We start from the raw sequence: 110,834 nt of genomic DNA, 5'->3' as shown, positions 1-110,834 counted from the left end.
GCCGGCTCCCGTCGTCCGCGTCTCACCGCGGGACGGGAAGCCGGCCTCTCCGCGGGTCAGATGAGCTGGTGACCGCCGAGCAGGTCCTTGGCGGTGCCGCCCGCCAGGCCCGTCGTCTTGCGGAAGCCGCCGGCCTTGGTGAGGGTCGGACGCTCGTACGTCATGACACACATCCTTTCGGTCAGCTGAAACCGGCTGACGCCGTTTCAGTCGGGTGAAGAGGAACGTCGGCACAGGTACCCGCCGGTGAACCGGCCGGCTCGCCCGCGGTTCCGGACCCGCGGATGGCCGGTTCGTTGCGTCACGCTAGGGGTGCTCGTCGGATCGTCACAACGGTGCACAGCCGGGGCACGACGCCACGGACGAAGCGGCCCGCGTGCCCTCCCGAGCCGCGCATGCGACCGGGGTGCCTCGGAACGCAAGCCATGGTCGCGGGAGTCGGGGGTAACCGCGCGCGCGTCCGCCGCGGGCCGCCGGAGAGCGGTGCGGTGCCGCGGTGTCCCTCCGGGCCGGTGTCCCGCCCGGCCCGGAGGCGGTCCGTCCGCCGCGCCCGGCCGTTCCGGTTGTTCCCCGCCGTTGCCGAGGAGCCGGGGAGGACCGGCGGCGACCAGCCGTACAACGTGCGGATTCGGCCACGCCGCGCTGGCGGCCGGGGGCGGTTGCGGGCCCGGCCGCCGGCCCGGCCGGGGGAGTGGCCGGAACGGCCGGGCGCGGCGGACGAACCGGCGTTCCGGTGCCGTCCCCTCGGGGGCGCGAGACGGGCTGCCCGCGCGCCGCGCACACATCGTGCGCCCGTGTCACGAGACGGCACACGCTCCGCGCACGGGTCGCGGAGCATGTGCCGGTTCATGAACCGCTGTGCCACGCGCGGGCCGTGGGGCGTGTGCCGGTTCACGCGTCGCCGGACCGCGCACGGGCCGTGAGGCGCGTACCGACTCGCGAGCCGTCGAGCCGCGCGCGGGCCGTGAAACGCGTACGGCTCACGAGCCGTCGAGCCGCTCCGCTGTCACGCGGGGGCCTCCTCCCGCAGGCCGAGCCGGTCGTGGGCACGGCGCAGCGGGCGGGACACGGCGGCAGGCACGCGGGGTCAACCGGTGCGCGGGATCAACCGGCGCGCGGGATCAGTCGGTGTCGAGGCCGTCGACCAGGCGGTTGAGGAACCGGGTGAAGGTGGCCTCGGGGGTGAGGGAGCGTCCGGGCGCGGAGAGGACCTCGGCGAGTTCCGGGTGGCGGCCGTCGGCGGCGACGGCGGCGAGGTAGCGGGCCTCGGCCGCGCGCCGTTCGGGGGACCGTGCCGCCGCGGCCTGGGCGATCTCATGGCCGACGTGCCCGGCGACGAAGGCGGTGAGCTGGGCGAAGACCTCCAGCTTCGCCGCGCCGTCCAGTCCGGTGGGCCGCAGGGCGGCGAGCGCGTGCTCCAGGAAGGCCAGGGTGTTGGGGCCCAGGGTGCGGCGGGTGGACAGGGCGGCGGGCAGCCAGGGGTGGCGCAGCATGAGGGCGCGCTGGAGGTGGGCGATGGCCTTCAGGTCGGCCCGCCAGTCGCCGGTGAGCGGGCGCGTGGTCGGCAGCTCGCCGCTGACGTGGTCGACCATCAGTTCCAGCAGGGTCTCCTTGTCGGGGGCGTAGCTGTAGAGCGACATGACGCCGGCTCCGACCCGGGCGGCGACCCGCCGCATGGTGACCGCCTCCAGCCCCTCCGCGTCCGCCAGGGCGACGGCCGCCGCCGTGATCGCCTCACGGCTGAAGGAGGGCCTGCGGCCCCGGCGGGGCTCGGCGGGGCGCAGCCAGAGCTGTTCGGGGTCGACGCCCGCGGCGCCGGCCCCTTTGTCGCGGGGCATGGTCTCGCGCTCCTCTCCCTGATCGTCGCGATCGTCGCAGCGGCCCTTGCCGAGGTCATCCAAGCATCCTCTATTCTCGTACACCGTACGGAAAAAGGAGGGGAACGATGCCATCACCCATGCCCGACGCCGCGCTCGGACCGCCCTGGGCGCCGCCCGCCGGAAAACCGCCGCTGTCCGCACGGCTGCTGAGGGCGACCTGGCGGGGCCTCCCGGCGAGACGGCACGAGGCCGGATGGGAGCCGGGCCTGGTGGTGCCGGCCGCCGACGGCAGCCCGCTGCTCACGGACCACTACTTCCCGCGCGCGGAGGGCGACTTCCCCACCCTCCTGGTCCGCTCGCCCTACGGCCGCGGCCTGCCGTGGTCCGCCATGTACGGCCTGCTCCTCGCCGAACAGGGCTTCCACGTGGTCCTGCAGAGCTGCCGCGGCACCGGCGGTTCGGGCGGTGCGTTCGACCTGTGGCGCAACGAGGCCGCCGACGGCCGGGCCACGGTGTCCTGGCTGCGCGAACAGCCCTGGTTCGACGGGACACTGGGGACCGTCGGCCCCAGCTACCTGGGCTACGTGCAATGGGCCCTCGCCCTGGACCCGCCGCCGGAGCTGAAGGCGATGGTGGTGCAGGTGGGCCTGCACGATCCCCACGCCCTGTTCCACACGGACGGCGCGCTGCGCCTGGAGAACGCCCTCGTCGTCGGCTTGGGCATGACCCACCAGCACCGGGGCACGGCACCGTTCCTGAGGGCGGCGCTGCGCCTGCGGCGCCGCCTGCGCGCCGTCACCACCGCGCAGCCCCTGCGCGGGGCGTACGCGTCCGCCCTCGGGGGCGAGGTGCCCTGGCTGGACGAGGTGATGACCCACCCGGACGCCGAGGACGCGTACTGGCGCGGCGCGGCGTTGACCGAACCGGCGGAGCGGCTCGGCGTACCCACGAGCCTGATCACCGGATGGCACGACGTGCTGGTCGACCAGACCTTCGCGCAGTACGACCGGCTGCGCCGGGCCGGATGCGAGACCGCCCTGCTCGTCGGCCCCTGGACCCACGCCTCCGCCCTGCAGCAGGGCTGGCCCGAAGTGTTCGCCGAGAGCCTGGCCTGGCTGCGCGCCCACCTGTGCGCCGACCCCTCCGGCCTGCGCTCCACCGCGGTGCGCGTGCACGTCGGCGGGGAGAACGCCTGGCGGGACCTCGACGACTGGCCGCCGGCCGCGGACGCCACCTCGTGGTACCCCGCCCCGGGCGGGCAGCTCACCCGGCAGGCCCCCACGGACCGCGCGCCCCTGGCGTCGTTCCGCTACGACCCGGCCGACCCCACCCCGTCCCTCGGCGGCCCGCTGCTCTCCCGCACCGCCGGTCCGCGCGACAACCGCGCCCTGGAGGCCCGGGCCGACGTCCTGACGTTCACCGGCCCCCCGCTGGCCGAGCCCGTGGACGTCCTCGGCCCGGTCTCCGCCCGGCTGAGCGTCTCCGCGGACACCGGGCACGCCGACGTCTTCACCCGCCTGTGCGACGTGGACCCGCAGGGCCGCTCCGTCAACGTCTGCGACGGGCTGGGCCGGCTCCGGACCGGCGGACCCGCGCCCGCGCAGGTCACCCTGCCGATGAGCGCCACCGCCCACCGTTTCGCCGCCGGCCACCGCATACGCTGGCAGATCAGCGCGGGCGCCCATCCGCGCTACGCCCGCAATCCCGGCACCGGGGAGTCGCCGGTGGACGCCACCGCCTTCGTGCCGGTGCGCGTCACGCTCCACACGGACTCGGCGCTGACGCTTCCCTACGACTCCGGGCCCACGTGATTCCCCGGCCCCGCGGGGAACAGCCGACGGGCCGGGCCGTCCGGCCCGGCCCGTCGGTCCCCGCCCGCCTCCCACGGGATCACCCGCCTCCCACGGGACCGCCCGGCGGCCGGGTGACGGACACGACGCCTGTCGGAGTGTCGGGCGGGGACCGCCGCGGCCGGGGCGGGTGACAGGGTGGTGCCGATCGCCGGCCCGGCGAGGTCCCCGGCGCGGCCCGGCGACGGACCGCGGCCGGACGGACCCGAACGGACGCGAACGAAACCGAATAAATATGAACGAATCCGGATGGGCCCGGATGTGACGGTCACGAACACGCCACCGGACGCGGCGGTCCGCGCCTGTTTCGGCGGGGCGGGCGTCGCGGTCCGCGGGGCGGGAAAGGTGCAAGCGTGAGGCTGACGATTCTGGGCGGCGGCGGGTTCCGGGTGCCGCTCGTGTACGGCGCGCTCCTGGGCGACCGCGCCGAGGGCCGGGTGACGCACGTCGTGCTGCACGACCTGGACGCCGGGCGGCTCGGGGCCGTGACCCGGGTGCTGGCCCGGCAGGCGGCGGGCGTGCCGGACGCGCCCGAGGTGACCGCCACCACCGACCTCGACGAGGCGCTGCGCGGCGCCGACTTCGTCTTCTCCGCCATCCGCGTGGGCGGTCTGGAGGGCCGCGCCTGCGACGAGCGCGTCGCGCTGGACCAGGGCGTCCTCGGGCAGGAGACGGTCGGCGCGGGCGGCGTCGCCTACGGCCTGCGCACGGTGCCGGTCGCCGTCGACATCGCCCGGCGCGCGGCCCGCCTGGCGCCCGAGGCGTGGGTCATCAACTTCACCAACCCCGCCGGCCTGGTCACCGAGGCCATGTCCCGCCACCTCGGCGACCGCGTCATCGGCATCTGCGACTCGCCGGTCGGCCTCGGCCGCCGCATCGCCCGCGTGCTCGGCGTCGACCCGCGGCGGGCGTGGATCGACTACGCCGGCCTCAACCACCTCGGCTGGGTGCGCGGCCTGCGCGTGGACGGCCGGGACGTGCTGCCGCGGCTGCTCGCCGACCCCGGCCTGCTCGGCTCCTTCGAGGAGGGCAGGCTGTTCGGGCCGGAGTGGCTGCAGTCGCTGGGCGCGATCCCCAACGAATACCTGCACTACTACTACTTCAACCGCGAGACCGTCCGCGCCTACCGGGAGGCCGGGCAGACCCGCGGCGCCTTCCTGCGCGAGCAGCAGGCCCGCTTCTACGCCGAGGCCGCGGACCCGGAGGTGGACGCCCTCGCCGCCTGGAACCGCGCCCGCGCCGAACGCGAGGCCACCTACATGGCCGAGAACCGCGCGGCCGCCGGCGCCGGCGAGCGCGAGGCCGAGGACCTCTCCGGCGGCTACGAGAAGGTCGCCCTCGCCCTGATGCGGGCCATCGCCCGCGATGAGCGCGCCACCCTCATCCTCAACGTCCGCAACCGCACCACGCTCTCCGTGCTGGACGCCGACGCCGTGGTCGAGGTGCCGTGCCTGGTCGACGCCGGCGGCGCCCACCCGGTCGCCGCCGACCCGCTGCCCGGCCACGCCGCCGGGCTGGTGTGCGCGGTCAAGGCCGTCGAACGGGAGGTGCTCACGGCCGCGGAGACCGGCTCGCGCGCCGCCGCCGTCAAGGCCCTCGCCCTGCATCCCCTCGTCGACTCCGTCAACGTCGCCCGGCGGCTCCTGGACGGCTACCTCGCCGCCCACCCCGGCCTGGCCTATCTGCGCTAGACGCCCTCCGCCCCGCCCGCCTGGAGACCGCCATGCACGACGAACGCCGCCGGATCGAGCAGCGCGCCGAGCGCCTCCACACTCAGCGCGTCCGGCCCGCCCGCTACGCCGCCGCCGTCCCGCTCACCGTCGAGGCCTGGCAGGTCCCGGGCGAGCCGGTGCCGTTCGCGCGGGCCGCGGCCGCGCCGTACGAGCCGTTCGCCCCCGGCACCCCGTGGGGCCCGCCCTGGGGCACCACCTGGTTCCGCGTGCGTGGCCGGGTGCCCGAGGAGTGGCGGGGCCGCCGCGTGGAGGCCGTCGTCGACCTCGGCTTCACCGGCGCCGGCCCCGGCTTCCAGGCCGAGGCCCTGGTGCACCTGCCCGACGGCACGCCCCTGAAGGCGGTCAACCCGTTCAACCAGTACGTCCCGGTCGCCAACCCGGCCGATGGCGGGGAGGAGGTCCACTACCTGGTCGAGGCCGCCTCCAACCCCGACATCCTGGCGAACGGCTTCGCCGCCCCCACCCCGCTCGGCGACGTCCTGACCGCCGGCGACCGGCCGCTGTACACCTTCGGCCACGCCGACCTCGCCGTCCTCGACGAGGACGTCTGGCACCTCGACCTGGACCTGCAGGTGCTGCGGGAGCTGATGGCCGAGCTGGCGGAGTACGACCCGCGCCGCCACGAGATCCTGCACACCCTGGACCGTGCCCTGGACGCCCTGGACCTCGACGACGTCTCCGGATCGGCGCCCGCCGCGCGGGAGGTCCTCGCGCCCGCCCTCGCCCGGCCCGCGCACGCCGGCGCGCACACCGTCTCCGGCGTCGGCCACGCCCACATCGACTCCGCCTGGCTGTGGCCGGTCCGCGAGACCGTGCGCAAGGCCGCCCGCACCTTCGCCAACGCCACCGCGCTCGCCGAGGAGTACGAGGACTTCGTCTTCGCCTGCTCCCAGGCCCAGCAGTACGCGTGGGTGCGCGACCACCACCCGCGGGTGTGGGAGCGGATCAAGGAGGCCGTCGCCAAGGGCCGGTGGGCGCCGGTCGGCGGCATGTGGGTGGAGGCCGACGGCAACCTGCCCGGCGGCGAGGCCCTGGCCCGCCAACTGGTCCACGGCAAGCGCTTCTTCCTGGAGCACTTCGGCATCGAGACCCGGGGCGTGTGGCTGCCGGACTCCTTCGGCTACACCGCCGCCTACCCGCAGCTCGCCCGGCTCGCGGGCAACGAGTGGTTCCTGACGCAGAAGCTCTCCTGGAACCAGACCAACACCTTCCCCCACCACACCTTCTGGTGGGAGGGCATCGACGGCACCCGCATCTTCACCCACTTCCCGCCGGTCGACACCTACAACGCCCGCTTCAGCGGCGCGGAGATGGCCCGCGCCGTGCGCACCTACCGGGAGAAGGGCCGCGGCACGCGCTCGCTGGCGCCCTTCGGCTGGGGCGACGGCGGAGGCGGCCCCACCCGCGAGATGATGGAACGGGCCCGGCGCCTGGCCGATTTGGAGGGCTCCCCGAAGGTCGTCGTCGAGCACCCCGACGCCTTCTTCGCCCAGGCCCGCGCGGAGTACCCCGACGCGCCGGTGTGGAACGGCGAGCTCTATCTGGAGCTGCACCGCGGCACCTACACCACCCAGGCCCGCACCAAGCAGGGCAACCGGCGCAGCGAACACCTGCTGCGCGAGGCCGAGTTGTGGGCCACGACGGCCGCACTGCACGCGCCCGGGTACGCCTACCCCCACGACCGGCTCGACCGGCTGTGGAAGACGGTCCTGCTGCACCAGTTCCACGACATCCTGCCCGGCTCCTCCATCGCCTGGGTGCACCGCGAGGCGGAGGCCGAGTACGCCCGCGTGGCCCGGGAGCTGGAGGAGCTGATCACGCAGGCGGTCACCGCGCTCGGCGCCGGCCCGACCCGGGTGTTCAACACCAGCCCCCATGAACGCGCCGAGGTGATCCGCACGCCCGGCGGCGCGCCCGCGTACGTGCGGGTGCCCGCGCACGGCAGCGCGCCCCTGGCCCCCGCCGAGCCGGAACGGCCCGTGACGGTCACCGGCCGTGTCCTCGACAACGGCCTGGTCCGCGTCGAGGTCGCCGCCGACGGCACCCTCGCCTCCGTCCGCGACCTGCGCGCCGACCGCGAGGTCCTGGCCGGCCCGGGCAACCTGCTGCGCCTGCACACCGACCTGCCCAACCACTGGGACGCCTGGGACGTCGACGCGCACTACCGCAACCGCCACACCGACCTGCTGGACACCGACGAGATCACCGTCGTCGAACGGGACCCGCTGCTCGGCGCGATCCGTGTCACCCGCACCTTCGGCCGCGGCTCCACGATCACCCAGATGATCCGCCTGCGCGCCGGCAGCCCCCGCGTCGACGTCGAGACCGACCTCGACTGGCACGAGACCGAGAAGATCCTCAAGGCGGCCTTCCCGGTGGACGTGCGCGCCCCGCACTCCAGCGCGGAGATCCAGTTCGGGCACGTCCAGCGGCCCACCCACACCAACACCAGCTGGGAGGCGGCCCGTTTCGAGGTCTCCGGCCACCGCTGGGTGCACGTCGGGGAGCCCGGCTACGGCGTCGCCGTCGTCAACGACTCGACGTACGGCCACGACGTGACCCGCACGGTCCGCGCGGACGGGGGCACGACCGGGGGCACGACCACCACGGTCCGCCTCAGCCTGGTCCGCGCCCCCCGCGTGCCGGACCCGCAGGCCGACCAGGGCCGGCACCGCTTCACCTACGCCCTGCTGCCCGGCGCCACGACCGACGACGCCCTGCGCGAGGGGTACGCCCTCAACCTGCCGCTGCGCCTGGCCGATTCGGCGGGCGAGCCGCGGCCGGTGGTCTCCACCGAGGGCGCGGGCGTGACCGTGGAGGCGGTGAAGCTGGCCGACGACACCTCCGGCGACGTCGTGGTACGGCTCTACGAGTCCCGCGGCGGCCGCGCCACCGGCGTGCTGCGCACCGGCTTCCCGCTGGCCGGCGCGGAGGTCGCCGACCTGCTGGAGCGGCCGCTGCGGGCGGCGGACACCGACGGCGACGCCGTGCCGCTGACGCTGCGGCCCTTCGAGGTGCGCACGCTGCGCCTGCGCCGGGCCTGATCCGCCGCCGCGGCGGCGGACGGACGTGGGGGCGCCCGGACCGGGCGCCCCCACGCCGCCGGCTCGGCCGGGCTCAGCCCGTGAAGCCGGCGGTGATCTTCGTGAACTGCCAGGTGTCCTGGCTGATGCCGGAGCAGTTGCTGGTCACCCCGCCGCCCGGGCAGGGCCGGTCGCGGTTGACGGACCAGAAGGCGAGGCGGGCGATGTGGTGGCCGTTCGCCCAGTCGCGGATCTGGGTCCAGATCTGCGGGGTGGTGTTCTCCTGCTGGTCGCTCAGGCCGTTCATGCCGGAGATGCCCATGTGCGCGTAGGCGGTGGCGTCGTCCCAGCCGAACGTCGACTTCAGCTTCGCCTTCAGGCCCTCCGCCGCGTTGACGGTGTTGCCGTACATGTCGGAGCCGCCGCCGAAGTCGAACGGCATGATGGTGAAGACGTCGATGCCGGCGCCGAGCGACTTGGCCTGCTCGATGAGGCGGTTGCCGTAGTACGTCGGGCCGGTGGTCGAGGTGCCGAAGGTGACGACGGTCTTCAGGCCGGGGTTGTTCGCCTTGACCGTCTTCAGCGCGGTGAGGATCTTCGCCTGGACGGCCTCGTTCTCGAACTCGTCGGTGTTCTCGATGTCCATGTCGACGGCCTTGAGGCCGTAGGCGTCGATCACCTTCTGGATCGCCCCGGCCAGCGCGCTCGCGGAGGAGCAGTTGGCGCCGAGCTTGCTGCCCTGCCAGCCGCCGAAGGACGGCACGACGTCACCGCCGGCCGAGCGGATCGCGTTGATGGCGCTCTGGTCGGCGCCGCCGGTCAGCGGCCGGCTGCCGTCCCACGCCGGGGTGCAGCCGCCGGAGTCCAGCACGAACGCCATCGTGAACCACTTGACGCCGGTCGCGCTCATCACCGTGCTCGGGTTCGGCGGGTCGCCCCAGCCCTCGTACAGGTAGGGCGCGGCCTGCTTGAAACCGGTGCCGGGGCTCCCGCCCTGGTCGGTGGTGACCGTCACCGCGTTGGAGGCGGCCGAGACGTTCCCGGCGGCGTCGCGCGCCTTCACGGTGAAGGTGTAACTCGTCGCCGGGGACAGCCCGCTGACGGTGGCGCTGGTGCCGGAGACGCTCAGCACCTGGTTGGCGCCGCTGTAGACGTCGTACGCCGTCACGCCGGTGTTGTCGGTGGCGGCGTTCCACTTCAGCGACACGCTGGAGGAGGTCTTGCCGGTGACGGTCAGGCCGCTGGGCGCGGTCGGCGCCTGGGTGTCGGAGCCGCCTCCGCCGCCCGGCCCGTCGAGACTGATGTCGTCGGCGTAGTACGTGCCCTGCGCGTACCAGCCGTGGACGTAGATCCGGGCGCTGGTCTGCGCGGCGCCGGTGGTGAAGGACACGGTCAGTTGGCTGTACGCCGACGGGGACGTCGTCCACGTCGACGGGCCGCCGTCCACGCCCAGGTAGACGTAGGAGCCGCGCACCCAGCCGGAGAGGGTGTAGGTGGTGTCGGGCTGGACCGCGACGGTCTGGCTGCACTGCGCGTTGTCGCTCGAACTCACCGCGCCCGCAAGGGCCTTGCTGCCCGAGTGGACGGGTGAGGAGACGACCGAGCCGAGGTTGCCGGAGCAGGACCAGGGGGAGAGTCCACCGGACTCGAAGCCGGGGTTGGAGAGGGTGTTGGCCGCTTCGGCGGTGGCGGGCAGGGCCACAGCCCCGCCGAGCGCGAGGGCCGCCGTGCCGAGAAGGGCGAGCAAGCGGCGTCTGGGACGTCCCGGTGTGGTGCGCACGTGGTCTCCCTGAAGGAGTGGGGGTGTGGGGAGGTGCACGGAAGTGCGGTGGTGCGCCACCAAGTTGGTATGGACCAATCACGGTGTCAAGACACGGCGCCGAAATTGGTCCAGACCGGAGGGGAACGTGCGGGGTGCGGAGGGCAGTTGGGGGCCAGGCTGCCGGAGCCACAGGAGTTTCCGGCGCCACAGGGGCTACCAGTGCCCCGGGGATCACGCCTGGGGCACGGCGTCCCCGGGGATCGTGGCGCCCCGGGGGGTCACGCCGGCGTGATGGCCCGGGGGCCCGGTTCGGATGCCGGGGCGGCCGGGGCCGGCACCGCCGGCAGCAGCCGCTCCCGCTGCTCGGCGCGCTGGTGCGGCAGCGTCACCGGGCGCAGCGGGCGCGGCCCGGACACCACCGTGTAGTCCTGCCCCAGGAACGGCGGCACGATCTCGCCCGGATCCTCGCCCAACGCCAACTGCACCGCCGCCCACGGGGCGTTGACCCCGCACAGCGACAGCTGGTGCAGGCCGCCGGCGGCGCGCGTGTTGACGTCGAGCAGCACCGGGCGGTCGCCCAGCATCCGGAACTGGATGTTGGACAGGTAGTGCAGCCCGAAGCCCTCCGCGATCCGCCGGGCCGGCTCCAGCCACTGCTCGTGCAGCGTGAAGCCGCGGCGGCGTCCGTTCTTGGTGCGCCCCACGGCGAGGCGGACACGGTTGTCCGGCCCGGTCAGGCAGTCCACCGACACCTCCGGCTCCGCCAGCCGCGGCATCACCAGCCAGTCCACCGGCTCCTCGGCCCGGCGCAGCGCGTCCAGCACCAGGTCCAGCGGTACGCAGGGGCCGGGGAAGCCGCCGAGGTGCGCGAGCGAGAAGGGGGCGCGCGTGATCACGCGGAAGCCCACCCCGCCCGCGCCGGCCGCCGGCTTGAAGCACGCCCTGTGCCCGGCCGTCTCCAACGCCTCGACGGCGGCGAGGAGCTCGTCGGCCGTGCGGACCCGCCACCACGGCGGCACCGGCACACCGATGGACGTGACCGCCTCGTACGCGGTCGCCTTGTCCTCGAACACGGCCACCGCCTCGCGGGTCGGCGCCAGCAGCGCGGTGCCCCGCGCCGCGAACTCGGCGCGGTGCGCCACGATCTCCGCCTGGTGCAGCCGGGGCACGAACACGTCGATGCCGCGGCGCCGGCACTGGTCCAGGGCGAACTCGACGTAGGCGGCCGGGGACAGGCCCTCCGGCTCCAGCTCGGCGGTGTCGGCGGCGGCCAGCACGGGGGAGTCCGGATCGCCGTGCGTGGCGTGGATCTCCACCGCGCGGCCGCTGGGATTGCGCCGCAGCTGATCCATGAAGAACACGTTCTCCGCGTACGTACGGTTGAGCCAGATGCGTACGCGAGAGACCATGCAGGCCGCCTTTCACGGGTTCGCGGGCAGGGCGGAGCCGGCCGTGCCCGGCCTGGGGTGGAGGAAGGGACACCGAACCGCCCTGGCAGACAAGGGAATACGGCGGTGGTGTTGGGCAGATCATACGGCTTCTCCGGGCCGCCGGCGCAACGCGCGCGTCAGGGGTTCTCCGCCCGGTCCCGCCCGGTCCCATCCGTCACGGCGGTCTCCCGCGGTCCCCCGCGCGCGTCCTTGTCCGCCGGCCGCCGGATGTGGTCTCGTGGTGACGCGACCGGTGCGTCAAGACCGGGCGCCGACCAGGTCGGACGGGCGAGCGGAGCAGGGGGCGCAGGAGTGGAGTCGAGAGCCGGCGGTGCCGGACGGCTGCTGGCCGTCAGCGACCTGCACATCGGCTACCCCGAGAACCGCGCCCTGGTGGAGCGCATGCACCCGGAGACGGACGACGACTGGCTGCTGGTGGCCGGGGACGTCGCGGAGACCGTCGCCGACATCCGCTGGGCCCTGGAGCTGCTGGCGAGCCGCTTCAGCCGCGTGGTCTGGGTGCCGGGAAACCACGAGCTGTGGACCCATCCGAGGGACACCGTCACCCTGCGCGGCGTCGCACGCTACGAGCACCTGGTCGCCCTCTGCCGCGAGCTGGGCGTGACCACCCCGGAGGACCCCTACCCGGTGTGGGACGGGCCCGGCGGCCCGGTCGTCGTGGCCCCGCTGTTCCTGCTGTACGACTACTCCTTCCTGCCGCCCGGCTGCGCCACCAAGGAGGAGGGGCTGGCCTACGCCCGCCGCACCGGCGTGGTCTGCAGCGACGAGTACCTGCTGCACCCCGACCCCCATCCCGGCCGCGACGCGTGGTGCCGGGCCCGCGTCGCCGAGACGGAGCGGCGGCTCGCCGCCCTGCCCGAGGACCTGCCCACGGTCCTCGTCAACCACTGGCCGCTGGACCGGCACCCCACGGAGGTCCTGTGGTACCCGGAGTTCGCCCTGTGGTGCGGCACCCGGCTGACCGCCGACTGGCACCGCCGGTTCCGCGTCGCGACCATGGTCTACGGCCATCTCCACATCCCGCGGACCACCTGGCACGAGGGCGTCCGCTTCGAGGAGGTCTCCGTGGGATATCCCCGCGAGTGGCGCAGGCGTCCGCAACCGCCGGGCCGGCTGCGCCGCATCCTGCCGATGGAGGTCGAAGCCGTTGATCGAGGAACTGCTCCCGGATTCGGTGGTGGCCGTGGAGGCGTACGGTGACCACGAGACCGACCACGCCCCGCTCTTCCCCGAGGAGGAGCGGGTCGTGGCGCGGGCGGTGGCCAAGCGGCGCCGCGAGTTCGCCGCCGTGCGGGCCTGCGCCCGGCGGGCCATGGAGAAACTCGGCGTGCCGCCGCACCCCCTGCTGCCCGGTGAGCGCGGCGCCCCCGTCTGGCCGGACGGCCTGACCGGCAGCATGACCCACTGCGACGGCTACCGCGCCGCCGCCCTCGCCCGCGCCGGCGACCTCGCCTCCCTCGGCATCGACGCCGAGCCCCACGCCCCGCTGCCCGACGGCGTCCTGGACGCGGTCGCCCTGCCGCAGGAGCGCGCCCGGCTGCGTCGGCTGGCCGCGGACCTGCCCGCCGTCCACTGGGACCGCCTGCTGTTCAGCGCCAAGGAGTCCGTCTACAAGGCGTGGTTCCCGCTCACCGGCAAGTGGCTCGACTTCTCCGAGGCCGACATCACCGTCCGCCCCGCCGCGCCCGCCCACGGCACCTTCCGCGCCGTCCTCCTCGTCCCCGGCCCGGTGGTCTCCGGCCGGCGCCTCGACCACTTCGAGGGACGGTGGACGGTCCGGGACGGGGTGGTGGGCACGGCGGTGACGGTGGCGCACGGGTGAGCCGGACGGCGCGCGGCCGCCCGGCCCGTGCGCCGCCAACCCCCGTGCGCCCGTCAATCCCCGTAGGCCCGTCAACTCCTGTGCACTGTCAGCCCCGTGCACTGTCAGCCCCGTGCGCCCCAGCCGCGCAGCAGCCGGAAGAACGCCTCCTCGTTCCCCGCCAGCCCCGCGGCCGCCAGGGCCTGTTCCGCCTCGGCGAGGACGGCGGGCGGGACGACGGGAGGCAGGGGGACGTCCGGCGGACCGGAGCCGTGGGCGAAGGCGGCCCGGACGGTGTGCAGCAGACGCAGACAGGCCTGGACGGCGGCGCGTTCGCGGTCGGCGAGGACGGCGGTGGTCGGCATGGTCGGCATGGTCGGCTCTCCCGGTCGGTCGTGCGCGGTCGCGTCACCGGCCTCCGCGGCCGGCGCGCACGCCCCCGTACGGCGGTGGCGCCCCTCCAGCTTGCCGCCCGCCACTGACAACACCGTGGCGTCCGCCGCCGTTTCGCCCGCTCGGCGCAGAGGACACCGCGAGCGGCGCCACGGGCGGCACTCGGGAAAGCGCCCCGCCACCGACCCGGCAGGACCCGGCCACCGACTTGGCCGCCGGCCCACAGGGCCCGGCCGCCGACCCGGCAGGACGCCGGCCGTGCGGGCGGCCCTACGAGTCCGACCGTGCGGGCGCCCTACGACTCCGGCCGCTTCACGCTCTCCAGCAGCATGTCCAGCCACTCCGCGACCTTGTCCCGGTGCTGGTCGGTCGGAAGCTGCGCGGCCCGCCAGGCGATGCCCCGCACCCCGTGGTCCTGCAGCAGCCGCTCCAGCGGGTCCTCGGCGGACTCGGCCGCGGGCTCGTCCCGGTCGGCGAGCTTCTGCAGCAGCTCCTGCTCGGTGCGCTGCAGGGCGCCCGCGAGGGCCTCGGGGTCCTCGGCGGTCAGGAAGCCGGCGTGCACCCGGAAGAAGCGCTCGATGGCGTTGCAGTGCTCCATGGTGGGGCGCCGGTCGCCGTTGATGAGGGCACCCGCCTGCTGCCGGGACATGCCGGCGCCGTCGGCGATCTCCTGCTGGGTGTAGCGGCGGCCGTTGGGCTTGAGCCGGGTGCGCCGCAGCAGGCCCAGCCGCTGCAGGAACCGGGACTGCACGTCCGGCTCACCCGCCGGCTTGCCGTTCAGCAGCGCCTTCACCACGGGCTCGGGCACCCCGCAGGCGAAGGACAGGCGGGCGACGTCGAAGACCTCCGTGTGCGGCACTCCGAGCCGGTCGGCGAGTGCGGTGACACGGTCGACGACCGCCGCCAGTACGGCCGACGCCGAGGCGTCCGGGACCTCGAAGCCATCCGTCACCGACACCGACAGATCTCCTACGTCTCTCACAGCCTTCTCACAATGCGGGTTGCCGTGAACTTCCCGGAGAGTAGCCCCTCATTCGAACTTGCATCCAGGTCTCGCCACAACTGTGGCCAATTTCAGCCGCGATCGCCCCTGGAATGCCACGATAGTTGACACACTGTCGTCGGAGCAGCAGGATCGGGGCGCCGCGTGAACGGCCGCAGAGGCAAGAGGGGTGACCTCCCGATGGCATTTCAGGCAGGAGGGCAGCGGCCGGCGCCGCGGCCCGTGCGTCTCGAGGCGCAGGCGTACCTGCAGGACTACGCCGCGCTGGTGGAGGCCGTCTCCCTCCCCTCCTTCGTCGTCGACCACCGCTGGGACGTGGTGGTGGCCAACAGCGCGTTCGAGGCGCTGTTCCGCGCCGTCGGCCCGCACCCGACCGCCATGCCGGGCGACAACTTCCTGCGCTTCGTGCTCTTCCACCCGGACGCCGACGCGGTCCTCGGCGACCGCGAGGCGAGCTGGTGCCTGCCGATGCTGGCGCAGTTCGCCGCGGCCCTGGAGCGGCACGGCCACGACCCGGTGCTGCAGGCGATCCGCCGGGAGATCGCCCAGGACCCGCTGATGGAGGCCGCGTTCCGGCAGGGCCTGCCGCACTGGCTGCGCGCGGTCGGCGCGGAGGCCGTCGAGCACGACGGCGCCGTACGCCCGCTGCTGCACCCCGATCCGCGCCGCGGCGCGACCGAGTGCCGCATCGTCGTCGAAGCCCCCAGGGCCCTGCAGGAGCTGGACTGCACCCGGCTGACGCTGGTGCCGCGCGAGCCGCGCCGGCCGGGCACCGCGCCCCGGGGCCCGCGGGGCGCCCGCCGCACCGCCGGGCACCTCACCGTGGTGCCCGACCCGCGGCCCTGACCCGGCACCGTCGGCGTTCAGGTCGCCGACGGCGCCGGGCCCTGCCCGGCCGCCCCGCCCGCGGGGCCCGCCGGCCGTCACGGCCGGGACACCACCAGCACCAGCGGCACGGCCCGGCACGGCACCAGCCGCAGCTCCGCAAAGACCGCCACGTCCTCGCGGGCCAGAACGGCGGCGAAGTCCGGGCCCCGGGTGAGCGAGCCGGTCAGCCGCGCCGGATCGGTGGAGGCCGCCACCCGACCGCGGGCGTTGACCAGGTGGGCCGGGCCCGGCAGGCGGCGCAGCAACGGCAGGACGGCCGCCTCGAAGTGGCGCAGGTAGACGTCGGCCGCGGCCACGCCCGCGAACCGGCCGCCTGCCTCGACCGGCACGGACAGCGTGAGGCCGTACTCGTCGGAGCACAGGTAGTCGACGTACGGGCCGGTCACGGCGCGGCGCCCGGTGTCACGGGGCAGCGCGAACCAGTCCCAGTGCGTGTAGTCCGAGTACGCCGACCGCCGCGGGTCCAGGTCGGGCAGCAGCGGCCGTACGCCGCCCTCGGCCGTCGTCTGCCACCACTCCAGCCACGCCGGTACGTCGGCGAGCAGGCCCGGCGCGGCGATGAACCCGACACCCGAGGCCAACGCACAGGTGCGCAGGCGCAGATGCAGCCCCGGGCGCAGCGCGGCGAGGTCCGCGGTCACCGGGCGGCGCCGCTGCGCGGCCGCCCGCTCCAGCACGGCGGCGGTGTCCGCGCGGATGTCGGCCACGGTGTCGAACACCGCCTCCAGCACGCGGTCCACCTCCGCCACGACCTCCTGCTCGGCGGCCGTGCCGACCGGCGCGGCCGCCACCGTGGCGAGCCCGGGGCTGCTGTTCATGGGCGCCCTCCAGCGGACGTGGACCTCTCCGGCGCGTCCTACAGCTCCAGGCGCAGCGCGATCAGCCGCGCCGCCGACCGCTGGACGCACCGCTCGGCCAGCGAGCGGGCCGAGTCCTCGTCCCCATCCTGCACGGCGGCGAGCACCGCGCACTGGCGCTCCGCGACTTCTTCACGACACGCGTCGTCGCCGAGCACCAGGCACAGCAGCGCCCCGACGTCCGTCTGCAGCGCCACCTGCTCCCGGGTGAGCCGTGCCGACTGCGCGGCCGCCGCCAGTTCCACGTGGAAGCGCCCGTACAGCCGGGCACGGGCCGGAACGTCCCCGGTGTGCGCGAACTCCTCCACTGTGCGCCGGAGTTGGTCGAGGTCGCCGGGTCCGGTGCGCTGCGCGGCGAGGCGGGCGGCCGCACCCGACAGGGCGGCCCAGTGGTCGCCGAGGTCGCGCAGCTCCTCGCTGCTCCAGCCGCGCAGCCTCTCCCGCAGGCGGTCCGCGCCGGGGGCGTCGGGCAGGGAGACGAAGCTGCCGCCGCCGCGGCCCCGCCGGGTGGTGACCAGGCCCCGCTGGCGCAACGCCATCAGCGCCTCCCGCAGCGTCACCGTGGACACCCCGAGCTGCCCGGCCAGGTCGCTCTCGCCGGGCAGTTGCTCCCCGTCGGCGAGCAGCCCCAGCTCTATGGCGTCGCCGATCCTGCGGACGACCGCGTCCACCCGCGCCCGGCTGTCCACCGGCGCGAAGAGGCCCCTGCGGGCGCCGCCTGCGGTGTGCTGCTGCTTCACGGCCACCACCTTGCGCGTTGACTCAAGCTTTACCCCGAGGCGGTCTTGAGCGCTGAACTATGACTTCATATGTTTTCCGTCCGAAGGTCAACGCACCGGCGCACCAGAGAGGTTCCCGTCCATGGAGTCGAGCGCGGTCCGGCTGCGGGGCCTGCGGAAGTCGTTCGGGGAGACGACCGCCGTGGACGGAGTCGATCTGGACATCCGCGACGGCGAGTTCTTCTCGATGCTCGGCCCTTCCGGCTCCGGCAAGACGACGGTGCTGCGCCTGATCGCCGGCTTCGAGACGCCCACCGCCGGCCGCATCGAACTCGCCGGCCGGGACGTCACCCGCCTCGCCCCCTTCGAGCGCGACGTGCACACCGTCTTCCAGGACTACGCGCTCTTCCCGCACATGACGGTCGAACAGAACGTCGCCTACCCGCTGAAGATCCGCCGGGTGCCGAGGGCCGAGCGGCTGGCGCGGGCCCGCGAGGCGCTCGCCGAGGTGCGGCTGGACGGCTTCGGCCGGCGCCGCCCCGCCCAGCTCTCCGGCGGGCAGCGCCAGCGCGTCGCACTCGCCCGCGCCCTCGTCGGCCGCCCCCGCCTGCTGCTCCTCGACGAGCCGCTCGGCGCCCTCGACCTGAAACTGCGCGAGCAGATGCAGGTCGAACTCAAGGCGCTGCAGCGGGAGGTGGGCATCACGTTCGTCTTCGTCACCCACGACCAGGAGGAGGCCCTGACCATGAGCGACCGCATCGCGGTCTTCCGGCAGGGCCGCATCGAGCAGGTCGGCACCCCCGCCGAGATCTACGAACGCCCCGCCACCCCGTTCGTCGCCTCCTTCGTCGGCACCTCGAACCTGCTGCGGGGCGAGGCGGCGCGGCGCGTCCTGGGGGAGGAGGGGACCTACAGCGTCCGGCCGGAGAAAATCCGCGTCCTGAAGGAATCCGCCGACGCCGACGACCCCGGGCACGTCTGCGCCGTCGGCACCGTCGCCGAGGTCGTCTACCTCGGCGACACCACCCGCCTCCTGGTCGACCTCGACGCCGGCGGCCGCCTCACCGCACTGCAGCAGAACCTGGAGACCTCCGCCGAGGACGTCGCCGCCTACCGCGGCACCCGGGTCCGCCTCCAGTGGCACCGCCGGCACGCCGTCCGCGTACCCGACTCCGACTGACCCGCCGCCGGCTTTCCGGCCGCCTCTTTTTCCGTACTTCCGTAGGGAGAACGCCTTGCGCCTGACCCGCATCCTCCCCGCCGTGGCCGCCGCCCTGCTGCTGACCGCCACCGCCTGCGACAACTCCGGCTCCGGCGGCGGCGGTTCGGCCACCGGCCTCAACCCGCCCGATCTGAAGGCACCGGCGAAGCTCGGCCGCACCGAGGGACAGGTCAACCTGGTCGCCTGGGCCGGGTACGTCGAGGACGGCTCCGACGACCCCAAGGTGGACTGGGTCACCGACTTCGAGAAGCGGACCGGCTGCCAGGTCCACGCGAAGGTCGCGGCCAGCTCCGACGAGATGGTCAAGCTGATGAAGACCGGCGACTACGACGCCGTCTCCGCCTCCGGCGACGCCTCCCTGCGCCTCATCGCCTCCGGCGACGCCGCACCCGTCAACACCAAGCTGGTGCCGAACTACCGGGACGTCTTCCCCGACCTGAAGATGCAGCCGTGGAACTCCGTCAAGGGCAAGGCGTACGGCATCCCGCACGGCCGCGGCGCCAACCTGCTGATGTACAACACCCGGAAGGTGAAGCCCGCGCCCACCTCCTGGTCCGCCGTCTTCGACGACGCCGCCAAGTACAAGGGCCACGTCACCGCCTACGACTCGCCGATCTACATCGCCGACGCGGCGCTCTACCTCAAGGCCACCCGGCCCGAGTTGAAGATCAAGGACCCGTACGCGCTGGACCGCAAGCAGTTCGACGCCGCCGTGGACCTGCTGAAGAAGCAGAACGCGAACATCGGCGAGTACTGGAGCGACTACCTCAAGGAGGTCTCCGCCTTCAAGAGCGGCGACTCCGTCGTCGGCACCACCTGGCAGGTCATCGCCAACCTCGCCGCCGACGAGGGCGCCAAGGTGAAGGCCGTCCTGCCCAAGGAGGGCTCCACCGGCTGGTCCGACACCTGGATGGTCTCCGCGAAGGCCAAGCACCCCAACTGCGCCTACAAGTGGCTCGACTGGATCGTCTCCCCGAAGGTCAACGCCCAGGTCGCCGAGTACTTCGGTGAAGCACCCGCCAACGCCAAGGCCTGCGCCGAGACCGCCGACAAGAACTTCTGCACCACCTACCACGCCGCCGACAAGGCCTACTGGAAGCGGATCGCCTTCTGGAACACGCCCATCGAGCAGTGCCTGGACGGCCGCACCGACGTCACGTGCGTGCCCTACGCCCAGTGGGTGCGGGCCTGGACCGAGATCAAGGGCTGAGCCGTGACCGCGACCGCATCCGGTGCCGCCGGCGCCCCGGACACCGCCGCCCGGCGGCTGGCCGGGGCGCTGCACCGCCACCCGCGCCTGAGGCTCACCCTGCTGCTGACCGCGCCGCTGCTGTGGCTGGCCGTGCTCTACCTCGGCTCGCTCGGCGTGCTGTTCGTCTCCGCGTTCTGGACCACGGACTCCTTCACCTCGCAGGTCGTCAAGGTCTGGTCGACCGACAACTTCCACGCGCTGCTGACCACCCCCGTCTACCGGCAGGTGGTGCTGCGCAGCATCGGCGTCGCCCTCGCGGTCACCGCCCTGTGCGCCGTGCTCGCCTTCCCGGTCGCCTTCTACACCGCCCGCGTCGCCCGCCCCCGGTGGCGCCCGCTGCTGGTGGGCGCCGTCCTCATGCCGCTGTGGGCCAGCTACCTGGTCAAGGTCTACGCCTGGCGGCTGATCCTCTCCGAGGGCGGACCCGCCGACTGGCTGCTGCGGCCGTTCGGCCTGGCCGGACCGGGCTACGGCCTCCCGGCGACCGTGCTGACCCTGACGTACCTGTGGCTGCCGTACATGATCCTGCCGGTGCACACCGCCCTGGCCCAGCTGCCCGCCGGCCTGCTGGAGGCGTCGGCGGACCTGGGGGCGCGGACCTGGCGCACGGTGCGGTCGGTGGTGCTGCCGACGGTGCTGCCGTCGGTGGCGGCCGGATCGGTGTTCACCTTCTCGCTCAGCCTCGGCGACTACATCACCGTGCAGATCGTCGGCGGCAGGACCCAGCTCATCGGCAACCTCGTCTACGCCAACATCGACCTCGACCTGCCCCTGGCCGCCGCCCTGGGCACCGTCCCGGTCGTCGTGATCGTGCTGTACCTGCTGGCGGTACGCCGCACCGGCGCGCTCAGCAGCCTCTGAAACCTCTGAAGTCCCTGGATTCTCTGAAGTCCCTGAAGCCCCCGACCGCAAGCGGCCCGCTGGAGGACCTGCCGTGCACCTCTCCCGTCCCGCCCGGATCGCGCTGCGCCTCGCCGCCGGACTCGGCTTCGCGGTGATCTACGCCCCGCTCCTGCTGGTCGTCGTCAACTCCCTCAACCCCGACCGCAGCGCGAGCTGGCCGCCGCCCGGGCTGACCCTGCACTGGTGGGCGACGGCCTGGGACAACTCCGGTGCCCGCAGCGCCCTGTGGGTCTCTCTCAAGGCGGGCCTCGGCGCCACCGCGATCGCGCTCGTCCTGGGCACGCTCGCCGCGTTCGCGGTGGCCCGGCACCGGTTCTTCGGCCGCGAGACCGTCTCCTTCGTCCTCGTGCTGCCCATCGCGCTGCCCGGCATCGTCACCGGCATCGCCCTCAACTCCGCCTTCGGCACGGTCCTTCGGCCGCTGGGCGTCGGGCTCGGCCTGTTCACCGTGGTCGTCGGGCACGCCACCTTCTGCGTCGTGATCGTCTACAACAACGTCGTCGCCCGGCTGCGCCGCACCCCCGGCTCCTACGAGGAGGCCGCCATGGACCTGGGCGCGCACAGCCTGCGCGCCTTCGCCGACGTCACCTTCCCGCTGGTGCGCCCGGCGCTGCTGGCCGGCGGGCTGCTCGCCTTCGCGCTCTCCTTCGACGAGATCGTGGTGACCACCTTCACCGCCGGCCCCGGCGTCCAGACCCTCCCCCTGTGGATCTTCGAGAACATGACCCGCCCCCGGCAGGCCCCGGTCGTCAGCGTCGTCGCGGTGGTCCTGGTCGCGCTGTCCGTGATCCCCGTGTACGCCGCCCAGCGGCTGTCGTCGGACACCGCGGCGACGAGCCGGGTCTAGGGTCTGTCGTTTGGATCAGGTCGCAGGATGCCGACGGCGCCTGATCCGTACCGGTGAGCGGGGTCTGGTGCGTGCAGCTGCAAGGCGGAGGAGGGCGTCGACGCGGAGCGTCGGCAACCGACGACAACGCCGCTGGGGGTGCCCCCTGCTCGAAGAGCTTGGGGGAGTGCGTGCCAGACCCCGCGTCTGCGGCGTGATCCAAACGACAGGCCCTAGGCGCGTGCCGAGTCGTGATCGAACTGCCTGCCGCGCAAGCGGTGGCGGCCGCCCGTGGCGACTCGCGTGAGATCATCCGTCCATGAGCAGCGATCCGGAAATAAGTGCTCTGGCGATCAACGTCGCGATACCGCAGGCGCTCCGCTGGACGGACACCCGACGCGGTGAAGCCTTCACGCTGACCACACTCAACGTCCGGCTCCTCCCGGACGGTCACCTCGCCGTGAAGGCCTATGGCAGACCGGTCGGTGGTGGTCGGGGCGCATACGTCTCGTTCCCTGTCCCCGACAGACCCGAACTGGCGGCCCTGATCTCCGACGCCGCCAGCCGTGCCGGGGCGTTGTGGGCCGCTCATCGTGGTCTCGGCTGATCTCAGGGCTCGTATCGAGCCATGCTCAGTCTCTCCAGGCCTGGCGAGGTATCGCCGCTCGGTACGGCAAGACCCCTGGACAGCCACCTCGCCGGCCTCCACCTGCGCGCCTCGCTGATCCGGCTCGAGGACCTCACGAGAACCACCCCTTGATCACAGTTCGATCCGCACCCCAGGGGCTTTCGACCATGGATCGGCGTCGGATGTGAGGGGATCGACGACGTCGTACCTTCGCGCCGGAGTGGCCTGGTTCGCCGGGCGCTCGCCGCGCCTGTCGTCCTTCGATCGTCCGCCGGCGGGCCGGACGGCCGGAGAATCCCGGCGGAAGACCGTCACGGCTCGCCGCCCAACAGGCCGACGACGCACTCCAGTTGAGGAGCCACGCGATGAGCACCCCGCCCGCCTTCCCCCTGCAGCCCACCCCGATCCACGTGCCCGACGAGGTCCTCGACGACCTGCGCGCCCGCCTCGCACGGACCCGTCCGCCGCTGGACGAGGGGAACGAGGACTGGTCCTACGGCGTCCCCGACAGCTATCTCCGTGAGCTGGTCGCCCACTGGCGGGACGGCTACGACTGGCGCAAGGCCGAGGCCGCCATCAACGTCTACGAGCACTACCGGGTGAGCGTCGCCGGTGTCCCGGTGCACTTCCTGCGCAAGCCCGGCCGCGGCCCCCGTCCGATCCCGCTGATCCTCACCCACGGCTGGCCGTGGACGTTCTGGCACTGGTCGAAGGTGATCGACCCGCTCGCCGACCCGGCCGCGTTCGGCGGCGACCCCGCCGACGCGTTCGACGTCATCGTGCCGTCCCTGCCCGGCTTCGGTTTCCCCGGCCCGCTCACCGGCTTTCCGGACGTCAACTTCTGGAAGGTCGCCGACCTCTGGCACACCCTGATGACCGAGACCCTGGGATACGAGAAGTACGCCGCCGGGGGCTGCGACATCGGGGGGATCGTCTCCAGCCAGCTCGGCCACAAGTACGCCGACGAGCTGTACGGCATCCACATCGGCTCCGGGCTGCCGCTCGACTTCTTCAACGGCCCGCGCGCCTGGGACTTCGCCCGGAACCGGCCCCTCACCGACGACCAGCCCGCCGACGTCCGCGCCCGCATCGTCGAGCTGGACCGCCGCTGGGCGTCCCACCTCGCCGTGCACATGCTCGACGGCGCCACGCTGGCCCACGGGCTGAGCGACTCGCCCGCCGGACTGCTCGCCTGGCTGCTGGAGCGCTGGAACGCCTGGAGCGACAACGGCGGCGACCTCGAATCCGTCTTCACCAAGGACGACCTGCTCACCCACGCCACGATCTACTGGGTGAACAACTCCATCGCCACGTCGATGCGTTACTACGCCAACGCCAACCGCTACCCCTGGACCCCCGCCCACGACCGCACCCCGGTCGTGCAGGCCCCGGTCGGCGTCACCTTCGTCACGTACGAGAACCCGCCCGGCATCCACACCGCCGACGAGCGTGTCCAGGCGTTCAAGACCGGCCCGCAGGGCGACTGGTTCCACCACGTCAACGTCAACGCCCACGACCGCGGCGGCCACTTCATCCCCTGGGAGAACCCCGACGCCTGGGTGGACGACCTGCGCCGCACCTTCCACGGCCGCAGGCCCTGAACGCCCTTCCGCCTCCCTCGCCCATGAGCCGAGCGCTTCAGGTCCATTCGGCCCAGGCACGCTCCAGCAGGGCACCGAAGGGGGCGGGTTCTCGCCCGATCAGCTCGGCGAGCGTCGAGTCGACGGCGGCGAACTCGCCGTTCCGCGCCGCTCTCCCCGACGATGCCGGTGTCCTGAGCGACGCCGAGCAGCACCTGCTGCGCGAGTGGCTCACCCACCTGGCAGGGGACGGTGGCGCTCCACAAGCCTGATCACGCGTCAGGGGCCCCGTGCGGGCCGGCCTCGCGCTTTCCTGAAGCGGGCCCGTCCACGACCCGGGCAGGGGGCAGCGTGCGGGGCGGTCGGCCGGGGCGTCGGTGGCTCAGGGCGTGAGCACGACCTTCTCGCACCGGTCCTTCTTGTTCTTGAACAGGTCGTAGCCGTGCGGGGCCCGGTCCAGGGGGAGCCGGTGGGTGATCACCCGGGTGGGGTCGAGCCGGCCCTGCTCGATCAGGTCCAGCAGCGGCCTCATGTACTTCTGCACGTGGCACTGGCCGGTGCGCAGGGTCAGGGACCGGTTCATCCAGGCGCCGGCCGGGAATTTGTCGATCAGCCCGCCGTAGACGCCGACGACCGACACCACGCCGCCGCTGCGGCAGGACAGGACGGCCTGGCGCAGCGCGTGGGGCCGGTCGGTCTCGGCGCGGACGGCCTGCTTGGCGCGGTCGTAGAGGTGGAGGTGGGAGGCGCCGTGCGTGGCCTCCAGGCCGACCGCGTCGATGCACTTGTCGGGACCGCGGCCGCCGGTGAGTTCCAGCAGCGCCGACCGCACGTCGACCTCCTCGAAGTCGATCGTCTCGTAGCCCTGTTCGGCGGCCATCTCCAGCCGGTAGCCCTCTTTGTCGATCGCGACGACCTGTTCCGCGCCCAGGAGGCGGGCGCTGTCCATCGCGAACTGGCCCACCGGTCCGGCGCCCCAGACGGCGACGACGTCACCGCTCTGGATGTCGCACATCTCCGCGCCCATGTATCCGGTCGGCAGGATGTCGGACAGGAAGAGCACCTGCTCGTCGGTGAGGTCGGACTCGACCTTCAGGGCGTTGACGTCGGCCAGCACCACGCGGGCGTACTCGGCCTGGCCCCCGGCGTAGCCGCCGGTGAGGTGCGAGTAGCCGTAGATGCCGGCGGTGGGGTGGCCGAAGAGCTTCTCCGCCGTGCCGGCGTTGGGGTTGGTGTTCTCGCAGCACGAGTACAGCTCGGCGCGGCAGGCGGCGCAGGCGCCGCAGGCGATCGGGAACGGCACCACGACGCGGTCGCCGACGCGCAGCGTGCCGTCGTCGACGCCCGGGCCGACCTCGACGACCTCGCCCATGAACTCGTGGCCCAGGACGTCGCCCTCCTGCAGGGTGGGGACGTAGCCGTCGACGAGGTGGAGGTCGGATCCGCAGATCGCCGTGGAGGTCACCTTCACGATGACGTCGCGGCTGTTGAGGATCGACGGTGCGGGGACGTCCCGCACCTCGACCGCGTTGCGCCCCGTCCAGCAGGTCGCCTTCATGCCAGGGCCTCCTTCAGTTCGTCCGGGGTCAGCGGCTGCGCCGGGTGCTGCGGGAACTCCCCGCGGGCCCGCTTGCCGCCGGGCGCGCCCTCGGAGCGGACGATCTCGCCGACCTCCGCGATCTGCTTGAAGCGGCGCAGGTCGTCGTCCAGTTGCTGGTGCGGCTCCTCGCCGAAATAGCGGGCCGCGGCCCTGCCGAGCGCCCCGCCGGGCAGGTCGTAGCGCAGGGTCACGTGGATCTCCGTGTCCTGCCCGCCCGGTGCGGGGACGAAGCGGACCTCGCCGGAGTGGGCGATGTCCGCGCCCTGCGCGGAACGCCAGGCGATCATCTGGCCGGGCAGGTCGTGGGTGGTCTCGGCGTCCCACTCGACCGTCCGGCCGAACGGCGCGCTCGCCGTCCAGTGGCTGGTGCGGAGACCGGTGACGCGCACCTCGTCCAGGTGCGCCATGAATTCCGGCAGCCGTTCCAGGTCGTGCCAGAGGTCGTAGACCTCCTCCGGGGGCCTGGTGACGGTGGTGGCGGCGGTCAGTTCCACGGGGCTGCTCCCGGCGGTGCGGGTCACGGCCGCGTAGACGTCCGTGACGGTGAGGGCGGCGGTCGCGGCGGTCGCGGCGACCGTGCGGGCGGCACCGCGGCCGTCGCGGTTCCGCAGGGCCCGGGCCAGCAGCGCCAGGTCCATCACGTCGCCGCCGACGCGGCTCCACAGCCAGGCGGGGCGCGGCCGGCCCAGCAGTCCGGCGGCCGCCGTCAGCTCGCGCACGCCCACGGCGGCCGTGACCAGACGGTTCCTGGGGTCGCCGTCCGCGCCCAGACGCCGGGCGAAGCCCGCCGGATCGGCGACCTGGGGGATGCCCAGGAGCGCACTGGCCCAGCCGAGGCCGCGCACGAGCGGGTCGTGCCGCAGGGCGGAGACGGAGCGGGCGGATGTCTTCATCGGTGCTCCCCGGGTGCGGTGACGGGAGGAGATCGCACCCCTCGCGAAGCTCACGGAGACCCTCGCGAAGGTCGTGGAAGGATCATGGGAAAGTCACGGAGGCGAAGCGCGTGCCGTAACGCCCGATGAAGGCGGGGTTTCCGCACCGCGCGCCTTCAAACGGAGCCACCCGGGTCGACCCGCCCGCCCCCGCCGCCTCACGGAATCCCCGGACCTCCTTTATAGGCCCTCCTTTACGCAAGCAGTTTGCATTTCTTGCGTTACTCTTGCGCTCATGACGCGACGACTTGCGGAAGTGGCGAAGAAGGTAGGGGTCAGCGAGGCCACGGTCAGCCGGGTGCTCAACGGCAAGCCCGGCGTCTCCGAGGCCACCCGGCAGGCGGTGCTGACCGCGCTGGACGTGCTCGGCTACGAGCGGCCCACCCAGCTGCGCGGCGAGCGCGCCCGGCTGGTCGGCCTGGTCCTGCCCGAACTGCAGAACCCCATCTTCCCGGCGTTCGCGGAGGTCATCGGCGGCGCGCTGGCCCAGCTCGGACTGACGCCGGTGCTGTGCACCCAGACCAAGGGCGGCGTCTCCGAGGCCGACTACGTCGCACTCCTGCTGCAGCAGCAGGTCTCCGGCGTCGTCTTCGCCGGCGGCCTGTACGCCCAGGCCGACGCGCCGCACGACCACTACCGGCTGCTGGCCGAGCGCAACATCCCCGTCGTGCTGGTCAACGCGGCCATCGAGCACCTCGGCTTCCCCGGCGTCTCCTGCGACGACGCCGTCGCCGTGCAGCAGGCCTGGCGGCACCTGGCCTCCCTCGGGCACGAGCGGATCGGCCTGGTGCTCGGACCCGGCGACCACGTGCCCTCGGCGCGCAAGCTGGCCGCGGCCCGCGCCGTCGCCGGGGAGCTGCCGGAGGAGTACGTGGCCCGCGCCATCTTCTCCATCGAGGGCGGCCACGCGGCGGCCTCCCGGCTCCTGGACCGGGGGGTGACGGGCATCATCTGCGCCAGCGACCCGCTCGCCCTGGGCGCGATCCGGGCCGCGCGCCGCAAGGGGTACCACGTGCCCTCCCAGGTGTCGGTCGTCGGCTACGACGACTCGGCGTTCATGAACTGCACCGAACCCCCGCTCACCACCGTCCGCCAGCCCATCGAGGCCATGGGCCGGGCGGCGGTGGAACTGCTCAACGCCCAGATAGGGGGCACCGCCGTACCGGCCGAGGAGCTGCTGTTCGAGCCCGAGCTGGTGGTGCGCGGCTCCACCGCGCAAGCACCCCGCGCGTGAGATCCACTCGGCTGTCTCTTTATTTCAAAATTCGCGCGAGATATTGCGCACCGCTGTCTCCGGTGCTTGAGTGTGCGGCGCCCACCGCTCCTGCCCAGAGGGGTCCACCGATGACACCAAGCACCGGGTTCCGCCGTGTCCGGCACGTCCTGAGCGCGCTCAGCGCCTGCTGTCTGGCCCTCGCCGCGACCGCCTGCGGCGGTTCGGACGGCGACACGGCGGACGGCAGGACACGCATCACCGTCAACTGCGAGCCGCCCAGGAGCGCCAGGCTCGACCGGACGTTCTTCGAGCAGGACCTCGCCTCCTTCGAGAAGCGGAATCCGGACATCGACGTCGTGGCGCACGACGCCTTCCCCTGCCAGGACCCCAAGACCTTCGACGCCAAGCTCGCCGGCGGCCAGATGGAGGACGTGTTCTACACCTACTTCACCGACGCCCGGCACGTCGTCGACCTCCACCAGGCCGCCGATCTCACCCCCTACGTCAAGGAGTTGAAGAGCTACCCGACCATCCAGAAGCAACTGCGCGACATCTACACCGTCGACGGCAGGATCTACGGCATCCCGCGCACCGGCTACTCCATGGGCCTGCTGTACAACCGCCGGCTCTTCGAAAAGGCCGGCCTCGACCCCGACCGGCCCCCGGCCACCTGGGCTCAGGTCCGCGCCGCCGCGAAGAGGATCGCCGCGCTCGGCGACGGCACCGTCGGATACGCCGACTACAGCGCCCAGAACCAGGGCGGCTGGCACTTCACCGCCGAGCTGTACTCCCAGGGCGGCGACGTCGTCACCCCGGACGGCAAGAAGGCCGCCGTCGACAGCCCCGAGGGCCGCGCCGTCCTGCGGAACCTGCACGACATGCGCTGGACGGACGGCTCCATGGGCAGCAGGCAGCTGCTGGTCATCAACGACGTCCAGCAGATGATGGGCGCCGGCAAGCTCGGCATGTACCTCGCGGCGCCCGACAACATCCCCATCCTGGTGAAGGAGAAGGGCGGCAACTACCAGGACCTCGCCCTGGCCCCCATGCCCGGCGGCAGGGCCACGCTCATCGGCGGCGACGGCTACATGGTCAACAAGAAGGCCACCCCCGCCCAGATCCGCGCCGGCCTGAAGTGGCTCGACCACATGTTCCTCACCCCCGGCAAGGGCTTCCTCGGCGACTACGCCCGCGCGAAGAAGGCCGGCGCCCCGGTCGGCCTGCCCGAGCCCCGCCTGTTCACCGGCGCCGCCGACGCCAGGGACCAGCAGGTGAAGAAGGCCAACGCCAACGTGCCGGTGGAGAACTACCGGGCCTTCCTCGACGGCAACCGCGGCCTGGAGATGAGGATCGAGCCGCCGCACGCCCAGCAGATCTACTCCGTCCTCGACGGCGTCGTCTCCGCCGTCCTCACCAAGAAGGACGCGGACGTCGACCGGCTCCTGAAGGACGCCTCCGGCAAGATCGACGGCATTCTGGCCCGGGGATGACGGGGATGACGGGGATGACGGGGATGACGGGGATGACGGGGACGACGGGGATGACGGGGACGACGGGGGCGACCGCGATGACGAAGACCGCCCGGCGGCGGCCCGTCCGGACGAGCGCCGCCCGCCCGGCCCCGGCGCCGCCCCCGCCCCGGGGCAGGGGCCGGCGGCGCCTGGCCGACCAGGCCCGCGCCTACGCCTTCCTCCTCGGCGGCCTGCTGTGCTTCGCCCTGTTCTCCTGGTACCCGGCGATCCGCGCCGTCGTGATCGCCTTCCAGCGGTACACGCCCGGCTCCGCCCCCGAGTGGGTCGGCACCGCCAACTTCGGCCGGGTCCTGCACGACCCGGAGTTCGCCGCCGCCTGGCGCAACACCCTCACCTTCACCCTGCTCGCCCTGCTGATCGGCTTCGCGATCCCCTTCCTGCTCGCCCTCGTCCTGAACGAACTGCGCCACGCCAAGGCGTTCTTCAGGGTCGTCGTCTACCTGCCGGTGATGATCCCGCCGGTGGTCAGCGCCCTGCTGTGGAAGTGGTTCTACGACCCCGGCACCGGCCTCGCCAACGAGGCGCTGCGCTTCGCGCACCTGCCCACCTCGAACTGGTCCAACGGCGCCGACACCGCCCTGGTCTCCCTGGTGATCGTCGCCACCTGGGCCAACCTCGGCGGCACCGTCCTGATCTACCTCGCCGCCCTGCAGCAGATCCCCGGCGAGCTGTACGAGGCCGCCGAGCTGGACGGCGCCGGCCTGCTGCAGCGCGTCCGGCACGTGACGATCCCGCAGACCCGCTTCGTGATCCTGATGCTGATGCTCCTTCAGATCATCGCGACGATGCAGGTGTTCACCGAGCCGTTCGTCATCACCGGCGGCGGCCCGGAGAACGCGACCGTCACCGTCCTGTACCTCATCTACAAGTACGCCTTCCTCTACAACGACTTCGGCGGCGCCTGCGCCCTGAGCGTGATGCTGCTGGCGCTGCTGGCCGTCTTCTCCGCCGCCTACCTGCGGCTGACCCGCTCCGCGGAGGACGCATGAGCAGCAGCCCCCGCACCCTCGTCTCCCCGGCGGCCCTGGCCCGCCCGCGTGGAAGAGCCCTGTACTGGGCGGTGTTCACGGCCGTCGTGGTGCTCTTCGCGCTCGCCTTCCTCTTCCCCGTCTACTGGATGGTCACGGGCGCCATGAAGTCCCCGGACGAGGTGGCGCGCACCCCGCCCACCCTCGTCCCCGAGCACTGGCACCTGAGCGCCTACGCCGACGCCTGGGACCTGATGCAGCTGCCGCGGCACCTGTGGAACACGGTGGTGCAGGCGGCCGGCGCCTGGCTGCTGCAGCTGGTGTTCTGCACGGCCGCCGCCTACGCCCTGTCGAAACTGAGTCCCGCCTTCGGCAAGGTGGTCCTCGGCGGCATCCTCGCCACCCTCATGGTCCCGGCGCAGGCCCTCGTCGTACCCAAGTACCTGACCGTCGCCGACCTGCCGCTGATCCACACCAGCCTGCTCAACGACCCGCTCGCCGTGTGGCTGCCGGCCGTCGCCAACGCCTTCAACCTCTACCTGCTCAAGCGGTTCTTCGACCGCATCCCGCGGGAGGTGCTGGAGGCCGCCGAGATCGACGGCGCCGGGCGGCTGCGCACCCTGTGGTCGGTCGTGCTGCCGCTGTCGCGCCCGGTGCTCGGCGTGGTGTCGATCTTCGCGCTGGTCGCGGTCTGGCAGGACTTCCTGTGGCCGCTGATGGTCTTCTCCGACACCGACAAGCAGCCCATCGGCGTGGCCCTGGTGCAGCTGTCGCAGAACATCCCGCTGACCGTGCTGATCGCCGCCATGGTGATCGCCAGCATCCCGATGGTCGCGCTGTTCCTCGTCTTCCAGCGGCACATCGTCGCCGGCATCGGCGCCGGCGGCACGAAGGGCTGACGGCACGCCCGCGCCCGCCGCCCGCGCCCGCCCCGGCACCTTCCCCGCGCCCGCCCCGGCACCCTCCCCGAGACCGCCCCGGCACTCTCCCGAGACCGCCTCGTCAGACCGCCCTCCGAGACAGAAAGGCACCCACCGTGGGACAGCCCGACCGGGCCCGCAGGGACCAGGACTGGTGGCGCACCGCCGTCGTCTACCAGGTGTACGTCCGCAGCTTCGCCGACGGCGACGGCGACGGCACCGGCGACCTCGCCGGGGTGCGCTCCCGGCTGCCGTACCTCGCCGAACTCGGCGTGGACGCCCTGTGGTTCACGCCCTGGTACCTGTCGCCGATGAAGGACGGCGGCTACGACGTCGCCGACTACCGCGCCGTCGACCCGGCCTTCGGCACCCTGGCCGAGGCGGAGAAGCTGATCGCCGAGGCCCGCGAGCTCGGCATCCGCACGATCGTCGACATCGTGCCCAACCACGTCTCCGACCAGCACCCCTGGTTCCGCGCCGCCCTGGCCGGCGGCCCCGAGCGCGAGCTGTTCCACTTCCGCCCCGGCCGCGGGCGTGACGGCGAACTCCCGCCCAACGGCTGGCGGTCGCAGTTCGGCGGCCCGGCCTGGACCCGCACCGCGGACGGCGCCTGGTACCTGCACCTGTTCGCACCCGAGCAGCCCGACCTGAACTGGGCCCACCCGGCGGTGCGGCAGGAGCACGAGGACGTGCTGCGGTTCTGGTTCGAACGCGGTGTCGCCGGCGTCCGCGTCGACTCCGCCGCCCTGCTCGTCAAGGATCCCCGCCTGCCCGACTTCACTGAGGGCAGCGACCCGCACCCGTACGTCGACCGCGACGAACTCCACGACGTCTACCGCTCCTGGCGGCGGGTGGCCGACGAGTACGGCGGCGTCTTCGTCGGCGAGGTGTGGCTGCCCGACGCCGAGCGCTTCGCCCGCTACCTGCGCCCCGACGAGCTGCACACCGCCTTCAACTTCCCCTTCCTGACCTGCCCCTGGGACGCCGGCCGGCTGCGCGCCCGCATCGACGACACGCTCGCCGCCCTCGCCCCGGTCGGCGCGCCCGCGACCTGGGTGCTGTGCAACCACGACGTGACCCGCACCGTCACCCGCTACGGCCGCGCCGACACCGGCTTCGACTTCGCCACCAAGGCCTTCGGCACCCCCACCGACCTGGCCCTGGGCACCCGCCGGGCCCGCGCCGCCGCCCTGCTCTCCCTCGCGCTGCCCGGCTCCGTCTACGTCTACCAGGGCGAGGAACTCGGCCTGCCCGAGGCCGACATCCCGCGCGAGCGCATCCAGGACCCGATGCACGCCCGCTCCGGCGGCACCGACCCCGGCCGCGACGGCTGCCGGGTGCCGCTGCCGTGGACCGCCGACGCCCCGTGGGCGGGTTTCGGCTCCCGTGAGGAGCCCTGGCTGCCCCAGCCCGCCGACTGGCCGGCGTACGCCGCCGACCGGCAGGCCCGGGACCCCGGTTCCGTGCTCAGCCTGTACCGGGAGGCGATCCGGCTGCGGCCGCTGTTCGGGGACGGCCCGCTGACCTGGCTGCCGGCCCCGGACGGCGTCCTCGCCCTCGCCCGTCCGACCGGCGCGCTGTGCGTGGCCAACCTGGCCGCCGCCCCCGCCGACCTGCCCGAGCACTCCCGTCTTCTGCTGACCAGCGGCCCCCTGGACGACGCCGGCCGCCTGCCGCAGGACACGGCGGCCTGGCTGCTGACCTGAGCCGCCGTACGCACCGCCCTTCCGCACCCCCCATCCCGAAGGGAACGGCCCATGCAGTACGACAGCACCCTCCCCGGACATGTCAGGCGCATGTCAGCAAGAACGGCGGTGCTCGCCGCCACCGTCGCCCTCGCGGCCGGCACGCTCGTCGCCCTCGCCCCCACCGCCGCGCACGCCGCCGCGGGCGCCACCCTGCCCTTCACCTCCGTCGAGGCCGAGTCCGCCACCACCGACGGCACCCGGATCGGCCCCGATTACACCCAGGGCACCCTTGCCTCCGAGGCCTCCGGGCGCCAGGCGGTGCGCCTGGAGGCCGGCCGGCGCGTGGAGTTCACCGCACCGCGCACGGCCAACGCCCTCAACGTCGCCTACAGCGTGCCCGACGGCCGCTCCGGCACCCTCAACGTGTACGTCAACGGGCAGAAACTGGCGAGGACGATCGCCGTCACCTCCAAGTACAGCTACGTCGACACCGGCTGGATCGCCGGATCCAGGACACACCACTTCTACGACAACGCCCGCCTGCTGCTCGGCCGGACCGTGCGGGCCGGCGACAAGGTCGCGCTCGAGGCGGCCGACGTCCAGGTCACCGTCGACGTCGCCGACTTCGAGCAGGCCCCGGACGCCGCGCAGCAGCCCGCCGGATCGGTGTCCGTCACCGCCAAGGGCGCCGACCCCGCCGGGCAGCGGGACTCCACGCAGGCCTTCCGCGACGCCATCGCGGCCGCGCAGGGCGGCGTGGTGTGGATCCCGCCGGGCGACTACCGCCTGACCTCCTCCCTCAGCGGCGTGCAGAACGTCACCCTGCAGGGCGCCGGCCACTGGCACTCGGTCGTGCACACCTCCCGCTTCATCGACCAGCCGAGCTCCTCCGGAGGCGTGCACATCAAGGACTTCGCCGTCCTCGGCGAGGTCACCGAGCGCGTCGACTCCAACCCCGACAACTTCGTCAACGGCTCGCTCGGGCCGGGCAGTTCGGTTTCCGGCATGTGGCTCCAGCACCTCAAGGTCGGCCTGTGGCTGACCGGCAACAACGACAACCTGGTCGTGGAGGACAACCGCATCCTCGACACCACCGCCGACGGCCTCAACCTCAACGGCACCGCGCGCGGCGTCCGCGTCCGCAACAACTTCCTGCGCAACCAGGGCGACGACTCCCTCGCCATGTGGTCGCTGTACGCGCCCGACACCGACAGCAGCTTCGAGAACAACACGGTCTCGCAGCCCAACCTCGCCAACGGCATCGCGATCTACGGCGGCACCGACATCACGGTGCGCGGCAACCTCGTCTCCGACACCAACGCCCTCGGCAGCGGCATCGCCATTTCCAACCAGAAGTTCCTGGACCCCTTCCACCCGCTCGCCGGCACCATCACCGTCGACGGCAACACCCTGGTGCGCACCGGCGCCATGAACCCCAACTGGAACCACCCGATGGGCGCGCTGCGCGTCGACTCCTACGACAGTGCCATCGACGCGACCGTGAGGATCACCGACAACACGATCACCGACAGCCCCTACAGCGCCTTCGAGTTCGTCTCCGGCGGCGGCCGCGGCCACCCGGTGCGCAATGTGACGGTGGACGGCGCCACCGTGCGCAACACCGGCACGGTCGTCGTCCAGGCCGAGGCGCAGGGCGCGGCCGTCTTCCGTGACGTCACCGCGAGCGGGGTGGGCGCGGCCGGCGTCTACAACTGCCCCTACCCGGCGAACTCGGGCACCTTCACGCTCACCGACGGCGGCGGCAACTCCGGCTGGAGCAGCACCTGGCCGGACTGCTCCACCTGGCCGCAGCCCGGTCAGGGCACCCCCGACCCCGACCCGAACCGCAACCTGGCCAAGGGCCGGCCGGCCACCGCCACCGGCTCCCAGGACGTCTACACGCCCGGCAAGGCGGTCGACGGCGACGCCGACAGCTACTGGGAGTCGGCCAACAACGCCTTCCCGCAGTCCTGGACGGTCGACCTCGGCTCCGTCCAGGCGGTGCGCCGCCTGGTGCTGAAGCTGCCGCCGTCCTCGGCCTGGGGCGCGCGCACCCAGACGATCGCCGTCCTCGGCAGCACCGACGGGTCGACGTACCGGACGGTGCTCGGCGCACGGGACTACCGCTTCGACCCGGCCACCGGCAACACGGCCACCGTCGCCCTGCCCGACGGCACCGGCCTGCGCCACCTGCGGCTGACGGTGTCCGCCAACACCGGCTGGCCCGCAGGCCAGTTCGGCGAGGTGGAGGCGTACCTGACCCCGTGACCCCGTGATCCGGTGACCCGGTGACCGGCCGGGCCGCGCTTTCGCCGCCGCGGGGAGCGCGGCCCGGCGCGGGGAAGGACGTCGAGACGCGCTCGACACGGACGGCGTGCGTCACCGCCGTGGTGTCCCCGGCGGCGTCGGCGTCGTGGCTGCCATGGCCGTCACCTCCGGGGAGCCCATCGGATCCGGTCGTCAGGTGCCCGGCTGCCCGGCGCCGAGACCGGCGTCGTCGACCTCGTCCTTGCCCTCGGCCTTGAGGACCTTGTTCAGCGGTGCGAGGTCGTAGATGCCCTTGAGATCGGGCTCGTCCAGCAGGCCGGACTTCACCGCGTGCTCCGCCTCGGTGCCGAGGGTGGAGGCCAGCGGGTCGTCGAGGAAGGTGATGGACTTCCAGGCCGGGTCGATGACCTCGGCGGGCAGGGCCTTGCCGGACTCCTTCTCCAGCGCCGCGTTGGCCGAGGCCTTGGCCTTGTCCGGGTGGGCGTTGATCCACTCATTGGTCCTCACCGAGCCGCGCAGCACGGCCTCGACGACGTCCGGGTGCTCCTTCAGGAACGCCTGCCGGACGATGATGTTCGTGATCACGAACTTCTTGTCCGGCCACAGGTCGGCCTCGTCGAGCAGCACCTTCGCGCCCTCGGCGACCAGCTTGGACGCGGTCGGCTCCGGCACCCAGGCGCCGTCGATCGAGCCGGACTTGTAGGCATCCGGCGTGATCTTGTTGTCGGTGCGGACGACGGAGACGTCGCCCTTGCCGCTCTGCGCGTCGACCTTCCAGCCCTGCTCCGAGATCCAGTTCAGCAGCGCGACGTCCTGGGTGTTGCCGAGCTGCGGGGTGGCGATCTTCTTGCCCTTGACGTCCTTCAGGGACTTGATCTTCTTCGGGTTGACGACCAGTTTCACCCCGCCGGAGGCGGAGCCGCTGATGATGCGCAGGTTCTTGCCGCCCGACTTCGTGTAGCCGTTGATGGCGGGGGACGGGCCGATCCAGCCGATGTCGAGGGAGCCGGCGTTCAGCGCCTCGATCTCGGAGGGGCCGGCGTTGAAGGTGGACGCCTTGATCCTGGTGCCGCCGAGCTCCTTCTGGAGCAGGCCTTCCTGGATGCCGACCAGTGCGGTGGCGTGCGTGAGGTTGGGGAAGTAGCCGATCTTCACTTCGCCGGCGGAGAGCTTCTCGGCGCCCGCCGCGACCTCGGTCCGCTTGCCGTCGTCGGCGGACTCGGCGCCGTAGCCGCAGGCGGTCAGCAGCAGGGGGAGCGCCGCGAGGACGGCGAAGGTGCGCAGGGTGGTGAGCGGTCTTGCGGCAGACACGGAGGTGTCCTCTCAGGGGAAGGGCGTTCAGGGAGGTACGGCACGAAAGGCGTGGAGCCTGCCGGTGCACACCGGCAGGCCACTCGCCCGCCGTCCCGGTGGGACGGCAGGGGCACAGCGGTGTGGGGGATGCGTGCGGGGTGCGCGGGGAGTCTCAGGCGAGCCGACAGATGGCGCTGGAGACACGGCCGAAGTCGATGTGGCGACGCGCGGTCAGGAGGGGCGGCACCAGGTCCGTGCGGTTGCGCGTTCGCATGACGGCCCCACCCCACGGATTCCCAGTTTTCCTATCTGACTGATGGGGATAGTGGCAGAAGAGAGCGCCCGCCCCAAGGGGGATTTCGCATCGTGGACGCCACTGTCCCGTTTTTCGGGACTGGTGGTGACCGGTGATGAGCGGGCCGGTGGGTCAGGGGTTCACCCAGGCGCCCGGAGCGTTGGTCAACGCGTAGATGTCCGCGGGGAGTTGGGCCGACGCGACATCGGCGAGCGACACACCCTCGAGGATCTCGCGCACGTGGGACCGCAGCGCGATCCACAGGGGGAGCAGCGACTCGGCGGGGCCGGTGTAGGACAGGTCCGGCGGGCGGACGCCGCGCACCGAGACCAGAGGGCCGTCCACGACGCGGATGACGTCGGCGATGCTGATGGACTCGGCGGGCTTGGCCAGCCGGTAGCCGCCGTTGCCGCCGCGCCGGCTGAGGACGAGACCGCCCCGGCGCATGTCGTTCAGGATGCTTTCGAGGAACTTGTGCGGGATGTCCTGGGCATCGGCGATGGCCTCGGCCTTCAGCGGCTCGTCGTCCCGTGACGCGGCGAGCTGCAGCGCGGCACGTACCGCGTAGTCCGCTCTGGCTGAGATCCGCATGTGCACATTATCCCGTACGGCTTCGGTCGGCGTTCGTGGCGGGCGGGCCGCCGGGCGGGGACGGATGTCGCGGGGACGGGTGTCCGCTGCCCGGCGGCCGGAGGGCTCAGGCCGCGGCGGGCGTGTAGTGGGAGGCGTCGTCGCCCTCGACGACGTGGCTGAGGGTGCCGTCGACACCGGCCGGGACGTCGCCCGCGACGGTCACCCGGTGCAGCAGGCGCGGCAGGTCGCCGTAGTCGTCGGGGGCGTAGTGCTGGGTGATGCGGTTGTCGAACAGGACGAGGTCGCCCGGCGTCCAGGCCACCCGCACGATGTTCTCCGGGCGGGTGACGTAGGACTGGAAGATGCGCAGCAGGTCGCGGGAGTCGGAGGGATTGAGGCCGACGATGCTCTGGGCGAAGCCGCCGATGAACAGCCCGCGCTCCCCGGTCTCGGGATGGACACGGACGACCGGGTGCACGGTGCGGTACTTCCGCGAGACGAACCGCCTGCGGTACTCGGCCGCCTTCTCGCTCTTCGGGGCGGCGTAGTCGTAGTCGTTGGTGTGCACCGCCCACAACTTGTCCGCCAGCTCGCGCAGCGGCTCGGGCAGGTCCCGGTAGGCGGCGGCCGCGTTGGCGATGAGCGTGTTGCCGCCGTAGGGCGGGACCACGAGGCTGCGCAGCGTGGACACCTTCGGGGGCGTGCGGACGAAGGTGACGTCGGTGTGCCACTGGTTGGCGCGGATGCCCTCGTCGCCGTCGACCGGCAGGATGTGGGGCTGGCCGTCGACGGAGGGGACCGTCGGGTGCGCGGTGGTCAGCTCACCGAAGAGGGAGGCGAAGCGGAGCTGGCCGGCGTCGTCGAGCCGCTGGTCGCGGAAGACGAGCGCCTTGTGTTCCAGGAGCGCGGAGTTGATCTCGGTGACGACGGCGGGGTCGAGGTCGGTGGACAGGTCCACGCCGAGGATCTCGGCGCCGATGCGGCCGCCGATCCTGCGGATGTCGAAGCCGGTGCCGGTGGTCATGTGCGGATGTTCCTTTCAGGAGGTGTCAGGAGGTGATCGGTGAGGTGATCAGTGAGGTGATCGGTGCGGTGATCAGTGCGGAGGTGGTCGGTCGGGAGGTCGTCAGGAGGCGTCGGGCAGGGGGACCGTCGGGGCGGGCGGGCGAACCGGGGTCCGGTCAGCCGGCGGCGGGTACGCGCCAGGAGCTGAGCCGCCGCTCCACGGCCACCAGGAACTGGTTGAAGGCCACACCGATGGCGGAGATCGTGACAATGCCCGCGTACATCTGCGGAATCGCGAAGTTGTACTGCGAGGCGTTGATCAGATAGCCGAGGCCCGCCTTGGCGCCGATCATCTCGGCGGCGACCAGCACCAGGATGGACGCCGCCCCGGCCAGCCGGATGCCGGTGAACATCACCGGCACCGACGCCGGCAGGATGACCTTCTGGAACAACCGGGGCGCGGAGAGGTTCATCGACTTCGCAAGCTTCAGCAAGGTCGGGTCGACGGTGCGGACCGCGCTGATGGTGTTGAGCAGGATCGGCCAGGCGCACGCGTACACCACGATGGAGATCTTCGAGGTCTCGCCGATGCCCAGCAGCAGGACGAACACCGGCAGCAGGGCCAGCGCGGCGGTGTTGCGGAACACCTCCAGCAGCGGGCCGAGGAGGTCGGCGATCGGCCGGTACCAGCCGATCAGCAGACCGAGCGGCACGGCGACGGCCAGGGCGAGACCGAATCCGCTGAAGGAGCGGACCAGACTGGCACGCGCGTTGTCGACGAGTCGGCCGTCGGCCACCAGCCCCCACCAGGCGCGGACGACCTCGCTGAACGGTGGCAGGAAGGTCCGGTCGACCAGGCCGAGCCGGGGCGCGGTCTCCCACAGCAACAGCACAGCCACGATCGCCGCGGACTTGGTCGCCCCGTTCAGCAGCAGGTACGGCAGCCGGCGGGCCGCCCGGCGGACCCGGGTCTCGGAGGAAGGGACTCGGCGCACCTCCGACGGTACGAGGCCAGGCGGCGCGGACACGGCGGGGGACGCGGCGGGGGACACGGGGGAAGGGGCCGGGCCGGGCTCGGCGGTGCTCTTCGAACCCCTCGCCGTGGTCTCGTCGGCGGCCGTGCCGGTTGTGGAACTCATACGGAAGCCTCCTCCTTCTCCAACTGCTGGGCCCTGGCCACCTCGTCGTGCAGAAGCGCCCAGATCTCGTGCCGGTGCCGCGCGAATTCGGGACTGGAGCGGGGGTCGTCCGTCGCCGTACGGGAGCCGAGGTCGACCGGCACGATCTGCTTGATGCGGCCCGGCCTGGACGTCATGACGGCGACGCGCTGTCCCAGGCGGACGGCTTCGTCGATGCCGTGCGTGATGAAGACGACGGTCTTGCCGGTGCGCTGCCAGATGCGCAGCAGCTCGTCCTGCAGCGACTCCCGGGTCTGGGCGTCCAGCGCGGCGAACGGCTCGTCCATCAGCAGCACGTCGGGGTCGTAGGCGAGGCTGCGGGCGATCGCCACCCGCTGCCGCATCCCGCCGGACAGCTCATGCGGATGGCGGTCCTCGAACCCCGTCAGGCCGACCAGATCCAGGAACTCCCGGGCACGCGCGGCCCGTTGGCGCCGGGGGACGCCGGTGGCCTCCAGGCCGAACTCGACGTTGCCCTGTGCCGTGCGCCACGGCAGCAGCGCGTACTGCTGGAACACGATGCCCCGGTCCAGGCCCGGGCCGGTGACGGGTTCGCCGTCCAGCAGGATCCGTCCGCCGGTGGGCCGGGTGAGGCCGCCGAGCAGATCCAGCAGTGTGGACTTTCCGCAGCCGCTGGGACCGACCAGGACGATGAACTCGCCGGCCGCTATCTCCAGATCGATACCGTCAAGGGCGGTGAAACGGGTGCCCTTCCGGTCCCCCCTGTGGTCCTTGACGGTGAATTCCTTCCGTACGCCCTCGAACACGATTTTGGGCGTCGTGGATTGCGTGGTGAATTGGGAGGCGGATGGGACGGTGGATGGGGCGGTGGATTGGGCGGTGGGTTGCGGGGTGGATTGTGTGGTGGAGTCCGGCATGGGATTCAGCTCCCGCTCGTCGGGGCGGAGGAGTCCGCCGAGGGAGTCGGTGCGCCGTCTTCGCCCGCGGCGTTGAATTCATTGGTGTAGAGGTCCGACGGCGTGATCCGGCCCTTCTGGATGTCGCCGCGGTCGGCCAGCCAGTCGATCCACAGCCGGAATTCCTTGTCGGTGATCAGGCCCGCCTTCTCAGCGACGCCGTAGGACTTCCAGTACTTCAAAGGCGCGGTGTCCTCGTTGCGGCCGCGCTTTTTCACGATGTCGGTCATCCGGGCGACGACCTCGTCGCGCGGGGTGGAACGGGACCATTCGATGGCCCGCCCCACGGCGGTGACGAAGGTCCGGGCCGTGTCGGGGTTCTGCTCCAGGAAGCGGTTCGTCATCACGTACGTGCCGGCGCTGAACGTGCCGAGCAACTGGTAGTCGGTGAACAGCGGGCGGATGCCACCGGTGGCCAGTGCCTTGTCGCGCAGGATGTCGCCGAGCACGGCCACATCGATCTGCTTCTGCCGCAGCGACTGCTCGGTGCCGACCGGGGGGACCACGAGGGGTTCGACCTTGCCGATCTCCGCCCGGGACAGACCGCCGCGCTGCAGATAGATGTCGAGCATGGCCTCGGAGTGGGCTCCGAGGGTGTTCATCCCGACCTTCTTGCCGAGCAGGTCCCGGGCGGAGCGGATCGGGCTGTCCTTGAGGACGTAGAAGCCGTTGTAGGCGTACTTGTCGGATCCGTAGTAGCTGATGACGGCCTTGATGGGGGCGTTGCGTGCGGCCAGTTTGACGACCGCGCCGTTGAACGCGCCGCCGAAGTCGACCTGCCCCGTGGCCGCGGACTGGATGTCCTGCGGCCCGCTGATCGTGTTGCCGACCCACTTCAGCCGCACGTCCTCCAGATAGCCGAGATCCTCGGCCAGTTCCGGCAGGGTCACCTGACCCGCCCAGCCCTGGTACCGGAGTGTCTTGGTCTGGCCCTTGCCGGACGTGGCTCCGGTCGCGGCCGTGCCGCAGCTCACCGCCACCGTCGAAAGACCGAGCAGAGTGAGGAACTGACGTCGGGTCGATGCCGTAACAGCCATGGAAGGGTCCTGTTCAGAAAACCGGTCGGGGAAAGGGCAGACGTCGAACGGCGGAAAAGAAGCCTCGGTGAAAACGGCCACGAGGGGCCTGGCGTCCGCGGGAACAACGGCTTGGCGCCGAAGCCGACTGTGAAAGGGAACGAAGGGAGCGAAGGGGACTGTGCCCGTCAGTGAGTGCGGCGGCCGACGGCACAGAGGGTGCCGGCCCGACATCGCGGATCGACGTGCAGGCGCGCGGCGAGGAACTCGAACTTGCTCACAGCCAAGAGAGTTGCAGCGAAATCCAGCCAGGTCAATGTCGCTTGCGCGGGCGTCTCATATTCTCAACGGCCCGACATGCGAATGAAGCGCGGCGTTCACAATTCTCCGGACGGGCGGCGGCGCGGTGACCGCCGTGTGTGCCGGCCCCGGCCGTCGGCGCAGTGACCGCGCGGCGCAGTGACCGCGCGGCGCGGAGGGCACCCAGGGCGGTGGCCGGGACGCCGGGCAGGAGGCGAAGTATGGTCCCGGTCAGACGGGCAGGAAGCGAAGTACGGTCCCGGTCAGACGGGCAGGACGAACGGAGGGTGGGCGCCGTCGAGGAAGTAGTGTCCGACGTCGCGGAGCCGGTGGGCGACGGGCTCGTACAGGGTGTGGGTTCGGGCGTTGCGCCAGAACCGGTCGAAGCCCAGCCGCGCGGAGGCGGAGCGGGCACCGACGATTTCCAGGGCGCGGGTGGTGGACTCCTGCGCCGCCCTGGCCGCGGCGGTTTCGGCCATGGCCACGAGGGCGGAGATGTCCGCGGACTCGTCGTAGGTGAGGTCTTCGCCGCGCTCCAGCCCGTCCCGCACGGCTTCCAGCGCCTGATCGGTGAGTGCCGACGCGGAGCGGGTGAGGACGGTGAGTTCGCCGTAGGCGGTCTGTACGTGCGGGTCGTGCGGGGTACCGGCCGGCCAGGCGGGGTGCCAGGGTGCGTGGCCCGTCCTGCTGAACTCACGGGCTTCGGCGAGCACTCCCTCGGCCATGCCGAGGAGGAGCTGGGCGGAGAAGAGACGCCCGACCGGAGATGCCAGGGCGGTCCGGGGCGACAGCAGGTCCTCGTCCGCGGACAGGGAGCCGAGCACGTCGTCGGCAGCCACCAGTACGTTGTCGAACTCCACGCTGCCGCCGGCCGCGAGCCGCTGGCCGAAGGTGTCGGCGTCGCCGTCGATCGTCACACCGCGATGGCCCGGATCCACCACGACGGCGAGTGGTTCACCCGTGTCCTCCCGCACGGCGCGCACGGCGAGACGGTCGGCGACCAAGACCCCGGTGGTATAGCTCTGCCGACCGTCGAGCACCAGTCCCCTGGAGGTTCTGGTCAGTGTCAGAGGCGGCTCCTGACGTGCGAAACCACCGCCCCAGCACCACTCCTCGGCCGCGGACCGCTCCTCGATCCGCGCGGCGGGAGCGGGCTCGGCGAAGAACCGGGCGCTCCACGACAGGAAGTAGTGGGAGCCGAGCAGTTGACCGATCGCGCCGTCGGCCGCGGCGATCTCCCGGACGACGGCGTAAGCCGTCAGCCAGTCCGCGCCGTCTTCCCGGGACCCGGCCGGCATCCGGAGCGTCAGCAGCCCCGCCTCGCGCAGCCGGGACACCTCGTCGAACGGTGCCTTGCCCGCCTGGTCCCTGGTCACTGTGTCCGTGGCCAGGTCGTCCGCCGCCTCGCGGGCCACGCGCAGCCAGTGCGCTCGGCCGGGTCCGGTCCGGTCGGACGGCGGGGTGGGGCGGGACGGCGCGGAGGCAAGGCCCATGGAAGTGGTCTCCTCAGGATCGGCCGCAGAGCGCGGCGCCGGGGCTCTGCTGCTGGTCGGGCACGTATTTGTAGCCCACGCGCCGGACGGTGACGATCCGGTGCCGGTGGGCCTCGCCCAGCTTGCGGCGCAGGCGGGCGATGTGGACGTCCACGGTGCGGCCGTCGCCGATGTGGTCGTAGCCCCAGACGGCGGCCATCAGCCGATCGCGCGACTGCGCGTGGTGGGGACGCTGAACGAGATGCGCCAGCAGCTCGAACTCCAGGTGAATCAGGTCGAGTTCACGCCTTTCCACTTCGGCGGCACGGCGTGCGGGATCGATGCGGACGACGTCATGCGCGACAGCAGGCGGCACTGACGACGTGACCGAAGTCGACATGCCGACGACGAACGAGTCGTTGCTGTTCACGGGACATGGTCATCATGCTGCGCACCCCCGGTGAACGCCGTCAAGGTTTCCCTAGTAATTCCATAGGAAAAGTAGGGAAGGTCTCACACTCCGAGAGACCGGTCGTCCACCGAAGACGTTGCCGTCTCGGCCTCGGTGGCGCTCAGGGCGCGCAGGAGCGCGCGGGCGACCCGTCGTTCCGGTGGAAGACCGGCGCGTCGGTGCGAGGGCGGGCGAAAGCGGCGACGATCCGGCTGTTGGTGGGGCGCCGAGGGCGATGCGGCGATGGGCTCCAGCAGGCCCGTGGCGCGCGGGCCCGCGCCGACGACCGGAACGGCCGTGGAACGTGTGCTCACCGGTCACCGCCGGTCGCCGGGCGGGAGTCGGCGGCGGTCACAGGGCCCGGGCCGCATACGCCCTGACGTCCGCGTCCGGGTCCGTCGTCGCCGTGGCCAGGGCCGCTCGGGCGTCCTCGGTGGCGCGGTGCCGGGTCAGTGCCGTCACGGCGGCCTTGCGGACGTCGGCGTTCGGGTCGGCGAGGGCCTTGGCGAGGGCGGGTACGGCGAGGCCGGGAGCCGCGCGGGAGAGGGCGGTGGCGGCCCCTGCCCGGACCTGCCAGGCCGGGTCGGACAGGGCTGCCCGCGCGCGTGCGGCCAGGGGTGCCGGGCAGCCGGCCGTGCCCAGTGCCTCATAGGCGGCCGCACGCACCAGAGCGTCGGGATCGTCGACGAGCGCGGTGAGGGCCGAAAGGACCGTGCCGGGTCCGGGGCCGGCCGGCGTGGTGCCGCCGGGCCGTTCCGCGGTCACGGTGGCCAGGGCCTTGGCCAGGGTGACGCGGACCTCGCGGGACGGATCGGCGGTCGCCGCGCGGGCCAGCTCCCCGGCGGCGTCGACCGACACGAGTGCGCGCACGGCCGCGAGACGCACGGCGATGTCCGCGTCCGACAGGGAGCTGGTGAACAGCCCGGTGTCACCGAGGCGCAGGACACGCAGGACGTCGAGCGCGGCGGCACGGGCGACGGGGTCGGCTTCGGACAGGGCGGCGACGAGGCCGTCGCGCAAGGCCGGTTCGGGGTCCAGCGTCTCGACCAGTTCGCGCAGCGAGGCGGCCGCGGCGGCGCGGACGCCGGCGTCGGGGTCGGCGAGCCTGGCGGCCAGTGCCGGTCCGGTGCCCGGCGGCACCGTTTCCGTCAGCACGGTGACGGCCGTTCGGCGAACGGTGGGCTCGGGATCGGTCAGGTAGGGGGCGAGGGCGGAGAGTTGGGGCTGGTCCTCCGCGAGGGAGAGGAGTGCGAGCAGACGCGGTGTGTCCGGCGTGCCCGTGCCGGTACCGGGGCGGGCGGTCGTCTCGGCCGGGGCCGGCTCCTGCCGGATCGCCACCGGTGCCGCTTCCCGGGCCCCCGCGGTCGCCACCTGTTCCGGGTGGACCTCGCCGAGGTGGCGGGAGGGCCCGCCGACCGCGGTGAAGCCGTCGACCGGGACCAGATAGGGAGCCACGGGACGCGCCGTGAACTCCATCGCACCGGTGGGGGACTTGCGCAGATCGAGGTGATGGAACCAGGACGCGTCGTCCCGGCGGGGGTGGTCGAGGCGGTCGTGGTAGAGGCCCCAGCGGGACTCCGTGCGGGCCAGGGAGGCCCGCGCGGCCATCTCCGCGCAGTCGCGGATGAAGGTCACCTCCGCGCAGCGCATCAGCTCGTGCGGGGTGCGGGCGCCCATCGCGGCGATGTCGGCGCGCATCCGCTCGAACGCCTCCAGGGCCAGCGACAGCCGGGCGCCGGACTTCGGCGGGGCCACGTAGTCGTTCACGAAGCGGCGCAGCTTGTACTCGACCTGGGGCTGTGGCGGGCCGTCGGGGTTGCGCAGCGGGCGGTAGATCAGCTCGTGCGCCTCCTGGAGCTGGTCGAGGGGCAACTCCCCTTGGTACGGCGTGTACCGGGCGGCGTCCGCGCCCGCGAGGTCCCCGAAGACGAACGCGCCGATCATGTAGTTGTGCGGGACACAGGCCAGGTCCCCGGCGGCGTACAGGCGGGGGAGGGCCGTCCGGGCGTGGTCGTCGACCCGTACTCCCGAGGCCGAGTGGCCGCCGCACAGGCCGATCTCGGAGATGTGCATCTCCACGTCGTGGGTGCGGTAGTCGTGGCCGCGGCCCGCGTGGAAGGTGCCGCGGGTCGGGCGCTCCGTCGAGTGCAGGATCGACTCCAGGGCCGAGATCGACTCCTCCGGCAGATGGCTCAGCTTCAAGTACACCGGGCCCCGGTCACTGGCCACCTCGGCCGCGAACTCGGCCATCATCTGACCGGACCAGTAGTCGGAGTCGACGAAGCGTTCGCCGTGCCGGTTGACCTGGTAGCCGCCGAAGGGGTTGGCGACGTAGGCGCAGGCCGGACCGTTGTAGTCCTTGATGAGCGGGTTGATCTGGAAGCACTCGATGCCGGTGAGCTCGGCGCCCGCGTGGTAGGCCATGGCGTAGCCGTCACCCGCGTTCGTCGGGTTCTCGTACGTGCCGTACAGATAGCCGGAGGCGGGCAGACCGAGGCGGCCGCAGGCACCGGTCGCGAGGATCACCGCGCCCGCGCGGACGGTGACGAAGGCGCCCGTGCGGGTGTAGAAGCCCACCGCGCCCACGGCACGCCCCCGCGCCGTGAGCACGCGTACCGGCATCACCCGGTTCTCGATCCGGATCCGCTCCCGCATCTCGCGCCGCCGAAGCTGCCGGTACAGGACCTTCTTGACGTCCTTGCCCTCCGGCATCGGCAGCACGTAGGAGCCGGAACGGTGGACCTGGCGGACCGCGTACGCGCCGTGCTCGTCCTTCTCGAACTTCACCCCGTACGACTCCAGCCGCCGCACCATGGCGAAGCCGCGGGTGGCGGTCTGACGGACGGTGGACTGGTCGACGATGCCGTCATTGGCGCGGGTGATCTCGGCGACGTAGTCGTCGGGTTCGGCGCGGCCGGGGACGACCGCGTTGTTGACGCCGTCCATGCCCATGGCCAGCGCGCCGGAGTGGCGTACGTGCGCCTTCTCCAGCAGCAGGACGTCCGCACCGTGCTCCGCGGCGGTCAGGGCCGCCATGGTGCCGGCCGTGCCGCCGCCGACGACGAGGACGTCGCAGGAGAGTTCCCCGGCGTCGGTGAGGGCCGGGATCTGCAGGGGGATGTCCACCAGGGTGCCTTTCAAGAACCGAGTGACGTGAGGACTTCGCGCCGCAGGGCGACATGCGCCGGATCGTCGTGGGCGGCGCGCTCGCGCGGGCGCGGCACGTCCCGTACGGCGATGAGGCGGCCCGCGCCCAGCAGGGCCACGCGGTCGCCGAGGAAGAGGGCCTCGTCCACGTCGTGGGTGACGAAGACGACGGTGGCGCCCGTGCCGCGCAGCACCTCCACCAGCAGATCCTGCATACCGGCGCGGGTCTGGGCGTCGAGGGCGCCGAACGGTTCGTCCATCAGGACGGCACGGGGACCGGCGGCCAGGGCGCGGGCCAGTTGCGCGCGCTGACGCTGGCCACCGGAGACGTGGTGCGGCCGGCACCGGGCGTGCTCGGCGAGTCCGACCCGGCCGAGCCACGCCTCGGCCCGGGTACGGCGCTCGGCGCGGGGCAACGCCTTGATGGCGAGGGGCAGTTCGACGTTCCCGCGCAGGGTGCGCCAGGGGAGCAGAGCGTCCTCCTGAAAGACGAGGGCGCGTTCGGCGGACGGGCCGGTCAGGGGACGTCCGTCCTGCGTGATCTCCCCGGAGAGCAGGGGCAGAAGGCCGGCCAGGGTGCGCAGAAGGGTCGACTTGCCGCAGCCGGAGGAGCCCACGACGGTCAGGATCTCCCCGGGGGCCACATCAAGGTCCACCTGGTCCAGCACGAGCGCGCCGGGACGTCCGAGAGCGGCGTCGTACAGGGTGAGGCGGGTGCCGGCGCGGGATGGTGAAAGGACGTCAGACGAGCTGGTCATGGGGCAGGTCCTCCTTGGGCCCGGGGCCGGCCGGTGCGGGCGTGGGGCCGGCCGCTGCGGGCGCGGGGGCTTGGTGCGTCCGCCGCGGGACGCGCGCGCCGGGGACGCAGGACGTGCGCGGCAGCCAGCGGGTCAGGCGGCGGCCCAGGAGTTCGACGGCCGCGGAGGTGAGCCGGCCGAGCACGCCGATCGTGACCATGCCGACGAACACGCCGGGGTAGTCGACGACCGTGTAGTCCTGCCAGGTGCGGTAGCCGACCCCGTACTGGCCGGAGATCATCTCGGCCGAGATCACACAGATCCACGACACGCCGATGCCGATGGACAGGCCGCCGAAGATGCCGGGCAGCGCGCCCGGCAGGACGACCGAGCCGAGGATCCGCCACCGGCCGCCGCCCATGGTGCGCACCGCCTCCTCCCACACGGGAGTCAGTGCGCGCACCGCGTGCCGGGTGGAGACCAGGACCGGGAAGAAGGCGGCGGTGAAGGTGATGAAGACGATGCCCTCCTCGTCGGAGGGGAAGAGGAGGATCGCGACGGGGACCAGGGCGATGGCCGGGATCGGGCGGACGACTTCCAGCAGCGGGCCGAGCAGGTCCTCGGCGAGGCGGGAGCGGGCCACGAGCACGCCCACCGCCACGCCCAGGACGGCGGCCACCAGGAAACCGGTGAGGACACGGGTGAGGCTGTCGGTCAGGTCGGTCCAGTAGTCGGGGCCGGACAGCCGGCCGGCGAAGGCGCCGGCCACGTCGGCGACCGTGGGGAACTGCGAGAAGCGCAGCCAGAGATCGATGTCCAGACTGGTCAGGAGCTGCCAGAGGCCGAGAGCGGCCGTGAGGGCGGTCACCCGCAGCGCGTACTGGGCGGCTCGCGGTGCGGTCCGGATCACGCGGCACGCTCCAGGGCGTCGGCGTAGGCGATGACACGAGCCCCGTCGTGCCGGTCGGCGTACGCCTGCGCGGTCGCCGGGGCGACGAACGGCAGCAGCTTGCCGCCGTCTGCCACCCACACCGCCTTGTCGGCGAACCAGGAGGTGCCGGTGGTGGCGTCGGGGACGTAGGCGGCACGGACGGTGTCGCGGTGGGCGGCCACGTACCTCAGCAGTTCGGCGGGCGACTTGAAGGTCCGCGTCCGGGCGGATCCCTTCGGCCACACCTCGCTCGCGGCGGCCGGGGGTGTGGCGGCGAGCTGCTTGGCGTAGGACGCCCCCAGGGCCTTCCTCACGTACCGGTCGTCGACGAAGGAGTCCACGTCCACGTCACCGGTCAGCTTCGCGGACTTCAGGATCGCCACGTCCTGCTTCAGCGCGGAGACGAGCCGGGGTTTGACCGCCGGGCCGAAGGTGGCGATGCCGTGGGCGCCGTTGTAGAGGTAGACGACCTCGGCGGGCAGACCGGTGGCCTCGGCGACCTTCTCGGCGGCGGTGACGGGATGGCCGTTCAGATAGTCGGTGGCCTGCGCCTGGGCCTTGAGGAACGCCTCCAGGACGGCCGGGCGCCGCTCGGCGAAGTCCTCGCGGGCGGTGACACCGTGGAAGGTGGGCAGGTTCAGCCGCGCGCCGTCGTACAACGCCTTCGCCTTGCCCTGGCGGACCAGCAGACCCGGCCAGGCGACGAACTGCGACAGCGCGTCGGCGCTGCCCGCGGCCAGAGCCGAAGCGCCCACCGCGGGCTGCTGGTTGAGCTTCTCGATGTCGTGGCCCGGGTCGATGCCGGCGCGTTGCAGGGCCCGCACGAGCGTGCCGTCGGCGGCGGAGCCGACGCTCGTGGAGATCTTCTTGCCCTTGAGGTCCTTCAGGGAGGTGAGCCGGGAGCCAGGAGCCGTGACGATGGTGTTGAGACCACCGCGCAGGTTGTAGCCGGTGACCGAGACCAGGTGGGTGGGGCGGTTCAGCTGCTTGCCGCGGGCCGCGTTGATGAGCAGCGGGACGTCGCCCATCGAACCGATGTCGATCTTCCCGGCGGTCATCTGGGCGGTGATGGGGGCGCCGGTGGCGTAGTCCTGCCAGACGACCTTGTAGGTGACGCCGTCGCCGAGCGAGGCCAGCTGCTTCTCGAAGTAACCGAGGGAGCGGAGCAGGGTGCCGGCCGTGACCGTGTTGATGGTCCTGGACTGGTAGCCGACGGTGACGGTGACCGTCGAGCCGTTGCCGGCCCCGGCGTCACCGCCGCAGGCGCTGAGCGGGAGCAGAAGGACGAGCGCGGATACCGCGACTGCCGTGCGTTTCATGGTGGTTCGGCCTTTCACCGGAGCAGGTCGAGGGGATCAGCGGAGCAGATAGGGCATGTTGACCGTGACGGCTCCGGTGGGACAGCGGGCCGCGCACGGACCGCAGTACCAGCACTCGTCGACGTGCATGTACGCCTTGCCGCTGCCGGCGTCGATGGCGAGGGAGTCCAGCGGGCACATGTCCACGCAGAGCGTGCAGCCGTCGATGCACTTCGACTCGTCGATGGTCACGGGCACGTCGGCCCGCTGGGGCACCAAAGGCATGGCTTCTCCAGGAATGTCGTGCTGCTGCGGGTCGCGCTGCGGGTCGTGCTGTTGCGGGTCGCGCTGCGGGGAGAGGGCGGTGTCACAGGGAGCGGTGCAGCAGACCGCTCATCGTGATGCGGTCGCCGCGGAAGCGGATGAACTCCAGGTCGACCGGGCGGCCGTCGGCGAGGTGCGTGAGGCGTTCCAGCATCAGCACGGCCGCACCGCGCGGGGCCTGGAGCACGGCGGCGGAATGGGCGTCCGCGTTGACCGCCTCCAGCGTGATGTCGGCGTGTCCCAGGCGGCGGCCGGTGAGGGATTCCAGGAGGCGGAAGACGTCGGTGTTCTCCAGGTCGCAGCCGAGCAGGGCCGTGCCGATGTCCACGGGGATGTAGGTGAGGTCCAGGGACAGGGGAAGACCGTTCAGGCGGCGCAGGCGTTCGATGTAGAGGACGTCGCCGCCGGGCGGGACGCGCAGGCGCTCGGCGACCGGGGCGGGGGCCGGGACCGGGCCCATGGTGCGGACCTCGTTGGTGACGCTGCCGTGTTCGTGCAGGGTCTCCGCGAGCCCCATCAGACGGTCGAGCCCGTGGGGGTACTTCTCGGCGACGACCACCGTGCCGACTCCAGGGAGGCGTTCTACGAGGCCCTCGGCGCGCAGGAGGTCCAGGGCCTGACGGACGGTGTTGCGCGAGGCCCGGTAGTCGGCGGCAAGGGTCGACTCGTGCGGGAGGGTGCCGGCCGGGAAGCCCCCGGTGAGGAGCTGGTGGCGCAGGAGGTCGGCGAGCTGGCGTGCCCGGTCCGCGCGCAGCCGACGCCGCGTGCGCTGGGCGGCGACGGTGGGCGCGCCCTGGCCGGCGTGGTCTCGGATGCGGTCGGTGGGCGGCATGTTCGGAACCATACTGATCCGGTAGGGATAGTGGTGTTGCCGAAGTGTTGCGCCACCTGACGCATCGTTCGACACGTCGTTGACCTGGGCTTTCGACGGGCGGAAGGGAAGATCTGCCAGGAGCGCGGGCACCGCGTGGGAAGACCCGCACCCGTCCGTCCGCCGCGCCGGCCGGGCGCGCGGCCGGCGCCCCGAGGGGCCGGCCCCGCGCGAGGACTTGCCCGCTGTTTCTCCGGTACGGCACGGCGCGTGGTCCGGTACGGCGCGTGGCTCGGCTCGGTGTGTGGCCCGGCACGGCGCGTACTCCTTGCCGGCCGGCGCCGCCGTCGAGGTGGTCCGCGCGCTGCCCGCCGCCCGCGAGACCGGCCGCGCGGCCCGACCGCACCGGCCGGCCCGCGCCTCTCTCACGTGGTGAGACGTCCCGGCGCGGTGGGTGCGGGCCTCTTGACCCGGCTCGGTCGCGGCCTGACACTCCCTTACGGGAAGCCTAGTGAATTGGTAGGGAAGCATGGACGGTGCTGCGCCGGACCTCGGCAGTGACGCCGTCCGTGTCGCGGTCCGGCCGCTGCCCCTGCTGACGTCCCGCCGCCACATCGACCTCGTCCGCGTGTGCAGTGCGGCAAGTTCTCCGTACGGCGGTGGCCCCGCCCCCACCCGCGCCTGACCCTTCCGCGCAACCACCGCGTTCCGGCCGCGCCGAAGCCGTCGCGCGCCGTCGCCGCCGTATGCCCGTGACCGAGCACTCCGAGGGAGACGTATGCCCGCCTCATCCCCGACCGCCGTGCCGTCCTTCCGGAGCAGGATCGGCTGTGACGCGCGCAGCGGTTACTACGCCGTGCCGCACCGCTACCGGCTCCACCTCTCGCCGTCCTGCCCGCACTGTCTGCAGATCGCCGTCACGCACAGCCTGCTCGGCCTCGACGACACCCTCCCGGTGATCCCGCTGCCCAGCGTGCCCGACACCCCGGACGGCGGGTACCTCGCGCTGCGCCCGCTGTACGAGGCCGGTGCGCACCAGCATCCCGGCCCCGCAGCGGCGCCGGTCCTCAGCGACGACTGGACCGGCACGATCGTCAGCAACCACACCCCCGACATCCTGCGGGACCTCGCCCGGCAGTTCGGCGGCCACGGCCCCGATCTCCACCCGCGCGGCGCCGAGGAGGCGATCGAGGCCGTCGGCCGCCTCTGCGAGCAGGGCATCACCGCAACCGCCCAGCGTGCCGGCGAGCCCGGTGGCGACTCGGCCGCACGTGACACCGCCCTGGCCGCCCTCCTGCGCGTGCTGGACGTGCTGGAGCGGCGGCTCGGTTCCCGGGAGCATGTGCTGGGCGGCGAACTCACCCTCGCCGATGTGCAGGTGTGGGTAACGCTGGTGCAGTTGGACACGGTGCACCGCCACCACCTGGACGCCGCCGCCGTGCACCGCATCACCGACCATCCCCGTCTGTGGGCCTACGCACGGCGTTTGACGGGGCATCCCGCCTTCGGTTCCCACCTCGACCTGGACGGCATCGCCCGCAGGCACCACGCCCACTGCCGGGGCGAGGAGGCGGCCGGCGCGGCGGTGCAGATCGTGGACTGGGCGGCGCACGCACGACATGAGGCGGCGGAGCCGGCGCGGCAGTCCGGCTGACCGGGAAAGCCGGAGGCGGGCGCCCAACTTCCGGCGGTTTCACGCGGCTGCGCCCCTGCCTCCACCCTCCGTCCCGCACTGCCGCACAGTGTCCCGCCCGTGGGATGACGGACACCGACACCGCCGGCCCCCTCGACGAGCGGTTCCGGTTCCCCGCGGACCGGGGGAGACGCACCGCGGTGCCACCGGCCGCATCGCCGTGATCGGCGGCGGCGTCCCCGGGCCGGCCTATGCCTGCGAACCGGTCCGCCGAGGAGTGGGGGTGACGGTGTGTGAGCGGGCGGGCGTGAGCGATCCGGCGGCCGCGACCGCGTGAACGCGCGGTGGGCACCGGCGCGCGGGGGCCGGCCGCAACGCGGCGGGCGCAGGGTAGTGTGCCCCGGTGACCACGCATTCGAACACTCCTGCAGGCTGGTACCCGGACCCGTACGGCGCGCCGCGGACGCTCCGTTACTGGGACGGCGCGCAGTGGACCCAGCACACCGGGCCCGACCAGCAGGCGGCCGGCCAGGCGCCGGCCGCCACGGCCCAGGCGGTCCAGCCGGCACAGCCGGCCCCGCAGGCTCCTCCGGCTCCGCAGACACCTCCGGTGCCGCAGCTGCCGCAGCAGGCCGGCCCGGACTCGCGCGTGCAGCGGCAGGTGCGGCAGCAGGCCGGAATCGCCCCGGGCGGCCCCGGCGGCGGCACCCTGTTCACCGAGCCGGTGCTGGTGGTGAACCAGAAGGCCAAGCTGATCGAGCTGACCAACGAGTACTCGGTCATGGACCAGAACGGCCGGCAGCTCGGCTCGGTGGTCCAGGTCGGGCAGAGCGCGCTGAAGAAGATCCTGCGCTTCGTCTCCAGCCTCGACCAGTACATGACCCACAAGCTGGAGATCCGCGACGCCCACGGGCAGCCGGTGCTGCTGCTGACCCGGCCGCGGAAGATCTTCAAGTCGCGGGTGGTCGTGGAGCGGCCGGACGGGCAGCCGGTCGGCGAGATCGTCCAGCAGAACGTCTTCGGCAAGATCAACTTCGCGATGAACGCCGGCGGGCAGCAGGTCGGCGCGATCAAGGCGGAGAACTGGCGGGCGTGGAACTTCGCGATCGTCGACCACGCCGACAACGAGGTCGCCCGGATCACCAAGACCTGGGAGGGCCTGGCCAAGACCCTGTTCACCACCGCCGACAACTACGTCCTGCAGATCCACTACCAGCTTCCCGAGCCCCTGCTGAGCCTGGTCGTGGCGACGGCCCTGACGGTGGACACGGCGCTGAAGCAGGACGCCCGCGGACTGGGCTGAGGGCTTTTCCGGAGGTTTCCGGAGCCTTCGTGGGCTTTCGGGGGCTTTCAGGGCTTTTTGGGAGCGGGCCGGGTCTTGGGAGGGCGGGTCGGGGCTCCGGAGGGTGGGCCGCGGCGTTCCTCCGACGGCCCGTCCCGATGTCCGTCCCGATGTCCGACCCGATGTCCGGCCCGGTGGGCGGACGCGTCCGGCCGGTGCGTCCGCCCACCGGTCACAGCGGAGTGAGCCGCCCCGGCTCCGCCTGCCGGGGCACCAGGGCCGGTTCCGGCGCCGCGGGCGCGGTACGCAGGGCCAGTACCGCCGCCACCGGATGGGTCCCGTCGTCCGGGCCGTCCAGGCTGCCCGGGCTCTGCGAACGCCCCGGACCGTCCGGGCCGTCCGGACCGCCGGGGGCGGTGCGGGTGAGCAGGACGACACCCCAGGACGCCAGCGCGCCGCCCGCCAGCGCCAGCAGCACGCCGGCCGCGCCGCCGCGCAGGCCCTGGCCCAGCAGGGCCAGGCCGATCACCGCGGCGGCCACCGGGTTGGCCAGCGTCACCACCGCCAGCGGCGCGCCGAGGCCGTCCCGGTAGGCGGTCTGCGACAGCAGCAGGCCGCCGGTGGCGAAGGCGGCGACGAGGAGCGCCACGACGACCGCCTCCGCGCTCGGCAGCGTGCCCGAGCGGTCGGTCGCGGCCACCGCCACCGTCTGGGTGAGGGCGGAGGCTATTCCGGAGGCCACGCCGGAGGCGGCCGCGTGCCGCAGCCCCGGCCGGGCGCCCGGCCACGCCAGCCCGCCGACCAGCGCGGCGGTGGCCCCGGCGACGAGCAGCGCCTCCGGCAGGCTCAGCACCCGCTGCGGGGCCGGACCCGACGCCGCGGCCAGCAGCACCGCCAGCCCGGCCAGGGTGAGGGCGGTGCCCCGCCACTCGGCGCCGCCGACCCGCCGCCCGGCGGCCCGCGCGCCCAGCGGCACGGCCGCGACCAGCGTCAGGGCGCCGAGCGGCTGGACGACGGTGAGCGGGCCGTACGCCAGGGCCACCACGTGCAGCAGGGCCGCGCCGGCGTTCAGGGCGACCGCCCACCACCAGGCGCCGCGGGCCAGCAGCCGCAGCACGCCCGCCCCGGGGCTGCGGGCGGCGAGCCGCTCCTGGGCGACGGCCGCGGCGGCGTACGCCACCGCCGAGAGCACCGACAGCAGCACGGCGACGAGAGCGGCGCTCATCGGCCCGCCCCCACCAACGCGTCGTCCCCGGCCGGCGCGGACCGCCGCGCGCCGCGTCCGGCCGTCGCCGTGCCCCGTACCGGCGTCGGCCGGGGCATCACGGCCAGCGCCGGCCCGAGCAGGGCGGCCGCGACGACGGCGTCCAGCCAGTAGTGGTTGGCCGTGCCCACGATCACCAGCAGCGTCAGCAGCGGGTGCAGCAGCCACAGCCACCGCCACCGCGACCGGGTGGCCGCCACCAGGGCGATCGCCACCATCAGCGCCCACCCGAAGTGCAGCGAGGGCATCGCCGCGAACTGGTTGGACAGGTGGTCGGTGCGCGGCGGGCCGTACACCGAGGGCCCGTACACGCGGCCGGTGTCCACCAGGTGGGCCGCGGCCAGCATGCGCGGCGGGGCCAGCGGAAACGCCAGGTGCAGCACGAGCGCGGCCCCGGTGACCGCGGCCAGCACCCGGCGCACCCGGACGTAGTGCGCGGGGCGTCGCAGGTACAGCCAGACCAGCAGGGCGGCGGTGGCCGGGAAGTGGACGGTGGCGTAGTAGACGTTGGCGGCGTGCACGAGGACGTCGGTGTGCAGCAGCGGGGACTGCACCGTGCCCTCGCCGGGCAGGTGGAGGGCGCGTTCCAGGTGCCACACCCGGTGGGCGTTGCGGAACGCCTCGCCGGTGTGGTCCGCGACCAGTTGGCGGCCGAGCTTGTAGACGAGGAACAGCCCCGCGACGAGCAGCAGTTCGCGGAGCAAGGGAGGCCGCGCGGCCTCGCGGACCAGGGGCGGCCGCGCGGCCGCGGCGCGTGCCCCGATCGAGGCGCGTGCCCTGGTCGCGGCGTGCGTCCCGGCCGAGGCTTGTGGCTCCGCGGGTCCGGTGGGCCTTCCCGCGGGCTCGGTTCGCGCCTTCATCCCCCGGTCCCTTCGCCGACGTGTGGGTGTGGTGCTGGTGTGCCGCCAGGTGAGACCCCGGCGGCCACCGGAAGTCATCGATACGCTCGCGTACCGGTACGCCAGTGTACCGATACGCTCCCGTACCGGTACACTGGCGTACCGACAGCGTGGGTCACACTGGAGAAGGGCACCCGGGCGTGCCGGACCACCCCTGCGGCCGCCCCCGGACAAGGAGACGAACGATGACGTCGCAGGCCGCGGACCGACCGGACACGGTCGGCGCCTCGCGCCGCTCCAAGATCACGCCCGAGCGTGAGCAGGAGTTCTTCGACGCCGTCCTCGAGCAGATCCGCGAGGGCGGCTACGACGCCGTCACCATGGAGGGCATCGCGGCCAGCACCCGGTGCAGCAAGTCCACGCTCTACCGGCAGTGGCGCACCAAGCCGCAGTTCGTCGCCGCGGCGCTGCGCGCCCGCCGCCGGGCGCGCGTGGCCGGCATCGACACCGGCTCGCTCGCCGAGGACCTGCGGCAGGCCGCCCGCGCGGTGGGGGAGTGGTCCAACAAGGACACCCGGCTGCACCAGGCCCTCGCGCACGCCGTGACGCAGGACCGGGAACTCGCCTGCGCGGTGCGCGAGGCGATCGTCGAACCGGAGCTGGAGGCGCTGCGGGAGATCCTGCGCCGCGGGGTCGAGCGCGGCGAGGTCCCCGCCGGACATCCCGCGCTGGAGTACGTGCCCGCACAGCTCCTCGGGGTGCTGCGGGTGCGGCCGGTGCTGGAGGGGACGTACGCCGACCCGGACTACATGGTCCGATTCGTGGAGGCCGCCGTGCTGCCGGCGCTCGGCCTGGCCCGAGGACCCAGGCCGCCGTCCAGGGGATGACGGGACGGTGACCTGTCCGCGCCGCACCGTGGGGACGGGGGCGGCGCGCACCCCGGCCGGGTGGGGCTCTGCTGGAGCGGAGGGGCGCCCTACCCGGCCGGCCCGCGGTCCGGCGCGTGGTCCGAGCCGCGGGCCGGCGCGTCAGACGTCCTGCCCGCTGCCCGGGCCGGACGCCGCCCTGATGCCCTCGGTGATGTCGTCGATGAGCGACTGCCTCTGATCGGCGTCGACGCCGAAGCGGACCACGACCAGCTGCCGGGTCTCGGCCGGCGAGGGGAACACCAGCGACTCGACGTAACCGTCGGCGCCCTTGTCGGTGATCGCCTTCCAGCGGACCAGGTAACCCTTCTGCCCGGCCACCGTCACCGGCTTCGAGGCCAGCACCCGGTGCGAGGTGATGCCGCCGTAGGTGTCGCCGCCGTAGGACTCCTTCGCGTTCGCCGCGATGTCCGCCTTGGCGACCTCCTCCGGCGTGCTTCCCTTGGTGCCCAGCGCGAGCGCGGGGGCCGAGTAGGCGCCGCCCTTGGAGCAGGACTTGGAGGTGTCGCCGGGGCACTTGTAGGTGGCGTCGGAGGAGACCTGCGCGCCCACCTGGAGCCGCTGTCCGTACCAGCCGTCGGGTATGGGAAGGCTGATCCCGTCGATCGGGTCGGTGACCGAGCCGCTGCGGATCTTCGGGGCGTCGGACGGGCCGGGCGTCGGCGAGGCGCCGCCGTGGCCGCCGCCGGACTCGCCGCCGGATCCTCCCGGGCCGCCGCGCTGCCCCCCGAACGGCCCGCCCTGGCCCTGCCGGGACCCGGCCCGGGCGGTGCCGCCGTCGTCCCGGGCCAGCGCCCACACGCCCACGCCGACACTGGCCAGCACGGCCACCGCCGCCGTGACGGCGACGCCCGTGCGCAGGCCCGTGCGCGACGCCGCGGCCGGCGGCTGCGCCGGGTACGCCGGATACGCCGGATACGCCGGGTACGGCGGGTGGACCGGGTACGCCCCCGCGGCCGGCGGCACGGCCCCGCCGCCCGTCGGCACCGTGCCCCCCGCGGGCGGCGGGGGCCCCGCCGGCGGCTGCGGCGGCGGGGCCCACACGTCGGCCGAACCGGCGGGACGGGTCCGCTCCGTCCAGGCCCTGCCGTCCCACCAGCGCTCGGTGGCGGGACCGTCACTTGTCTGCCCGGGGTCGGGGTACCAGCCGGGAGGAGTCACCTGCGTCATGCCCCCACCGTATGAGCCCTCTGTGAAAGCCGGATGAGAGGGCCCGGCCACCACGGTTGCCGACGGCCGTCGCGTCCACCGCCGGGCCGGGATGCCACCGCCCCGGCCGCCCGCGGCCCCGAACCCGCCGCGCCCCCGCCGCCGCCCCCCCCCGCGCCACCCTCCCAAGTACGCCGCCGGAACGCGCCGTTGACTCCGCCGGGGCTTGGCGGCACTGGTCGTGGCACCGGAGCGTCGTGCGGACGCGCCCCCCTGTCACCCGTGACGGCAACGGGTGGCCGGAGCGGGCGCCACGGGGGCGGACGGGCGGCTAGGCTCGACGTCTGTACGTCGTTCGGGCGACTCGGGGAGGTAGCGGGATGACGGAGGCACGGCCGGCCGCGGCCGGCCCGGCTTCCCTGTGGGAGCGCGACGAGGAGCTCGCCGCTCTGGCGGAGGCGGTCGACACCCTGTGCGCGGACCGCTCCTCCCCGGGAGGCCTGCTGGTGTTCAGCGGCGAGTCGGGCGTCGGCAAGACCGCGCTGCTGACCGAGGCCCGCCGCATCGCCGAGGCCCGCGGCTGCACGGTGTGGTCGGCCCGCGGCGGCGAGACCCTGAAGTCCGTGCCGTTCAACGTCTTACGGCAGCTGCTGCAGCCCGCGCTCCTCACCCTGCTGCCCGAGGAGGCCCGCGAGTACCTCGGCGGCTGGTACGACATCGCCGGCCCCGCCCTCGGCCTGGCGGAGCCCGGCGAGCGGCAGGCCGACCCGCGGCACGTGTGCGACGGACTGGTCGCCGCGGTGCGCCGGCTGGCCCGCCGCGAGTGGCCGCTGGTGCTGCTGGTGGACGACGCCCACTGGGCCGACCAGGAGACACTGCGCTGGCTGGCCGCGTTCGCCGAACGCCTGGAGGACCTGTCCGTCCTCGTCGTCATAGCCCGCCGGCCCGGTGAGGAGGGCGGGGACGGCGCCCGGCTGCTGGACGCCGTGGCCGCCGCGGCCCGCCCGGTCGGCACCCTCAGCGCGCTCACCCCAAAGGCCACCGCCGGCCTGACCCGCGCCACGCTGGGCGCCCACGCGGACGACCCGTTCTGCCGCGAGGTGTGGGCCGTCACCGCCGGCAACCCCTACGACACCGTCGAACTCCTCGCCAAGGTCCGCGACAGCGAGCTCGAACCCGTCGAGGCGCACGCCGGCGAGCTGCGCGCGCTGAACCGGGCGGCCCGCGGCGGCGGCCTCGTCGCCCGCCTGGAGGAGCTCGGCATGGACGCCACCCGCTTCGCGTGGGCCGCCGCCATCCTCGGCGCCGACATCACCGTCGACCTCGTCGCGCAGCTCGCCACCATGGACCGGGACCGCGCCGTGCGCTGCGCCGGACTGCTGCGCCGCGCCCGCATCCTCACCGACCCCGACCCCGCCGAGGCCCCGCGCGCGGACGGCGAGCTGGAGTTCGTGCACCCGCTCATCGCCACCGCCGTCTACAACTCCATCCCCGACGCGCTGCGCCGCGCCATGCACGGCATCGCCGCCCAGCTCGTCACCGACTCCGGGCGCGGCGCGGCCGCCGCCTCCCGGCACCTGCTGGAGGTGTATCCGGACGACGACCAGGAGCTGGTCGACCAGTTGCGCGAGGCCGCCCGTGAACACCTCGCCGTCGGCGCGCCCGACGCCGCCCGCCGCTGCCTGGAACGCGCCCTGGAGGAGCCGCCCCGGCCCGAGGTGCACGCCCGCGTCCTGTACGAACTCGGCTGCGCCACGCTGCTGACCGCGCCCGCCACCACCATCGGCCACCTGCGCACCGCGCTGAGCATGCCCGGACTGGACGGCGACACCCGCGTGGACGCCGTGTGGCGCCTGTCGCAGGCCCTGCTCCACAACAACCAGCTGGAGGAGGCCGTCCGCACCGTCGAGGCGGAGGCCGCGCGCCTGGAACCGGGCCCGGCGCGGATGCGACTGCAGGCCGTGCGCTTCATGTGGGAGGGCATCCACGCCGGCGAGGACCCGTCCCTGGGCCGCTCCCGGCGGCTCGCCGAACTCGCCCGGCACTGCACCGGCCGCGACAACGCCGAACGGGCGCTGCTGATCCTGCGCGCCTTCGACGCCCTGTGCCGCGGCGAGAACGCCGAGGAAGTCGTCGAACTGTGCGACCGCGCCCTCGTCAACGGCCGGCTCGCGCCCGGCCTCGGCTGGACCGACACCGAGTGGGGCGTCGAACTGCCGCTGATGCTGGCCAGCTCCTACGCCTGCACCGACCGGCTGGACCGCGCCGAGAGCCTGCTCAACGAGGCCGTGCGCGTCTACGAGAAGGCCGGCTGGAGCGGCGGCCACCTCGCCCTGGCCCACGCCTACCTCGGCCTCGGGCACCGCCGGCGCGGCCGGCTGAAGGAGGCCGAGGCCGCGCTGCGCACCTCGCTGCGGCTGGCAGAGAGAGTCGGGCGCGGACTGCCCCTGTACTGGTCCGCCACCTGCAACCTCGTCGACACGCTGCTGGCCCGCGGCCATGTCGAGGAGGCCTGGTCGGTGGCCGAGCAGTACGGGTTCGCACCGCCGTACCCGGCCACCATCGTGCTGCCCGACATCCGCTCGGTGCGCGGCCGGCTGCTGCTCGCCGTGGGCCGCACCGAGGAAGGCGTCAACGAACTGGAGGCGGCCGAGAAGGCGGCCGCGGCGCGCGGCGGCCACAACCCGGTCCTCGCCCCGTGGGCGGTCGACCTCGCCCGCGCGCTGGCCGCCGTGGACCCGGCCCGCGCCGCCCGGCTCGCCACCGAGGCGCGCCGGACGGCCGAGCGCTTCGGCACCGACACGGCCATCGGCGAGGCCCTGCGCTGCGCCGCCGCGCTGGAGACCGGCCGCCGTGCCGTCCGGCTCGCCGAGCAGGCCGTCGCCTACCTGGAGGCCTCGCCCTGCCAGTACGAGCACGCCGCCGCCCGCGTCGAGTACGGCATCGCCGCCCGCTCCGCCCCCGAACTGCGCCGCGCCCTCGACCTCGCCCGCGCCTGCGGCGCGGACGGCCTGGTGGCCCGCGCGCAGCAGGCCCTGGCGGCGGAGGGCGGACCGCGCTAGGCGGGACGGCGCCGCCGCGACGGCGCCCGGGGGCCTTCCGCGCGTTTCCCGTGCCGCCGGCCGGCCCTTCCCGCGCGTTTCCCGTGCTGCCGGTCGGCCCTTCCCGCGCGTTTCCCGTGCTGCCGGTCGGTCCTTCCGTGCGTCTCCCGCGCCACCGGTCGGCCCGGTGCGGGCCTGTCGTGCCGTCGGCGGCCTCCCGCTCAGCCGCCCAGCAGCCGCTCCGTCACCTCGGCGAGCCGCCGGCGCACCTCGGGGTCGTACGCCGCCTCGTGGGCCCGGGCCGGGCGGGTGCCGTCGAAGTAGCGGCCGGTTCCGCGGTCCTCGGTGGCCAGGGCCAGGACGCCGGGGGCGCCGTCGGCGACGGTGTTCCAGGGCGTGACGCCGGCCTCGCGGACCATGGCGGTGTCCATGTAGGCCGCGGGGTGCAGGACGTTGACCGAGACGCCGATGCCGACGAGTTCCCCGGCGAGGGTGAAGGTGTGGGCGGCGAGGGCGAACTTGCTGCGGCAGTACGCCGACACGCCGCGGTAGCCGCGGGTCAGTTCGACGTCGTCGAAGTCGACGGGCTCCTGCCCGGCCGATCCGACGTTGACGACGCGCGCCGGGGTGTGGGCGCGCAGCACCGGCAGCAGCGCGCGGGTGAGTGCCACCGGCGCCAGGTAGTTGACGGCCAGGCGCAGTTCGTGCCCGTCGGCGCTCTCCTCACGCCCGGAGCCGGGGCCGCCGGCGCCGATGCCCGCGTTGTTGACGAGCACGTCGAGCCCGGGGTGGGCCTCGGCGACCTGCTCGCCGAGCCGGCGCACCTGGGCCGGCTCGGCGAGGTCGGCGGTGAAGCCGTGCGCCGTGCCGTGGGTGCGCAGTTCGGCGACGAGGTGCTCGACACGGCCGGCGTCGCGGCCGTGCGCGAGGACGACGTGCCCGGAGCGGACCAGCTCGAAGGCGACGTACCGGCCGAGGCCGGAGGTGGCGCCGGTGATCAGGACGGTGGACATGTCCTCACCGTAGGCCCGCGCCCCGCCCGGTGGGTGATCCTGCCGGAACCACGACCGGCGGGATCACCCTCACCCGTCCTCACCCGTCCTCACCCGTTCTCATCCGTTCTCCTCCATCCTCATCCGTCCTCGTCCGTCTTCACCCGTCCGTCTCCCCGTCGGATTCCTCGGATTCCTCGGATTCCTCGGATTCCTCGGGTTCCTCGCCGAGCACCCGCTGCGCCACCGCGAACGCGGAGTTGGCCGCGGGCACCCCGCAGTACACGGCGATCTGCAGCAGCACCGCGCCGATCTCCCGGGGCGTCAGCCCGTTGCGCCGGGCCGCCCGCACGTGCAGCGCGAGCTCGTCGTGGTGGCCGTGCGCCACCAGCGCCGTCAGGGTGATCATGCTGCGCTCGCGGCGGGAGAGCGTCGGGTCGGTCCAGATCTCGCCCCACGCGTAGCGGGAGATGAAGTCCTGGAAGCGGGCGGTGAACGGGGTCTGCCGGGCCTGCGCCCCCTCCACGTGCGCGTCGCCCAACACCTCCCGCCGGACCGCGCCATGCCCCGGCGCGTGCCCCCGTCCAGGTGCGCCCGCAGGTCGTGTCCCGGCCGCGGCTCAGGCCGGTGCGAGCATCACCCAGATCTGGCCACGGGCGAAGGTCAACGGCGAACCGTCCGGTGACATGAACCGCGTACCCTGCGCCGCCGTGGTGCGTTGCCACACGGCGTCGAAGGCGCGCCCGTCGCGCAGCACCACCGCCCTGCCCGATCCCACGGACGGCGTGTACGGGCTGTGGTTGTCCAGCGCGTCGTGATACCGGGAGCGGCGCACCTCCACGTACTGGACCCTCCACGTACTGGACGACGACGGTCGCGGGCGCGAGCCGGCCGCCGGTTCGCCGGACGCCGGCCGGGTACCCGGGCCGCATCCCGAGAAGCAGGACGGACCGCGCACGGTCCCGGGCTACGGAGGGAGTGGCACGGATGAAGGCAGTGACCTGGCAGGGCAAGCGGGACGTACGCGTGGAGGACGTGCCGGATCCGAGGATCGAGCAGCCGACGGACGCCGTCATCCGCGTCACCACGGCCGGCCTGTGCGGCTCCGACCTGCACCTGTACGAGGTGCTCACCCCCTTCATGACCCCCGGCGACATCCTCGGCCACGAGCCGATCGGCGTCGTCGAGGAGGTCGGCCCCGAGGTGCCGGACCTGAAGCCCGGCGACCGCGTCGTCGTGCCGTTCCAGATCGCCTGTGGCCACTGCTTCATGTGCGGCAACGGCCTGCCGACCCAGTGTGAGACCACGCAGGTCACCAGCGAGGGCATGGGCGCCGCGCTGTTCGGCTACACCCGCCTGTACGGCCAGGTGCCCGGCGCGCAGGCCGAGTACCTGCGCGTCCCGCACGCCGACTACGGCCCGATCAAGGTGCCCGAGGGCCCGGCGGACGACCGGTTCGTCTACCTCTCCGACGTGCTGCCCACCGCGTGGCAGGCGGTCGCCTACGCCGACGTGCCGCAGGGCGGCAGCGTCGCCGTGCTCGGTCTCGGCCCCATCGGCGACATGGCGTGCCGGATCGCCCGGGCGCGCGGCGCCGAGCGGGTGTTCGGCGTGGACCTGGTCCCGGAGCGGCTGCGCCGGGCCCGGGAGCGGGGCGTGGAGACGTACGACCTGAGGAGCTTCGACCACGAGAAGGAGCTGGTGGCCGCGATCCGCGACCAGACCGACGGCCGCGGCCCCGACGCCGTGATCGACGCGGTCGGCACCGAGGCGCACGGCAGCGCCGCCGCCCGCCTCGCCCAGCAGGCGGCGTCCCTGCTGCCGCGGGCCGTCGGCGCTCCGCTGGCCGAACGGTTCAGCGTCGACCGGCTCGCCGCTCTGCACACCGCGATCGACCTGGTGCGCCGCGGCGGCACCCTCTCGCTCTCCGGCGTCTACGGCGGCATGGCCGACCCGATGCCGATGCTCACGCTGTTCGACAAGCAGATCCAGCTCCGCATGGGCCAGGCCAACGTCCGCCGCTGGACCGGGGAGATCCTGCCCTACCTGACGGACGAGGACCCGCTCGGCGTCGACGACTTCGCCACCCACCGGCTGCCGCTGGCGGAGGCGCCGCACGCGTACGAGATGTTCCAGCGCAAGCAGGACGGCGCGGTGAAGGTGCTGCTCAAGCCCTGAGCCGGGAGCCCGGCTGCGCGGGAGGTCCGGCTGCGCGGGAGGAGCGGCGGCGCGGGAGGTCCGGCGGCACGGGACCCGGGTGCCCTGTCGCCCCGCCGAACGTCCGGCGGGGCGACAGGGCACCGAGGAAGCCGGGGGCGTCCCGGACGGACGGAGAAGGCCCCGTGATCGGATGAGAGCGCTCTCTACCGGTCGTCGCGGCCGGGCTATGCTGATCCACAGCCGCCGGGGAGGAGAGCGGAAGTGACCGAGACAGCGTCGCGACCCACGCTGGAGGCCGTGGCTGCCCGGGCGGGCGTCTCCCGGGCCACCGTGTCCCGCGTCGTCAACGGTGGGGAGGGCGTCCGCGAACCGCTCGCCGAGCGGGTCCGGCGCGCCGTCGCGGAGCTCGGTTACGTGCCCAACCAGGCCGCCCGCAGCCTGGTGACGAAACGGCACGACGCCGTGGCCGTCGTCGTCGCGGAACCGGAGAGCCGCGTCTTCGCCGACCCCTTCTTCGCGCTGCAGCTGCGCGGCATCAGCAAGGAGCTGACGGCCCACGACACGCAGCTGGTGCTGCTGCTCACCGAGGGCCGCGAGGACCACGCCCGGGTCGGCCGCTACCTCGCCGGCGGGCACGTCGACGGCGCGCTCGTCTTCTCACTGCACTTCGACGACCCGCTGCCCGGCCTGATCCAGCGGGCCGGCATGCCGGTCGTCTTCGGCGGACGGCCCGGCTGGAGCGACGGCACCGACGAGGTGGTGTACGTCGACAGCGACAACCGGGGCGGCGCCCGCCGGGCCGTGCGGCACCTCGTCGGCCTCGGCCGCGGTCGCGTCGGGCACATCACCGGCGCCCTCGACCAGACCTCCGCGGTGGACCGGCTGGAGGGCTACCGGGACGTCCTGCCCGACGCCGACCCCGCTCTGGTCGCCGAGGGCGACTTCACCCCGGCCGGCGGGGAGCGCGCGATGCGCGAACTCCTCGACCGCTGCCCCGGCCTGGACGCCGTCTTCGCCGCCAACGACCTCACCGCCTCCGGCGCCCTGCGCGTGCTGCGCGAGCGCGGGCTGCGGGTGCCGGACGACATCGCCGTGGTCGGCTTCGACGACATGCTCCCGCTCGCCGAGCAGACCGACCCGCCGCTGACCACCGTCCGCCAGGACATCGAGGAGATGGGCCGCCTCATGGCCCGCCTCCTCCTCGACCGCCTGGACCGCCGCCCGGCGGACGGCACGGCGGCGGACCCGCCGTCCGGCGTGGTGCTGCCGACGACGCTGGTACGGCGCGCGTCCGCCTGAACCCGTACCGGCCCGGGGCCTGGACCTGTACCGGCTCGGGTCCTGAACCTGTACCGGCCCGGGTACGGGCCCGGCCGCCGACCGGTCCCGCGCCGCGCCGCCGTCTCAGGTCTGCCTCAGGTCTGCGGCGGGACGCTCCTGATCACCGCGAAGCGGGCGCCGTAGGGGTCGGTGAGGCGGGCGATGCGGCCGACGCCCTCGACGTCCGTGGCGGGCACCCGGACGGTGCCGCCGTACTCCTGGGCCCTGGCCACGGCCTCGTCGGTGTCCGGCACCTCGAAGTACGGCAGCCAGTACGGGGCGGACTCCCGCGCGGGGTCGTCGGAGAGCGGCACGACCCCGCCGAACATGGCTTCCTCGCCGCCCTCGGCGGGGTTGACGCAGGTGTAGGTGCCGCCCGGGAAGGGCGCCGCGGAGGTCTCCCAGCCGAGCACGGAGTGGTAGAACGCGGCGGCCGCGGCGATGTCCGGGGTGTAGAGCTCCACCCAGCACAGCGAGCCGGTCTCGTTCGCGATCTGCAGGCCGCGGGTCCGCCCCGGCTGCCAGATCCCGAACGGCGCGCCCGCCCGGTCGGCGAGGAGGGCCACCCGGCCCCGGTCCATCACGTCCACGGGCTGTGTCAGGACACGGCCGTGCGCCTCCTCGGCGGCCTTGGCGGTGGCCTCGGCGTCCGCGCTCTGGAAGTACACCGTCCAGGAGGGCGGCCCCTGCTCCGGCGCCGTCGGCATGCCGCCCGCGGCGGTCTTGCCGTCCCGCTGGAAGAAGCCGTAGCCTCCGGTCTCCGGCCCGCCCGACTGGAACCGCCAGCCGAAGAGCGCGCCGTAGAACGCGGTGGCGCCCTCGATGTCCGGGGTGCCCAGGTCGACCCAGTTGGGGGAGCCGTTGACGAAACGGGTGGTGAGCATCGTCGCCCTCCTTCGGATGAGGTCCGTCGCCCGCACTGCTGGCTACGACCGAGTCTTCCACCGAGCACTGACAACGGCCCTCGGAGCACCGGCCGCCCGGAGCACCGGCACCCGACGCACGCCTCGGCGCACCGCCTCCTGCGACGCGCCCGCGCACCACGCCCCCCGCCCCGCCCGCCGGCCCCGTTGATCCCGCGTTCAGCGAACGTTTTTCGCTCTCCGGCAGGCTCACGGCATGCGGTACGAGACGATCACGCCCGCCGACGCGGGCTGGCGGCAGCGGGCGCTGTGCGCCCAGACCGGCGCGGACTTCTTCTTCCCGGAGCCGGGCAGTTCGGTCCGGGACGCCAAGCGGATCTGCGGCATGTGCGAGACGCGCGCCGCCTGCCTGGAGTACGCCCTGACCCACGACGAACGCTTCGGCGTGTGGGGCGGCCTGTCGGAGAAGGAGCGGCAGCGGCTCCGCCGTACGACGCACTGACCGCACCCGGCCGCACGTGCCCGGCCGCACGTGCCCGCGTCCGGCCCTCCGGCCGCCCGGCGGTCCGGCGGCCGCGCCTTACGCGTACAGCTCCCGCAGCCGCACCGACAGGCACGTCACGCAGCCCTCCAGCTTCTCGAACTCGCCGATGTCGACGACGACCGGCTCGAAACCGAGCCCCGCGAGCAGGTCGGCGGTCTTCGGCGCGCTGGCCGCCATCAGCAGCTTGTCGCCGCCGAGCAGCACCACGTGGCCGCCGGACTCCTCCGGGACCGGCAGGAAGCGCGGGAACAGCGACGGCGTGTCGACCTTCGGGATGTGCCCGACGACGGTGCCGTCGGGCAGCGCGGTCACCGCCGACTTCAGGTGCAGCACCTTGCTGACGGGCACCGCCACCACCCGGGCGCCGAGCGGTTCGAAGGCGGCCCGCAGCTGCTGCACGCCGGCCGCGTTGGTGCGTCCGCCCCGGCCGACGTAGACCGTGTCGCCGATCTTCAGGACGTCGCCGCCGTCCAGCGTGCCCGGCTCCCAGATCCAGTTGACCGAGCAGCCCAGGCGGGCCACCGCCTCCTCCACCCCGGCGGTCTCCGGGCGCCGGGACTCGGCGCCGGGCCGGGTGATCAGCGCCACGTTCCGGTATATCACCACCGTGTCCTCGACGAACACGGCGTCGGGGCAGTCGTCGGCCGGCTCGACCTCGATGGTCTCCCAGCCGTGGGCGCGCAGCGTCGCCACGTACGCCTCCCACTGCTCCAGCGCCCGTTCCACGTCGACCGGCTCCCGTTCGACGTGCGTCACCAGACCTTCGGCGAGGCGCGGACCGGGGCGGCGGACGAGGGCCTTCTTGCTGGGCACGAGAGGGACTCCGTATCGGACGGGACGTGACCGGGCCCGCCGGTGCCCGCGGGCCCGGACCGGCCGGGACCCGCCGGGACTCGCCGGGCACCGGCCGGCGTCATGCGGTTGTCATGCGGTTCCATTCTGGGCGACGGCGCCACGGGCCACGGGACCGCCCCACCGGAGGCTGCCCCACCGGAGGTCGTCCTACCGGAGTTGTCCCATCGGGGGTCGCCCTACCGAAGTCGTCCTACCGGAGGTCCCCCACCACCTCCTCCCGCGTCGTCTCCCGCAGCTCCCCGTCCGCCAGCAGCAGCCACCGCGTGATGCCCGCCGACTGGAGGAACGGCAGGTCGTGACTGGCGACGATCAGGGCGCCCTCGTAGGACTCCAGGGCCGTGGTGAGCTGCCGCACGCTCGCCATGTCCAGGTTGTTGGTCGGCTCGTCCAGCATCAGCAGCTGCGGGGCCGGCTCCGCCAGCATCAGGGCCGCCAGGGCGGCCCGGAAGCGCTCGCCGCCGGAGAGCGTGTCCGCCCTCTGGTCGGCGCGCGCACCCCGGAACAGGAAGCGGGCCAGCCGCGCGCGGATCCGGTTGCCGGTGGCGTCGGGCGCGAAGCGGGCCACGTTCTCGGCGACGGTGAGGTCGCCGTCGAGTACGTCCAGGCGCTGCGGCAGGAACCGCAGCGGCACGTGCGCGTGTGCCTCGCCCGCGACCGGCGCGAGCTGTCCGGCGATGGTGCGCAGCAGCGTCGTCTTGCCCGCGCCGTTGCGCCCGACCAGCGCGATCCGTTCCGGGCCGCGCACGTCCAGGTTCCCGGCCGTGCCCGCGCCGTAGGCCAGGCGGACCTCCCGCAGGGTGAGCACGGTACGGCCGGGCGGCACGGCCGTGTGCGGCAGGTCGACACGGATCTCGTCGTCGTCGCGTACGGCCTCCACCGCCTCCTCGAGCCGCTCCCTGGCCTCGGCGAGCCGCTCCTCGTGCAGGATGCGGTGCTTGCCCGCGGACTCCTGCGCGGCGCGCTTGCGCGCCCCCATGACGATCTTCGGTTCGCGCTTGTTGTCCCACATCTTCTGCCCGTACCGCTTGCGGCGGGCCAGTTTGACCTGGGCGTCGAGCAGTTCGCGCCGCTGCCGGCGCACATCGGCCCCGGCGGCGCGCACCATCCGCTCGGCCGCCTCCTGCTCGGCGGCGAGCTGCTCCTCGTACGCGGCGAAGTTTCCGCCGTAGAACGTGATCTCCCCGCCGCGCAGGTCGGCGATCCGGTCGACGCGGTCGAGGAGCTCGCGGTCGTGGCTGACCACGACCAGTACGCCGGTCCACGCGGAGACGGCGTCGTACAGCCGCCGGCGCGCGTACAGGTCGAGGTTGTTGGTGGGCTCGTCCAGCAGCAGCACGTCCGGCCGGCGCAGCAGCAGCGCGGCCAGGCGCAGCAGCACCGACTCGCCGCCGGACAGCTCGCCGACGGTGCGGTCCAGGCCGACGTGGCCGAGGCCGAGTTCGCCGAGGGTGGCGAGCGCGCGTTCCTCCACGTCCCAGTCGTCGCCGAGGGTCTCGAAGTGCTCGACGGTGGCCTCGCCCGCCTCGATGGCGTGCAGCGCGGCCCGCCGCTCGGCGATGCCGAGGGCCTCGTCGACGCGCAGCGCCGTGTCGAGCGTGACGTTCTGCGGGAGGTGACCGGTCTCGCCGGTCACGCGCACGGTCCCGCCGGACGGGGTCAGCTCCCCGGCGAGCAGTTTCAGCAGGGTCGACTTCCCCGAGCCGTTGACGCCGACGAGCCCGGTGCGGCCGGGGCCGAAGACCACGTCGAGACCGTCGAAGACGGGCGTGCCGTCGGGCCAGGCGAAGGACAGGGCGGTGCAGGTGAGGGAAACGGGCAGGGGTGACATGGGCGCCTCGCGGGTGCTCGGTGCGGTCAGGGGCGGCTGCGTGTCGAGACACCGCGGGGGCGGCGGCCGCCGTGTGAGCCGGGAGCACCGGGGCAGAAGAGGGGCTGAGGCAGGAGAGGAGAAGAACCCGCCGGGCAGAGCCCCGCCGCGAAGGACGGCTCGTACGCCGAGGTCGCACGCCGCGCACACCGCACCGGTGCGCCGGGTGTCTCACGACCTCAGCGGAGCAACGTCCTTCTCCCCTCGACGGCAACAGGACCGCTGTGAACCGTACGAGGGAACCCAGGAGCAGTCAACGCATTAACCGTGAGCCGCCCGCTCACGCGGACCCCGCCCCCGAAGGAGGCCCCGTGCCCGACGGCCCGCTCTCGCTGCCGGCCCGGCTCTACCTGCTGGCCTGGGACACCGCCCGGTGCAGGATCACCGGCGCCGCCCACCTGCACCACCTGGTCCGGGCCGGTGCCCTGACCGAACTCGCCCAGCGGGGCCTGCTCGTCGACGACGACGGCATCGCCACGCCCGTCGGCCTCGACGCCGCCACCGGCGACCCCGTGCTCGACGGGCTGCTGGAGCTGATCCACGAGTCCCGGCCGCGCCGCTGGAAGACCTGGGTGACCCTGCGCGCCCGTTACACCCTGGACGCGGTACGGGAGCAGCTCACGGCGACGGGCCACCTGCGGGCGCGCAGGAAGCGGGTTCTCGGGGTGTTCCCGTCGGTCGACCACGACCTGGCGCGCGTCGCCGTCGTGGACGCGCTGCGTGAGGACGCCCGCCGGATCCTCCTCGGGCCCCTCCCCGTGGCCGAGGTCTCCGACCGGGACGCGGCCCTCGTCGCCCTGGCGGCCGCCGCCGAGCTGCGCACCGTGGTGCCGGCCCGCGACCGGCGCCGGTACCGGGACCGCATAGAGGATCTGACCGAGCGCAGCGGCGCCGCGGCACCCGCCCTGCGCAGGGTCGTGCGGGAGGTGCGCACGGCGATGATCGCCTCCGCGGCGGCGACGGCGTCGTCCGCGGCGGCCACCGGGTGACGGGGGCGCCCGGGAGGGAGCAGCTGGAGAGCGCTCGGGAGGGAGCAGCCGGGGGTGCCCGGGAGAGGACGTCCGAGGGTGCCCGGAAAGGAGCGCCCGGGGGAGTGACGGGAGCGCCGGCGAGGCGGGTGGCGGGAGGGAGCAGGCCGGCCGCGTGCCGCTGGTACCTGGTACTAGTACGCGTCGCGCATCAGTTCCGCCAAATCCTGGTCCAGATCGAGCTGCAGGTGCTCCAGGCCGACGGGCACCAGCGCGTCGGCCGCCCGCAGGAACCGGCGGATCTCACCGGAACGGACGTGCACGACGGCGGTGCCCTCGGGGGCGTGGAACTCCAGGACGGTGCGGTCATAGCCGTACGGCCGCACGCGCACGTCGCCGTGACCCTCCGGTCCCTCCAGGCCCGCGGCGAGCAGCTCGCGGGCGAAGGTCCAGCAGACCTCGACGCCCTCCAGGGTGGCGGCGGCGGGGAAGGTCATGCGGACGGCGAACGGATCGCGCCGGTCGTAGCGCAACGTGGCCGGAATGCTCGCCATCCGCGGCGCGGCGGCGACGAGCCTGGCCTCTACGGGCTGCTCGATGACGGTGGACAACGCCTTGCTCCCTCGTGACGGCTGGACGGACTCCGGGCGGATGGGTCCGGCACTGGAAGAGACGCCGGAACGCGCCCATCCGTGCGCACCACGGGCGAGTGACCTCGGTCACCGCCTTCATGCACGAGAATGTGCCGCGCCCGCGCCGCGCCCGTGCCGTGACGCCCCTCCCGCCCCGCCCCGGCCCGGACACGGCCCGCCGAAGGCGCGTACCCTCGTCCTCGCCATGACGACCACCACGACGACCGCGGACGTGCCCGAGGGCTGGCCCGCGACCGAGGCGGAGGCCCGCGCCGTCCAGGACGAGCTGCGCGCCCGCGTGATCCTCGACGAGCCCGGCCCGCCGCCCGGCACCGGCCGCGTCACCGGCGTCGACGTCGCCTACGACGACGACCGGGACGTCGTCGTGGCCGCGGCCGTCGTCCTGGACGCGGCCACGCTGGAGGTCGTCGCCGAGGCCACCGCCGTCGGGCGGATCTGCTTCCCGTACGTGCCGGGCCTGCTCGCCTTCCGGGAGGTCCCCGCCGTCCTCGCGGCGCTCGGCGCGCTGCCCTGCCCGCCCGGCGTCGTGGTCTGCGACGGCTACGGCCTGGCCCACCCGCGCCGCTTCGGCCTCGCCAGCCACCTCGGTGTCCTCACCGGCCTGCCCACGATCGGCGTGGCCAAGAACCCCTTCACGTTCACCTACGCCGACCCGGCCGCCCCGCGCGGCAGCTCCGCTGCGCTGCTGGCCGGCAGCGAGGAGGTCGGCCGGGCCCTGCGCACCCGCGACGGCGTCAAGCCGGTGTTCGTCTCCGTCGGCCACCGCGTGACCCTGGACAACGCCTGCGCCCACACCCTCGCCCTCACCCCGCGCTACCGCCTGCCGGAGACGACCCGCAGAGCGGACGCCCTGTGCCGCCGGGCGCTTCGGGAGGCGACGGCCCGTCAGGAGCCGACCTCCCGGTAGGACGGCCCGTCAGGAACCGACCTCCCGGTAGGACGGCCCGTCAGGAACCGACCTCCCGGCAGGCGCGGCCGCGCGACCCGACCCTGCGCCGAGCGCCGCTTCCGGGTGAGTACGCCGTCCGGGTACCTGAGGGGTACCTGAGTACCCGTACGGATACGGCCGCCCGGCGCCGCCCGGCAGGGTGGGCCGCATGACGACTCACCGTGCATCCGAGCCCGCCGCCCACCCCGCCCGGTCCGTCGAGCGGGCCGTGACGGGCGCCCTCGTCCTCGCCGTGGCGGCGGGGCTCGCCTGGATCTGCGGGATGGTCTACACGCTGCTGGACTGGTCGCTGTAGCCGCGGCCGGTCACTCCTCCGGAGCCCGGGCCGGTCACTTCTCCGGCACCCGGGCCGGTCACCCCTCCGGAGCCCGGGCCGGTCACTCCTCCAGCACCCGGAAGGTGATCCCCGCCCGGCGCAGCCGCTCGGTCAGCGCCTCGCCCATCGCCACGGCCGTGGTCACCTGCCCGGCCGTCGGCGGCAGTTCGTCGAAGGCGAGGGACAGGGCCGCCTCGGCGAACATCTTGGCCGTCTCGCCGTATCCGGGGTCGCCGCCCGCGACCTCGGTGACCACCCGCCGCCCGCCGCCGGTGCCCACGAAGCGCACGGAGAACCAGCTCTTTGCCCGGCGCTGCGGGTCCGGCCCCTGCCCGGGCGCGAGCCGACCGGACAACCAGCGCCTGACGGGCGGGAGTTGGGCCGCCGCCACGAGCCCGCCGACCGCGACCGTCCCGCCCAGCGCGACGGGCAGGTGCTCGACGGCCGCGTAGTGGCGGTAGCGGAAGTCCGGCCCGTAGCGCGGCAGCGCCCGTGCCGACCGGCGCACGATCTGCGCGTCCACGGTCGGCAGCGGCAGCACCCAGGCGCCGGCCTCCTTCGCGAACCGGGGCACGCCCAGCGGGGTCGACACCTGCCGCTGCGGCAGGCGCGGCTCGTGCCGGGCGCGGTCCCGGGCGGCGTCCCGCATCTGCCGGACGCGGGCGAACTGGCCCAGCGCGGACGCCAGCGTGCCGCCCGAGATGGACCCGCGCGCCCGCACGAACCCCTCGACGCGCAGCGGCACGCCCTCGGGCAGCCGCCGCACCGTGAAGTACACGCCCAAGTCGTGCGGTACGGAGTCGAAGCCGCACGCGTGCAGCAGCCGCGCCCCGGTCTCCCGCGCACGCGTGTCGTGGCGCACGTACACCAGGTCCACGAACTCCGGCTCCCCGGTGAGGTCCAGGTAGTCGGTGCCGGCCTCGGCGCAGGCGGCGACCAGGCCCTCGCCGTGGCGCACGTAGGGGCCGACCGTCGTGGCCACCACGCGCGCCTGCTCGGCGAGGTCACGCAGCGAGCCCGGGTCGGACACGTCCGCCCGCAGCACGCCCACCGCGCCGGGCAGTTCCTCGCGCAGCCGCCCCAGCCTGCGCACGTCGCGGCCGGCGACGGCCCAGCGCGTCCCCTCGGGCGCGTGCGCGGCCAGGTAGGCGGCGGTCAGCCGCCCGACGAAGCCGGTCGCCCCGAACAGCACGATGTCGTACGGGCGCTCCGCCCTGTCCAGCCTGCTCATGACACCCCTCGGTCGCACAGTCCGTGCCGTTGTCGGTGGCCGAGGCTAGCGTGAGGAAGGACGCAGTCCGACCAGACGGTCCGGCCAGACGGCCCGACCGGGACGGTACGGCCCGACCGGCGCGGCTCGGCTGGTGCGGTCCGACGGGCGGTCGGAGGATGGCCGACGGGCAATCGGCGGACGCCCGCCGGGCGGCCGTCAGGACTTGTGCTCACTGGAACACGTTCTTAGCATCGCCAGTGTTACACCACCTGTGTCATGCCGCCCGCCGCACCGACCGCCTCCCGTCCGACCGCTTCCCGCCCGACCCTCTCCGTCCGACCGCCTCCCGCCCGACCCTCTCCGTCCGACCGCCTCCCGCCCGACCCTCTCCGTCCGCCCGCCGCACCACCCGCTTCCTGCCCGAGGGGACCGCCGCATGGCCACCGCGCCGACGCCACCGCACGGCCCGCTCTCCGGTGTGCGCGTGGTCGAGCTGGCCGGCATCGGACCCGGCCCGTTCGCCGCCATGCTGCTGGCCGACCTCGGCGCCGACGTGGTCCGCGTCGACCGGCCCGGCGGACCGGGCCTGGGCGTCGACCCGGCCCACGACGTCACCAACCGCAACAAGCGCTCGGTCGTCGTCGACCTCAAGAGCGAGGACGGGCCCGCCCGCGTCCTCGACCTCGCCGAACGCGCCGACGTCCTCATCGAGGGCTACCGCCCCGGCGTCGCCGAGCGCCTCGGCGTCGGCCCCGGCGCCTGCCACGCCCGCAACCCGCGGCTCGTCTACGGCCGCATGACCGGCTGGGGCCAGGACGGGCCGCTCGCCCCGCGCGCCGGGCACGACATCGCCTACATCGCCCTCACCGGCGCCCTCGGCCTGATCGGCCGGCCCGGTGAACCCCCGCCCCCGCCCGCCAACCTCCTCGGCGACTACGCGGGCGGCGCCCTCTACCTCGTCGTCGGCGTCCTGGCCGCGCTGCACCACGCGCGCGCGACCGGCACCGGCCAGGTCGTCGACGCCGCCATCGTCGACGGCACCGCCCACCTCTCGGCGATGCTGTACGGCATGCTCGCCGCCGGCCACTGGCAGGACCGGCGCGCCGCCAACCTCCTCGACGGCGGCTGCCCCTTCTACGGCACCTACGAGACGGCCGACGGGCGGTACATGGCGGTGGGGGCCCTGGAGCCGGCGTTCTACGACGAGTTCGTCCGCCTGCTCGGCATCGCCGACCGGGCCCCGGACCGTACGGACAGCGCCCGCTGGGGTGAACTGCGCGAGCTGGTCGCGGCCCGGTTCCGCACCCGCACCCGCGCGGAGTGGACGGCCCTGTTCGAGGGCACCGACGCCTGCGTGGCGCCCGTGCTGACCCTGCGCGAGGCGCCGCACCACCCGCACCTGGCGGCCCGCTCCACCTTCACCGACCACGGCGGCCTCACCCAGCCCGCCCCCGCCCCCCGCTTCTCCGCCACCCCCACGGCCGTCCGCCGCGGCCCCGCCCGGCCCGGCGCCGACACCGCGGACGTGGCCCGCGACTGGGACGTGCCCCGGCTCCGGCCGCCGCAGCCCGCGGCGCCCCCGGGCCCGCCGGGCGCTCCGGCACCCCCGGACCCGCCCCCGCCCCCGCACCCCGCCGACCAGCCCTCGCACCCTCGTTGAAAGGCTGCCCGTGACCACCGAAGCGTACGTGTACGACGCGATCCGCACCCCGCGCGGCCGCGGCAAGGCGAACGGCGCCCTGCACGGCACCAAACCCGTCGACCTCGTCGTCGGGCTCATCCACGAGCTCCGCGCCCGGTTCCCCTCCCTCGACCCGGCGGCCGTCGACGACGTCGTGCTCGGCGTGGTCAGCCCGGTCGGCGACCAGGGCTCCGACATCGCCCGTATCGCCGCGCTCGCCGCCGGACTGCCGGAGACGGTCGCCGGCGTGCAGGAGAACCGCTTCTGCGCCTCCGGCCTGGAGGCCGTCAACCTCGCCGCCGCCAAGATCCGCTCCGGTTGGGAGGACCTGGTCCTGGCGGGCGGCGTGGAGTCGATGTCCCGGGTTCCGATGGCCTCCGACGGCGGCGCCTGGTTCAACGACCCGATGACCAACCTGGCCGTCAACTTCGTCCCGCAGGGCATCAGCGCCGACCTCATCGCCACCATCGAGGGCTTCAGCCGCCGCGACGTCGACGAGTACGCGGCCCTGTCGCAGGAGCGGGCCGCCACCGCCTGGAAGGAGGGCCGCTTCGCCCGCTCCGTCGTGCCGGTGAAGGACCGCGCCGGCCTGGTCGTCCTCGACCGCGACGAGCACCTGCGCCCCGGCACCACCGCCGACTCCCTGGCCAAGCTCAAGCCGTCCTTCGCCGACATCGGCGAACTCGGCGGCTTCGACGCGGTCGCCCTCCAGCAGTACCACTGGGTCGAGAAGATCGACCACGTCCACCACGCGGGCAACTCCTCCGGCATCGTCGACGGCGCCGCCCTGGTCGCGATCGGCTCCCAGGAGGTCGGCGAGCGCTACGGCCTCACCCCGCGCGCCCGGATCGTCTCCGCCGCCGTCTCCGGCTCCGAGCCGACCATCATGCTCACCGGTCCCGCGCCGGCCACCCGCAAGGCGCTCGCCAAGGCCGGGCTGACCATCGACGACATCGACCTGGTGGAGATCAACGAGGCGTTCGCCGCGGTCGTGCTGCGCTTCGTGAAGGACATGGGGCTGTCCCTGGACAAGGTCAACGTCAACGGCGGCGCCATCGCGCTGGGCCACCCGCTCGGCGCCACCGGCGCGATGATCCTCGGCACCCTCGTCGACGAACTGGAGCGCCAGGACAAGCGCTACGGCCTCGCCACGCTGTGCGTGGGCGGCGGCATGGGCATCGCCACGATCGTCGAGCGCCTCTGAAACCCCGGCGGACCACCCGACCTCACGGAGACCTTCCTGCCATGACCGAGAGCACCACCATCCGCTGGGAGCAGGACGACACCGGCGTCGTCACCCTCGTCCTGGACGACCCGCACCAGTCCGCGAACACCATGAACCAGGCGTTCCGCGACTCGCTCGCCGCCGTCACCGACCGCCTGGAGGAACACCGGGACGCCCTCCGCGGCGTCATCGTCACCTCCGCCAAGAAGACCTTCTTCGCCGGCGGCGACCTGCGCGACCTCATCCGCGTCACGCCCGAGGCCGCCCAGGACGTCTTCGACATGAGCATGGCCGTCAAGCGCCACCTGCGCCGCATCGAGACCCTGGGCAAGCCGGTCGTCGCCGCCCTCAACGGCGCCGCCCTCGGCGGCGGTTTCGAGATCGCCCTCGCCTGCCACCACCGCATCGCCCTGGACGCGCCCGGCTCGAAGATCGGCTGCCCCGAGGTCACCCTCGGCCTGCTGCCCGGGGGCGGCGGCGTGGTGCGCACCGTCCGCCTGCTCGGCATCGCCGACGCCCTGCTGAAGGTGCTGCTGCAGGGCACCCAGTACAGCCCGCGCCGCGCCCTGGAGAACGGCCTGGTCCACGAGGTCGTCGACACCCGTGAGGAGCTGCTCGCCCGGGCCCGCGCGTTCATCGACGCCCACCCCGAGTCGCAGCAGCCCTGGGACACGCCCGGCCACCGCATCCCCGGCGGCACCCCGGCGAACCCGAAGTTCGCGGCCAACCTGCCCTCCTTCCCCGCCCTGCTGCGCAAGCAGACCAACGGCGCGCCCTACCCGGCGCCGCGCGCCATCCTCGCCGCCGCCGTCGAGGGCGCCCAGGTCGACTTCGACACCGCGCAGGTCGTCGAGGCCCGCTACTTCACCGAGCTGGCGACCGGGCAGACGGCGAAGAACATGATCCAGGCGTTCTTCTTCGACCTGCAGGCCGTCAACTCCGGCGCCAACCGCCCCCGGGGCATCGAACCCCGCCGGGTCCGCAGGGTCGCCGTCCTCGGCGCCGGCATGATGGGCGCCGGCATCGCCTACTCCTGCGCCCGCGCGGGCCTCGACGTCGTCCTCAAGGACGTCTCCCCCGAAGCCGCCGCCCGGGGCAAGGGGCACTCCGAGAAGCTGTGCGCCAAGGCCGTCGCCAAGGGCCGTACCACGCGGGAGAAGGCGGACGCCCTGCTGGCCCGCATCACTCCCACCGCCGACGTCGCCGACCTCGCGGGCTGCGACGCCGTCATCGAGGCCGTCTTCGAGGACACCGCGCTGAAGCACAAGGTGTTCCAGGAGGTCCAGAACGTCGTCGCCCCGGACGCCCTGCTGTGCTCCAACACCTCGACGCTGCCCATCACTCTCCTCGCCGAGGGCGTCGAACGCCCCGCCGACTTCATCGGCCTGCACTTCTTCTCGCCCGTCGACCGGATGCCCCTCGTCGAGATCATCAAGGGCGAGCGCACCGGCGACGAGGCCCTGGCCCGCGCCTTCGACCTGGTCCGGCAGATCGGCAAGACCCCGATCGTCGTCAACGACTCGCGCGGCTTCTTCACCTCCCGCGTCATCGGCCACTTCATCAACGAGGGCGTCGCCATGGTCGGCGAGGGCATCGAACCCGCCTCCGTGGAGCAGGCCGCCGCCCAGGCGGGCTACCCCGCCAAGGTCCTGTCCCTGATGGACGACCTGACCCTGACCCTGCCCCGCAAGATCCGCAACGAGACCCGGCGGGCCGTGGAGGAGGCCGGCGGCACCTGGACCCCGCATCCCGCCGAGGCCGTCGTCGACCGCATGGTCGACGAGTTCGGCCGCACCGGCCGCAGCGGCGGCGCCGGCTTCTACGACTACGACGAGGACGGCAGGCGGCTGCGGCTCTGGCCGGGCCTGCGCGAGCACTTCACCCGGCCGGGCCACCGCATCCCCTTCCGGGACATGCAGGAGCGGATGCTCTTCGCCGAGGCGCTCGACACCGTCCGCTGCCTCCAGGAGGGCGTGCTGACCTCCGTCGCCGACGCCAACATCGGCTCGATCCTCGGCATCGGCTTCCCCGGCTGGACGGGCGGGGTCCTGCAGTACATCAACGGCTACGACGGCGGCGCCGGGACGGGCACCGGGCTGCCGGGCTTCGTGGCCCGCGCGCGGGAGCTCGCCGAGCGCTACGGGGAGCGGTTCACGCCGCCGCCGCTGCTGGTGGAGAAGGCCGAGAAGGGGGAGACGTTCACGGACGCGCGCTGAGGCCGCCGTTCAGCCCCGGGGGCCCTCGTCCCCGGGGCCCTCGTTGCCGGGGTTTTCGTTCCTGGAGCCCTGGTTGCCGGAGCCCTCGTTGCCGGGGTTTTCGTTGCCGGGGCCGCCGTCGCCGCGGTCGAGCCACTCCCGCAGCTCCTCGCGCAGCGACCGCTGGAAGGTCGTCAGCAGCGCCTGCACGACCAGCGGATGCATGTGCGCGGACAGCGACCTGACGTCGCGCGCGCCGCGGTCGGCCACCGCCTCGCGCAGCAGCCGCGACAGGGCGTGCGCGGCCGCGCGGGAGTGCTCGACGAGCACGGTGCGGGCGGCCAGGATCGTCTCCTGCGACAGCGGTACGTCCAGCAATTCGACGCCGAGCCGCAGCAGCCCGGTGTCGACGCGGAAGGCGTCGTTTCCGTCCCGCGTGACGACGTTCATCGCCGCCAGCCGCTCCAGCTCCTCCTCGCTCAGCGCCCGCCCCGCCCGCCGGGCCAGCTCCTGCCGGGTCAGCGTCTCCACCGCGTCCGGCGCCCAGGAGGCGACCACCGCGCGGTGGATGGCCAGGTCGTGCGCGCTCAGGCCGGGCGGGAGCTGCCGCAGGTAGCGCTCGATCGCGGCGAGCGTCATCCCCTGGTGCTGGAGTTCCTCGATCAGCGCCAGCCGCGCCAGGTGGTCGCGGCCGTAGCGCCCGATGCGGCGCGGCCCGAGCACCGGCGGCGGGAGCAGGCCCCGGGTGGAGTAGAAGCGGACCGTGCGGACCGTGACCCCGGCGCGCGCGGCCAGCTCGTCGATGGTGAGGGTCGGCTCCCCGGTGTCGGTGGTCATGTGCAGCAGTATCACTGTCTCACCGGAACTGTGAAACCCGCGGACGCCTCCGCGCGGACGTCCGCGGGCCCGGCCCGTGCGAAGGCGCGGCGGGCGAGATGTGCGGGTGCTGTGCGGGAAAGCGCGGTGTGACCTGCGTCATCGCGTGGGGGGCGGGCCTTTTGGGAAGCTGCCGCACTGGTCTGTACCGCGTACACGGTGGTGCGGGCCACACCCACGTACGGACACCCGGGCACACGATGCCCGGGCGGAGCCAGAGAATGGAACCACCGTGAGCAAGGACACCGTGCGCACGGCTCAGGTCGCCGCCCACCCCCAGGCGGCCGAGCGGCCCGCGGACGCGGGCGACGCCGGCTACAGCAAGGACCTCAAGGCCCGCCACATCAACATGATCGCCATCGGCGGCGCCATCGGCACCGGCCTCTTCCTGGGCGCCGGCGGCCGTCTGCACAGCGCGGGCCCGGCGCTCGCGCTCGCCTACCTGGTGTGCGGCGTCTTCGCGTTCTTCGTGGTGCGCGCCCTGGGCGAGCTGGTCCTCTACCGGCCCTCCTCCGGCTCCTTCGTGTCGTACGCCCGCGAGTTCCTCGGCGAGAAGGGCGCGTACGTCGCGGGCTGGATGTACTTCCTGAACTGGTCGACCACCGGCATCGCCGACATCACCGCGATCGCGCTGTACGCGCACTACTGGAGCCTGTTCACCCCCGTCCCGCAGTGGGTGCTGGCGCTGGCCGCCCTCGCCGTGGTGCTCGCCGTGAACCTGATCTCGGTGAGGATCTTCGGCGAGATGGAGTTCTGGTTCTCGATCGTCAAGGTGGCCACCCTGGTCGCCTTCATGCTGGTCGGCGTCTTCCTGCTGGCCACCGGGCACCAGGTGGGCGGCCAGGACCCGGGCCTGCACGTCATCACCGGGCACGGCGGCCTCTTCCCGCACGGCCTGATGCCGGTCGTGCTGGTCATGCAGGGCGTGATCTTCGCGTACGCGGCGCTGGAGCTGGTCGGCGTCGCCGCGGGCGAGACCGCCGAGCCGGAGAAGGTCGTCCCGCGCGCGGTGAACTCCATCATGTGGCGCGTCGGCCTGTTCTACGTCGGCTCGGTGGTGCTCCTCGCCCTGCTCCTGCCGGGTTCCGTCTACTCGGCCGACGAGAGCCCCTTCGTCACGGTCCTGTCGAGGATCGGCGTCCCCGCGGCGGGCGACGTGATGAACCTGGTGGTGCTGACGGCCGCCATGTCGTCGCTGAACTCCGGCCTGTACTCCACCGGCCGCATCCTGCGCTCCATGGCCGTGGCGGGCTCCGCGCCCCGGTTCACCCGGGTGATGAGCCGCAGCCAGGTGCCCTACGGCGGCATCCTGCTGACCTGCGGGATCTGCGTGCTCGGCGTCGGCCTGAACTACCTGGTGCCGAGCCAGGCCTTCGAGATCGTGCTGAACGTCGCCTCCCTCGGCATCGTCAGCACCTGGGTGATCATCATGATCTGCCACCTGCTCTTCGTGCGCCGCGCGAAGGCGGGCCTGGTCACCCGGCCCCCCTTCCGCCTGCCCGGCAGCCCGGTCACCGAGCTCGCCACCGTCGCCTTCCTCCTCGCCTGCCTGGGCCTGATGTGGAACGACCCCGAGGTCGGCCGCCGGACCCTCTACCTCGTCCCCGTCGTCGCCGCCCTCCTCGTCGCCGGCTGGTTCGGCATCCGCCACCGGGTCGGCCGGGAGACGGAGCGGGAGCCGGCGGAGCCGGTGGAGCCGGGGAAGTAGCGGACCGCCGGCCGGGGGCAGGAGGCTTAGGGCCCCTGCCCCCGGCGCGGGCGTCAGTCCGCGTGCGTGCCGTGCGCGTCGTGTGTGCCGTGCGCGTCGTGTGTGCCGTGCGCGTCGTGTGTGCCGTGCGCGTCGTGTGTGCCGTGTGTGCCGTGCACGCCGTTCGTCGCCTCGATCTTCTTCCACGACCTCGGCCGGGCGGGTGCGGCCGGCGCCGTGGTGAGGGACGCGGCGCGCGCCGCGGGCGCGCTCGGCCTGGACGGCTGGAACAGCCAGGTGTCGAAGAGGGCGGCGAGGGGCTTGCCGGAGACCTGCTCGGCGTACTTCTGGAAGTCGGCGACGGAGGCGTTGCCGTAGGCGTGCTCCTGGGGCCAGCCCTTCAGGATGCGGAAGAAGGCGTCGTCGCCGACGGCCTCGCGCAGGGCCTGGACGGCGAGCGCGCCCCGGTCGTAGACGGCGGCGTCGAACTGGTGGTCGGGGCCCGGGTCGCCGGGCTTCACCGTCCAGAAGGGGTCGCCGGCCGGGTGGGAGGCGTAGACGTAGTCGGCGAGTTCCCGCGTGGTGCCCTCGCCCTCGTGCTCCGACCACAGCCACTGCGCGTAGCGCGCGAAGCCCTCGTTGAGCCAGATGTCCTTCCAGCCCTTCAGGGACACGCTGTCGCCGTACCACTGGTGGGCCAGCTCGTGCACCACGACGGAGGTGTTGGAGCCGTTCGCGAACTGCTTGGGGCTGTAGTACACGCGGGTCTGCGTCTCCAGCGCGTACCCGGTGGTGGTGTCGGGGACGTAGCCGCCGGCCGAGTCGAACGGATACGGCCCGAAGTAGCCGCTGAGCCAGTCGACGAGCTCCCCGGTGCGTTCCACGCTCGCCCGCGCCGCGCCGTCGTTGTCGCCGAGGCCGCGGCTGTAGGCGTTGACGACGGGGACGCCGCCCTCGGAGGTGTGGGTGGTGATGTCGAACTTCCCCACGGCGAGCGTGGCGAGGTAGGTCGCCTGCGGCTTGGTCTCGCGCCAGTTCCACCGTGTCCAGCCCAGCCGTGAACTCGTCGACTGCAGCGTGCCGTTGGAGATGACCTGGGTGCCGTCGGGCACGGCCACCGACACGTCGTAGGTCGCCTTGTCGCTGGGATGGTCGTTGCTGGGGAACCACCACCAGGCGGCCTCGGGCTCGTCCGCGGCGACCGCGCCGTCGGACGTGCGGTGCCAGGTCGTGAAGCCGTACGCGCTCTTCGCCGACGGCACCCCGCTGTAGCGGACGACGACCGTCACCGCCGTGCCCTTGGCCAGCGGTGTTTTGGGGGTGACCACCAGCTCGTGCTCGCCGGAGGTGGTGAAGTCGGCCTTGACGCCGTTGACCCGCACCTCGCTCACGTCGAGCAGAAAGTCCAAATCGAAGCGCGACAGGTCCTGCGTGGTGCGCGCCAGGAGGGTGGCCGTGCCCTGCAGTTCGTCGGTGGCGGGCCGGTAGGTCAGCCTCAGGTCGTAGTGGGAGACGTCGTAACCGCCGTTGCCGTAGGACGGGTAGTAGGGGTCGCCGATGCCCGGCGCGCCGGGGGAGGGGGTTGCCGCCGATGCCGGGATCGCCAGCAGCAGGACGGCGGCGAGCGCACCCGGCGCGATGAGTCTGCGGTGCACGAGAACTCCAAGTCGTAGGGGCACGAGGTTCGTTCGGAGCCTATTGAGTCCCCGCCGTTCCGGTCGTGTCCATGACCGCCACAGTCACACGATCGCCATCCGGCCGTCATGAACCCGCCCGTCCCGCACCTCCGTACCGGCTTGCGCGACCCACCCGCCCGGCCCGCACGACACACCGTCAGGCGTCCTCTTCTGCACGCGAGTTGACCGATGTACCGTCCGCGCATGCCGACACCCACGCGCTTCACGACCCGCAGGCCGCGCGGACCGCTCGCGGCCGCGGCCGTCGCCGCCCTGACGGCCGCCCTCCTCACCCCCGCGGCGGCCCACGCCGGCCCGGCGGACCGCCCCGGCCCGCGCGAGAGCCGGCCCGTCTACTCCTACGCGCACGCCGTCCGCGAGTCCGTCTGGGTGGACACCGGACTCGACGGCGACGGCGACGGACGCACCGACCGCGTCGCCGCCGACATCGTCCGCCCCCGCGAACCCGCCGCCCGGGGCCGGAAGGTCCCGGTCATCATGGACGCCAGCCCGTACTACTCCTGCTGCGGACGCGGCAACGAGAGCCAGAAGAAGACCTACGACGCCGACGGTCACGTCGTGCAGATGCCGCTGTTCTACGACAACTACTTCGTCCCCCGCGGCTACGCCTTCGTCGGCGTCGACCTGGCCGGCACCAACCGCTCCGACGGCTGCGTCGACGTCGGCGGCCCCCTCGACATCGCCTCCGCCAAGGCCGTGATCGACTGGCTCAACGGCCGCGCCCGCGCCTACACCACCCGCACCGGCTCCACCCCCGCCAGGGCGACCTGGACCAACGGCACCACCGGCATGATCGGCAAGAGCTGGGACGGCACCATCGCCAACGGCGTCGCCGCCACCGGCGTCAAGGGGCTGAAGACCATCGTCCCGATCAGCGCCATCTCCTCCTGGTACGACTACTACTTCGCCCAGGGCGCCCCGCTGTACGACTCCGGCCCCGACTGGCTGTCCGACTACGTCGAGAGCGCCGACGCCCGCGCCCACTGCGCCGCCGTGCAGAAAAGGCTCGTCGACGGCGCCCCGCGCAGCGGCGACTGGACCGCGCTGTGGACCGCGCGCGACTACGTCAGGAACGCGGACAGGGTCCGCGCCAGCGTCTTCCTCGTCCACGGCATGCAGGACCTCAACGTCCGCACCAAGCACCTCGGGCAGTGGTGGGACGCCCTCGCGCGAAACGGCGTCCGGCGCAAGATCTGGCTCTCCCAGACCGGCCACGTCGACCCCTTCGACTACCGCCGCGCCACCTGGGTGGACACCCTGCACCGCTGGTTCGACCACGAACTCCTCGGCTACGACAACGGCATCGACCGCGAGCCCATGGCCGACGTCGAACGCCACCCCGACCAGTGGACGACCTCGGCCCTCTGGCCGCCGCGCGGCACCGCCGCCGCCACCCTGCGCCCGTCGGCCGGAAACCGGGCCGGCGTCGGCACCCTCGGCCTGCGCCGGGGCCGCGGCACCGAGACCTTCACCGACGACCCGCGGCTGAGCGAGACCGACTGGGCCGCGCAGATCGACCGGCCGACACCCGCCAAGGCCGGGTTCACCACCCGCCCGCTCCGCCGCGCCCTGCACCTGGCGGGCTCCTCCCGGGTCACCGTCACCGCGACCCCGACCACCACCACGGCCCACCTGTCCGCCGTCCTGGTGGACCTCGGCCCGGACACCGTCCGCGACTACGCCGACGCCGCCGAGGGCATCACCACGCTCACGAACCGCACCTGCTGGGGCGCGAGCACCGCCGGCGACAGCGCCTGCTTCCAGGAGACGGAGGCGAAGACCGCCGACGTCGGCTTCACCGTCGTCAGCCGCGGCTGGGCCGACCTCGGCACCCACGCCGACCCGGGCCGGGGCGTCCCGCTCACCCCGGGCCGCGCCTACACCATCACCCTGGACCTCGCCGCCACCGACCACGTCGTGCCCAGGGGCCACCGCCTCGCCCTGATCGTCGCGGGCACCGACAAGGACCTCATCGACCCGCCCTCCACCACCCCGACCCTCACCCTCGACCTGTCCCGCACCTCGGCCCGCGTCCCGCTGGTCGGCGGTGCGGCCGCCTTCGCCCGCGCCACGGCCGGTACGGCACCCGCGGCACCGGGCACGGCGCACGCCGGCTCCCCGGACGCCGGCTCCCTGGACGCCGTCCGGGCGGCACCGGGCGGCTCCCTGCGCATCCCCGGCGGGAGCGCCGGCCGGCCGCCCCTGGGCTGACCGCCCGGGCGGCGTCTCAGGCGGCCGGGCCCGCCAGCCCGGCCGCCCGCCGCGCGCAGCCCCACGCCACGGTGACCCCGGCGCCGCCGTGCCCGTAGTTGTGCACCAGCACCCGCCCGCCCGGCAGCGCCTCGCGCTCCAGCCGCACCGCCGGCCGGGCCGGCCGCAGCCCCACCCGGTGCGCCAGCACCCGGGCCCCGGCGATCTCCGGCCGGAACCCCGCGCACCGGGCCACGATCCGCTCGGCGACGGCCGGATCGGGCACGAGCGACCAGGCGTCCTCCTCCGCCGTGCCGCCGAGGACCAGGCCGTAGGGCTGCGGGAAGAAGTAGGTGGAGGTGTCCGAGGAGTGGTCCACGCACGTCAGCCACGTGGTGATACCCGGGTTCTCCACGACGACGAGCTGTCCGCGCACCGGCCGCACCGCCGGGTCCGGCACCAGCTCGCGGGCGCCGAGACCGGTGCAGTTGACGACGACGTCCGCCGGCACGACGGCCAGGTCGGTCACCGCGCGCTGCTCCAGCGTGCCGCCGGCCCGCAGCAGCCGGTCCGTCAGCCACGGCAGGTGAACCGACAGGTCGACCAGCGGCAGCCGCGCCCACAGCCCCGTACCGCCGGGGCACTCCTCGCCCCGTGCGGCGCGCAGCCCCGGCACCCGCGCCGCCCACGGCCCCAGCTCGGCCCGGCGCGCACCGACGTGGACGCCCTCGACCAGGCGCACGCCCGTCTCCGCCGGCCGCGCCGCCAGCTCCCGGTACACGGCGAGCGACTCCAGCGCCCACACGCCGGCCTGCGCCGCGGGCGCGATCCGGTACGGCCACCACAGGCCGCCGGCCACCGCCGAGGTGGTCCGCCGGGCCGGCTCCCGTGCCCACACCCGCACCCGGCGGCCGCTCTCGGCCAGTTCGACGGCCGTGGTCAGGCCGATGATCCCGCCACCCACCACGATGACGTCGCGGTCCGCTCCCTGCGCCATGCGGCGACGGTAGCGGAACACGCCACACCGCGGATACGGAGGTCACACGGCGGAGGCGTTCACTCCGTGCCCGGAACGTCCGCTTCCGCGCCCGGAACATCCGCCTCCATGCCTGGAATGCCCGGAACGCCCGCCTCCGCGTCTCCCGCGGCCGGCGCCGGCCGCGGGAGACCGGCCGCCGCTCACCGCCGTCCGGGGTCCACCAGCCCGGCCCGGCGCAGCGCGTCGGCCATCGCGCTGTTGGCGGGCGCGGCCTGCTGCTGCGGCCGCTGCCGCCGCTGCTGGGGCGGGCGCCCGCCGCCCCGCTCCCGGGAGGCGCCCCGCTCCCGGGCCGGCTTGGCCTCGTCGTCCAGCCGCAGCGTCAGCGAGATCCGCTTGCGCGGGATGTCGACGTCGAGGACCTTCACCTTGACGATGTCGCCGGGCTTGACCACCTCCCGCGGGTCCTTCACGAACGACCGCGACATCGCGGACACGTGCACGAGCCCGTCCTGGTGCACCCCGACGTCGACGAACGCCCCGAACGCGGCCACGTTCGTCACGACGCCCTCCAGCACCATGCCCGGCGTCAGGTCGGAGATCTCCTCCACGCCCTCCTTGAAGGCGGCCGTGCGGAACGCGGGCCGCGGGTCGCGCCCGGGTTTCTCCAGCTCGCGCAGGATGTCGGTGACGGTGGGCAGGCCGAAGGTGTCGTCGACGAACCCCTGCGGCCTGAGCGAGCGCAGCACCGAGGTGTTGCCGATGAGCGCGGCCACCTCCTGCCCGGTCGCCTTCACGATGCGCCGGACGACCGGGTAGGCCTCGGGGTGCACGGCGGAGGCGTCCAGCGGGTCGTCGCCGCCGCGGATGCGCAGGAAGCCCGCGCACTGCTCGTACGCCTTGGGGCCCAGCCGCGGCACCTTCTTCAGCTCCGCCCGCGACCGGAACGGCCCGTTGGCGTCGCGGTGGGCCACGATGTTCTCGGCGAGGCCGGCGGTGATGCCGGACACGCGCGCCAGCAGCGGCACGGAGGCGGTGTTGACGTCGACCCCGACGCCGTTGACGCAGTCCTCGACGACCGCGTCGAGGGAGCGCGACAGCTTCACCTCGGACACGTCGTGCTGGTACTGGCCGACGCCGATCGACTTCGGGTCGATCTTCACCAGCTCGGCCAGCGGGTCCTGCAGCCGCCGCGCGATGGAGACGGCGCCGCGCAGCGACACGTCCAGCTCCGGCAGCTCCTGGGAGGCGTAGGCCGACGCCGAGTACACCGACGCGCCCGCCTCGGACACCACGACCTTGGTGAGCTTCAACTCGGGGTGCCGGGCGATGAGTTCACCGGCCAGTTTGTCGGTCTCGCGGGAGGCGGTGCCGTTGCCGATGGCGATGAGCTCGACGGCGTGCCGCTCGGCCAGCCGGGCGAGCTTGGCGATGGCCTCCTCCCAGCGGTTGGCCGGGACGTGCGGGTGGATCACGTCCGTGGCGACGACCTTGCCGGTGCCGTCGACGACGGCCACCTTCACGCCCGTGCGGTAGCCCGGGTCCAGGCCGATGGTCGGGCGGGAGCCGGCCGGGGCGGCGAGCAGCAGGTCGCGCAGGTTCGCCGCGAACACGGCCACCGCGTCGTCCTCCGCGGCCGTGCGCAGCCGCGTGCGGATGTCGATGCCGAGGTGCACCAGGATCCGGGTGCGCCAGGCCCACCGCACGGTGTCCAGCAGCCACTTGTCGGCGGGCCGCCCCCGGTCGGCGATCCCGAACCGCCGGGCGACGACGCTCTCGTACGACGACGGGCCGTCCGTCGGCTCCTCCGGCTCCAGTTCGAGGGCGAGGACCTCCTCCTTCTCGCCGCGCAGCATCGCCAGGACGCGGTGCGAGGGCAGCTCGGTGAACGGCTCGGCGAAGTCGAAGTAGTCGGCGAACTTGGCGCCGGTCTCCTCCTTGCCCTCGCGTACCTTCGCCACCAGCCGCCCGCGCGTCCACATGCGCTCGCGCAGCTCGCCGATCAGGTCGGCGTCCTCCGAGAACCGCTCGGTGAGGATGGCGCGGGCGCCGTCCAGCGCGGCCTGGACGTCGGCCACGCCCTTGCCGGCGTCCACGAACGCGGCGGCCGCGGCCGCCGGTTCCACCGTCGGGTCGTTCAGCAGCCCGTCGGCCAGCGGCTCCAGGCCGGCCTCGCGCGCGATCTGCGCCTTGGTGCGCCGCTTGGGCTTGAAGGGGAGGTAGATGTCCTCCAGCCGCGCCTTGGTCTGCGCGCCGAGGATCTGCGCCTCGAGTTCCCCGGTGAGCTTGCCCTGCTCGCGCACCGACTCCAGGATCGCGCTCCGCCGCTCCTCCAGCTCCCGCAGGTAGCGCAGCCGCTCCTCGATCGTGCGCAGCTGCGCGTCGTCGAGCATGCCGGTCGCTTCCTTGCGGTAGCGGGCGATGAAGGGCACCGTCGAACCGCCGTCGAGCAGCTCGACGGCGGCCTTGACCTGCCGCTCCTCAACGCCGAGTTCCTCGGCGATCCTGCCTTCGATGGACCCTGCGAGGGGTGTCGTCACGATCCCGTACCGCCTTCTCCGCTTCAGGTTGCGCGGGCAATTGTGGCAGGCGGAACCGACCACCGGGGATCGGGGCGCCACCTCGCGCGAGGCGGGACACCCGTCAGGCCCTGCCGCCGCGCGCGGAGGCCGAGGCACCCCCGAACAGCCGGGCCGGCGCCCGGAACGGCAGGGTCACCACGGTGGCGACGGCGCCGCCGATCCGCCGCAGCACATCCGCGAGGGCACGGAACACGAACGTCCTCCTTCGCCGCTTCCCCACCCGTTCTTCTCCCGTCCCGGTTCCCTCGCCCGGGCGGGACCCGTTCTTCTGCCGGCTTCTTCCGGTTCCTTCATCCGGGCGGGAGAAGAACGGGTGCCTCGGGAAGCCGGGGGACATGCCCCGCGCCGCTCAGCCCCTTCCCAGCAGGTCCTGGGGGAAGGCCCCCGCCGCCACCGCCGCCTGCGCGAAACCGGAGGCCAGTTCCGTCAGACGGGCCACGCCGTCCGCGCCCAGGTGCTCGTAGGGCGCGCGGTCCAGGCGGTCGGTCTCCGCCTCGATCTCCTCGCGGAGCGCGGCGCCGCGCACGGTGAGCTCGCCGGCGCCGTCCAGCAGCCCGCGGGAGCGGAGCCGCTCCACCGCGGCGTCCCAGTCGTCGCGGGTCCAGCCGCGGGTGGTGAGCACCCACTTCGGCGCCATGCCCCGGCCGGTGGCGGTGTGGGTGACCATGGCCTCCAGGCCGTCCAGGCCGGCGGACATCAGCACGGCGACATGGCCGTCGCCGCGGTGCTCGCGCAGCAGGGTCGCCGCGTGCCAGTACGCCAGGTGCGGCTGCTCGGGCACGGGCAGGTCGGCGTGCGCGGCGTAGAGGGGGCGGGCGCCGCGGGTGCAGGCCTCGGCGGCGCGCAACGCGAGGCCGGCGGCCTCGGCCATGGCGTCGCAGGCCACCGCCTCGTCGCCGAGCAGGCGCCGCAGCGCCGCGTCGACGGCCCGCACGCGGGCCGCGAGGACGTCGGCGCAGCCGGCGGTCTCCCACACCGCGGGGACGTGCCGGGCCACCAGGTCGTACTTGTAGTTGTAGAACGTCGCGGCCACCGTCCCGGCGCCGACCGGCCCCAGCGCGGCGGCCCGCACCGCGAAGTTCACGGCCCGCGGGTCGGTGATCCCCAGGGCACCGAGCTCCCGGCCCAGTTCGGGCGCGAAGTAGTGGACGGAGTGCAGGGTGTTGAGCCCGTTGTGGCAGCGGCGGCCCGCGCGCGGCTCGAGTGCGGCAGTGGTCATGCTCCCGCAGGGTACCGACCGGTCGGTACCTCGTCAGGAGGGGGGACGAGGGAGACCGGTCACACTCCGCGCGGCCGGTTCATGCCGAGGCGGGAGGTGTCCACGTGAACCGCGGCGCGCGCCGCTGGAGGAACGCGGCCACGCCCTCGGCGGCCTCCCCGCTGCCGCGGGCCTGCGCGGCCCAGTGCTCCTCCCGGCCGGGACGCCCGTTGGCGAACTCCTTGGCCGCCGCCTGGGTCAGCAGCGAGCGGGCGGTGAGCGTCGCCGTGAACTCCGACACCCGCTTGCCGAGCTGCCCGGCCGGCAGCACCTCGTCCACCAGGCCGGTGCGCAGCGCCCGCTCCGCGTCGATCAACTCACCCGAGAACAGAAGGTACTTGGCGGTGGCCGGCCCCACCAGCGACACCAGCCGCCGGGTCGCGGAGGCCGGATAGACGATCCCGAGCCGCGCGGGCGTCACCCCGAACAGCGCGCCCTCCTCGGCGAACCGCAGGTCGCAGGCGGCCGCGAGCTGGGTGCCGCCGCCCACGCAGTGCCCGTGCACCGCCGCCAGCGTCGGCTTGGGGAACGCCGCCAGCGCCTCCTCCGCCCGCACCGCCAGCCGCTGCGCCTCCTCGGGAGAGCCGGTGAGGGTGGAGATGTCGGCGCCGGCGCAGAACGTGCCGTCCGCGCCGGTCAGCACCAGCGCCCGGACGCCCGGGTCGGCCGCCAGCGCCTCCAGCAGCGGCGGCAGCGCCCGCCACATCGCGGCCGTCATCGCGTTGCGCTTGGCCGGGTGGCGGATGACGACCGTGGCGACCGAGTCGGTGACGTCGTGCAGCAACCGGGGTTCCTCCATGCCCGGATGCTATCCACCCCGCTTCGCCGCCCCGTCCGCGCGTCGTCCCTCCTGCTCCGCCGCCCGCCCGCGCACCGTTTTACCCGCGTACCGTCCGTGTTTTACCCGCGTGCCGTCCACCCGTGTACCGGGCGTTACGGCCGGTGGGCCGGGGGGACTCGGAGCGGGGGATCCGAAGCGGCAGACCGGAGAACCCGCGACTGCGGGGGCCGTACGACGTGAGGAGGCGCTGATGGCCACGTCCACCAAGCCGGGGGGCGAGACGGCGAAGCTGCGCCGCGGATTCGGCTTGCTCGCCGGGCTCGGCGTCGTCCTGGTGCTCGCCGGACTCGTCGGCCTGATCTACACCGGCGTCGCCACCCTGACCTCGATGCTGCTGTTCGGCTGGCTGCTGCTGATCGGTGGCGTGGTCGGCCTGCTGCACGCCGTCCAGGCCCGCCACCAGAACTTCTTCTGGCTCGGCGCCATCGTCGCCGCCCTGAACATCGCGGCGGGCGTCGTGGTCATCGTCAAGCCCCACGCGACGGCCGAAGCGCTCACCATGTTCGCCGCCCTGCTGTTCCTGACGGCCGGGATCTTCCGTCTCGTCGGCAGCGTGGTCGTGCGCGGCCCCCAGTTCGGCTGGACCCTGGTCCTGGGCGCCTTCGACCTGCTGCTCGGCATCCTGGTGCTGGCCAACTGGCCGAGCAGCAGCCAGTACACCATCGGCGCCTTCATCTCCCTCGCCCTGCTCTTCGACGGCCTCGGTCTGATCGCGACCGGCTACGGCGGGCGGCGCATCGTCGGCATGGTCTCCGACCGGCTGGAGAGGGGAGCCGGCCCGGGGCACCTGCCCGGCGGGACGGGCAAAGGAGGAAAAGGAGGGGTGGGCACAGGAGGAGCGGGCACGGGGGAAACGGGAACAGGGGGAGCGGGCACGGGCCGGGCGCCCGGCGTGTCCCCGCCCGGCGCGCACCGGGGAGGAGACCAGCCGGGCCGGCCGTGAGCCTGCGAAGCCCGAAGCAGGAGGCTTGTGAGGCCCGAAGCAGGGGGCCCGTAAAGCCCGGACAAGGTGCAACCGTGCGTGAACCCGCACGTCACCGGCAGAAGCGGTCGTGCGGGCGACCGGATGGGACGTGACCGGTCGGAAGCGTTCGATACCCGTCGACTTGTGTGCAGGTCGGCGGGAGGCGTCGGTGCCCTGTCAACACTCGACGTGTGGCGACGATCGAGCGCGAGGGCGGGGGTCGGGCGATGGACGACGACGGGCGCGAGTCCGGCCCCCGCCCCGGCGACGGGGCGAACGTGCCCGCCGGCGGCGGCCCGCCCCCGCCCCCGCAGCTGCCGTACGAGGGTGTCTGGCGGTTCACCGCTCCCGCTGTCGACGCCTCGGTGCCGCAGGCCCGGCGCGCGGTGCGCGACCTGCTGCAGCGCCAGGGCGTACCGGTCGGCGAGGACCTGCTGCAGGGGCTGCTGCTGATCGTCTCCGAACTGGTCACCAACGCCGTCCGGCACGCCGCCGTGCTCTCCCCGGTCCTCGCCGTCGAGGTCGCCGTCGGCGCCGACCGGGTGCGGGTGGCGGTGGAGGACCGCCACCCCTACCGGCCCACGGCCCTGGAGGCCGACCACGCGCGCACCAGCGGCCGCGGACTGCTCCTGGTCCGGGAGATCGCCCGCGAGGCGGGCGGGCTGTGCGACGTGCGCCGTACGGCCGACGGCGGCAAGGCGGTCTGGGCCGTCCTGCCGCTCAAACCCGCCCGCTGACCTGCCGGGACGCAGCCAGGGACGCCGCCAAGGGCACCGCCATGGATGCCGCCAAGGGCGCCGCCGGGGATGCCACGAGGGCTGCCGCCGGGGGCGTCGTCACCAGCCCGCGGCCGGTCCCGTCAGCTCGCGGATCGCCGGCCGGGCCGCGTCCAGGACGGTCGGGAACCACGCCGAGAACGGGTCGCGCGCGTGCCGCTCCGCCAGCTCCTGAGGGGTCACGAAGGCCGTCGCGCCGACCTCCTCCGGGTCCGGGTGCACCGGGGTGCGCACCAGGCCGGCGAAGAGGTGGTTGTACTCCTGCTCGACCAGGCCCGACAGCGGGTCCGGGTGGTTGTAGCGGACCGTGCCCGCCTCCGCCAGCAGCGCCGGGGAGACGCCCAGTTCTTCGTAGGTGCGCCGGGCCGCGGCCGCGAACGGGGACTCGCCGGGGTAGGGGTGGCCGCAGCAGGTGTTGGACCAGACACCGGGGGAGTGGTACTTGCCCAGCGCCCGCTGCTGCAGCAGCAGCCGGCCGCGGTCGTCGAAGAGGAACACGGAGAACGCCCGGTGCAGCAGCCCCGGCGGCTGGTGCGCCGCGAGCTTCTCCGCGGTGCCGATCGTCACGCCGTTCTCGTCGACCAGTTCCAGCCAAATGGCGTCCGCGGTACCGTTCGGCGCGCCGTGCGCCGCGGTGGTAGGTGTGATCGGCATACCCGTCCTTCACATCGGTCCTCGAGCCCCCAGTCTGCCGCACACACCCGGCGCACCCGGCGCTTCGCCCCCGTCCGCATGTCCCGGCACGCCCCCGTCACCGGGGTCGGCGCGGGGTCAGTGGCACAGGCGGGCCTCGTGCTCGGCGTGCCCGCCCGGCTCGAGCTGGAAAGTGCAGTGCTCGACGTCGAAATGGCCGCCCAGGCAGTCCTGCAGCTCGTGCAGCAGCTTCTCGTTGCCGACGGTGTCCAGGACGTCGGAGCGGACCACCACGTGCGCCGACAGCACCGGCAGCCCGGAGGTGATGGTCCAGGCGTGCAGGTCGTGCACGTCCTCCACGCCGTCCAGGGCGAGGATGTGCGCGCGCACCTGCGCCATGTCGACGTCCTTGGGGGCGGCCTCCAGCAGCACGTCCAGCGTCTCGCGCAGCAGCTTCCAGGTGCGCGGCACGATCATCACGGCGATGAGCAGGGAGGCGATCGGGTCGGCGGCCCGCCAGCCGGTCACCAGGATCACCGCCGCCGACACCAGCACCGCCAGCGAGCCGAGCGTGTCCGCGGCCACCTCCAGGAACGCGCCGCGCACGTTGATGCTCTCGTCGCGGCCCCGCAGCAGCACGGCCAGCGACACCGAGTTCGCCACCAGTCCCACCGCGGCGAAGACGACGGTCAGCCCGCCGTGGGTGGCGGCCGGCGTCACGAACCGCTGCACCGCCTCGTAGAGCACGTAGCCGCCCACGCCGAGCAGCAGCAGGCAGTTGGCGAGCGCCGCCAGGATCTCGGCGCGGGCCAGGCCGAAGGTGCGGCGCGTGCTCGGCGGGCGGCCGGCGACGTGGACGGCGAGCAGCGCCATGCCCAGGCCCAGGGCGTCCGTCGCCATGTGCGCGGCGTCCGCGATCAGGGCGAGGGAGTCCGCGACCAGGCCGCCGGTGACCTCGACCACCGTCACCGTCAGCGTGATCAGCAGTGCCACGCGCAGTCTGCCGCGGTGGGCGGCGCCCGCCGTACCGGTGGCGCCGACGCCGTGCCCGTGGTCGTGACCGGCTCCCATCTGTCCCAAGCCCTCCTGCGGTCCGCCGAGGCTCACAGTCAACTACGGGCGGGGGGTATCCGGCAACGCGGCAGTGAACACCGTTGTCATCTGCCGTGACCTGCGGAAACCAGCCGCAGGTCAGCGGCCGCAGCCGCCCGCCGGCGCCCTTGTCCCGCGCCCCGCGCCCCTCTCACCCGGCACCTCCCGCGCATCTCGTCCGGTGCCTCCCGCCCCTCTCACCCGGCACCTCCCGCACACCTCGCCCGATTCCTGCCGCGTACCCCGGGCGGCGCCGGTCACCGCGGCCCGGCGCCGCCCGGGCAGGGACGGTCCCTCCGCCTCCCACCCCCCGTACCGCACCCGCTATGCCGCGAATGCCCGGTCTGGTGCGGAGTTTGTGGCGCCGACGGCGCATCGCCCATGATGATCGCGGCGGCGAGGCCGTGGCAGAGTGTGTCGACAGGGCCGTGAACGGCCGGTGAACACCGGCTTCCGGTCATCCGATAGCCTCTGCCGACATGCCGCCCGGATGCCACCGGCAGGGGCGCCCCACGAAGCACACGGCCGGCGCGGACGCGTCGGCGCCCAGGGAGTGAGATTCGGTTGCCGACCGCCATCCTCACCGGTCCGCCGGTTCCCGGATCGTCGATCGAGAACGATCTGCGGGCGCTCGGTTTCGACGTGCGGACCGCCGACGCGGCCGCCGACGCCGAGACGCTTCTCGCCCAGGTCCCCGCCGACGAGCGCGTCGCCGTCGTCGACGCCCGCTTCGTCGGCCACCTGCACGCCCTGCGCCTCGGCCTGACCGACCCCCGCTTCCCGCTCGCCGCCGTGCCCGGCGCCGTCACCGCCCAGCCGGCCGGCCGTCGCGCCCTGACCCGGGCCGTGGCCCGCGAGACCTCCGAGGGCGGCGGCACCGCGCTCGCCGTGGACAGCCTCGCCGACCGCGTCACCGCGGCGCTCGTCGCCGACGGCGCCGAGGTGCACCGGCCCGAGCTGGGCAGCCTGGTCGCCACCGTCCCCACCGACCCGCAGGCCCGCAACGAGGCCCGCCAGGCCGTGGCCGCCGTCGACGACGAGGCCATACGCCTGAAGTCCGCGGTGAAGGCGCGCGACGGCTTCTTCACGACCTTCTTCATCAGCCCGTACTCGCGCTACCTCGCCCGCTGGTGCGCCCGCCGCGGCCTGACCCCGAACCAGGTCACCACCGCCTCCCTGCTCACCGCCCTGATCGCGGCGGCCTGCGCGGCCACCGGCACCCGGGGCGGCTTCGTGGCCGCGGGTGTCCTGCTCATCGCCTCCTTCGTGCTGGACTGCACCGACGGCCAGCTCGCCCGCTACTCCCTGCAGTACTCCACGCTCGGCGCCTGGCTGGACGCCACCTTCGACCGGGTCAAGGAGTACGCCTACTACGCGGGCCTCGCCCTCGGCGCGGCCCGCGGCGGCGACGACGTGTGGGCGCTCGCGCTGGGCGCGATGATCCTGCAGACCTGTCGGCACGTGGTCGACTTCTCCTTCAATGAGGCCAACCACGACGCCACGGCCAACACCAGCCCCACCGCCGCCCTCTCCGACCGGCTCGACAGCGTCGGCTGGACGGTGTGGGCGCGGCGGATGATCGTGCTGCCCATCGGCGAGCGGTGGGCGCTGATCGCCGTCCTGACGGCGGCGACGACCCCCCGGACCACTTTCTACGCCCTGCTCGTCGGTTGCGCCTTCGCCGCGACGTACACCACGGCCGGCCGGGTGCTGCGCTCGGTGACGCGCAAGGCGACGCGTACTGATCGGGCCGCGCGGGCGCTGGCCGATCTGGCCGACAGCGGGCCGCTGGCCGAGGCGGCGGCCCCGCTGCTGCGCCGGCTGCCCGCCCGGGGCCCGCTCGGCGCGCGCTTCCTGCTCGCCCTGCCGGGCGCCGCGCTGGTGGTCGCCGCCGCGGGCCTGGAGCCCTACGGCAGCCCCCTCCCGGTCGTCCTCGCCGTGCTGTACGTCCTCACGTCCGCCGCCGCCGTCGCCCGGCCCCTCAAGGGCGCCCTCGACTGGCTCGTCCCCCCGCTGTTCCGTGCCGCCGAGTACGGCACCGTCCTGGCACTGGCGGCGAAATCCGGGGTGCACTCCGGGGTGAACTCCGGGGTGAACGGAGCCCTTCCGGCGGCCTTCGGGCTGGTGGCCGCCGTCGCCTACCATCACTACGACACGGTCTACCGCATCCGCGGCAACGCGGGTGCTCCCCCGCGCCGGCTGGTGCGGACGATCGGGGGACATGAGGGCCGCACCCTGCTGGTCACGGTGCTCGCCGCGCTGCTGACCGCCGCGCAGTTCAAGGTCGCGCTCACGGTCCTCGCCGCGGCCGTCGCGCTCGTGGTGCTCGCCGAGAGCATCCGCTTCTGGGTGTCCGCAGGGGCGCCCGCAGTTCACGACGAAGGAGAACCCGCATGATCGGCCTCGTGCTGGCGGCCGGCGCCGGACGGCGCCTGCGCCCCTACACCGACACCCTGCCCAAGGCGCTGGTGCCGGTGGGGCCCGCGGGCATAGAGGGCGAACCGACGGTCCTGGACCTCACCCTCGGCAACTTCGCCGAGATCGGCCTGACCGAGGCCGCGATCGTCGTCGGCTACCGCAAGGAGGCCGTGTACGAGCGCAGGGCCGCGCTGGAGAAGAAGTACGGCCTGAAGCTCACCTTCGTGGAGAACGACAAGGCCGAGGAGTGGAACAACGCCTACTCCCTGTGGTGCGCCCGCGACGTCCTCAAGGAGGGCGTGATCCTCGCCAACGGCGACACCGTGCACCCGGTCTCCGTCGAGCGGACCCTGCTGGCCGCCCGCGGCGAGGGCCGGCGGATCATCCTCGCCCTGGACACGGTGAAGCGGCTCGCCGACGAGGAGATGAAGGTCGTCGCCGACCCCGAGCACGGCGTGCGGAAGATCACCAAGCTGATGGACCCGGCCGAGGCCACCGGCGAGTACATCGGCGTCACCCTCATCGAGGGCGACGCCGCCGCCGACCTGGCCGACGCGCTGAAGACGGTGTGGGAGAGCGACCCGCAGCAGTTCTACGAGCACGGGTATCAGGAGCTCGTGAACCGGGGTTTCCGCATCGACACGGCACCGATCGGCGAGGTCGCGTGGGTCGAGATCGACGACCACGACGACCTCGCCCGGGGACGGGAGATCGCGTGCCAGTACTGACCAGGCTCATCCCCTCGCCGCTCGTCGTGGACATCCGCCCGGGTGCCCTCGACGACCTGGCCTGCCTGCTGGCCGACGAGCGCATCTCGCACTCCGGCCGGCTCGCCGTCGCCGTCAGCAACGGCTCCGGCGCGAAGCTGCGCGAGCGCGTCGCGCCCGGCATGCCCGGCGCCACCTGGTACGAGGTCGGCGGCGGCACCCTCGACGACGCGGTGCGGCTGGCCGGCGAGATGAAGGCCGGCCACTACGACGCGGTCGTCGGCCTTGGCGGCGGCAAGATCATCGACTGCGCCAAGTTCGCCGCGGCCCGCGTCGGCCTGCCGCTGGTCGCCGTGCCGACCAACCTCGCGCACGACGGCCTGTGCTCGCCGGTCGCCACCCTCGACAACGACGCCGGCCGCGGCTCCTACGGCGTGCCGAACCCGATCGCCGTCGTCATCGACCTGGACGTCGTCCGCGAGGCCCCGGCGCGCTTCGTGCGCTCCGGCATCGGTGACGCGATCTCCAACATCAACGCGATCGCCGACTGGGAGCTCTCCAACCGCGTCACCGGCGAGAAGATCGACGGTCTCGCCGCGGCGATGGCCCGCCAGGCCGGCGAGGCGGTGCTGCGGCACCCCGGCGGCATCGGGGAGAACGACTTCCTGCAGGTGCTGGCCGAGGCGCTGGTCCTCACCGGGATCGCGATGTCGATCTCGGGTGACTCGCGCCCCGCCTCGGGCTCCTGCCACGAGATCAACCACGCCTTCGACCTGCTGTATCCCAAGCGGGCCGCCAGCCACGGCGAGCAGTGCGGCCTGGGCGCCGCCTTCGCGATGCACCTGCGCGGCGCGCACGAGCAGTCGGCGCACATGGCCGAGGTGCTGCGCCGGCACGGGCTGCCGGTGCTGCCGAAGGAGATCGGCTTCACGGTGGACGAGTTCGTCCGCGTGGTGAAGTACGCCCCGGAGACCCGGCCCGGCCGCTACACGATCCTCGAACACCTCGACCTGACCACCGACCAGATCAAGGACACCTACGCCGACTATGTCAAGGCCATCGGTAGCTGAACTCCGCCCGGTCGTCCACCCCGCCGGGGTGAAGGACCGGCGCAGCGGTGAGCACTGGGCGGGACGCCTCTACATGCGGGAGGTGTCGCTGCGCGTCGACCGCTACCTGGTCGGCACCCGGATCACGCCCAACCAGCTCACGTACCTGATGACCGTCTGCGGCGTGCTCGCGGCCCCGGCCCTGCTGGTGCCCGGGGTCGCGGGCGCCGTGCTCGGCGTGGTCGCGGTCCAGCTCTACCTGCTGCTGGACTGCGTCGACGGCGAGATCGCCCGCTGGAAGAAGCAGTACTCCCTCGCCGGGGTCTACCTGGACCGGGTCGGCGCCTACCTGACCGACGCCGCCGTCCTGGTCGGCCTCGGCCTGCGCGCCGCCGACCTGTTCGGCCCCGGGCGGATCGACTGGCTGTGGGCCTTCCTGGGCACCCTCGCCGCGCTCGGCGCGGTCCTGATCAAGGCGGAGACCGACCTGGTGGGCGTCGCCCGCCACCAGGGCGGGCTGCCGCCGGTCAAGGAGTCCGCCGCCGAGCCGCGCTCCTCCGGCATGGCGCTGGCCCGCCGGGCGGCCGCGGCGCTGAGGTTCCACCGGCTGATCCTCGCCGTCGAGGCGTCCCTGCTGATCCTCGTCCTCGCCGTGGCCGACGCGGCCCGGGGCGACCTGTTCTTCACCCGGCTCGGCACCGCCGTGCTCGCCGGGATCGCCCTGCTGCAGACCGTGCTGCACCTGGTGTCCGTCCTCGCCTCCAGCAGGCTGCGGTGAGCGCCGTGGAAGCCTCCTCGCTCAAGGTCGGCGCCGTCGTCATCACCATGGGCAACCGCCCCGAGGAGCTGCGCGCCCTCCTCGACTCCGTCGCCAAGCAGGACGGCGACCCGGTGCAGGTGGTCGTCGTCGGCAACGGCTCGCCGGTCCCCGAGGTCCCCGAGGGGGTGCGCACCGTCGAGCTGCCGGAGAACCTGGGCATCCCCGGCGGCCGCAACGTCGGCATCGAGGCCTTCGGCCCCGGCGGACGCGACGTCGACATCCTGATGTTCCTGGACGACGACGGCCTGCTCGCCCGCCAGGACACCGCCGAGCTGTGCCGCCGGGCCTTCGCCGAGGACCCCGAGCTCGGCATCGTCTCCTTCCGCATCGCCGACCCCGAGACGGGCACCACCCAGCGCCGCCACGTCCCCCGGCTGCGCGCCTCCGACCCGATGCGCTCCTCGCGGGTCACCACCTTCCTCGGCGGCGCCAACGCCGTGCGCACCAAGGTCTTCCAGGAGGTCGGCCTGCTGCCGGAGGAATTCTTCTACGCGCACGAGGAAACCGACCTGGCATGGCGGGCCCTGGATGCGGGCTGGATGATCGACTACCGGTCCGACATGGTGCTGTACCACCCCGCGACCTCGCCCTCGCGGCACGCGGTCTACCACCGCATGGTCGCGCGCAACCGGGTCTGGCTCGCCCGCCGCAACCTCCCCGCCCCCCTCGTCCCCGTCTACCTCGGTGTCTGGCTGCTGCTCACCCTGCTGCGCCGCCCCTCGGGACCGGCCCTGAAGGCCTGGTTCGGCGGGTTCAAGGAGGGCTGGACCACCCCCTGCGGTCCCCGCCGGCCCATGCGGTGGCGTACGGTGTGGCGGCTGACCCGGCTGGGCCGGCCCCCCGTGATCTGACAAGCTCTCCTTACCGAGAGCCGTGACGAGCTCCGCGAGCCCGGCCCGCACCGGCTGCGCATCCCGAGGACGAAGGCTTTTCCACCAGTGAGTGAGACAACGCACGACGGCGGCGTCGCCCTGAGCGCGGCCCCGCCGTCCGACGAGCGCCTCACGGCGGCGCAGCTCGCCGCCAAGTACGGGCTGTCCGTCAGCGGCGCCCGCCCCCCGCTGCCCGAGTACGTCCGCCGGCTGTGGGGACGGCGGCACTTCATCCTCGCCTTCTCCCAGGCGAAGCTGACCGCCCAGTACAGCCAGGCCAAGCTCGGCCAGCTGTGGCAGGTGGCGACCCCGCTGCTGAACGCGGCCGTGTACTACTTCATCTTCGGTGTGATCCTGCGGGCCAGCCGCGGCATGTCGCACGACGTGTACATCCCGTTCCTGGTCACGGGCGTGTTCGTGTTCACCTTCACGCAGAGCTCGGTCATGGCGGGCGTGCGGGCCATCTCCGGCAACCTCGGCCTGGTGCGGGCCCTGCACTTCCCGCGCGCCTCCCTGCCCATCTCGTTCGCGCTCCAGCAGCTCCAGCAGCTGCTGTTCTCGATGATCGTGCTGTTCGCCGTGGCGATCGGCTTCGGCAGCTACCCCGGCCCGTCCTGGCTGCTGATCGTCCCGGTACTGGTGCTGCAGTTCCTGTTCAACACCGGTCTGGCGCTGGTCGTGGCGCGGATGGGCGCCCAGACGCCCGACCTCGCCCAGCTGATGCCGTTCGTGCTGCGCACCTGGATGTACGCCTCCGGCGTCATGTTCTCCATCCACCACATGCTCGCCGGCCGCCCCGAGTGGCTGCAGCGCGCGCTGCAGGTCAACCCCGCCGCCGTCTACATGGACCTGATGCGCTTCGCGCTGATCGACGGCTACGGCTCCGAGAACCTGCCGCCGCACGTGTGGGCGATCGCCCTGGGCTGGGCCGTCGTCGCCTTCGCCGGCGGCTTCGTGTACTTCTGGAAGGCGGAGGAGAGGTACGGCCGTGGCTGAGCCGACGCAGACCCAGCAGCCGCACGGTGACCGGCCGGAGGAGCGCATCCCCACCGTCATCTGCGACGACCTGCACATCGTCTACCGCGTCAACGGCGCGCGGACGGGCCGGGGCAGCGCCACGGCCGCGCTCAGCCGCATCCTGCGCCGCGGCTCCGACGAGCGGGGGGTGCGCCGGGTGCACGCGGTGCGCGGCGTGTCGTTCGTCGCCTACCGCGGCGAGGCCATCGGCCTGATCGGCTCCAACGGCTCGGGCAAGTCCACCCTGCTGCGGGCCATCGCCGGCCTGCTGCCCGCCGAGAAGGGCCGGGTCTACACCGACGGCCAGCCCTCGCTGCTCGGCGTGAACGCGGCCCTGATGAACGACCTGACCGGCGAGCGCAACGTCATCCTCGGCGGTTTGGCCATGGGCATGTCCCGGGAGGAGATCAAGGAGCGCTACCAGGAGATCGTCGACTTCTCCGGCATCAACGAGAAGGGCGACTTCATCTCCCTGCCGATGCGCACCTACTCCTCCGGCATGGCCGCCCGCCTGCGGTTCTCCATCGCCGCCGCGAAGAACCATGACGTGCTCATGATTGACGAGGCGCTGGCCACCGGCGACCGCAAGTTCCAGAAGCGGTCCGAGGACCGCATCCGGGAGCTGCGCAAGGAGGCCGGCACGGTGTTCCTGGTCAGCCACAACAACAAGTCGATCCGCGACACCTGCAACCGGGTGCTGTGGCTGGAGCGCGGCGAGCTGCGCATGGACGGTCCCACCGACGAGGTGCTCAAGGAGTACGAGAAGTTCACCGGCAAGTAGGCCGTTCGCCGCAGCGGGCCCCGCCGGCCGGGTCGGCGGGGCCCGCTGTGCAAAGGAAGCGTCAACTCCGCAGGACGTCAGGAATCTTGGTGTCAATCGGTGTGTTGTTGTGATGTGCAGGACACCCCGGCGAGGCTGGCTGCGCTGTACAACGTAAGCTGGGACGGTCGCGAATGACGGCAAGTCGGGTGATACTGCACGACACCCTCCACCGGGGCAGCCGCGCACGGCCGGGCGGCGTGTCCGAAATAGTGTGTATTGCGTTGTCGGTGTAGAACGGGAGATGTGACGGCAATGGCTACGGAAACTCCCAGGCTCCGCGCAGCATGTGCCGTCCCAGCCCCGGGCAGCGCACGGTGACGGGACCGGCCGCGGTGCACGCCGGCGACCTGGAGCGCGGCACGCTCGACAAGGCCACGGGTGAGAACTTCCCCGTGGCGCCGTTCTTCCTTCCCCGTCCCTGGCGCGCCGACCTCATGGCGGTCTACGGCTTCGCCCGCCTGGTCGACGACATCGGCGACGGCGACCTCGCCCCCGGCGGCGCCGACGCGCGCGCCCTCGGCGTGTCGCCCGCGCAGGCACAGGACCGGCTGGTGCTGCTGGACGCCTTCGAGGCCGACCTGCGCCGCGTCTTCGGCGGCACCCCGCGCCACCCCCTGCTGCGCCGGCTCCAGCCGACGGTGCGGCGCCGCGGCCTGACCCCCGGGCCGTTCCTCGCCCTGATCGCCGCCAACCGCCAGGACCAGCTCGTCCACCGCTACGAGACCTACGACGACCTGCTCGCCTACTGCGAGCTGTCGGCCAACCCCGTGGGCCGCCTCGTCCTCGCCGTCACCGGCACCTCCACCCCCGAGCGGATCCGCCGCTCCGACGCGATCTGCACGGCCCTGCAGATCGTCGAGCACCTCCAGGACGTCAAGGAGGACCTGGGCCGCGACCGCATCTACCTGCCCGCCGCGGACATGAAACGCTTTCACGTCCGGGAGGCGGACCTCGCCGCGCCCACCGCGGGCGCGTCGGTGCGTGCCCTGATCGCCCACGAAGCGCAACGCGCCCGCGAGCTGCTGAATGAAGGCGCCCCCCTGGTGGGTAGCGTCCACGGCAGGTTGAAGCTGCTGCTCGCAGGGTTCGTGGCGGGGGGAAGGGCGGCGATCCGCGCGATCGCCGCCGCGCACTACGACGTACTTCCCGGCCCGCCCAAGCCCGGCAAGGTCCAGTTGCTGCGTGAGGTGGGCGTGACTCTGCGAGGAGAGGGGTGATCCGGACCGTGGAGGTCGAGCAACACGTGTCCGCACCGGTACTCGCCGCCTACCGCTATTGCGAGGTCGTCACCGGGCAGCAGGCCCGCAACTTCGCGTACGGCATCCGGCTGCTGCCCACGCCCAAGCGGCGCGCCATGTCCGCGCTGTACGCCTTCTCCCGACGCGTCGACGACATCGGCGACGGCTCCCTGGCCAACGATGTCAAGGTGGCACGGCTGGAGGAGACCCGGGCGCTGCTCGCCCGGATCCGCGAGGGGGCCGTCGAGGAGGACGACACCGATCCGGTCGCGGTCGCCCTCGCGCACGCCGCCCGGTCCTTCCCGATCCCGCTCGGCGCGCTGGACGAGCTGATCGACGGCGTGCAGATGGACGTGCGCGGCGAGACCTACGAGACCTGGGACGACCTGAAGGTGTACTGCCGGTGCGTGGCCGGTGCCATCGGGCGGCTGTCGCTCGGCGTGTTCGGCACCGAGCCGGGAGCGCGCGGCGCCGAGCGCGCCCCCGAGTACGCCGACACCCTCGGGCTCGCCCTGCAGCTGACCAACATCCTCAGAGACGTCCGCGAGGACGCCGAGGGCGGCCGCACCTACCTGCCCGCCGACGACCTCGCGAAATTCGGCTGCTCGGCCGGCTTCCGGGGGCCGCTGCCACCGGAGGGCTCCGACTTCGCGGGCCTCGTGCACTTCGAAGTGCGACGGGCCCGCGCGCTGTTCGCCGAGGGCTACCGACTGCTGCCCCTGCTCGACCGGCGCAGCGGCGCGTGCGTGGCCGCCATGGCCGGCATCTACCGCCGTCTGCTCGACCGCATCGAACGCGACCCCGAGGCCGTGCTGCGCGGCCGTGTCTCCCTCCCCGGCCGCGAGAAGGCCTACGTCGCCGTCCGCGGCCTGTCCGGCCTGGACACCCGCCACGTCTCCCGCCAGCTGGTCAGGAGGCGCGCCTGATGCACCACGGCGACGGCAACGACGGAGCGGCCCGCGCGGCGCGGCAGCCGTCCCGGACGGCCGGGCGCCCGGCCTGCGGGTGCGCGGCCGTGCGGGTGCCCCCGGTGGCGGCTGCGCCGGCCGGCGGGCGGACGGCGGCGCGCACGCCGCGTCCTGCGCCGGCGCGGCCCGGCACTGCCGGGACGCCCGTGACCTGCGCGGACGCCGCCCCGGGCGAGGTGCTCCGGGCCGGCGGGCCGGCTTCCGGCCGCCCGGCCCGTCGCGCCGCCCGGTGCGCCGTACGGCACCGCGCCGCGGCCGCTTCCCGCGCCGCGGGCGGCCGGTGGGCAACCCCGCGCCGGGCTGCGGCGTCCCTGACGGCAGTGGACCGGTGGGCGTCCGGCGCGCGTCCCGGCAGCGGGGGAGAGGAGGCACGATGACCGGCGCAACGCAGGAGCGGGGCGGCACCGCCGTGGTCGTCGGCGGCGGGCTCGCCGGGATCTCCGCCGCGCTGTCGCTCGCCGACGCCGGGGTGCGCGTCACCCTGCTCGAAGGGCGGCCGCGGCTGGGCGGGCTCGCGTTCTCCTTCCGGCGCGGCGAGCTCACCGTCGACAACGGGCAGCACGTGTACCTGCGCTGCTGCACCGCCTACCGCTGGTTCCTGGAGCGGATCGGGGCCAGTGCGCTCGCCCCGCTGCAGAGCCGCCTCGACGTGCCCGTCGTCGACGCCGCCAAGCCCGAGGGCCGCAGACTGGGCAGGCTGCGGCGCGACCCGCTGCCCGTACCGCTGCACCTGGGGCGCAGCCTGGCCACCTACCCGCACCTCTCGCTCGCCGACCGCGCCCGGGTCGGCCGTGCCGCGCTCGCGCTGAAGGGGCTCGACCCCGCCGATCCGGCACTGGACGCACAGGACTTCGGCAGCTGGCTGGCCGCGCACGGCCAGTCGGCGCGCGCCGTCGAGGCCCTGTGGGACCTGGTCGGCGTGGCGACCCTCAACGCGGTCGCGGGCGACGCCTCCCTGGGGCTCGCCGCAATGGTGTTCAAGACCGGTCTGCTGTCCGACCCGGGCGCCGCCGACATCGGCTGGGCGCGCGTCCCGCTGGGCGACCTGCACGACCGGCTGGCCCGCAGGGCGCTCGAGACCGCCGGGGTGCGCATCGGAGTCCGTACACGCGTCACCTCCCTCTCTCAGAACGACAACGGCCGTTGGAGCGTTCAGGTTCCCGGCGAGAGGATCACGGCGGACGCCGTCGTCCTCGCCGTACCCCAGCGCGAGGCGCACACCCTGCTCCCGCCCGGCGCGCTCGAACAGCCCGAGCGGCTGCTCGCCCTCGGCACCGCGCCCATCCTCAACGTGCACGTCGTCTACGACCGCAAGGTGCTCGGGGTGCCCTTCTTCGCCGCGCTGGGCACCCCGGTGCAGTGGGTGTTCGACCGCACCGAGGCCGCCGGCCTGACGAGCGGCCAGTACCTCGCGCTGTCGCAGTCGGCCGCGCACGAGGAGATCGACACGCCGGTCGCCGAGCTGCGCGCCCGCTACCTGCCCGAACTCGAGCGACTGCTGCCCCGCGCGCGCGGCGCCCGGGTCAGGGACTTCTTCGTCACCCGGGAGCGCACCGCCACGTTCGCTCCCGCCCCCGGCGTCGGGCGGCTCAGGCCCGGCGCCCGCACCAAGGCACCCGGCCTGTACCTGGCCGGGGCGTGGACCGCCACCGGGTGGCCCGCGACCATGGAGAGCGCGGTCCGCAGCGGTGTCGGCGCGGCGGGCGCCGCGCTCGGCGCCCTGGGCCACTCCCGCGCCCGGCTCCCGGCCTTCCCCGGCGACGTCCTCGGGGAGGCCGCATGAGCCGCACGACCGGAGACCGGCGGGGGACGGACCTGAGCACCCTCGGTACCGCAACAAGAGGAGAGACTGTGCCCACTGTGCCCCCGGCCTCGACGGCCGCCCGAGAGACCGCAGGGGACGTGACCGCGCTCCTGGAGCGCGGCCGCACCCTGGCCATGCCGGTCCTGCGGGCGGCCGTCGACCGCCTGGCCGCCCCCATGGACACCGTCGCCGCCTACCACTTCGGCTGGATCGACGCCCACGGCAACCCCGCCGACGGCGACGGCGGCAAGGCCGTACGGCCCGCCCTCGCCGTGCTCTCCGCCGAGGTCACCGGAGCCGCGCCCGAGGTCGGCGTGCCCGGCGCGGTCGCCGTCGAGCTCGTGCACAACTTCTCGCTGCTGCACGACGACCTGATGGACGGCGACGAGCAGCGCCGCCACCGCGACACCGTCTGGAAGGTGCACGGCCCCGCCCAGGCCATCCTCGTCGGCGACGCCCTGTTCGCCCTGGCGGGCGAGGTGCTGCTGGAGCTCGGCACGGTCGAGGCCGGCCGCGCCGCCCGCCGTCTGACCACCGCCACCCGCGCCCTGATCGACGGCCAGGCGCAGGACATCTCCTACGAGCACCGCGAGCGCGTCAGCGTCGCGGAGTGCCTGGAGATGGAGGGCAACAAGACCGGCGCCCTGCTGGCCTGCGCCAGCTCCATCGGCGCCGTGCTCGGCGGCGCGGACGAGGCGACCGCCGACACGCTGGAGAAGTACGGCTACCACCTCGGCCTGGCCTTCCAGGCCGTCGACGACCTCCTCGGCATCTGGGGCGACCCGGAGGCCACCGGCAAGCAGACCTGGAGCGACCTGCGCCAGCGCAAGAAGTCGCTGCCGGTCGTGGCCGCGCTCGCGGCGGGCGGCCCCGCCTCCGAGCGGCTCGCCGAACTCCTCGCCGCCGACGCCAAGAGCAGCGACTTCGAGAACTTCTCCGAGGAGGAGTTCGCCGCCCGGGCCGCCCTCATCGAAGAGGCGGGCGGCCGGGAGTGGACCGCCGAGGAGGCGCGCCGCCAGCACGCCCTCGCCCTCGAGGCCCTCGACGCCGCGGACATGCCGGACCAGGTGCGGGCCCGGTTCGCGGCGCTCGCCGACTTCGTCGTCGTACGGAAGAGATGATCCCTATCGGCCGGACACGCCTCGCGTAGTCGCCGGCCGGTGCCGCGCCCGGCGACGCACCGGCCGACGGCGGACCCACAGCAGCACGACTCGCACGACTGCACGAAGGGGAAGCCATGACAGCGACGACCGACGGAAGCACCGGAGCGGCCCTCCCGCCCCGCGCTGCCGCGGCCACCGACACCGACATCACGACCCCCGCGGCAGCCGGGGTGGAAGAGGCCGCCCGGCGCGCCGTACAGCGCGCCACCGACTTCCTGCTGGCCCGTCAGGACGCCGAGGGCTGGTGGAAGGGCGACCTCGAGACCAACGTCACGATGGACGCCGAGGACCTGATGCTCCGTCAGTTCCTCGGCATCCTGGACGAGAAGACGGCCGAGGCGGCCGCCCGCTTCATCCGCGGCGAACAGCGCGAGGACGGCACCTGGGCCACCTTCTACGGCGGCCCGGGTGACCTGTCCACCACCATCGAGGCCTACGTCGCGCTGCGCCTGGCCGGCGACGAGCCCGACGCCCCGCACCTGCGCAGGGCCTCCGCCTGGATCCGCGAGCAGGGCGGCGTCGCCGCCTCCCGCGTCTTCACCCGCATCTGGCTCGCCCTCTTCGGCTGGTGGAAGTGGGAGGACCTGCCCGAACTCCCGCCGGAACTCATCTACCTGCCCCGCTGGTTCCCCCTCAACATCTACGACTTCGGCTGCTGGGCCCGGCAGACCATCGTGCCGCTGACCATCGTCTCGGCCAAGCGCCCGGTGCGCCCGGCGCCCTTCCCCCTCGACGAGCTGCACGTCGACCCCGACCACCCCAACCCCGTCAAACCCCTCGCGCCGGCGGCCAGTTGGGACGGCGCCTTCGAGCGGCTCGACAAGGCCCTGCACGCCCTGCGCAGGGTCGTCCCCAGGCGGCTGCGCAAGGCCGCGATGAACACCGCCGCCCGCTGGATCATCGAGCGGCAGGAGAACGACGGCTGCTGGGGCGGCATCCAGCCCCCGGCCGTGTACTCGATCATCGCGCTGTACCTGCTGGGCTACGACCTGCAGCACCCCGTCATGCGCGAGGGCCTGGCCTCGCTGGACCGCTTCGCCGTGTGGCGCGAGGACGGCGCCCGCATGATCGAGGCCTGCCAGTCCCCGGTGTGGGACACCTGCCTGGCCACCATCGCGCTCGTCGACGCCGGACTGCCCGCCGACCACCCGCAACTGGTCAAGGCCGCCGACTGGATGCTGGGCGAGCAGGTCGTCCGCCCCGGCGACTGGGCCGTGCGCCGCCCCGGACTCCCGCCGGGCGGCTGGGCGTTCGAGTTCCACAACGACAACTACCCCGACATCGACGACACCGCCGAGGTGGTCCTCGCGCTGCGCCGGGTCACACACCACGACCCGGAGCGGGTGGACCGGGCGATCGAGCGCGGGGTGCGCTGGAACCTCGGCATGCAGTCGAAGAACGGCGCCTGGGGCGCCTTCGACGTCGACAACACCAGCCCCCTCCCCAACAAGCTGCCGTTCTGCGACTTCGGCGAGGTGATCGACCCGCCGTCCGCCGATGTCACCGCCCACGTGGTGGAGATGCTCGCCGTCGAGGGCCTCGCCCACGACCCGCGCACCCGGCGCGGCGTGAAGTGGCTGCTGGCCGAGCAGGAGCCGGACGGCTCGTGGTTCGGCCGCTGGGGCGTCAACTACATCTACGGCACCGGTTCCGTCGTCCCCGCGCTCGTCGCCGCCGGGATCCCCGCCGAGCACCCGGCGATCCGCCGTGCCGTGGCCTGGCTGGAGAGCGTGCAGAACGACGACGGCGGCTGGGGCGAGGACCTGCGCTCCTACAAGTACGCCGAGGAATGGCGGGGCCGCGGCGCCTCCACCGCCTCCCAGACCGCGTGGGCGCTGATGGCGCTGCTGGCGGCGGGGGAGCGGGACTCCGAGGCCGTCGAACGCGGCATCCGGTGGCTCGCCGACACCCAGAAGGAGGACGGCTCCTGGGACGAGCCGTACTTCACCGGCACCGGCTTCCCCTGGGACTTCTCCATCAACTACCACCTCTACCGGCAGGTCTTCCCGCTCACCGCCCTCGGCCGGTACGTGCACGGAGAGCCCTTCGCCGGGGGCAAGGGGAGTTGATGGCCGCCCCGCCCGCCCCGGCCCCGCTGCTGATCGCCTGCGCGCTCGGCATCGAGCACCTGGCGTTGCGTGCCGGCGAGCGCGGCGGCGCGGGCGGGCCGGTCACCGTGCTGCGCACCGGCATGGGCCCCCGGGCGGCCGAGCAGTCGGTCACCCGGGCCCTGGCCGACCCGGCGCTCGCCTCGGCCGCCGTGCTGGCCACGGGCTTCTGCGCGGGGCTCGCCCCGGGCATGCACCCCGGCGACCTCGTGGTCGCCGAGGAGACCCGGCACCCGCGCGGCGGCGTCCCGTGCGTGGGCACCGGCCTGCTGGCCGAGGAGCTCGGGCGCCTCCTGCCCGGGCGCAGGGTGCACACCGGGCCGCTCACCGGCTCCGACCACGTGGTGCGCGGCCCGGAGCGCGCCGAGCTGCGCGCGACCGGCGCGCTCGCGGTCGACATGGAGTCGGCGGCGACGCTGCTGGCCGCCGTGCGCACGGGCCCCCGTCCGGTTGCGGCCGTCCGGGTGGTCGTGGACGCTCCGGAACACGAGCTCGTCCGGATCGGCACGGTACGCGGTGGAATATCAGCTTTCCGCGTCCTTCGTTCCATACTTCCCGCTTTTTATGAATGGCACCGTTCCTTGCCGCTCCCCCGGAGGTGAGCCAGATGGCCATGCCGCTGCGTCAGTCCATCAAGATCGCTACCTACCTCGCCGAACAGAAGCTGCGCGGGCGGGAGAAATTTCCGCTCATCGTGGAGCTGGAACCCCTCTTCGCCTGCAACCTCAAGTGCGAGGGCTGCGGCAAGATCCAGCACCCGGCCGGGGTGCTCAAGCAGCGCATGCCGGTCGCGCAGGCCGTGGGAGCGGTACTGGAGTCCGGTGCGCCGATGGTGTCGATCGCCGGCGGCGAGCCGCTGATGCACCCCCAGATCGACGAGATCGTGCGCCAGCTGGTGGCCCGGAAGAAGTACGTCTTCCTGTGCACCAACGCCGTGCTGCTGCGCAAGAAGATGGACAAGTTCACCCCGTCGCCGTACTTCGCGTTCGCCGTGCACATCGACGGGCTGCGCGAGCGGCACGACGAGTCGGTGGCGAAGGAGGGCGTGTTCGACGAGGCGGTGGCGGCCATCAAGGAGGCCAAGCGGCGCGGCTTCCGGGTGACCACCAACTCCACCTTCTTCAACACCGACACCCCGCAGACCGTCATCGACGTGCTCAACTTCCTCAACGACGAGCTGCGGGTGGACGAGATGATGATCTCGCCCGCCTACGCCTACGAGAAGGCGCCCGACCAGGAGCACTTCCTGGGCGTGGAGCAGACCCGCGAGCTGTTCCGGAAGGCCTTCTCCGGCGGCAACCGCAGGCGCTGGCGGCTCAACCACTCCCCGCTCTTCCTCGACTTCCTCGAGGGCAAGATCGACTTCCCGTGCACCGCGTGGGCCATCCCCAACTACTCGCTCTTCGGCTGGCAGCGCCCCTGCTACCTGATGAGCGACGGGTACGTGCCCACCTACCGCGAGCTGGTGGAGGAGACCGACTGGGACAAGTACGGCCGCGGCAAGGACCCGCGCTGCGCCAACTGCATGGCGCACTGCGGCTACGAGCCCACCGCCGTGCTGGCCACCATGGGCTCCCTGAAGGAGTCGCTGCGGGCCATGCGCGAGACCGTCGCGCAGAATCGCGGGTGACGCCATGAGCGCCATCCCCCTGGGCGTCCCCGAGGTCCCGGCCCGGCCGGTGGGACCGCGCCGGAAGAGCCGGCAGATCATGGTCGGTCCGGTGGCGGTGGGCGGGGACGCGCCGGTGTCGGTGCAG

92 protein-coding genes and 4 pseudogenes are annotated in these 110,834 nt (G+C 73.6%); 51 read left to right on the top strand and 45 right to left on the bottom strand.

All coding sequences use genetic code 11. From position 1 onward, the window contains the following. Nucleotides 1-56: 56 nt before the first annotated feature. Both IE225_RS25770 and IE225_RS25765 read right to left on the bottom strand, forming a co-directional pair. Nucleotides 57-164, bottom strand: coding sequence for a keywimysin-related RiPP (locus IE225_RS25770; RefSeq protein ID WP_107119473.1), 108 nt, complete (start codon nucleotides 162-164; stop codon nucleotides 57-59). 957 nt (nucleotides 165-1,121) lie between these two features. Next, nucleotides 1,122-1,838, bottom strand: coding sequence for a TetR/AcrR family transcriptional regulator C-terminal domain-containing protein (locus IE225_RS25765; RefSeq protein ID WP_190059996.1), 717 nt, complete (start codon nucleotides 1,836-1,838; stop codon nucleotides 1,122-1,124). A 107-nt stretch (nucleotides 1,839-1,945) separates the two neighbouring features. Here IE225_RS25765 and IE225_RS25760 point away from each other — a divergent pair, with 107 nt between their 5' ends. The 3 genes from IE225_RS25760 to IE225_RS25750 all read left to right on the top strand — a co-directional run bounded on the left by IE225_RS25760 (nucleotide 1,946) and on the right by IE225_RS25750 (nucleotide 8,447). Continuing rightward, nucleotides 1,946-3,631, top strand: a complete 1,686-nt coding sequence (locus IE225_RS25760) for a CocE/NonD family hydrolase (RefSeq protein WP_229880029.1) — start codon at nucleotides 1,946-1,948, stop codon at nucleotides 3,629-3,631. 392 nt (nucleotides 3,632-4,023) lie between these two features. After that, nucleotides 4,024-5,361 (top strand): 6-phospho-beta-glucosidase, encoded by a 1,338-nt coding sequence (locus IE225_RS25755; protein ID WP_190059995.1) that lies wholly within the window; start codon nucleotides 4,024-4,026, stop codon nucleotides 5,359-5,361. Between the two features lie 32 nt (nucleotides 5,362-5,393). Beyond that, nucleotides 5,394-8,447, top strand: a complete 3,054-nt coding sequence (locus IE225_RS25750) for an alpha-mannosidase (protein ID WP_190059994.1) — start codon at nucleotides 5,394-5,396, stop codon at nucleotides 8,445-8,447. A 73-nt stretch (nucleotides 8,448-8,520) separates the two neighbouring features. On the opposite strand, the gene IE225_RS25745 is transcribed toward IE225_RS25750, so the two are convergent. Next, nucleotides 8,521-10,206, bottom strand: coding sequence for a carbohydrate binding domain-containing protein (locus IE225_RS25745; RefSeq protein ID WP_190059993.1), 1,686 nt, complete (start codon nucleotides 10,204-10,206; stop codon nucleotides 8,521-8,523). Nucleotides 10,207-10,466: 260 nt separating this feature from the next. Beyond that, a complete protein-coding gene (locus IE225_RS25740; RefSeq protein WP_190059992.1) occupies nucleotides 10,467-11,597 on the bottom strand; it encodes an ATP-grasp domain-containing protein in 1,131 nt (376 codons plus the stop codon). A 333-nt stretch (nucleotides 11,598-11,930) separates the two neighbouring features. Between IE225_RS25740 and IE225_RS25735 the strand changes: the two genes are divergently transcribed. Together IE225_RS25735 and IE225_RS25730 are read left to right on the top strand one after the other, a co-directional pair. Further along, nucleotides 11,931-12,839: a metallophosphoesterase family protein gene (locus IE225_RS25735; protein ID WP_190059991.1), complete on the top strand. Its 909-nt coding sequence runs from the start codon at nucleotides 11,931-11,933 to the stop codon at nucleotides 12,837-12,839. Next, the gene (locus tag IE225_RS25730) at nucleotides 12,787-13,461 is read left to right on the top strand and encodes a 4'-phosphopantetheinyl transferase family protein (protein WP_190059990.1); all 675 of its coding nucleotides are present in this window, start codon (nucleotides 12,787-12,789) and stop codon (nucleotides 13,459-13,461) included. Before IE225_RS25735 ends, IE225_RS25730 begins: the two co-directional genes overlap by 53 nt. Nucleotides 13,462-13,565: 104 nt before the next feature. On the opposite strand, the gene IE225_RS25725 is transcribed toward IE225_RS25730, so the two are convergent. Both IE225_RS25725 and IE225_RS25720 read right to left on the bottom strand, forming a co-directional pair. Continuing rightward, nucleotides 13,566-13,805 (bottom strand): hypothetical protein, encoded by a 240-nt coding sequence (locus IE225_RS25725; RefSeq protein WP_190059989.1) that lies wholly within the window; start codon nucleotides 13,803-13,805, stop codon nucleotides 13,566-13,568. A gap of 323 nt (nucleotides 13,806-14,128) precedes the next feature. Further along, a complete protein-coding gene (locus IE225_RS25720; protein WP_190060008.1) occupies nucleotides 14,129-14,785 on the bottom strand; it encodes a helix-turn-helix domain-containing protein in 657 nt (218 codons plus the stop codon). A 231-nt stretch (nucleotides 14,786-15,016) separates the two neighbouring features. Here IE225_RS25720 and IE225_RS25715 point away from each other — a divergent pair, with 231 nt between their 5' ends. Beyond that, entirely contained in the window at nucleotides 15,017-15,682 is a 666-nt protein-coding gene (locus IE225_RS25715; protein ID WP_190059988.1) for an MmyB family transcriptional regulator, read from the top strand. Nucleotides 15,683-15,759: 77 nt separating this feature from the next. Here IE225_RS25715 and IE225_RS25710 read toward each other — a convergent pair whose 3' ends face one another. Then, nucleotides 15,760-16,542, bottom strand: coding sequence for a cache domain-containing protein (locus IE225_RS25710; RefSeq protein WP_190059987.1), 783 nt, complete (start codon nucleotides 16,540-16,542; stop codon nucleotides 15,760-15,762). Nucleotides 16,543-16,580: 38 nt separating this feature from the next. Then, a complete protein-coding gene (locus IE225_RS25705) occupies nucleotides 16,581-17,321 on the bottom strand; it encodes a FadR/GntR family transcriptional regulator (RefSeq protein WP_229880027.1) in 741 nt (246 codons plus the stop codon). A 121-nt stretch (nucleotides 17,322-17,442) separates the two neighbouring features. Between IE225_RS25705 and IE225_RS25700 the strand changes: the two genes are divergently transcribed. The 7 genes and pseudogenes from IE225_RS25700 to IE225_RS33490 form a co-directional block, all read left to right on the top strand. Beyond that, a complete protein-coding gene (locus tag IE225_RS25700) occupies nucleotides 17,443-18,480 on the top strand; it encodes an ABC transporter ATP-binding protein (RefSeq protein ID WP_190059985.1) in 1,038 nt (345 codons plus the stop codon). A 55-nt stretch (nucleotides 18,481-18,535) separates the two neighbouring features. Continuing rightward, nucleotides 18,536-19,732: an ABC transporter substrate-binding protein gene (locus IE225_RS25695; RefSeq protein ID WP_190059984.1), complete on the top strand. Its 1,197-nt coding sequence runs from the start codon at nucleotides 18,536-18,538 to the stop codon at nucleotides 19,730-19,732. A gap of 3 nt (nucleotides 19,733-19,735) precedes the next feature. Beyond that, nucleotides 19,736-20,635 carry an ABC transporter permease gene (locus IE225_RS25690; protein WP_190059983.1) on the top strand — a complete coding sequence of 300 codons (900 nt, stop codon included), beginning with the start codon at nucleotides 19,736-19,738 and terminating at the stop codon, nucleotides 20,633-20,635. A 73-nt stretch (nucleotides 20,636-20,708) separates the two neighbouring features. Beyond that, nucleotides 20,709-21,524, top strand: coding sequence for an ABC transporter permease (locus tag IE225_RS25685; protein ID WP_190059982.1), 816 nt, complete (start codon nucleotides 20,709-20,711; stop codon nucleotides 21,522-21,524). 298 nt (nucleotides 21,525-21,822) lie between these two features. Beyond that, complete coding sequence (locus IE225_RS25680; RefSeq protein ID WP_190059981.1) at nucleotides 21,823-22,110, top strand: hypothetical protein; 288 nt, start codon at nucleotides 21,823-21,825, stop codon at nucleotides 22,108-22,110. 386 nt (nucleotides 22,111-22,496) lie between these two features. After that, nucleotides 22,497-23,732 carry an epoxide hydrolase family protein gene (locus IE225_RS25675; protein WP_190059980.1) on the top strand — a complete coding sequence of 412 codons (1,236 nt, stop codon included), beginning with the start codon at nucleotides 22,497-22,499 and terminating at the stop codon, nucleotides 23,730-23,732. Between the two features lie 134 nt (nucleotides 23,733-23,866). Continuing rightward, a pseudogene (locus tag IE225_RS33490) lies at nucleotides 23,867-23,983 on the top strand (TetR family transcriptional regulator); the annotation flags it as partial. A 110-nt stretch (nucleotides 23,984-24,093) separates the two neighbouring features. Here the strand turns inward: IE225_RS33490 and IE225_RS25665 are convergent. Together IE225_RS25665 and IE225_RS25660 are read right to left on the bottom strand one after the other, a co-directional pair. Next, nucleotides 24,094-25,269, bottom strand: coding sequence for a zinc-dependent alcohol dehydrogenase (locus tag IE225_RS25665; RefSeq protein WP_190059979.1), 1,176 nt, complete (start codon nucleotides 25,267-25,269; stop codon nucleotides 24,094-24,096). Then, a complete protein-coding gene (locus IE225_RS25660) occupies nucleotides 25,266-26,204 on the bottom strand; it encodes an SRPBCC family protein (RefSeq protein ID WP_190059978.1) in 939 nt (312 codons plus the stop codon). The genes IE225_RS25665 and IE225_RS25660 overlap by 4 nt, the downstream gene beginning before the upstream one ends. A gap of 274 nt (nucleotides 26,205-26,478) precedes the next feature. On the opposite strand from IE225_RS25660, the gene IE225_RS25655 reads away from it, so the two are divergent. The 6 genes from IE225_RS25655 to IE225_RS25630 all read left to right on the top strand — a co-directional run bounded on the left by IE225_RS25655 (nucleotide 26,479) and on the right by IE225_RS25630 (nucleotide 34,835). Next, on the top strand, nucleotides 26,479-27,477 hold the full coding sequence (locus tag IE225_RS25655) for a LacI family DNA-binding transcriptional regulator (protein WP_190059977.1): 999 nt from the start codon (nucleotides 26,479-26,481) through the stop codon (nucleotides 27,475-27,477). 110 nt (nucleotides 27,478-27,587) lie between these two features. Then, entirely contained in the window at nucleotides 27,588-28,949 is a 1,362-nt protein-coding gene (locus IE225_RS25650) for an ABC transporter substrate-binding protein (protein ID WP_190059976.1), read from the top strand. Between the two features lie 77 nt (nucleotides 28,950-29,026). Beyond that, a complete protein-coding gene (locus IE225_RS25645; protein WP_190060007.1) occupies nucleotides 29,027-29,980 on the top strand; it encodes a carbohydrate ABC transporter permease in 954 nt (317 codons plus the stop codon). Beyond that, the gene (locus IE225_RS25640; protein ID WP_190059975.1) at nucleotides 29,977-30,858 is read left to right on the top strand and encodes a carbohydrate ABC transporter permease; all 882 of its coding nucleotides are present in this window, start codon (nucleotides 29,977-29,979) and stop codon (nucleotides 30,856-30,858) included. The genes IE225_RS25645 and IE225_RS25640 overlap by 4 nt, the downstream gene beginning before the upstream one ends. A gap of 137 nt (nucleotides 30,859-30,995) precedes the next feature. After that, a complete protein-coding gene (locus tag IE225_RS25635) occupies nucleotides 30,996-32,585 on the top strand; it encodes a glycoside hydrolase family 13 protein (protein WP_190059974.1) in 1,590 nt (529 codons plus the stop codon). Nucleotides 32,586-32,675: 90 nt separating this feature from the next. Beyond that, the gene (locus tag IE225_RS25630; protein WP_190060006.1) at nucleotides 32,676-34,835 is read left to right on the top strand and encodes a discoidin domain-containing protein; all 2,160 of its coding nucleotides are present in this window, start codon (nucleotides 32,676-32,678) and stop codon (nucleotides 34,833-34,835) included. 192 nt (nucleotides 34,836-35,027) lie between these two features. Here IE225_RS25630 and IE225_RS25625 read toward each other — a convergent pair whose 3' ends face one another. The 15 genes and pseudogenes from IE225_RS25625 to IE225_RS25560 all read right to left on the bottom strand — a co-directional run bounded on the left by IE225_RS25625 (nucleotide 35,028) and on the right by IE225_RS25560 (nucleotide 50,604). Then, nucleotides 35,028-36,146, bottom strand: a complete 1,119-nt coding sequence (locus tag IE225_RS25625) for an aliphatic sulfonate ABC transporter substrate-binding protein (RefSeq protein ID WP_190059973.1) — start codon at nucleotides 36,144-36,146, stop codon at nucleotides 35,028-35,030. A 154-nt stretch (nucleotides 36,147-36,300) separates the two neighbouring features. Beyond that, a complete protein-coding gene (locus tag IE225_RS34160; RefSeq protein ID WP_373303275.1) occupies nucleotides 36,301-36,402 on the bottom strand; it encodes a putative leader peptide in 102 nt (33 codons plus the stop codon). 153 nt (nucleotides 36,403-36,555) lie between these two features. Further along, a complete protein-coding gene (locus IE225_RS25620) occupies nucleotides 36,556-37,014 on the bottom strand; it encodes an RrF2 family transcriptional regulator (RefSeq protein WP_190059972.1) in 459 nt (152 codons plus the stop codon). A gap of 106 nt (nucleotides 37,015-37,120) precedes the next feature. After that, on the bottom strand, nucleotides 37,121-38,020 hold the full coding sequence (locus IE225_RS25615) for a TauD/TfdA dioxygenase family protein (RefSeq protein ID WP_190059971.1): 900 nt from the start codon (nucleotides 38,018-38,020) through the stop codon (nucleotides 37,121-37,123). Between the two features lie 157 nt (nucleotides 38,021-38,177). After that, entirely contained in the window at nucleotides 38,178-39,140 is a 963-nt protein-coding gene (locus IE225_RS25610; protein ID WP_229880024.1) for an ABC transporter permease, read from the bottom strand. Further along, complete coding sequence (locus IE225_RS25605) at nucleotides 39,137-39,946, bottom strand: ABC transporter ATP-binding protein (RefSeq protein ID WP_373303274.1); 810 nt, start codon at nucleotides 39,944-39,946, stop codon at nucleotides 39,137-39,139. The genes IE225_RS25610 and IE225_RS25605 overlap by 4 nt, the downstream gene beginning before the upstream one ends. A 116-nt stretch (nucleotides 39,947-40,062) precedes the next feature. Continuing rightward, nucleotides 40,063-41,133 (bottom strand): ABC transporter substrate-binding protein, encoded by a 1,071-nt coding sequence (locus IE225_RS25600; protein ID WP_190059970.1) that lies wholly within the window; start codon nucleotides 41,131-41,133, stop codon nucleotides 40,063-40,065. A gap of 542 nt (nucleotides 41,134-41,675) precedes the next feature. Further along, on the bottom strand, nucleotides 41,676-42,905 hold the full coding sequence (locus tag IE225_RS25595; protein ID WP_190059969.1) for an acyl-CoA dehydrogenase family protein: 1,230 nt from the start codon (nucleotides 42,903-42,905) through the stop codon (nucleotides 41,676-41,678). 13 nt (nucleotides 42,906-42,918) lie between these two features. Further along, a pseudogene (locus tag IE225_RS25590) lies at nucleotides 42,919-43,245 on the bottom strand (winged helix-turn-helix domain-containing protein); the annotation flags it as partial. A 441-nt stretch (nucleotides 43,246-43,686) separates the two neighbouring features. After that, nucleotides 43,687-46,476, bottom strand: coding sequence for a fumarate reductase/succinate dehydrogenase flavoprotein subunit (locus tag IE225_RS25585; RefSeq protein WP_308432554.1), 2,790 nt, complete (start codon nucleotides 46,474-46,476; stop codon nucleotides 43,687-43,689). Next, entirely contained in the window at nucleotides 46,473-47,240 is a 768-nt protein-coding gene (locus tag IE225_RS25580) for an ABC transporter ATP-binding protein (RefSeq protein ID WP_190059968.1), read from the bottom strand. Before IE225_RS25580 ends, IE225_RS25585 begins: the two co-directional genes overlap by 4 nt. Then, nucleotides 47,224-48,129, bottom strand: coding sequence for an ABC transporter permease (locus IE225_RS25575; protein WP_190059967.1), 906 nt, complete (start codon nucleotides 48,127-48,129; stop codon nucleotides 47,224-47,226). Before IE225_RS25575 ends, IE225_RS25580 begins: the two co-directional genes overlap by 17 nt. Then, nucleotides 48,126-49,469: an ABC transporter substrate-binding protein gene (locus IE225_RS25570; protein ID WP_190059966.1), complete on the bottom strand. Its 1,344-nt coding sequence runs from the start codon at nucleotides 49,467-49,469 to the stop codon at nucleotides 48,126-48,128. The genes IE225_RS25575 and IE225_RS25570 overlap by 4 nt, the downstream gene beginning before the upstream one ends. Nucleotides 49,470-49,505: 36 nt before the next feature. After that, a complete protein-coding gene (locus IE225_RS25565) occupies nucleotides 49,506-49,733 on the bottom strand; it encodes a 4Fe-4S dicluster domain-containing protein (RefSeq protein WP_159538088.1) in 228 nt (75 codons plus the stop codon). An 82-nt stretch (nucleotides 49,734-49,815) separates the two neighbouring features. Then, entirely contained in the window at nucleotides 49,816-50,604 is a 789-nt protein-coding gene (locus IE225_RS25560; protein ID WP_190059965.1) for a GntR family transcriptional regulator, read from the bottom strand. Nucleotides 50,605-51,361: 757 nt separating this feature from the next. Between IE225_RS25560 and IE225_RS25555 the strand changes: the two genes are divergently transcribed. Both IE225_RS25555 and IE225_RS25550 read left to right on the top strand, forming a co-directional pair. After that, nucleotides 51,362-52,237 (top strand): glutathione S-transferase C-terminal domain-containing protein, encoded by an 876-nt coding sequence (locus IE225_RS25555; protein ID WP_190059964.1) that lies wholly within the window; start codon nucleotides 51,362-51,364, stop codon nucleotides 52,235-52,237. Nucleotides 52,238-52,619: 382 nt separating this feature from the next. Next, the gene (locus tag IE225_RS25550) at nucleotides 52,620-53,519 is read left to right on the top strand and encodes an LURP-one-related family protein (protein ID WP_190059963.1); all 900 of its coding nucleotides are present in this window, start codon (nucleotides 52,620-52,622) and stop codon (nucleotides 53,517-53,519) included. 211 nt (nucleotides 53,520-53,730) lie between these two features. On the opposite strand, the gene IE225_RS25545 is transcribed toward IE225_RS25550, so the two are convergent. Next, nucleotides 53,731-54,723, bottom strand: coding sequence for a DMT family protein (locus IE225_RS25545; RefSeq protein ID WP_190059962.1), 993 nt, complete (start codon nucleotides 54,721-54,723; stop codon nucleotides 53,731-53,733). Further along, nucleotides 54,720-55,622 (bottom strand): phosphatase PAP2 family protein, encoded by a 903-nt coding sequence (locus IE225_RS25540; RefSeq protein ID WP_190059961.1) that lies wholly within the window; start codon nucleotides 55,620-55,622, stop codon nucleotides 54,720-54,722. Before IE225_RS25540 ends, IE225_RS25545 begins: the two co-directional genes overlap by 4 nt. Before the next feature lie 224 nt (nucleotides 55,623-55,846). Between IE225_RS25540 and IE225_RS25535 the strand changes: the two genes are divergently transcribed. Continuing rightward, nucleotides 55,847-56,488, top strand: a complete 642-nt coding sequence (locus IE225_RS25535) for a TetR/AcrR family transcriptional regulator (protein ID WP_190059960.1) — start codon at nucleotides 55,847-55,849, stop codon at nucleotides 56,486-56,488. A gap of 141 nt (nucleotides 56,489-56,629) precedes the next feature. Here the strand turns inward: IE225_RS25535 and IE225_RS25530 are convergent, their stop codons facing one another. After that, a complete protein-coding gene (locus IE225_RS25530; protein ID WP_190059959.1) occupies nucleotides 56,630-57,697 on the bottom strand; it encodes a DUF2510 domain-containing protein in 1,068 nt (355 codons plus the stop codon). A 359-nt stretch (nucleotides 57,698-58,056) separates the two neighbouring features. Here IE225_RS25530 and IE225_RS25525 point away from each other — a divergent pair, with 359 nt between their 5' ends. Further along, nucleotides 58,057-60,738: an ATP-binding protein gene (locus tag IE225_RS25525; RefSeq protein ID WP_190059958.1), complete on the top strand. Its 2,682-nt coding sequence runs from the start codon at nucleotides 58,057-58,059 to the stop codon at nucleotides 60,736-60,738. A 200-nt stretch (nucleotides 60,739-60,938) separates the two neighbouring features. Here IE225_RS25525 and IE225_RS25520 read toward each other — a convergent pair whose 3' ends face one another. From IE225_RS25520 to IE225_RS33480, 3 genes and pseudogenes are all read right to left on the bottom strand, one after another. Further along, complete coding sequence (locus IE225_RS25520; protein ID WP_190059957.1) at nucleotides 60,939-61,730, bottom strand: SDR family NAD(P)-dependent oxidoreductase; 792 nt, start codon at nucleotides 61,728-61,730, stop codon at nucleotides 60,939-60,941. A gap of 139 nt (nucleotides 61,731-61,869) precedes the next feature. Continuing rightward, nucleotides 61,870-62,309 (bottom strand): annotated as a pseudogene (gene pcaC / locus IE225_RS25515) (4-carboxymuconolactone decarboxylase); the annotation flags it as partial. 19 nt (nucleotides 62,310-62,328) lie between these two features. Continuing rightward, nucleotides 62,329-62,550: a DUF3048 C-terminal domain-containing protein gene (locus tag IE225_RS33480; protein ID WP_308432553.1), complete on the bottom strand. Its 222-nt coding sequence runs from the start codon at nucleotides 62,548-62,550 to the stop codon at nucleotides 62,329-62,331. A gap of 146 nt (nucleotides 62,551-62,696) precedes the next feature. Here IE225_RS33480 and IE225_RS25505 point away from each other — a divergent pair, with 146 nt between their 5' ends. Both IE225_RS25505 and IE225_RS25500 read left to right on the top strand, forming a co-directional pair. Continuing rightward, nucleotides 62,697-63,887: a zinc-dependent alcohol dehydrogenase gene (locus tag IE225_RS25505; protein WP_190059956.1), complete on the top strand. Its 1,191-nt coding sequence runs from the start codon at nucleotides 62,697-62,699 to the stop codon at nucleotides 63,885-63,887. A gap of 243 nt (nucleotides 63,888-64,130) precedes the next feature. Further along, on the top strand, nucleotides 64,131-65,168 hold the full coding sequence (locus IE225_RS25500) for a LacI family DNA-binding transcriptional regulator (RefSeq protein ID WP_190059955.1): 1,038 nt from the start codon (nucleotides 64,131-64,133) through the stop codon (nucleotides 65,166-65,168). Between the two features lie 116 nt (nucleotides 65,169-65,284). Here IE225_RS25500 and IE225_RS25495 read toward each other — a convergent pair whose 3' ends face one another. Beyond that, nucleotides 65,285-66,073 carry a VOC family protein gene (locus IE225_RS25495; protein WP_190059954.1) on the bottom strand — a complete coding sequence of 263 codons (789 nt, stop codon included), beginning with the start codon at nucleotides 66,071-66,073 and terminating at the stop codon, nucleotides 65,285-65,287. A gap of 235 nt (nucleotides 66,074-66,308) precedes the next feature. Between IE225_RS25495 and IE225_RS25490 the strand changes: the two genes are divergently transcribed. Beyond that, nucleotides 66,309-66,554 (top strand): WhiB family transcriptional regulator, encoded by a 246-nt coding sequence (locus tag IE225_RS25490; protein ID WP_190059953.1) that lies wholly within the window; start codon nucleotides 66,309-66,311, stop codon nucleotides 66,552-66,554. Between the two features lie 78 nt (nucleotides 66,555-66,632). Here the strand turns inward: IE225_RS25490 and ddaH are convergent, their stop codons facing one another. Both ddaH and IE225_RS25480 read right to left on the bottom strand, forming a co-directional pair. Beyond that, the gene (ddaH, locus tag IE225_RS25485; protein WP_190059952.1) at nucleotides 66,633-67,409 is read right to left on the bottom strand and encodes a dimethylargininase; all 777 of its coding nucleotides are present in this window, start codon (nucleotides 67,407-67,409) and stop codon (nucleotides 66,633-66,635) included. 232 nt (nucleotides 67,410-67,641) lie between these two features. After that, a complete protein-coding gene (locus tag IE225_RS25480) occupies nucleotides 67,642-69,279 on the bottom strand; it encodes an ABC-F family ATP-binding cassette domain-containing protein (RefSeq protein WP_190059951.1) in 1,638 nt (545 codons plus the stop codon). A 350-nt stretch (nucleotides 69,280-69,629) separates the two neighbouring features. Here IE225_RS25480 and IE225_RS25475 point away from each other — a divergent pair, with 350 nt between their 5' ends. Beyond that, nucleotides 69,630-70,307, top strand: coding sequence for a GOLPH3/VPS74 family protein (locus IE225_RS25475; protein WP_190059950.1), 678 nt, complete (start codon nucleotides 69,630-69,632; stop codon nucleotides 70,305-70,307). A 173-nt stretch (nucleotides 70,308-70,480) separates the two neighbouring features. On the opposite strand, the gene ssgD is transcribed toward IE225_RS25475, so the two are convergent. Then, a complete protein-coding gene (gene ssgD / locus IE225_RS25470; protein ID WP_190059949.1) occupies nucleotides 70,481-70,897 on the bottom strand; it encodes a spore wall synthesis regulator SsgD in 417 nt (138 codons plus the stop codon). Nucleotides 70,898-71,123: 226 nt separating this feature from the next. Here ssgD and IE225_RS25465 point away from each other — a divergent pair, with 226 nt between their 5' ends. Continuing rightward, nucleotides 71,124-71,846 (top strand): endonuclease V, encoded by a 723-nt coding sequence (locus IE225_RS25465; protein ID WP_190059948.1) that lies wholly within the window; start codon nucleotides 71,124-71,126, stop codon nucleotides 71,844-71,846. Between the two features lie 190 nt (nucleotides 71,847-72,036). Beyond that, complete coding sequence (gene mmpA, locus IE225_RS25460; protein WP_190059947.1) at nucleotides 72,037-72,183, top strand: morphogenic membrane protein MmpA; 147 nt, start codon at nucleotides 72,037-72,039, stop codon at nucleotides 72,181-72,183. Nucleotides 72,184-72,265: 82 nt separating this feature from the next. On the opposite strand, the gene IE225_RS25455 is transcribed toward mmpA, so the two are convergent. Next, a complete protein-coding gene (locus tag IE225_RS25455; protein WP_190059946.1) occupies nucleotides 72,266-73,435 on the bottom strand; it encodes a saccharopine dehydrogenase family protein in 1,170 nt (389 codons plus the stop codon). Nucleotides 73,436-73,853: 418 nt separating this feature from the next. Here IE225_RS25455 and IE225_RS25450 point away from each other — a divergent pair, with 418 nt between their 5' ends. From IE225_RS25450 to IE225_RS25440, 3 genes are read left to right on the top strand one after another with little or no spacing between them, the layout of a single operon-like run. Continuing rightward, the gene (locus tag IE225_RS25450) at nucleotides 73,854-75,077 is read left to right on the top strand and encodes a CaiB/BaiF CoA transferase family protein (protein ID WP_190059945.1); all 1,224 of its coding nucleotides are present in this window, start codon (nucleotides 73,854-73,856) and stop codon (nucleotides 75,075-75,077) included. A 10-nt stretch (nucleotides 75,078-75,087) separates the two neighbouring features. Continuing rightward, nucleotides 75,088-76,302, top strand: coding sequence for an acetyl-CoA C-acetyltransferase (locus tag IE225_RS25445; protein WP_190059944.1), 1,215 nt, complete (start codon nucleotides 75,088-75,090; stop codon nucleotides 76,300-76,302). Between the two features lie 41 nt (nucleotides 76,303-76,343). Next, nucleotides 76,344-78,539: a 3-hydroxyacyl-CoA dehydrogenase NAD-binding domain-containing protein gene (locus tag IE225_RS25440; RefSeq protein WP_190059943.1), complete on the top strand. Its 2,196-nt coding sequence runs from the start codon at nucleotides 76,344-76,346 to the stop codon at nucleotides 78,537-78,539. A 9-nt stretch (nucleotides 78,540-78,548) separates the two neighbouring features. Here IE225_RS25440 and IE225_RS25435 read toward each other — a convergent pair whose 3' ends face one another. After that, entirely contained in the window at nucleotides 78,549-79,355 is an 807-nt protein-coding gene (locus IE225_RS25435; protein WP_190059942.1) for a MerR family transcriptional regulator, read from the bottom strand. 271 nt (nucleotides 79,356-79,626) lie between these two features. Here IE225_RS25435 and IE225_RS25430 point away from each other — a divergent pair, with 271 nt between their 5' ends. After that, on the top strand, nucleotides 79,627-81,102 hold the full coding sequence (locus tag IE225_RS25430) for an amino acid permease (protein WP_190059941.1): 1,476 nt from the start codon (nucleotides 79,627-79,629) through the stop codon (nucleotides 81,100-81,102). 53 nt (nucleotides 81,103-81,155) lie between these two features. Here IE225_RS25430 and IE225_RS25425 read toward each other — a convergent pair whose 3' ends face one another. Beyond that, nucleotides 81,156-82,736, bottom strand: coding sequence for a M1 family metallopeptidase (locus IE225_RS25425; RefSeq protein ID WP_190059940.1), 1,581 nt, complete (start codon nucleotides 82,734-82,736; stop codon nucleotides 81,156-81,158). Nucleotides 82,737-82,961: 225 nt separating this feature from the next. On the opposite strand from IE225_RS25425, the gene IE225_RS25420 reads away from it, so the two are divergent. Beyond that, nucleotides 82,962-84,989, top strand: a complete 2,028-nt coding sequence (locus tag IE225_RS25420) for a Xaa-Pro dipeptidyl-peptidase (protein WP_190059939.1) — start codon at nucleotides 82,962-82,964, stop codon at nucleotides 84,987-84,989. Between the two features lie 16 nt (nucleotides 84,990-85,005). On the opposite strand, the gene IE225_RS25415 is transcribed toward IE225_RS25420, so the two are convergent. The 5 genes from IE225_RS25415 to IE225_RS25400 all read right to left on the bottom strand — a co-directional run bounded on the left by IE225_RS25415 (nucleotide 85,006) and on the right by IE225_RS25400 (nucleotide 90,583). After that, nucleotides 85,006-85,965: an NAD(P)/FAD-dependent oxidoreductase gene (locus IE225_RS25415; protein WP_190059938.1), complete on the bottom strand. Its 960-nt coding sequence runs from the start codon at nucleotides 85,963-85,965 to the stop codon at nucleotides 85,006-85,008. 182 nt (nucleotides 85,966-86,147) lie between these two features. After that, nucleotides 86,148-88,484, bottom strand: a complete 2,337-nt coding sequence (locus IE225_RS25410) for a Tex family protein (RefSeq protein ID WP_190059937.1) — start codon at nucleotides 88,482-88,484, stop codon at nucleotides 86,148-86,150. Between the two features lie 103 nt (nucleotides 88,485-88,587). Next, on the bottom strand, nucleotides 88,588-88,719 hold the full coding sequence (locus IE225_RS33815; RefSeq protein ID WP_268250018.1) for an LPFR motif small protein: 132 nt from the start codon (nucleotides 88,717-88,719) through the stop codon (nucleotides 88,588-88,590). Between the two features lie 156 nt (nucleotides 88,720-88,875). Continuing rightward, nucleotides 88,876-89,745 carry an SCO6745 family protein gene (locus tag IE225_RS25405; protein WP_190059936.1) on the bottom strand — a complete coding sequence of 290 codons (870 nt, stop codon included), beginning with the start codon at nucleotides 89,743-89,745 and terminating at the stop codon, nucleotides 88,876-88,878. A gap of 79 nt (nucleotides 89,746-89,824) precedes the next feature. Continuing rightward, a complete protein-coding gene (locus IE225_RS25400; RefSeq protein WP_190059935.1) occupies nucleotides 89,825-90,583 on the bottom strand; it encodes an enoyl-CoA hydratase/isomerase family protein in 759 nt (252 codons plus the stop codon). A 232-nt stretch (nucleotides 90,584-90,815) separates the two neighbouring features. Here IE225_RS25400 and IE225_RS25395 point away from each other — a divergent pair, with 232 nt between their 5' ends. Further along, the gene (locus IE225_RS25395; protein ID WP_190059934.1) at nucleotides 90,816-91,568 is read left to right on the top strand and encodes an HdeD family acid-resistance protein; all 753 of its coding nucleotides are present in this window, start codon (nucleotides 90,816-90,818) and stop codon (nucleotides 91,566-91,568) included. Nucleotides 91,569-91,816: 248 nt separating this feature from the next. After that, nucleotides 91,817-92,326: an ATP-binding protein gene (locus IE225_RS25390; RefSeq protein ID WP_190060003.1), complete on the top strand. Its 510-nt coding sequence runs from the start codon at nucleotides 91,817-91,819 to the stop codon at nucleotides 92,324-92,326. Between the two features lie 99 nt (nucleotides 92,327-92,425). On the opposite strand, the gene idi is transcribed toward IE225_RS25390, so the two are convergent. Beyond that, the gene (gene idi / locus IE225_RS25385) at nucleotides 92,426-93,019 is read right to left on the bottom strand and encodes an isopentenyl-diphosphate Delta-isomerase (RefSeq protein WP_190059933.1); all 594 of its coding nucleotides are present in this window, start codon (nucleotides 93,017-93,019) and stop codon (nucleotides 92,426-92,428) included. A 117-nt stretch (nucleotides 93,020-93,136) separates the two neighbouring features. After that, nucleotides 93,137-94,069: a cation diffusion facilitator family transporter gene (locus tag IE225_RS25380; RefSeq protein ID WP_190059932.1), complete on the bottom strand. Its 933-nt coding sequence runs from the start codon at nucleotides 94,067-94,069 to the stop codon at nucleotides 93,137-93,139. 585 nt (nucleotides 94,070-94,654) lie between these two features. On the opposite strand from IE225_RS25380, the gene IE225_RS25375 reads away from it, so the two are divergent. From IE225_RS25375 to IE225_RS25305, 15 genes and pseudogenes are all read left to right on the top strand, one after another. Then, nucleotides 94,655-96,487, top strand: coding sequence for a DUF5941 domain-containing protein (locus tag IE225_RS25375; RefSeq protein WP_190059931.1), 1,833 nt, complete (start codon nucleotides 94,655-94,657; stop codon nucleotides 96,485-96,487). Next, nucleotides 96,484-97,236, top strand: a complete 753-nt coding sequence (locus tag IE225_RS25370) for a phosphocholine cytidylyltransferase family protein (protein WP_190059930.1) — start codon at nucleotides 96,484-96,486, stop codon at nucleotides 97,234-97,236. Before IE225_RS25375 ends, IE225_RS25370 begins: the two co-directional genes overlap by 4 nt. Then, nucleotides 97,224-98,285 carry an iron-containing alcohol dehydrogenase family protein gene (locus tag IE225_RS25365; RefSeq protein WP_190059929.1) on the top strand — a complete coding sequence of 354 codons (1,062 nt, stop codon included), beginning with the start codon at nucleotides 97,224-97,226 and terminating at the stop codon, nucleotides 98,283-98,285. The genes IE225_RS25370 and IE225_RS25365 overlap by 13 nt, the downstream gene beginning before the upstream one ends. After that, nucleotides 98,263-99,042, top strand: a complete 780-nt coding sequence (locus tag IE225_RS25360; protein WP_190059928.1) for a CDP-alcohol phosphatidyltransferase family protein — start codon at nucleotides 98,263-98,265, stop codon at nucleotides 99,040-99,042. The genes IE225_RS25365 and IE225_RS25360 overlap by 23 nt, the downstream gene beginning before the upstream one ends. A 47-nt stretch (nucleotides 99,043-99,089) precedes the next feature. Further along, a complete protein-coding gene (locus IE225_RS25355; protein WP_190060002.1) occupies nucleotides 99,090-99,935 on the top strand; it encodes a glycosyltransferase family 2 protein in 846 nt (281 codons plus the stop codon). Between the two features lie 87 nt (nucleotides 99,936-100,022). Further along, entirely contained in the window at nucleotides 100,023-100,952 is a 930-nt protein-coding gene (locus tag IE225_RS25350) for an ABC transporter permease (protein ID WP_190059927.1), read from the top strand. Then, nucleotides 100,945-101,754, top strand: coding sequence for an ABC transporter ATP-binding protein (locus IE225_RS25345; protein WP_190059926.1), 810 nt, complete (start codon nucleotides 100,945-100,947; stop codon nucleotides 101,752-101,754). The genes IE225_RS25350 and IE225_RS25345 overlap by 8 nt, the downstream gene beginning before the upstream one ends. A gap of 326 nt (nucleotides 101,755-102,080) precedes the next feature. Next, complete coding sequence (gene hpnC / locus IE225_RS25340; protein ID WP_373303273.1) at nucleotides 102,081-103,013, top strand: squalene synthase HpnC; 933 nt, start codon at nucleotides 102,081-102,083, stop codon at nucleotides 103,011-103,013. Beyond that, complete coding sequence (gene hpnD / locus IE225_RS25335; RefSeq protein ID WP_190059925.1) at nucleotides 103,010-103,960, top strand: presqualene diphosphate synthase HpnD; 951 nt, start codon at nucleotides 103,010-103,012, stop codon at nucleotides 103,958-103,960. Before hpnC ends, hpnD begins: the two co-directional genes overlap by 4 nt. A 415-nt stretch (nucleotides 103,961-104,375) precedes the next feature. After that, nucleotides 104,376-105,785, top strand: coding sequence for a hydroxysqualene dehydroxylase HpnE (gene hpnE / locus IE225_RS25330; protein WP_190059924.1), 1,410 nt, complete (start codon nucleotides 104,376-104,378; stop codon nucleotides 105,783-105,785). Next, nucleotides 105,782-106,927, top strand: coding sequence for a polyprenyl synthetase family protein (locus IE225_RS25325; RefSeq protein WP_190059923.1), 1,146 nt, complete (start codon nucleotides 105,782-105,784; stop codon nucleotides 106,925-106,927). Before hpnE ends, IE225_RS25325 begins: the two co-directional genes overlap by 4 nt. A 116-nt stretch (nucleotides 106,928-107,043) precedes the next feature. Continuing rightward, nucleotides 107,044-109,038, top strand: coding sequence for a squalene--hopene cyclase (gene shc, locus IE225_RS25320; RefSeq protein WP_190059922.1), 1,995 nt, complete (start codon nucleotides 107,044-107,046; stop codon nucleotides 109,036-109,038). Next, entirely contained in the window at nucleotides 109,038-109,679 is a 642-nt protein-coding gene (locus IE225_RS25315; protein ID WP_190059921.1) for a 5'-methylthioadenosine/S-adenosylhomocysteine nucleosidase family protein, read from the top strand. Before shc ends, IE225_RS25315 begins: the two co-directional genes overlap by 1 nt. A 5-nt stretch (nucleotides 109,680-109,684) precedes the next feature. Beyond that, nucleotides 109,685-110,707, top strand: a complete 1,023-nt coding sequence (gene hpnH, locus IE225_RS25310) for an adenosyl-hopene transferase HpnH (protein ID WP_190059920.1) — start codon at nucleotides 109,685-109,687, stop codon at nucleotides 110,705-110,707. Between the two features lie 4 nt (nucleotides 110,708-110,711). Further along, nucleotides 110,712-110,834: pseudogene (locus IE225_RS25305) on the top strand (flavodoxin-dependent (E)-4-hydroxy-3-methylbut-2-enyl-diphosphate synthase); the annotation flags it as partial.

Source organism: Streptomyces echinoruber (assembly GCF_014651135.1).
GTDB lineage: Bacteria > Actinomycetota > Actinomycetes > Streptomycetales > Streptomycetaceae > Streptomyces > Streptomyces echinoruber.
The sequence above is the reverse complement of the archived record's forward strand: the minus strand, read 5'-3'. Positions and strand labels throughout refer to the sequence as shown.

What these genes read in the sequence shown, in the direction of transcription:
- IE225_RS25770 (WP_107119473.1), bottom strand. Translation starts at nt 164, where the DNA reads ATGACGTACGAGCGTCCGACCCTCACCAAGGCCGGCGGCTTCCGCAAG.
- IE225_RS25765 (WP_190059996.1), bottom strand. Translation starts at nt 1,838, where the DNA reads ATGCCCCGCGACAAAGGGGCCGGCGCCGCGGGCGTCGACCCCGAACAG.
- IE225_RS25760 (WP_229880029.1), top strand. Translation starts at nt 1,946, where the DNA reads ATGCCATCACCCATGCCCGACGCCGCGCTCGGACCGCCCTGGGCGCCG.
- IE225_RS25750 (WP_190059994.1), top strand. Translation starts at nt 5,394, where the DNA reads ATGCACGACGAACGCCGCCGGATCGAGCAGCGCGCCGAGCGCCTCCAC.
- IE225_RS25740 (WP_190059992.1), bottom strand. Translation starts at nt 11,597, where the DNA reads ATGGTCTCTCGCGTACGCATCTGGCTCAACCGTACGTACGCGGAGAAC.
- IE225_RS25725 (WP_190059989.1), bottom strand. Translation starts at nt 13,805, where the DNA reads ATGCCGACCACCGCCGTCCTCGCCGACCGCGAACGCGCCGCCGTCCAG.
- IE225_RS25715 (WP_190059988.1), top strand. Translation starts at nt 15,017, where the DNA reads ATGGCATTTCAGGCAGGAGGGCAGCGGCCGGCGCCGCGGCCCGTGCGT.
- IE225_RS25710 (WP_190059987.1), bottom strand. Translation starts at nt 16,542, where the DNA reads ATGAACAGCAGCCCCGGGCTCGCCACGGTGGCGGCCGCGCCGGTCGGC.
- IE225_RS25700 (WP_190059985.1), top strand. Translation starts at nt 17,443, where the DNA reads ATGGAGTCGAGCGCGGTCCGGCTGCGGGGCCTGCGGAAGTCGTTCGGG.
- IE225_RS25680 (WP_190059981.1), top strand. Translation starts at nt 21,823, where the DNA reads ATGAGCAGCGATCCGGAAATAAGTGCTCTGGCGATCAACGTCGCGATA.
- IE225_RS25675 (WP_190059980.1), top strand. Translation starts at nt 22,497, where the DNA reads ATGAGCACCCCGCCCGCCTTCCCCCTGCAGCCCACCCCGATCCACGTG.
- IE225_RS25665 (WP_190059979.1), bottom strand. Translation starts at nt 25,269, where the DNA reads ATGAAGGCGACCTGCTGGACGGGGCGCAACGCGGTCGAGGTGCGGGAC.
- IE225_RS25660 (WP_190059978.1), bottom strand. Translation starts at nt 26,204, where the DNA reads ATGAAGACATCCGCCCGCTCCGTCTCCGCCCTGCGGCACGACCCGCTC.
- IE225_RS25655 (WP_190059977.1), top strand. Translation starts at nt 26,479, where the DNA reads ATGACGCGACGACTTGCGGAAGTGGCGAAGAAGGTAGGGGTCAGCGAG.
- IE225_RS25650 (WP_190059976.1), top strand. Translation starts at nt 27,588, where the DNA reads ATGACACCAAGCACCGGGTTCCGCCGTGTCCGGCACGTCCTGAGCGCG.
- IE225_RS25645 (WP_190060007.1), top strand. Translation starts at nt 29,027, where the DNA reads ATGACGAAGACCGCCCGGCGGCGGCCCGTCCGGACGAGCGCCGCCCGC.
- IE225_RS25640 (WP_190059975.1), top strand. Translation starts at nt 29,977, where the DNA reads ATGAGCAGCAGCCCCCGCACCCTCGTCTCCCCGGCGGCCCTGGCCCGC.
- IE225_RS25630 (WP_190060006.1), top strand. Translation starts at nt 32,676, where the DNA reads ATGTCAGCAAGAACGGCGGTGCTCGCCGCCACCGTCGCCCTCGCGGCC.
- IE225_RS34160 (WP_373303275.1), bottom strand. Translation starts at nt 36,402, where the DNA reads ATGCGAACGCGCAACCGCACGGACCTGGTGCCGCCCCTCCTGACCGCG.
- IE225_RS25620 (WP_190059972.1), bottom strand. Translation starts at nt 37,014, where the DNA reads ATGCGGATCTCAGCCAGAGCGGACTACGCGGTACGTGCCGCGCTGCAG.
- IE225_RS25615 (WP_190059971.1), bottom strand. Translation starts at nt 38,020, where the DNA reads ATGACCACCGGCACCGGCTTCGACATCCGCAGGATCGGCGGCCGCATC.
- IE225_RS25610 (WP_229880024.1), bottom strand. Translation starts at nt 39,140, where the DNA reads ATGAGTTCCACAACCGGCACGGCCGCCGACGAGACCACGGCGAGGGGT.
- IE225_RS25600 (WP_190059970.1), bottom strand. Translation starts at nt 41,133, where the DNA reads ATGGCTGTTACGGCATCGACCCGACGTCAGTTCCTCACTCTGCTCGGT.
- IE225_RS25595 (WP_190059969.1), bottom strand. Translation starts at nt 42,905, where the DNA reads ATGGGCCTTGCCTCCGCGCCGTCCCGCCCCACCCCGCCGTCCGACCGG.
- IE225_RS25580 (WP_190059968.1), bottom strand. Translation starts at nt 47,240, where the DNA reads ATGACCAGCTCGTCTGACGTCCTTTCACCATCCCGCGCCGGCACCCGC.
- IE225_RS25570 (WP_190059966.1), bottom strand. Translation starts at nt 49,469, where the DNA reads ATGAAACGCACGGCAGTCGCGGTATCCGCGCTCGTCCTTCTGCTCCCG.
- IE225_RS25565 (WP_159538088.1), bottom strand. Translation starts at nt 49,733, where the DNA reads ATGCCTTTGGTGCCCCAGCGGGCCGACGTGCCCGTGACCATCGACGAG.
- IE225_RS25560 (WP_190059965.1), bottom strand. Translation starts at nt 50,604, where the DNA reads ATGCCGCCCACCGACCGCATCCGAGACCACGCCGGCCAGGGCGCGCCC.
- IE225_RS25555 (WP_190059964.1), top strand. Translation starts at nt 51,362, where the DNA reads ATGCCCGCCTCATCCCCGACCGCCGTGCCGTCCTTCCGGAGCAGGATC.
- IE225_RS25545 (WP_190059962.1), bottom strand. Translation starts at nt 54,723, where the DNA reads ATGAGCGCCGCTCTCGTCGCCGTGCTGCTGTCGGTGCTCTCGGCGGTG.
- IE225_RS25540 (WP_190059961.1), bottom strand. Translation starts at nt 55,622, where the DNA reads ATGAAGGCGCGAACCGAGCCCGCGGGAAGGCCCACCGGACCCGCGGAG.
- IE225_RS25535 (WP_190059960.1), top strand. Translation starts at nt 55,847, where the DNA reads ATGACGTCGCAGGCCGCGGACCGACCGGACACGGTCGGCGCCTCGCGC.
- IE225_RS25530 (WP_190059959.1), bottom strand. Translation starts at nt 57,697, where the DNA reads ATGACGCAGGTGACTCCTCCCGGCTGGTACCCCGACCCCGGGCAGACA.
- IE225_RS25525 (WP_190059958.1), top strand. Translation starts at nt 58,057, where the DNA reads ATGACGGAGGCACGGCCGGCCGCGGCCGGCCCGGCTTCCCTGTGGGAG.
- IE225_RS25520 (WP_190059957.1), bottom strand. Translation starts at nt 61,730, where the DNA reads ATGTCCACCGTCCTGATCACCGGCGCCACCTCCGGCCTCGGCCGGTAC.
- IE225_RS25505 (WP_190059956.1), top strand. Translation starts at nt 62,697, where the DNA reads ATGAAGGCAGTGACCTGGCAGGGCAAGCGGGACGTACGCGTGGAGGAC.
- IE225_RS25495 (WP_190059954.1), bottom strand. Translation starts at nt 66,073, where the DNA reads ATGCTCACCACCCGTTTCGTCAACGGCTCCCCCAACTGGGTCGACCTG.
- IE225_RS25490 (WP_190059953.1), top strand. Translation starts at nt 66,309, where the DNA reads ATGCGGTACGAGACGATCACGCCCGCCGACGCGGGCTGGCGGCAGCGG.
- IE225_RS25480 (WP_190059951.1), bottom strand. Translation starts at nt 69,279, where the DNA reads ATGTCACCCCTGCCCGTTTCCCTCACCTGCACCGCCCTGTCCTTCGCC.
- IE225_RS25465 (WP_190059948.1), top strand. Translation starts at nt 71,124, where the DNA reads ATGACGACCACCACGACGACCGCGGACGTGCCCGAGGGCTGGCCCGCG.
- mmpA (WP_190059947.1), top strand. Translation starts at nt 72,037, where the DNA reads ATGACGACTCACCGTGCATCCGAGCCCGCCGCCCACCCCGCCCGGTCC.
- IE225_RS25455 (WP_190059946.1), bottom strand. Translation starts at nt 73,435, where the DNA reads ATGAGCAGGCTGGACAGGGCGGAGCGCCCGTACGACATCGTGCTGTTC.
- IE225_RS25450 (WP_190059945.1), top strand. Translation starts at nt 73,854, where the DNA reads ATGGCCACCGCGCCGACGCCACCGCACGGCCCGCTCTCCGGTGTGCGC.
- IE225_RS25440 (WP_190059943.1), top strand. Translation starts at nt 76,344, where the DNA reads ATGACCGAGAGCACCACCATCCGCTGGGAGCAGGACGACACCGGCGTC.
- IE225_RS25435 (WP_190059942.1), bottom strand. Translation starts at nt 79,355, where the DNA reads ATGACCACCGACACCGGGGAGCCGACCCTCACCATCGACGAGCTGGCC.
- IE225_RS25420 (WP_190059939.1), top strand. Translation starts at nt 82,962, where the DNA reads ATGCCGACACCCACGCGCTTCACGACCCGCAGGCCGCGCGGACCGCTC.
- IE225_RS25415 (WP_190059938.1), bottom strand. Translation starts at nt 85,965, where the DNA reads ATGGCGCAGGGAGCGGACCGCGACGTCATCGTGGTGGGTGGCGGGATC.
- IE225_RS25405 (WP_190059936.1), bottom strand. Translation starts at nt 89,745, where the DNA reads ATGACCACTGCCGCACTCGAGCCGCGCGCGGGCCGCCGCTGCCACAAC.
- IE225_RS25400 (WP_190059935.1), bottom strand. Translation starts at nt 90,583, where the DNA reads ATGGAGGAACCCCGGTTGCTGCACGACGTCACCGACTCGGTCGCCACG.
- IE225_RS25395 (WP_190059934.1), top strand. Translation starts at nt 90,816, where the DNA reads ATGGCCACGTCCACCAAGCCGGGGGGCGAGACGGCGAAGCTGCGCCGC.
- IE225_RS25390 (WP_190060003.1), top strand. Translation starts at nt 91,817, where the DNA reads ATGGACGACGACGGGCGCGAGTCCGGCCCCCGCCCCGGCGACGGGGCG.
- idi (WP_190059933.1), bottom strand. Translation starts at nt 93,019, where the DNA reads ATGCCGATCACACCTACCACCGCGGCGCACGGCGCGCCGAACGGTACC.
- IE225_RS25380 (WP_190059932.1), bottom strand. Translation starts at nt 94,069, where the DNA reads ATGGGAGCCGGTCACGACCACGGGCACGGCGTCGGCGCCACCGGTACG.
- IE225_RS25370 (WP_190059930.1), top strand. Translation starts at nt 96,484, where the DNA reads ATGATCGGCCTCGTGCTGGCGGCCGGCGCCGGACGGCGCCTGCGCCCC.
- IE225_RS25360 (WP_190059928.1), top strand. Translation starts at nt 98,263, where the DNA reads ATGTCAAGGCCATCGGTAGCTGAACTCCGCCCGGTCGTCCACCCCGCC.
- IE225_RS25355 (WP_190060002.1), top strand. Translation starts at nt 99,090, where the DNA reads ATGGGCAACCGCCCCGAGGAGCTGCGCGCCCTCCTCGACTCCGTCGCC.
- hpnC (WP_373303273.1), top strand. Translation starts at nt 102,081, where the DNA reads ATGTGCCGTCCCAGCCCCGGGCAGCGCACGGTGACGGGACCGGCCGCG.
- hpnE (WP_190059924.1), top strand. Translation starts at nt 104,376, where the DNA reads ATGACCGGCGCAACGCAGGAGCGGGGCGGCACCGCCGTGGTCGTCGGC.
- IE225_RS25325 (WP_190059923.1), top strand. Translation starts at nt 105,782, where the DNA reads ATGAGCCGCACGACCGGAGACCGGCGGGGGACGGACCTGAGCACCCTC.
- shc (WP_190059922.1), top strand. Translation starts at nt 107,044, where the DNA reads ATGACAGCGACGACCGACGGAAGCACCGGAGCGGCCCTCCCGCCCCGC.
- IE225_RS25315 (WP_190059921.1), top strand. Translation starts at nt 109,038, where the DNA reads ATGGCCGCCCCGCCCGCCCCGGCCCCGCTGCTGATCGCCTGCGCGCTC.
- hpnH (WP_190059920.1), top strand. Translation starts at nt 109,685, where the DNA reads ATGGCCATGCCGCTGCGTCAGTCCATCAAGATCGCTACCTACCTCGCC.